Raw genomic sequence first — 111862 nt, forward strand, 5'->3', positions numbered from 1 at the left:
GATCGCCTGGTCGGCGGTCTGCTGCGCCAGCGCCAGCACGCGCGCGGCGGTGTCCATGTTGTCCTCGCCCGACGGCGCGGCCGTCATGCCGAGGCCGCCGAGGACCGGCTCGGGCTCGGGCTGGGGCTGCGGCTCGGGGCGGGGCGGCTCGGGCATCTGCGCGACGTCCGGCTTCGGCTCCACGATGGGCGCGGCCATCGCGGGCACCTTGCCGCGCAGGCACTCGGCGAGCTTGGCCCGCAGCTCCTCGTTCTCCTGGATGAGGCGGTCGAGTTCGGACTCCACCTCGTCCAGGAACGCGTCCACCTCCTCCTCGTCGTACCCCGGCCTCAGCCTGGTGGTACTGAACTGCTTGTTCCGCACATCGGCGGGTGTCAGCGGCATGTCCGTCTCCTTGGCGCGCTTGGAGTCTGTCCCGAAGGACGGTATCCGATCAGAGCTTCGGTACGAAGATGATCAAGACCCAGACCACAAGGAAGAGAAATGTGAAGCTGAGGTCCAATGCCACGTTACCCAGCCTGATGGGCGGGATGAAACGCCTGAGGAGTTTCAGTGGCGGGTCGGTGATGGTGTAGGTCGCCTCGGCGAGCACCAGCACCACCCCCGTGGGACGCCACGAGCGGGCGAACGACTGCAGGACCTCCAGGATCAGCCTCCCGATCAGGAACAGGAGGAAGAGGTAGAGGATCCACAGCAGGACCGATGCAACGATTGTCACGGACACTCTCACATGTGGCTGTCAGCTTTGGTTGAAGAACCCACGTTCTGCCATCCGGGCCTTGTCCTCCGCCGTCACCTCCACGTTGGCGGGCGACAGCAGGAACACCTTGTTGGTAACACGCTCGATGCTCCCGTGCAGGCCGAACACCAGACCTGCCGCGAAGTCGACCAGACGCTTGGCGTCGCTGTCGACCATCTCGGTGAGGTTCATGATCACCGGGGTGCCCTCGCGAAAGTGCTCCCCGATGGTCCTGGCCTCGTTGTAGGTCCTCGGATGCAGCGTAGTGATACGCGCGAGGTCGGTGGTACCCGATTCGTACAGCGCGACCGAACGACGCTCGGGTGCGGACGGCCCGTGATGATCGCGATCCCGCTCCGCGCCGTCCTCGGCTCGGGTAAGCTGACCGCCGGATTCGTCCTCGCGACGCCGCCCCTGACCGGGGTCGGACTCGTCGTCGTAGACCTCGTACTCGTCGTAGTCGTCGTACTTGCCGTACTTGTCGTCGTAGCGGTCGTCCTCCACCAGGCCGAGGTAGACCGCCATCTTGCGCATCGCGCTGGCCATACGCCCCTCCGTCGTCCTGTGGCCGCGGTGCCCGGCGCTGGGCACCACCGACGAGCTGCGACGCCCGCCCTGTAGGTCCGTGCACCCGCCGTTCCGGCAGGTGCCACTGGGGGGACATTACCTGACGATTGCCCGTCGGCCGCCGAGCAACGCCGTACCGACACGCACGTGTGTCGCGCCACACGCGACGGCCTGTTCCAGATCTCCGCTCATCCCCGCCGAAACGACGGTGGCGCCGGGGTGCGAATCACGTATCCGTGCGGCGATCCCGGCCAGCCGCCCGAACGCCTCGGCCGGGTCCCCGCCGAGCGGCGCGACCGCCATCACCCCGCCGAGCCGCAGGCCCTCCGCCTCGGCGATCGCGTCGGCGAGCACGGGCACCTCGCCGGGGGCGGCGCCGCCGCGCCCCTCCCGGTCGTCCAGCGCGACCTGCACCAGGCAGGTCAGCGTGCGCCCGGCGCGGCCGGCGGCGTCCGACAGCGCGGTCACCAGCCTGGTCCGGTCCACCGACTCCACCACATCGGCGTAGCCGGCCACCGACCTGGCCTTGTTGGTCTGCAGCTGGCCGACGAAATGCCAGGTCAGCGGCAGGTCGGCGGTCGCCTCGGCCTTCGGGCGGGCGTCCTGGTCGCGGTTCTCGGCGACCTGCGTGAGGCCGAGCCCGGCCAGCAGCCGCACGTCCGAGGCCGGGAAGGTCTTGGTCACCGCGATCAGGGTGACCTCCTCGGGGGCGCGGCCCGCGGCGGCGCAGGCCGCCGCGATCCGGGCGCGCACGTCCGCGAGGTTGGCGGCGAGTTCCGCGCGCCGCTCGTCGTTCATCGGGGGTGGTCCTCGCCGGGGTCGGTGAGCCGTACGTACCCCGCGAACCGGCCGGTGCGGCCGTCGCGGCGGTAGGAGAACAGGTCGGGGGTCTCGATGGTGCAGCGGGGGTCGATCCAGGGCTCGGGCACGCCCGCCTTGGCGAGCTGGCCGGCGATCCCGGCGCGGATGTCCAGGCCGGGGGTGCCGCGGCGGGTCGTCGCGTACGCCTGCGGGGCGACCGCGGCGACCTCGTCGCGCATCGCGGCCGGCACCTCGTAGCACCCGCCGCACGCGGCCGGGCCGATCGCCGCGGCGATCCGGGCGGGGTCGGCGCCGAGGGCGGCCATCCGCTCGACCAGCGCGGGGACGACCCCGGCGGCGGTGCCGGGCCGCCCGGAGTGGGCGGCGCCGACGACCCGGGCGACGGGGTCGGCCAGCAGGACCGGCGCGCAGTCGGCGACCAGCACGCCGAGCGCGAGGCCGGGCGTGGTGGTGGCGATCGCGTCCAGCGCGGGCGGCTCGCCGTCGAACGGGGCGTCCACCACCGCGACGTCCGCGCCGTGCACCTGCCGCATCCACACGGTGCGGCCGGGGTCCGCGCCGAACGCGGCGGCGGCCAGGCGCCGGTTGGCCGCCACGGCGGCGGGGTCGTCGCCGACCGCGCCGCCGAGGTTCAGCCCGTCGTAGGGCGCCCGGCTCACCCCGCCGGCGCGCCCGGTGAATCCGGCGCGGACGCCGGGGCCGAGCGCGACAGCGGTGATCACTTGGGCAGGTCCTTGAGGAACTCGGGGACGTCCAGGTCGTCGTCCTCCTCGAACACCACCGGCTGCGGCCGGCGGCGCTGCCCGGCCGGGGCCGGGCCGGACTCGTTCTCCCCCGCGTGCGGCCGGCTCTGCGGCGGCTCGGCCGGGCGCGGCACCGGCGGCCGCGGCGCGGGCTCGGCGGCCGGCTCGGGCGCCGGGACGGGCCGCTCGGCCTGCGGCTCGGGGCGCGGCCGCTCCTCGCGCGGGCCGGTGCCGGCCGCCGGCTGCGGGCGCTCGGCCTCGGGCCGCGCCGGGCCGGGCTGGGCGGCCGCGGCCTGCGCGATCGACTGGCGCGCGGCCGGCTGCTCCTGCTGCTGGGCCTGCGGCTGCGCCGCGGGCTGCTGCAGCGGCGTGGACGGCGGCACCGGCGAGGTGCGGACCCGGCTCGGGATCGGGTTCGGGGCGGGCGCCGGCGTCGCCGGGGCGGGCGGGGTCGGGCGGGGAGGCGGCGCCGGAAGCCGCTGGGGCTCGTTCTCCGGCGCCGCCTTGTTAGGGCGGAGCTCGTCGAACCCCGCAGCGATCACGGTGACCCGGACCTCGTCGCCGAGCGCGTCGTCGATGACCGCGCCGAAGATGATGTTGGCGTCCGGCGCGGCCGCGTTGGACACCAGCTGCGCCGCCTCGTTGATCTCGAACAGGCCGAGGTCGGACCCGCCGGAGATCGACAGCAGCACGCCGTGCGCGCCGTCGATGCTGGCCTCCAGCAGCGGGCTGGAGATCGCCATCTCGGCGGCGGCCACGCTGCGGTCGTCGCCGCGGGCCGAGCCGATGCCCATCAGCGCCGAACCCGCGCCGGACATGACCGACTTGACGTCGGCGAAGTCCAGGTTGATCAGGCCGGGCGTGGTGATCAGGTCGGTGATGCCCTGGACACCCGACAGCAGCACCTGGTCGGCGGCCTTGAAGGCGTCCAGCACGCTGACCTGCCGGTCGGAGATCGACAGCAGCCGGTCGTTGGGGATGACGATGAGGGTGTCGACCTCGTCGCGCAGCGTCTCTATGCCGGCCTCGGCCTGCATCGCGCGGCGCTTGCCCTCGAAGCTGAACGGGCGGGTCACCACGCCGATGGTGAGCGCGCCGAGGGAGCGGGCGATGTTGGCCACCACGGGGGCGCCGCCGGTGCCGGTGCCACCTCCCTCGCCGGCGGTGACGAACACCATGTCCGCGCCCTTGAGGACCTCTTCGATCTCTTCCCGGTGGTCCTCGGCGGCCTTGCGGCCCACGTCCGGGTTCGCGCCGGCGCCGAGGCCCCGGGTGAGCTCGCGGCCCACATCGAGCTTGACGTCGGCGTCACTCATCAGCAGCGCCTGGGCGTCCGTGTTGATCGCGATGAACTCGACGCCCTTGAGTCCCTCTTCGATCATCCGGTTGACGGCGTTGACGCCGCCGCCGCCGATGCCGACGACTTTGATGACCGCGAGGTAATTCTGCGGTGCTGCCACGACGAGGGGCCTTTCCGCTCTATCCGACCGCGCGCCCGGTCGCCTGACCGGGCCGTCGCGGTGCTGCTGTCTTGTTGTCTGTTCCGGTGCGGGAGGAGGTGACCTGGGCCACCGCAAACCCTCACCCTCAACTTGAGGCTTACAGTTATGTCAACCTGAGGACTGATACGGACAGTAGGGCGGGCTTACCGCCAGGGTCAACTAACCTCCGGTCAACGGGGTCGGCGTGTCGCGGACAGCACCACTTTGCCCCGGTCGGCGAAGGTCATGCCCCTTCGGGCACACCGCCGTGTCTCCATGTTCGGTCCGGCCGTTCAAGCGTGCCCCATCGAGCGGCCGGAAGCCCCGCGACACACGGGCGGAACGCCACCCGGCCCGGTCACCTGGTGGTGACCACGTCCGGCGAGCTCACGTCGATGGTCCGCGCGCCCCGCCCGGCCGAGGTGCGCTGCATCGCCTCGACCAGCCGGACCTTGTCCCCGGTGCGCTCGGCCGCCCCCCACACCACGGTGAGCCCGGTCCGCAGGCGCAGCGTGACCGACTCGGGGCTCGGCGCCGACACCCCGGCCAGCCGCCGGCGCAGCCCGTCCGGCAGCTCGCCCACCACCCGCAGCGCCGCCAGCGTGGCCGGATCGGGCGGCACCGACGGCATCGCCGTCAGCAGCGGCAGGTCCGCGGGCGCGGCGGCGGCGTCGGCGGCGACGTTGCCGCCCCGGTCCAGCAGCAGGTAGCGCCCGCCGTACTGGGCCGCGGCGACCGGGACGCGCTCGCGCACCACGATCCGCACCGTGCCGGGCCAGCGCCGCTCCACCTCGGCCGACTCGACCTCGCGCAGCCGCGCCACCCTGGCGCGGACGTCGCCGGTGCGCAACCGCACCATCGGCAGGCCGAGCCGGACCCCGGCGGCCGCCACGATCCGGTCCTTCGGGGCGATCCGGGCACCGCTGACCTCGACGTGCCGGACCACCAGCAGCCGCGAGCCGAGCAGCACCCAGCCCGCGGCGCCGAGGACGGCGACGACCAGGACCGTGACGAACACCGCTTTCCAGCGCCGCGGCCGGCGCGGGCGGCCCGGGTCGGCACGGGCGCCCCGGGCGGCGCGCCCACGCGCCGCCGGTGCGGACTCGCCCGGTGTGGACGTGCGCCGTCCGGTCCCCGCCTCCGTCATGCCCTCCAGCATGGCCCGGCGGCGCGCCTCCCGGCGGTAGCCCACGCCCAGGGGTGACGAAAACCTCAGGACCCGGCGAGCCGGGCCAGGATCACCGGGCCGAGCGCGGTCACGTCGCCGGCACCGAGCGTGATCACCACGTCCCCGGGGCGGGCCAGCGCGGCGACCGTCCCGGCCACCTGCTCCCGGTCCGGCACGTAGGCGGTCTCGGTCCCGGCGGGCACCGCGTCCGCGACCAGGGCCCCGGTCACCCCGGGCTCGGGGTCCTCGCGGGCGCCGTAGACGTCCAGCACCACCGCGACCTCGGCGCGGCCGAGCGCCGCGCCGAACTCGGCGGCGAAGAAGCGGGTGCGGCTGTACAGGTGCGGCTGGAACACCGCGACGATCCGCCCGGGCCCGCCCTTCTGCGCCACGTAGTCGCGGGTGGCGTCCAGGTCGGCGGCGAGCTCGGTCGGGTGGTGGGCGTAGCTGTCGAAGACCTCCACTCCCCCGGCCTCGCCCTTGCGCTCCAGGCGGCGCATCGACCCGCCGAACGCCGCCAGGCCCTCGCGGATGAGGTCGGTGTCCTGGCCGAGCGCGCGCGCGACCGCCAGCGCGGCCGCGGCGTTCAGCGCGTAGTGCCTGCCGGGCACCTGCAGCGTGAACCCGCCGGCGCCCTCGATCGTGAAGGACGAGCCGAGGCCGCGCGGGGTGAAGCCGGTCACCCGCAGGTCGGCGTCCGCCGCCTCGCCGTAGGTGATCACCCGCAGGCCGCGCGTGTGCGCGTGCGCCACCAGCTCGCGCACCACCGGGTCGTCGGCGCAGGCGACCAGGGTGCCGCCGTCCTCGATCCGGTCGACGAACGCGGCGAAGTTCTCCTTGACCTTCTCGAAGCCGCCGTAGTTGTCCAGGTGGTCGGCCTCGACGTTGGTGACGACGGCGATCGCCGGGGTGTAGCGCAGGAACGAGCCGTCGGACTCGTCGGCCTCGGCCACGAACGCCTCGCCGGTGCCCTCGTCGGCGCCGAGGCCGGTGGTGACCAGCTGCCCGCCGATGCAGTACGAGGGGTCGGCGCCGGCGTGCTGCAGCGCGACCGTCAGCATCGAGGTGGTCGTGGTCTTGCCGTGCGTGCCGGCGACCGCGACGGTGCGCCGCCCGGCCATCAGCGCGGCGAGCGCCTCGGACCGGTGCAGCACCCGCAGGCCGCGCGCGCGGGCGGCGGCGAGCTCGGGGTTGCCCTCCCGGATGGCGGTGGACACCACGACGGTGTCGGCGTCGCCGAGGTGGGCGGCGTCGTGGCCGACGTACACCTTCGCGCCGAGGTCCCCGAGCTGCGCCAGCAGCTCGGAGTCCCGCGCGTCGCTGCCGGAGACGGCGATGCCCCGCTTGAGCATGATGCGGGCGATGCCGGACATGCCGGCGCCGCCGATCGCGATGAAGTGGACCCTGCCGAGCTCCCCGGCCGGCACGACCTCACCAGGGCTGATCAGACTCATCGGGTGGCTTACGTCCCCTCGTTCCCCGCCTCGCGGCGGCCCTACCGGTGGCCCGCGGCGCGGACCACCTCGTACACCATCTGGGCGAGCGCGACGTCGGCGTCGCGGCGCCCCATCCGCCCGGCCGCCTCGGACATGTGCGCGACGCGGGCCGGGTCGGCCAGCACCGGCAGCAGCTGCTGGACGATCCACTCGGGCGTGAGCTCGGCGTTGTCGACCAGCATGCCGCCGCCCGCCGCCACGATCGGCTCGGCGTTCAGCCGCTGCTCGCCGTTGCCGATCGGCAGCGGCACGTACACCGCGGGCAGCCCGACGGCGGTCAGCTCCGCGCAGGTCATCGCGCCGGCCCGGCACATCGCCATGTCGGCGGCGGCGTAGGCCAGGTCCATCCGGTCGCAGTAGGGGATGGTCACGTACTGCGGCCCGCCCGCGACCTGCTCGGGCTGCTCGGTGTTCTTCGGCCCGACGATGTGCAGCACCTGCACGCCCTGCTGGCGGAAGTAGGGCGCGGCGGCGACCGCGGCCTGGTTCAGCGAGCGGGCGCCCTGCGAGCCGCCGAAGATCAGCAGCGTGGGCAGGTCGGGCAGCAGCCCGAAGTAGGAGCGGGCCTTGTCGCCGAGCGCGAGCCGGTCCAGGGTGGCGATCTCGCGGCGCAGCGGGATGCCGACGAACCGCGCGTTCGGCAGCGGCGAGTCGTGGTGCGACACCGCGACGTGGTCGGTGAAGCGGGCGCCGAGCTTGTTGGCCAGGCCGGGCTTGGGATTGGCCTCGTGCACGATGATCGGCACCTTGCGCTTGCGCGCGGCCAGGTAGCCGGGCGTGGCGACGTAGCCGCCGAACCCGACCAGCACGTCGGCCTGCGCGGCGTCCAGCACCCCCGCGGCGGCGTTGATGGCGCCGCGCAGCCGGCCGGGCACCGTCATCAGCTGCGGCGTCAGCGTGCGCGGCAGCGGGACCGGCGGGATGAGCGCCAGCTCGTAGCCGCGCGCGGGGACCAGCCGGGTCTCCAGGCCGCGCTCGGTGCCGAGGCAGGTGATGCCGACGCTCGGGTCGTTGCGGCGCAGTGCGTCGGCGAGGGCCAGGGCGGGCTCGATGTGTCCGGCGGTGCCGCCGCCGGCCAGGACAACCCTCATGCTCGTAGACATCTCCTCAGCATGCTCTCGTGGGGGATTTCAACGCCGTGCCAGGCCCAGCCAGCTTAGGGCCCTCAGCAGCGGCCCGGGACCCCGCGCCGCGAGCGCCTGCCGGGCGCCGGGCTCGCGCTTGGCGAAGGCCAGCAGCATGCCGAGCGCGATCAGGGTGGGGATCAGCGCCGATCCGCCGTAGGACACCAGCGGCAGCGGGATGCCTGTGATGGGGAACACCGCGATCACCGCCCCGATGTTGACGATCGCCTGCACCAGCAGCCAGGCGGTGCAGCCCGCCGCGGTCAGCCGGGTGAACGGGTCGCGGACCCGGCGGGCGATCCGCAGGCCGGCGTAGGCGAGCAGGCCGAACAGGCCGAGCACCATCAGCGTACCCACCAGGCCGAACTCCTCCCCGACGAGCGCGAAGATGAAGTCGGTCTCGATGTGCGGCAGGAAGTCCCACTTGGCGCGGCCCTCCCCGAGGCCGGTGCCGAACCAGCCGCCGGAGGAGAGCGCGTACAGGCCCTGGGTGCCCTGGTAGTTGATGGTCTTCTGGTTCGACGAGGGGTCCAGGAAGCCGGTGAGGCGGTCCATCCGGTACGGCTCGACGACGATGAGGATCGACACCAGCAGCCCCACCAGGCCGAGGATGCCGATGAACAGCCGGCCGGGCGCGCCGACCACCCACAGCAGCGACAGGAAGATCGTCAGCAGCACCAGGGTGGTGCCGAGGTCGTTGCCGAGCATGACCAGCAGCACCAGCAGGGCGGCGCCGGGCAGCAGCGGCATGAGCAGCGGCCGCCACTCGGTGAGCTGGCCGAGCCGCTCCTTGCGGGCCAGCAGGTCCGCGCCCCACAGCACCAGGCCGAGCTTGGCGGGCTCGGACGGCTGCAGCTGCAGCGGGCCGAGCGCGATCCAGCGGGTGGCGCCGTTGGCGGACTGGCCGAGGCCCGGGACGAGCACCACCAGCAGCGCCACCACCGACAGCAGCACCAGCGGGTAGGCGAGGGCGCGGAACGTGCGGACCGGCAGGTGGGAGGCGCCCCACATGCCGAGCAGGCCGATCACCATCCAGATCGCCTGCTTCTGGAACAGGGTGTAGGCCGACCCGGTCGCCTGGAGCTGGCGGACGCTGGAGGCCGACAGCACCATCGTCAGCCCGAGCGCCAGCAGCAGCATCGTGCAGCCGAGGACCAGGTAGTAGGAGGTCAGCGGGCGGTCCAGCAGGCCGACGGCGGCGGCGACCTGCTCGCGCGGGCCGGCGGCGCGCCCGGGGGGCCGCTCCTTCAAGGTCGACTCGCTCATGGGCAGGCCTACCTCGACTCGGAGAGCCGCCGAACCGCCGCGGCGAAGGCATCGCCGCGGGCCCCGTAACTGGTGAACATGTCGAAGGACGCCCCGGCCGGCGCGAGGAGCACCGTGTCGCCGGGGCGGGCGAGGTCTGCTGCTGCGGTCACGATGCGGTCCATCGCCCCAGTGTCGGTGTCCGCGACGTCCACGACCGGGACATCCGGGGCGTGTCGCGCGAGCGACTCGGCGATCCGGGCCCGGTCGGCGCCGAGCAGCACCACCCCGCGCAGCCGGCCTGCGCACGAGCGCACCAGGTCGTCGACGTCGGCGCCCTTCAGCAGGCCGCCGGCGATCCACACCGCCGACTTGCACGCGGCCAGCGAGGACGCGGCGGCGTGCGGGTTGGTGGCCTTGGAGTCGTCGACGTAGTCGACGCCGCCGATGTTCGCCACGTGCGCGATGCGGTGCGGGTCGGGCTTGAACGCCCGCAGGCCCTCGCGGACGGCCTCGGGCGGCACGCCGAAGGCGCGGGCGAGGGCGGCCGCCGCCAGCGCGTTGGCGACGTTGTGGGGCGCGAACGGCCGCACGTCCGACAGCTCGGCGAGCTCGGCGGCGGTGGTCCGCGGGTCCTCGGTGAACGCGCGGTCCACCAGCAGGTCCTCCACCACGCCGACCTGGCCGGGCGCGGGGGTGCCGAGGGTGAAGCCCTTGGCGTCCGGGCCGGCCAGGGAGACCGAGACGGGGTCGTCGGCGTTGGCGACCGCGACGGTGCCGGGCGCGAAGATCCGGCCCTTGGCCTCGGCGTAGGCGTCCAGCGAGCCGTGCCAGTCCAGGTGGTCGGGCGCCACGTTCAGCACCGTCGCCGCGTGCGGGACGACCGTGGACGACCAGTGCAGCTGGTAGCTCGACAGCTCCACCGCGAGGACGTCGTGGCCCTCCAGGACCGTCTCCACGATCGGGGTGCCGACGTTGCCGGCCGCGACGGCGTCGTATCCGGCGGCGGTGAGCATGCAGGTCAGCATCCGCACCGCGGTGGTCTTGCCGTTGGTGCCGGTGAGCGCGAGCCAGGGCGCGGCGCCCGGGCCGCGCAGCCGCCAGGCCAGCTCGACCTCGCCGTAGATCTCCACGCCCGCGGCGGCGGCCGCGCGCGCCAGCGGCGCGTCCGGCCGCCAGCCGGGCGAGATGACGACCAGGCCGGTGCCCTCGGGCAGCGTGCCGCCGTCGCCGAGCCGGACGGTGACGCCGTTCTTCTCCAGCTCGGCGACCTGCTCGCGCAGCGCGTCGTCGTCGCGCCCGTCCACCAGCGTGACGTGCGCGCCGCGCTCGGCGAGGACGCGGGCCGCGGCGCGCCCGGACAGGCCCGCGCCCGCCACGCACACCCGGCGGCCCGCCCAGTCTCCGGTCACTTCTTGGGCATCCATTCCAGGTAGAACAGGCCGAGGCCGATGGCGGTGAACAGCGCCGACATCAGCCAGAACCGGACCACGATCGTGGTCTCGGCCCAGCCCGACAGCTCGAAGTGGTGCTGCAGCGGCGCCATCTTGAACACCCGTTTGCGGGTCATCTTGAACCCGCCCACCTGGATGATCACCGACAGCGTGATCATGACGATCAGGCCGCACAGGATGGCCAGCAGGAACTGGGTGCGGGTGAGGATGGCCAGGCCCACCAGCACGCCGCCGAGGGCGAGCGAGCCGGTGTCGCCCATGAAGATCTTGGCGGGCGGGGCGTTCCACCACAGGAAGCCGAACACGCCGCCGAGCACCGCCGCGGCGACCACCGCCAGGTCCAGCGGGTCGCGGACGCTGTAGCAGTTGGGGGCGAGGGCGAAGTCGTAGCAGCTGTTGCGCAGCTGCCAGTTGCCGATGATCACGTAGGCGGCCAGCACCATGCCGGCCGGGCCGGCGGCCAGGCCGTCCAGGCCGTCGGTCAGGTTCACGCCGTTGGACATCGCGGCGATGAGCAGCAGCGCCCAGATCACGAAGATCGGCGCGCCGATCGAGGGGCCGAAGTCGCGCAGGAAGGACAGGTGCGGGGAGGCGGGGGTGATGTCGTAGCCGTTGGGGAAGTTCAGCGACCCGACCGCGAAGATCACGCCGACCAGGATGATGCCGATCATCTTGGCGCCGCTGCGCAGGCCGAGGCTGCGCTGCTTGAACACCTTGATGTAGTCGTCGACGAACCCGACCAGGCCGAGGCCGGTCATCAAGAACAGCACCAGCATGCCCGACACCGTCGGCGCGGTGCCGGTCACCAGGTGCGCGGCGGCGTAGCCGAGCAGCGACCCGACGATGAACACCGTGCCGCCCATGGTGGGCGTGCCGCGCTTGTTCAGGTGGGCCTCGGGGCCCTCCTCGCGGATCATCTGGCCGTATCCGAGCCGGTTGACGATCCGGATCCACACCGGCGTGCCGACCATGCCGATGACCAGCGCGATGCCGGCCGCGATGATGATGTTGGTCATCGGAGCCCGCCCTCCGCGCCCGCCGTCAGCCGCTCGGCCACGCGTTCCAGGCCCGCCACGCGAGAGCCCTTCACCAGTACGACGTCCCGCGGCTCAAGCCGCTCCTGAAGCGCGGTCACCGCCGCGCCGACGTCATCCACCTGTACGCACTCTCCCGTCCATGACCCCACCTGCGCGGCCCCTTCGGCCATCGCCGCGGCGGCCGCGCCGACCGTGACCAGCCCCGCGATGCCGCTGCGCGCGACATGCTGCCCGATCTTGGCATGTTCCGCCACAGAGCCGTCGCCCAGTTCGGCCATCTCACCGAGAACGGCGAACGCGCGGCGGCCCCGGGCCATGTGCGCCAGGGTGTCGATCGCGGCCCGCATCGAGTCGGGATTGGCGTTGTAGGCGTCGTTGACCACCGTCACCCCGTCGGGGCGCTCGGTGACCTCCATCCGCCACCGGCTCGCCGGGACCGCCTCGCCCAGCGCCGCCGCGACCACCGCGACGTCCATCCCCGCGGCGCGGCCGGCGGCCGCGGCCGCGAGCGCGTTGGCGACGGCGTGCGCGCCGTGCAGGCGCAGCGCGACCGGCGCCGTGCCCTCGGGGGTGACCAGGGTGAACCTGGCGCGGCCGGCGTCGTCCAGCGACTCGTCCGCGGCCCGCACGGCGGCCTCCGGCGACCGCCCGAAGGTGACGACCTCGGCCGCGGTGCGGGACGCCATGGCGCGCACCAGCGGGTCGTCGGCGTTCAGGATCGCGGTGCCGCCGGGCGGCAGCGCCTCGACCAGCTCGCCCTTGGCCTCGGCGATCGCCTCCCGGCTGCCGAACTCGCCGAGGTGCGCGGTGCCGACGTTCAGCACCGCGCCGATGCGCGGCCGGGCGATGCCGCACAGGTAGGCGATGTGACCGACGCCACGCGCGCCCATCTCCAGCACCAGGTGCCGGGTGCCCTCGTCCGCGCGCAGCACGGTGAGCGGCAGCCCGATCTCGTTGTTGAACGACCCGGCGGGCCAGACCGTCGGCCCGGCCTGCTGCACCACCTGCCCGATCAGGTCCTTGGTGGAGGTCTTGCCGGCCGAGCCGGTGACGCCGATGACGGTGAGGTCCGGCAGCTCGCCGAGCACGCCGCGGGCGAGCCGGCCGAGCGCCCGCTGGACGTCGTCCACCACGACGGCGGGGCCGCCGACCGGGCGCTCGGCGAGCACCGCGGCGGCGCCGGCCGCCAGGGCGGCGGCGGCGAAGTCGTGCCCGTCGGCGCGCTCGCCGCGGAAGGCGGCGAACAGCGCGCCGGGCTCGGCCGCGCGCGAGTCGATGACGACGGGACCGCGTACCGGCGTGTCCGGGGGCGCGTCGTGCACGGCGCCCCCGGTGAACCCGGCGATCGCCGACAGTGGAAGTGGGATCACGCCTGCGTCCCGTCCCCTCTCACGTCCGATGGCACGGCGCCCGCGCCGGTCCGGCGCAGCGCCTCGCGGACGACCTCCCGGTCGTCGAACGCGAACACCTCGCCGGCCACGTACTGGCCCTGCTCATGACCCTTGCCCGCGACCACGACCACGTCGCCGCGCCGGGCCCGGCCGACGGCCAGCTCGATCGCGGCCGCCCGGTCGGGCTCCACCACGATGCGCGCCCGCTCCGCCTGCGGCACCTTCAGCCCGCCCTCGACCATAGCGGCGAGAATGGCGAGGGGATCCTCCGACCTCGGGTTGTCGTTGGTGAAATACGCCATGTCGGCCAGGCGCGCGGCGGCCTCGCCCATCAGCGGGCGCTTGCCGCGGTCGCGGTCGCCGCCGCAGCCGAGCACCACCACCAGCCGGCCCTCGGTGACCGGCCGCAGCGCGGTGAGGACCGCCTCGACCGCGCCGGGCTTGTGCGAGTAGTCGACCAGGGTGACGAAGTCCTGGCCCTCGTCCACCCGCTCCAGCCGCCCCGGGACGCCGGTCAGCGAGCCGACCCCGGCGACGGCGACCGGCAGCGCGATGCCCGCCTCCACCAGCGCCACGATCGCCGACAGCGCGTTGGCGACGTTGAACGGGCCGGGCAGCCGCACCGCGGCGTCGGCCTCGATGCCGCCGGGCCCGACGACGCGGAACACGCTGCCGTCGGCGCCGAGGCGCACGTCCTCGGCCCGCCAGTCGGCCGCCGGGTCCCCGGTCGCCGAGTACGTCGTCGTGGGCACCGTGGCGATCTCCAGCAGCTCCCGGCCGTGGTGGTCGTCGAGGTTGACCACGCCGACGCGGGTGTACTCCGGCGTGAACAGCTTCGCCTTGGCCAGGAAGTAGTCCTGCATCGTCGGGTGGTAGTCCAGGTGGTCCTGGGACAGGTTGCTGAAGATCGAGACCTCGTAGCGGGCGCCGCCGACGCGGCCCTGCTCCAGGGCGTGGCTGGAGACCTCCATCGCGGCCGCGCCGACGCCCTGCTCGCGCATCATCGCGAACAGCGCGTGCAGGTCGGTCGCCTCGGGCGTGGTGAGCGAGCTCGGCACCCGCCGGTCGCCGATGCGCATCTCCACCGTGCCGATCACCCCGGTCTCCACCCCGGCGGCGCGCAGCCCGGCCTCCAGCAGGTAGACGGTGGTGGTCTTGCCGCTGGTGCCGGTCACCCCGACCAGCGTCAGGTCGGTGACCGGGTCCCCGTAGACCCACGAGGCCGCCGCGCCGAGCCGGCGCCGCACGTCGGGGACCACCAGCACCGGCAGGCCCGTCGCCGCGGCCCGCTCCCGGCCGGCCTCGTCGGTGAGGACCGCCGCGGCGCCGGCCCGCGCGGCCTGCGGCGCGAACTCGGCGCCGTGCGCCCGCGCGCCGGGCAGCGCCGCGTACAGGTCGCCCTCGCGCACCGCGCGCGAGTCATGGGTGATCCCGGTGACCGCCACGCCGGAGAGTCCTTCGGGGTCGGCGCCGAGCAGCGCCGCTAGCCCGGGCAGCGGCCGGGCCTGGTTCGTCGTCGGGCGCATGGTGTTTCTTTCCGGAATCGGTCGTCGGGATGGAGAAGCGGAACTCACGGCGGAGTAGGTTACTCGTTACGGTCAGTCCCGCGCGTAGATCTGGACGGTCGGCCGTCTGCTCCCGGTCGGCGGGATCTTGCGGGCGGCCAGGGCGGCGGTCATCACGTCCTTGAAGACCGGCGCGGCGACCTCGCCGCCCAGGTGGCCTCCCTTGGTGGGGTGCTGCAGGACGACCTGCACGACCAGCTGCGGGTCGTCGGCCGGGGCGAACCCGGCGAACGAGGCGGTGAAGCCGCCGCCCCGGTAGCAGCCGCACTCGGGGTTGGGGATCTCGGCGGTGCCGGTCTTGCCGGCCACCCGGTAGCCCTCGATCTGCGCGGCGGGCGCGGTGCCCTCCTTGCTGATCACGCCCTCCAGCATGTCGCGGATCTGCCGGGCGGTCTCGGCGCTGATCACCTGCCGGCGCTCGGGGGCGGGGTTCGGCGTGAACGCGCCGTCCTCGCCGGTGCTGCCCGCGATGAGGTTGGGCGCGACCCGCACCCCGCCGTTGGCGATGGTGGCGTAGACGCTGGCCATCTGCACCGCGTTCACCGCCACCGTCTGCCCGAACGCGATCGGGTAGCGGTCGGTGCCCGACCACTGGTCCGGCGGCCGCAGCAGGCCCGCGGTCTCGGCGGGCAGGCCGAGGTTCAGCTTCTCGCCGAACCCGAAGGCGCGCAGGAACTGGTACAGCGTCTCCGGGGAGATGCGTTCGCTGGCCATGATGGTGCCGACGTTACTGGACCGGGCCAGCACACCGGCGAACGTCAGCTTCTCGGGGGTGTGCGGGTGCGAGTCGTGGAAGGTCCGCGGCCCGCGGGTGATGCGGTCCTTGACCAGGAACGGCGTGTCGGGGCGGACGCCGCCCTTCTCCATCACCGCGGCGGCCGTGATGACCTTGCCGGTGCTGCCCGGCTCGTAGGCCTCCTGCACGATCGGGCTGCGCCAGGTGCGCGGGTCGGACTTGCCGTACTGGTTCGGGTCGAAGCCGGGCGCGGTGGCCAGCGCGAGCAGCTGCCCGGTGCGCGGGTCCATCACCACGACGCTGCCGCTGCGCGCCCCGGACGCCTTCACCTGCTTCTCGATCGCCTGCTGGGCCTTGAACTGGATGTCGCGCAGCAGCGTGAGGCGCAGGCCGCGGCCGGGCACCGGCGGCTTCTTCTGGTCCTCGCCCATCGGGATGTGCTGGCCGTCGGGGCTGATCTCCACCCGCTGCCAGCCGTCCCGGCCCGCGAGCTGGGCGTTCATCGAGCTCTCCAGCCCGGCGGCGCCCTCCCCGGCGGCGTTGACGAAGCCGACGACGCCGGCGGCCAGCGAGTCGTTGGGGTACTCGCGGCGGTACTCGGTCCGCGAGCCGATGCCGGGGAACTTCAGGCCCGCGATGAGCCGGGCCTGGTCGGGCCGCACGCCGTGCGCCAGGTACTCGAAGCGGCTCTTGGGCTTGCTGATGGCGCGCATGATGACGTTCGGGTCCAGGCCGAGCATCGGCGTCAGCGCGTTGACGATCGCCTGCCGCTTCTCCGGCTTGATCAGCCCGGGGTCGGCGAAGACGCCGCGGGCCTCCACCGTCATGGCGAGCGCGTTGCCCTGCGCGTCGGTGATGTCGCCGCGCACCGCGGGCAGCTTGAACGGCTGCAGCCGCTGCTTGCGGGCCAGCTCGGTGTACCTGCCCGACTCGATCGTCTGCAGCTGCACCAGGCGCCCGGCGAACAGCGACAGCACGAACGCCACCACCAGCAGCCCGACGTTCAGCCGCTTCATCGGGTCGCGGCGCCGGAACGGGATGCGCGGGCGCGGCCGGCGCGGCGGGCCGGAGCGGGGCCGGCGCGGCGCGGGGCGGGCGGCGCGGCCGGCCTCCTTGCCCTCGGGCCTCTTGGCGGCGGGCTGCTTGGCCGGGCCGCCGGTGCGCGCCGGCACCGTCCCCTTGCCCTTAGGCGCCGGTCGCCGGGCGGCGCTGCCGCCCGGCGACCGGGAAGGATTGCCCGTATGACGCCCGGACGCGCGCGCCGCGCCCGGGCCGTTCTTGTCGTCGCGGCCCGCCGCGCTGCGGGGGCCTCGCCCCTGCGGACCGCGGCCGCCCGGCGGTCCCGCCGGCCGCTTGGTCACGGTGCCTCCCCGCTCACGGCTTCCCGGCCCCCGTCCCGGCGCCCGGCGCCGCCGTGCGGCCGCCGGGCGCGGTCGGGATGCCGTCGCCGGGGATCACGGCGCCGGGGATGCCGAGCACGCCCGCCGCGCCCGCGGACGCGGCGGCGGCGTTCGGCACCGGCCGCACCGGGCCGTTGATCGGGCGCCCCATCGGGCCGTTCCAGTAGGCGAGCTGCTCGGACTTGCGCATGCCGAGGGCGCGGGCCTTGCGGTCCAGGTTGCCCGGGGCCTCCTCGCGGGCGATCTCCTCCTGCAGCCCCTGCTTGCGCTGGGCGAGCAGCTTGTTGTTCTGCTGCAGCCGGGAGAGCTCGAAGGCGTCCTCGGCGAGGACGGTGTTGAGGAACAGCAGGCTGATCAGCGCCCCGCCGAGCAGCCCGACGATGAGCAGCACGAACGGCGCCCGCGGCGCCGCCGGATGGCGTAACGTGCGGGCCGGCGCCGCGGCCCGGGACGTCCGCCCGGCCGGCTTCGGCCGGGCCGCCGGCTTCTTGGCGGGCGGCCGCTTGGCCGCCGGCTTCCTGGCCGGTGCCTTCTTGGGCGGCGCCTTCTTGGCCGGTGCCTTCTTGACCGGTTCGGCCGGTGCCTTCGCGGGCGCCCTCACCGCGGCCGCTTTCCCCGCGGGCGCCTTCCTGGCGGCCGGTTTCTTCGGCTTCGCGGTCTGCTTCCCGGCCTTGGCCGGCGCCGTGCGGACGGCCGCGCGCCGCCCCGGCCGGTCCTCGGCGTCCCTGCCCTCGGCCCGGGACCCCGGCGTCTTCGCCGTCGTCATAGTGCCTCCCGGACCCGCTCGGCGGCGCGCAGCCGCACCGAACCGGCCCGTGGGTTGGTCGCGGTCTCGTCCTCGTCCGGCAGTTCGGCCCCGCGCGTCAGCAGCCGCAGCCGCGGCGCGTGCTCGGGAAGCGGAACCGGCAGGTCCGGCGGAGTGCGGTCGGCCGCATCGGCGGCCAGGACCTGCTTGGTGATGCGGTCTTCCAGCGAGTGGTAGGACAGCACCGCCAGGCGGCCGCCGACCGGCAGCGCGCGCAGGGCCGCGGGCAGTGCCCGCCGCCAGCTGTCCAGCTCGCCGTTGACCTCGATGCGCAGCGCCTGGAAGGTGCGCTTGGCCGGGTTGCCGCCGGTGCGGCGGGTCGCGGCCGGGATCGCGGTGCGCACCAGCTCGGCCAGGCGCCGGGTGGAGTCCAGCGGGGCCCGCTCGCGCTCGCGCACGATCGCGGCGGTGATCCGCTGGGCGAACCGCTCCTCGCCGTACTCGCGCAGGATCCGCACCAGCTCGGCGGGCGGGTAGCCGTTGACCACCTCGGCGGCGGTCAGCCGCTGGGTCCGGTCCATCCGCATGTCGAGCGGGGCGTCGTAGGAGTAGGCGAAGCCGCGGTCGGCCTCGTCCAGCTGCGGGGAGGAGACGCCGAGGTCGAACAGGGCGGCGTCGACGTGCGCCACGCCGAGCCGCGCCAGCACCTCGCCGACCTCGTGGTAGACCGCGTGCACCAGCGTGACGCGGTCGCCGAAGGGGGCCAGGCGGCGGCCGGAGCGCTCCAGCGCGGTGGTGTCGCGGTCCAGGCCGATCAGGTGCAGCCCGGGGTGCGCCGTCAGCATCGCCTCGGCGTGGCCGCCCATGCCGAGGGTGCCGTCGAGATAGACCGGCGCGCGGCCGGTCACCCGGCTCACCGCGGGGGCCAGAAGTTCCAGGACGCGGTCCAGCATGACCGGCACATGGCCGGCGTGCGGACCAGCGTGTTCGGTGTGGTCGCCCACGGTCATGGTTCACCCCCTTGTGCTGCCACCTCGCTCGCGGACTGTGTGGCATCGCCGGACTCGCGCGCGCCCCCGGCGCGTCCGGCGGCCTCGCCCGGCCAGGTCCCCATCCGCTGCCCTGAGGAAGTGCACCGCGTGTGACACGCGGGGGGTTCGCCGTCTGGCACCGGGGAAGCTGCGCCAGCTGGCTCGGAGAGCGGCTGGAGACCTGGCCGAACGTGGGCCGTCACCGGTCGTGCGACCGGCGGGTCGTGTCTCAGAGGATCCCGGGCAACACCTCCTCGGAGACGTCGGCGAAGGCCTGCTCCTCCTGCTCGAGGTAGGCCTCCCAGGCCCGCGCGTCCCAGATCTCCAAGCGCGTGTTGGCCCCGATGACCGTGCAGTCGCGCTGCAGTCCCGCGTAGGCGCGGAGCGGCTGCGGGATGGTGACACGGCCCTGCTTGTCGGGGACCTCGTCGGACGCCGAGGCGAAGAAGACGCGGCTGTAGGCGCGGACGGCCCGCTCGGTGACCGGTGCCGTGCGCAGAGCCTCGGTGATGCGCTGGAACTCCGCCATGGGGAAGACGTACAGGCAGCGTTCCTGGCCCTTCGTGATCACCAAGCCCCCCGACAGCTCCTCGCGATACTTCGCCGGCAGGAACAGTCGTCCCTTGTCGTCGAGGCGCGGGTTATGGGTGCCGAGGAACACATGACCCACCTCCCGCGCCACGTGGGGCTCTACCGCTCCCCACGGCGCCCCACTCTACTCCACTCTTCCCCACCGTCAACCAGGAAAACCTCGTTCACCCCACGAGATCGTTTATGTTTTCGCAGGTCAGATGGGGTGGAGCGGAATGGGGCGGCGCGGGCCCCCCGCCGCGGGCCGTGATCGCCGACGGCGGCGGGCGGCGGAACCGGCCCGGCCGGGGCGCGCCGGCGGCCGCCCGGAAGGGGTCCCGGCGGCCCTCCGGTGGGGCGCGGTGGCGGGCCGCCGGGCCGTCCGGGGCCCCGAGGTGGAGCACAATGGGCACCCGTTCCATATGAACATCACGACGGTCGGCCCGACGACGTACTGTCGATGGGATGGGCGCGCACAGCGGGACCGGGCCGCGCCGGCCCGGCCGGCGGCGCGGCCGCGGGCCGGACGGCTGAGGAGGGTTGCTGGTGGCAGTAGGCACGCACGGCGGCGGCGAGCCGTTCATGGAGACCGGACCCCCCGCGCCGCGCGGGCCCGGCCGCAACGGGGGCGCCGCCGGCCGGCCCGCCGGGCTCGCCGAGGTCGTCCGGGTCGCCGACCGGATCCGCGAGGCGGTCGAGTCGGTCATCGAGGGCAAACCGCGCGTGGTGCGGCTGGCGCTCGCCGTGCTGCTGGCCGAAGGGCACCTGCTGATCGAGGACGTGCCCGGCGTCGGCAAGACGATGCTGGCCAAGGCGCTGGCGCGGTCCATCGACTGCTCGATGCGGCGGGTGCAGTTCACCCCCGACCTGCTGCCGAGCGACATCACCGGCGTCAGCGCCTACAACCAGGAGCTGCGCGAGTTCGAGTTCAAGCCGGGCCCGGTCTTCGCCAACATCGTGGTCGGCGACGAGATCAACCGCGCCTCCCCCAAGACGCAGTCGGCGCTGCTGGAGTGCATGGAGGAGCGCCAGGTCACCGTGGACGGCGCCACCTACCTGCTGGAGCGGCCGTTCATGGTCGTGGCCACCCAGAACCCGGTGGAGATGGAGGGGACCTATCCCCTGCCCGAGGCGCAGCGCGACCGGTTCACCGCGCGGCTGTCGATGGGCTACCCCGACCCGGCCGCCGAGCTGGAGATGCTCGACACCCACGGGCAGTCGTCCCCGCTGGACCGGCTGCGGCCGGTCGCGGACGCCGGCGACATCCGCGACCTCATCGAGGTGGTGCGGCACCAGCACGTGGCGCCCGCCGTCCGCCAGTACGCGATCGAGCTGGTCTCGGCCACCCGCAAGCACCCCGAGCTGCGCCTCGGCGCCTCCCCCCGGGCCACCCTGCACCTGGTGCGCGCCGCCCGCGCCTACGCGGCGCTGGACGACCGCGACTACGTGCTCCCCGACGACCTGCAGGAGCTGGCCGTCCCCGTCCTCGCCCACCGCCTGCTGCCGACGGCCGAGGCGCAGGTGGAGCGGCGCCGCCCCGAGCACGTGGTCGCCGAGCTGGTGAACCGGCTGCCCGTGCCCTCGCCCAGGAAGTGACGCACCGGACGTGAGAAGAGCGCTGGCGGGCCTGACCACCCGGGGCCGGTCGTTCGTGGCGGCGGGGGCCACCGCCATCGTGTGCGCCTTCGTCCTCGGCGAGCGCGACCTGCTGCGGGCCGGGGTGCTGATCCTGGTGCTGCCGCTGCTGTGCACCCTGGCGGTGTCGCGGACCCGCTACCGGCTCGCGTGCGCGCGGCGGCTGGAGCCGTCCCGGCTGCCGGCCGGCCACGAGGCCCGCGTCGACCTGCGGCTGGAGAACGTGTCGCGGATGCCGAGCGGGCTGCTGATGGTGGAGGACCAGGTGCCCTACACCCTCGGCGGCCGGGCCCGGTTCGTGCTGGACCGGGTCGAGCCGCGCGGGTCGCGCCAGCTCAGCTACCGGATCCGCTCGGACGTGCGCGGCCGGTTCCGGGTCGGGCCGCTGGTGGTGCGGCTGGCCGACCCGTTCGGGATGGTGGAGCTGGTGCGCTCGTTCAGCCTCGCCGACACCCTGACGGTGACGCCGGTGATCGTGGCGCTGCCGCCGGGCCGGCTCACCGGCGCCTGGACCGGCGGCGGCGACAGCGTGGCGCGCACCGTGGCCAGCGCGGGCGAGGACGACATCGCGCCGCGCGAGTACCGGCACGGCGACGACCTGCGGCGGGTGCACTGGCGCTCGACCGCGCGGCGCGGCGAGCTGATGGTGCGGCGCGAGGAGCAGCACTGGCAGAGCAGCGGGACGCTGTTCCTGGACACCCGCCGCCTCGCGCACCCGGGCGAGGGGCCCGGGTCGTCTTTCGAGCAGGCGGTGTCGGTGGCCGCCTCGATCGGGGTGCACCTCGGCCGGGCCGGGATGGGCCTGCGGTTCGTGACCGACGCCGGCGAGGCGGTGTCGGCGCAGTCCCGCGCCGCCGGGACCGCCGAGGGGCTGCTGCTGGACGCGCTGGCGGTCGCGCGCACCACCTCCGCGCGGTCGCTGACGCCGGGCCTGGCCGCGCTGCGCGGCGCGGCGGGCCCGGCCCGCGACGGCGACGGGCTGGTGGTGGCGGTGTTCGGCGCGCTGGACGACGCCGAGGCGCGGACGGTCGCCGCCGCCCGGCGCGGCACCGCGACCTATGTCGCCGTGCTGGTGGACACCGGGCCGGAGGGCGCCGGGCCGGACGGCGCCGCGGCGCGGCGGGCGCGGCTGCTGCGGGCCGCCGGGTGGCGGGTGCTGACCGTCCGCTCGGCCGCCGACCTGGCCGGGGCGTGGGCCCTGGCCGACCAGGCCACCGAGGACTTCGCCAGGGGCGGCGCATGAGGATCCGGATCACGGTCATGGCGGCGCTGGCCACGCTGGCCGGCTCGGCGGGCCTGTACCCGCTGTTCAGCGGGCGGGCCTGGTTCTGGTCCGGGTTCGGCGCGGTGCTGGCGGTCGCCGCCGGGGGGCTGCTCGTCCGCCGCTTCCGGCTGCCCGCGGTGGTCAACGCGCTGGGCGGCCTGGCCGCGCTGCTGCTCTACCTGACGCTGGTGTACGGCCGCGGCGAGGCGCTGCTCGGCGTCGTGCCGACGCCCGGCTCGCTGCACCGGCTCGGCGAGCTGGCCGGCGACGGCTGGCAGGCCGCCAACCGGTACGCCGCGCCGGTCCCGCTGACGCGGGGCATCCGGCTGCTCGCCGCCGCCGGGATCGGGCTGGTGGCCGTCATCGTGGACCTGCTCGCGGTGCGGCTGCGGCGCGCGGCGCCCGCCGGGCTGCCGCTGCTGGCGATGTACAGCGTCCCGGCGGCGGTGCGCCAGGACAGCGTCAACTGGCTGGTGTTCGGCGCCGGCGCCGCCGCGTACCTGGCGCTGCTGATGGCCGACGCGCGCGACCAGGTCGGCGGCTGGGGCCGGGTGGTGTTCACGCCGCGCTGGTCGGAGGAGGTGCCGATGGCGGGCGCGGCGCCGCGGGCCGCGTCCGGCGACCGGACCCGCCCCGACTCCAGCGGGCTGAGCGCGAGCGGGCGGCGGATCGGGCTCGGCGCGGTGGCGATCGCGCTGCTGCTGCCGAGCGCGGTGCCCGGCGTCCAGCCGCGCGGCATGTTCGGCCTCGGCGGCGGCCGGGGCGGCTCGCAGACCGTCACCACCCCCGACCCGCTGGTCAGCCTGAAGCGGCAGCTGACCCGGCAGGACGACGCGGTGGTGCTGACCTACCGCACCGACGACCCCGCCCCCGACTACCTGCGGCTGTACGCGCTGGACAAGTTCGACGACGACCGCTGGACGTTCAACCGGATGCAGAGCTCCGGCAAGGACCAGCTGACCGGCGACCCGCTCCCGGCGCCGCCCGGGCTGAGCACCGCGGCGTCGCGCCGGGTGACCACCCGGATCGCGGTGCGGCCGCAGGTCGCCCGGATGGACTTCCTGCCGGTGCCCTACGCGCCGGCCAGGGTGACGATCAAGGGCGACTGGCGGGTGCACCCGCCGTCGCTGATGATCTACTCGCTGAAGGGATCGGCGGCCGGCCGGAGCTACACCGTGCAGAGCGTGCGGGCCGCGCCGACCGCGGCGCAGCTGGAGGCGTCCGGCGCGTACCCGGGCGACATCGTCGCCCGCTACACCGCGGTGCCGCACAACGTGCCGACGGCGGTCCGCGACCTCGCCGTGAAGATCACCGAGGGGGCGACGACCGCGCACGCGCAGGCGGTGGCGCTGCAGCGCTGGTTCACCGTGACCGGCGGCTTCCGCTACGACCTGTCGGCGCCGCCGCCGCGGCACGGCAGCGACCTGGCCGACTTCCTGCTGCACTCCAAGCGCGGCTACTGCGAGCAGTTCGCGGCGGCGATGGCGCTGATGGCGCGGCTGCTCGGCATCCCGGCGCGGGTCGGCCTCGGCTACACCGCGGGCACCCGGTCCGGCACGGGCGAGTGGACGGTGCGCTCGCGCGATTCGCACGCCTGGCCCGAGCTGTACTTCGAGGGCGCCGGGTGGGTGCGGTTCGAACCGACGCCGTCGGGCGCGGGCGGGCAGGGCACCGCGTCGTCGCCGCCTTACACGGTGCCGGAGGAGGACGCGCGGCCCGAGCGGGGCGGCCGGACGACGCCGTCCACCGAGCCGACCGCGCCGAACCCGCAGGGCGGCGCGACGGGTGACACGCCGAACCACCGCAAGGAAGACAAGACCGACAAGCTCGCCCCGGCGGAGCGACCGGAGGAGGACGGCGGCCTGCCCGTGGCGTGGCTGACGGGCGGCGTGCTGGTGGCGCTGCTGCTGCTCGCGCCGATGGCCGCGCGGATGCTGACGCGGCGGCGGCGCTGGGCGGCCGCGGCGCCGCCGGACCCGGCGCGGACGGGGCGGCCCCGGCCCGGCGGCGGCCGTCCCGCCGGCCCCGCCGGCGCGGGCGGCGGCGCGGCGCACGCGGCGTGGCGGGAGATGCGGGCGGACGCGCTCGACCACGGCCTGACCTGGAGGCCGAGCGACACGCCGCGCGCGGCGGCACGGCGCCTCACCGAGACGCTCCGGCTGGACGAGGAGGCGGCGGGCGCGCTCGGGCGGATCGCGCGGGCCGAGGAGCAGGCCCGCTACGCCCAGGCGGCGACGCCGCCGTCCGCCGAGGGGCTGCGCGCCGACGTGCGCACGGTGCGGGAGGCGTTCGCGGCGGGGGTGACGCGGCGGGCGCGCTGGCGGGCCCGGGTGCTGCCGCCGTCCACGGTGACCGCCGGCTCGGCCGCGGCCCGGACGGCCGGCGAGCGGATCACGGACGCGGTCGGCAGGCTGAGCACGATGGCCGAGCAGGCCACCGAACGCTTCCGCCGCGACCGCGACTGAAGCGGTGTCGAGCGCCCCGGCAACGGGGCGCTCGACACCGACGGCTCATCGGGGGGCAGGACCACAGGGGGGTGTACCGCCGAGGGGGCTGCCGGGAGGTTCAGTCGCCTTCGGTGCGGCGGCGCCAGCGTTCCTCCATCCGCTCCATGAATCCGGTGCGCCCGGCCTTGGCGGACCGGCCGGAACGGCCGCGACCGCGGCCCGACGCCTCGGCGCCGATCCCGGTCATCCGCTTCCAGCTGGTGATCGCCCACACGCAGCACGCCACCATCAACAGGAAACCGGTCACGCTGATCGCGATCGTGACCGTTCCGGCGTTGATCACCAGACCCGCCATCAGCGCGCACACGCCCACCACGAAGCCGAGGGCGGCTTTGACGATCCGGCGCTTGTAGTGCACCTGCGGATTGGTGGAGCGGACCGCGTGCGCGAACTTCGGATCCTCGGCGTACAACGCCTGCTCGATCTGGTCGAGCATGCGCTGCTCGTGATCAGAGAGCGGCACGGCGCCTCCCAACGACAGCCCCGCGACGGGGTATCCGATGCAGGACAGGAACCTCAACGGTGATATGCCCAGAATACGAGGCCGGACAAGCCTGCGAAAGCAAACGGCCAACCACGGACCACTTCCCGGTCATCTCACCGCCCTTCATCTTCCTCTTGCGGCCCCGGCGTCGCCCGCCCGCCGGACCCCTCCCTGCGAACCAGCGCCGCCGGGCGGATCATTCCCGGGCCGAACCGGTGCGCGACCCGGTCCACCGCGCGCTCGGCCTCGCGCCAGCCGGATTCCGGCTCGTCGAGGGCCAGTTGCCGGGGGGCCTGGCCGGCCGGCTCCAGGTTCTCCACCCGGACGCCGACCAGACGGAGTCGTACCCGTTCCAGGCCGGACCCCTCGTACAGCTCGCACGCTGTGACATAGATCACTCTGGCCAGATCGGTGGGCTCGCGCAGCGTGCGCGCCCGGGTGATGGTCGTGAAGTCGGCCCTGCGCAGTTTGACGCTGATCGTCCGGCCCGCGTTCCCGCTCGCGCGCAGCCGCGCGCCGACCCGCTCGGCGAGCCGCAGCAGCTCGCGGCGGATCGCCTCGGGGTCGGCGACGTCGGTGTCGAAGGTCTCCTCGGCGCCGATGCTCTTGTCCACGCTCTCGGCGACGACCCGGCGCGGGTCGCGGCCCCACGCCAGCTCGTGCAGGTGCGCGCCGAGCGCGGTGCCGAGCTCGCGCTGCAGCGTCTCCAGCGGCGTGCGCGCCAGCTGGCCGACGGTGCGCAGCCCGAGCCGGGCCAGCGTCTGCTCGGTGCGCTCGCCGACGCCCCACAGCGTCGCGACCGGCAGCGGGTGCAGGAAGTCCAGCACGCCGTCCGCCGGGATGACCAGCAGCCCGTCGGGCTTGCAGCGGGTGGAGGCCATCTTGGCGATGAACTTGGTGGCGGCCACGCCGACCGAGCAGGTGATGCCCTGCTGCTCGCGGACCTGCGCGCGGATCTGCGCGGCGATCGCGGCGGGCCGGCCGAGGCGGCGCAGCGCGCCCGCCACGTCCAGGAACGCCTCGTCCAGCGACAGCGGCTCCACCAGCGGGGTGACCGACCGGAAGATCTCGAAGACGGCGGCGGAGACCTCCCGGTAGCGCTCGTGCCGCCCCGGCAGCACCACCGCGTGCGGGCAGAGGCGGCGGGCCCGCGACATCGGCATCGCCGAGTGCACGCCGTACGTGCGGGCCTCGTAGGAGGCGGCCGCGACCACGCCGCGCGGCCCGGCGCCGCCGACGACGACGGGCCGGCCGCGCAGTCCGGGGTGCTCCAGCAGCTCGACGCTGACGAAGAAGGCGTCCATGTCGACGTGCAGCACGCTGCAGCCGGTGTCGTCGGCGGGCGGCCCGGGCTGGGGGCCGGGCCGGTGCAACTGCTGCTTGCGGCTCACCGCCGGTCGGCGACCAGGTGGAGCTGGGTGGCCAGCTCGCGCAGGACCGGGTGCACCGCCGCGGCGGTCTCCAGCGCGATCAGCGACTCCACCGAGTCGGCGTCGGCGTCCAGTAGCCCGGCCGGCACCAGGTCGGCGAAGATCCGCACGCCGAGCAGCTCGCGGCCGTGCAGGCCGGCGCCGGCGACCAGCGCCGCCAGCGACTCGCGGGTGTAGTAGCGGCGCGGCACCCGCTCCTGCTCGCCGGCGCCCGGGCCGGCCAGCACCGCGCGGGCCTCGTCGAAGTGGCCGGCGACGGCGCGGTGCAGCACCGCGCCGACCTGCCCGGCCGCCAGCAGGCTGAGCGACCCGCCGGGCCGGACGACCCCGGCCATCGCCGCCATCGCGGCCGCCGGGTCGTCGACGTACTCCAGCACGCTGTGGCAGAGGACCAGGTCGGCCGCGTCCGGGCCGAGCAGGTGCGGCAGGTCGGTCGCGTCGCCCTGCACCGCGTGCACCGCCACCCCGGCGTCGGCGGCGCGGCGCTCCAGCGCGGCGAGCGCGTCGGGGCTGGCGTCCACCACGGTCACCCGGTGGCCGAGCCCGGCGAGCGGCACCGCGAACCCGCCGGTGCCGCCGCCCACGTCCACCACGTCACGCGGGCCGGGGCCGTCGCCGATGCGCTCCAGGGTCGTGCGCAGCGCGTCCCACAGGACCGCACCGCGCACCTTGCCGCTGCCCCGGATCCGCTTCCCCCGCTGGGCGGTCACGGCCGCTCCCTCGCTGTCACTCATGTCCGCCCACACTAGCCCGCTACAACGACAGCGACGGCTTCAGCTGCTGAAGCCGGGCCAGCAGCCCGTTGACGAACCGCGGGGACTCGTCGGTGGACAGCTCGGTGGCCAGCTTGACCGCCTCGCTCACCGCCGCGCCGTCGGGGACGTCGTCGACCCACAGCAGCTCGTAGGCGCCCATCCGCAGGATGTTGCGGTCGACCACCGGCATCCGCTCCAGCGTCCAGCCGGTCGCGTAGGTGGAGATCAGCTCGTCGATGCGCTCGGCGTGGGCCTGCACGCCCTCGATGATCCGCACGGCGTGGTCGAGCTCGGCGAGCTCGTCCTGGTTCGGGCGGCCGCGCTGGGCCAGCACGTCCGTCGGCTTCTCCTCGCGCAGCTCGGCCGCGAACAGGACGTCCAGCGCGAGCTTGCGCGCCTTGGTGCGTGCACTCACTGCCGAGCTCCGCTCGGCTGCTCGCAGCCCTTTTTGCGCGACGGCTTCCCTCGTCGCTCCGGTCGCAGGCTCCCTGCGCTCCTCGGTCCAGCCGCCGCGCGGCTGCTCGCGGCGGCCATCAGGCGCGGCCGAGGTACTCGCCGGAGCGGGTGTCGACCTTGACCTTCTCGCCGGTGGTGATGAACAGCGGGACCGCGATCTGCGCGCCGGTCTCCAGCGTGGCGGGCTTGCTGCCGCCGGTGGAGCGGTCGCCCTGCAGGCCCGGCTCGGTCTCGGTGATCTCCAGCACGACGGCCGCGGGCAGCTCGACGTACAGCGGGTTCTCGTTGTTGAAGGCGATCACCGCGGTCTGCTCGGGCAGCAGGTAGTTGGCCACGTCGCCGACCACGGCCGCGGGGATGTGCGGCTGGTCGTAGGTCTCGGTGTCCATGAAGACGAAGTCGTCGCCCTCGCGGTAGAGGTACTGCATGTCGCGCTTGTCGACGCTGGCCACCTCGACCTTGGTGCCGGCGTTGAAGGTCTTGTCGACGACCTTGCCGGACATGACGTTCTTCAGCTTGGTGCGGACGAACGCGCCGCCCTTGCCGGGCTTGACATGCTGGAACTCAAGGACGGTCCACAGCTGACCTTCCATGTTCAGCGTCATGCCGTTCTTCAGGTCGTTCGTCGTCGCCACTGCGTTGATCTCCTGATCGCGGCGCCGCCCGTCAAAGGACGAGCAGCTCCTTGGTCGTCTTGGTGAGCGGTTCCGGCCCGCTTGCACGGACCACGAGGGTGTCCTCGATGCGGACCCCGCCCCGCCCGGCCAGGTAAACGCCCGGCTCGGCGGTGATCGGAACTCGATCCATCAGCTTACCGGTCTTGTCGTACCCCATGAGCGGTGCCTCGTGGATCTGCAGGCCGACGCCGTGCCCGAGGCCGTGCGGGAAGTGCGCGCCGTGCCCGGCGGCGGCGATCATGTCGCGGGCGGCGGCGTCCACGTCCCTGGTCTCGGCGCCGGGGACCGCGGCCTCGACCGCGGCCTGCTGGGCGCGGCGCACCAGCTCGTAGATCTCGCGCTGCCAGCCGGCGGGCTCGCCGACGGCGACGGTGCGGGTCATGTCGGCGTGGTAGCCGTCGTACAGAGCGCCGAAGTCCATGGTCACCAGGTCGCCGGCGGCGACCCGGTAGGAGCCGGGGTGGTGGTGCGGGACGGCGCCGTTCGGCCCGGCGGCCACGATCGAGTCGAACGCGACGCCGTGCGCGCCGAGGTCGACCATGTGGCGCTCCAGCGCGACGGCGATCTCGCGCTCGGTGATCCCCGGCGCGAGCAGCGGCAGCACCGCCTCGAACGCCCGGTCGGTGATCGCGCAGGCCTGGGCCAGCGCGGCGATCTCGCCCTCGTCCTTGACCAGGCGCAGCGCCTCGACCTGCTGCCCGAGCGGGACGAGCGTGAGCCGCCCGTCCAGCGCGGCGAGCTCGGCGTGCCGCTCGAAGGTCAGGTCGTGCGGCTCGAACCCCAGCCGGGTGAGGCCGGTCTCCGCCGCACGGCCGGTCAGCGCCCCGGCGGTGCCCCGCTCGACGATCAGCTCCAGCTCCGGGCAGACGGCCTCGGCGCCGCCGGCGTACCGCGCGTCGGTGGCCAGCACCGCCGGCCCCTGCGCGGGCACCAGCAGGGCGGCGTTGGAGCTGTCCAGCCCGGTCAGGTAGCGGACGTTGACCAGCCGCGTCACCAGCAGTGCGTCGGCCCCTTCGGCGGCGATCCGCGCGGCGAGGCGCGCGCGCCGTTCGATGTGCTGCTCCCCCATGGCCCGGACTCTAGTTCATGCGGATGAAACGGGCGTCCCGGGGCGACCGGGAGCCCGGTCCGCCGGCGGCCCTCCAGAAGCCGTGCGGGCCCGTCTCCGGCCGGAGACGGGCCCGCACGGCGGCCGGGGATCAGACCTCGGCGGCCATCTTCTTGACCTTCTCGATCAACGCCAGGCGGCCCTTGTGGTCGCCGGCGATCGGGGTGACGTTCAGCGTGGTGACGCCGGACTCCTTCATCGCGGCCAGGCGCTCGCGGACGTGCCCCTCGGTGCCGATGAGCGACATCTTCTCCAGCAGCTCCTGCGGGACCTTGGCCGCGGCCTCGTCCTTCTTGCCGGCCAGGTAGAGGTCCTGGATCTCCTCGGCCTCCTTCTCCCAGCCGTAGCGGCGGCAGAGGTCGTTGTAGAAGTTCTTGCCCTTGGCGCCCATGCCGCCGATGTAGAGGGCGGCCATGGGGCGGCCGAACTCCAGCCAGCCCTGGACGTCGTCGCCGATGGCGAGGGCGGCCTGGCCGACCACGTCGAGCTCGCCGAGGGCGGGGTCGCGCTTGGCCTTGCCGGCGGCCAGGGAGGGCCCCCACACGTCGGCGGCCTTCTCGGGCAGGTAGAAGATCGGCTCCCAGCCGTTGGCGATCTCGGCGGTCAGCTCGACGTTCTTCGGGCCGATCGCGGCGACCAGCACCGGGATGTCGGCGCGCACCGGGTGGTTGATGATCTTCAGCGGCTTGCCGAGGCCGGTGCCCTGCCCCTCGGGCAGCGGCATGCTGTAGTACCTGCCCTGGTGCTGGAGGCGCTCGCGCTTCCAGACCTTGCGGCAGATCTCGATGACCTCGCGGGTGCGGCCGAGCGGCGCGTGGTAGGGCACGCCGTGGAAGCCCTCGATCACCTGCGGGCCGGACGCGCCGATGCCGAGGGTGAACCGGCCGTCGGAGACGAAGTCCAGGCCGGCCGCGGTCATCGCCAGCAGGGTGGGCGTGCGCGAGTAGATCGGCAGGATGCCGGAGGCGATCTCCAGCCGTTCGGTCTTCGCCGCGATGTAGCCCATCTGGCTCACCGCGTCGAAGCTGTAGGCCTCGGCGACGTAGACGATGTCGAGGCCGGCCTTCTCGTAGTCGGCCAGCTCGGCGACGGTCTCCTTGAAGCCGCCCGAGTAGTTGAGGGCCATCCCGATGCGCATCCGGCATCCCTTCCTAAAACCGAATCAGATTCCAGTGGTACGCAACCTACTGCTTACCCGTCCTGCTCAGAAGACGGGACCGCGCAGCGCGGCGAGGGTGCCGGCGTACATGTCGGTGCGGATCTTGCCGACGACCTTGCCGTCCTTGGGCGCCAGGGAGGCGGCGAGCTCCAGCGCGGCGGGCAGCACCTGGTCCTCGGCGGCGGTGCGCGCCACGATGCCGGCGGCCTGCGCCTCGGCGGCGGTGTAGCGGCGGCCGGTGAGCATCGCCTCGTGCGCGACCGGCGCGGTGAGGCGGGCCTGGATCAGCGCGCTCATGCCGGGCGTGAAGCTCATGCCGAGGTCGACCTCGGGCAGGCAGAAGTAGCCCCGGTCGGTGCGCATGACCGCGAAGTCGTGGGCGAGGGCGAGCATGGCGCCGCCCGCGAAGGCGTGCCCGTTGAGCGCCGCGACGGTCGGGACCGGCAGCGACAGGAACCGCGCGTACAGCGCGTTCACCGTGCGCAGGTACTCCTCGAACCGGTCCCGGTTGGCGCCGAGCCACTCCAGGTCCAGGCCGTTGGAGTAGAACTTGCCGGTGCCGACGGTGACCAGCGCGCCCGGGCCCTCGGTGCGCTCGACCTCGTCGAGCGCGACGCCGACGGCGTCGATGAAGTCGGGGTGGAAGCGGTTCTCGCCGGCGTCGAAGCGAAGGACGAACACATCGCCGTCGCGCTTGAGGTCGATCATGCAGGTCTCCTAGGTCCGAAGGTCGCTGCGCAAACCCTACTGACCGGTAGCCGGCGGGAAGACCATGCAGGTGGCCGTGCCGTGCGCGACCAGCTTGCCGTTCGCGTCGGTGATGCGCCCCTCGGCGGTGGCGACCCGCCGGCCGGCGTGCACGATCTTGCCCTCGCACAGCAGCCGGCCGCCGTCCAGCGGCACCGCGCGCACGAAGTTCACCTTCAGCTCCAGCGTGGTGTACCCGGCGCCCTCGGGCAGCGAGGTGTGCACCGCGCAGCTCATCGCCGAGTCCAGCAGCGTGGACAGGATGCCGCCGTGCACGGTGCCGAGCGGGTTGGCGAACCGCTCGCTCGGCTCCAGCCCGAACACCACCCGGCCCGGCTCCAGGGTCTCGGCGGTCATGCCGAGCAGGGCGCCGACGCCGATGCCCTGGGCGGCGCCCATGTTGATGAGCTCCTTGAGCTGCTCCAGCCCGGCGGTGCTCGTCTCGTTCGGCACGGCTGCTCCTCCTGTGTGTATGACGACCGTCATACGGCAGCTTTCCTATGACGACCGTCATACGGCAGCTTTCCTATGACGTCCGTCATAGTCAACCCACGGACCCTATGATGAATGTCATAATCACTGGTCATGGGGACCGACAGCCGGGAACGCATGGTGCGCAGCGCCGCCTATCTCTTCCGCGAGCGCGGGTACTCGGGGACCGGTTTCCGGGACGTGATCGCGCACAGCGGCGCGCCGCGCGGCTCGATCTACCACCACTTCCCCGGCGGCAAGGTGCAGCTCGCCGAGGAGGCGGTGCGCTACGCCGGGGAGTTCCTGAACGCCGGCATCGAGGCCGCCACCCAGGGCGAGGACGCCGCGGCGGCCGTGGACGCCTTCGTCGGCTGGTGGCGGCACGTGCTGATCAAGAGCGAGTTCCGGGCGGGCTGCCCGGTGGTCGCGGTCACCGTGGAGTCGCACGACGACGCGCCGCAGCTCGCCGCCGCCGCGGCGGCCGCGTTCGACCGCTGGGAGGACACCCTGGCGACCGGCCTCGGCAACGCCGGCGTCCCCGACGAGCGGGCCGCCCGGCTGGCCCGCCTCATCGTCGCCGCGGTCGAGGGCGCCACCGTGCTGTGCCGCGCGCACCGCGACGTCAGGCCGCTGGACGACGTGGTGGCCGAGCTGAAGGAGATGACCCGGCAGGCCGCCGGGTAGCGGGCTAGGCCTTCTCCTCGGCCAGCAGCTCGGCGACCGCCTGCAGCGCCAGCACGTAGGACATCATCCCGAACCCGGCGATCGTCCCGGTGGCGACGGCCGCCACCACCGAGGTGTGCCGGAACTCCTCGCGCGCGGCGGGGTTGGAGATGTGCACCTCCACCAGCGGCGCGGTGCGCTGGGCGAGCGCGTCGCGCAGCGCGTAGGAGTAGTGCGTGAACGCCGCCGGGTTCAGCACGATCGGGACGCGCTCGTCGGCGGCCTCGTGCACCCAGCGCACCAGCTGCGCCTCGTCGTCGGTCTGGCGGACCTCCACGCTGAGGCCGAGCCGGTGCCCGGTGTCGCGGCAGAGCGCGACGAGGTCGTCATAGGTGGTCGAGCCGTACACGTCGGGCTCGCGGGTGCCGAGCCGGCGCAGGTTGGGCCCGTTGAAAACGAAAACTCTATTCATTGCCTCGCCTCCGCTCGGCGGCTCGCGGCCTTCCTTGCGCGACGGCTTCCCTCGTCGCTCCGGTCGCAAGCCCCCTTCGCTCCTCAGTCCAGCCGCCGCGCGGCCGCTCGCGCTCGGTCACTTGGCGACCTTCCGGTAGGCGGCGGCGAGCAGGTCCTCGTCCGGGCCTTCCAGGCGGCCCGGCTCGGCGATGCCGTCCAGCACGACGAAGCGCAGGGTCGAGCCGCGCGACTTCTTGTCGATGGTCATCGCGGCGCGCAGCGCGGGCCACGCCTCGGCGCCGTAGGAGGTGGGCAGGCCGACCGAGGTGAGCACGGCGCGGTGCCGGTCGACCTCCTTCTCCGGAAGACGGCCGGCCAGGCAGGCCAGCTCGGCGGCGTAGACCATGCCGATCGCGACGGCGTGGCCGTGCCGGAACCGGTACTCCTCGGCCTTCTCGATGGCGTGCGCGAGGGTGTGGCCGTAGTTGAGGATCTCGCGGAGGCCGGCCTCCTTCAGGTCGGCGCCGACGACGCCGGCCTTGACCCGCACCGCGCGCTCGATCAGCTCGCGGGTGTGCGGGCCGTCGGGGCGGGCGGCGCCCTCGGGGTCGTCCTCGACCAGCTCCAGGATGCGCGGGTCGGCGATGAGGCCGGCCTTGACCACCTCGGCGAGGCCGCTGATGTAGTCGTCGCGCTCCAGGGTGACCAGGGTGGCCAGGTCGCACACCACGCCGGCGGGCGGGTGGAACGCGCCGACCAGGTTCTTGCCCTCGGGGATGTTGATGCCGGTCTTGCCGCCGACGGCCGCGTCCACCATGGCCAGCAGCGTGGTCGGGACGAGCACGGCGGGCACGCCGCGCAGCCAGGACGCCGCGGCGAACCCGGCCAGGTCGGTGGTGGCGCCGCCGCCGACGCCGACGACGGCGTCGGTGCGGGTCATGCCGAGCCCGGCGAACCGCGACCACAGGCCCGCCAGCACCGCGACGTCCTTGGCGGCCTCGCCGTCGGGCACCGGCAGCGCGTGCACGGTGTGCCCGGCCCGCTCCAGCACGCCGACGACCGGCCGGGCGATCTCGGGCAGGCCGGCGGCGTGCACCACCGCGACGGTGCGGGCGCGGTCGCCGACCATCGCCGGCAGCGCGCCGAGCACGCCGGTGCCGATCACCACGTCGTAGGGGTCGGGGCCCTCGACGCGGACGGTCACGCTCGTCATGCCAGTCCCCCGGCGATCTCCTCGGCGATCTCCTCGGGCTCGCGGCCGTCGGTGGCGATCCGCACCGCGGCGAGCCGCTCGTAGATCGGCAGCCGCTCCTCCAGGAGCTTGCGCAGCTGGCTGCGCGGGTTCAGCACCAGCAGCGGCCGCGCCGAGGCGAGCCCGACGCGCTTGACCGCCTCCGACAGCCCGACCTCCAGGTAGACGACATGGTGCCCGGCGAGCAGCTCCTGCGTCTCGGGCGCCAGGATCGCGCCGCCGCCGAGGGCGAGGACGCCCTCGTGCCCGGCGAGCGCGGCGGCGACGGCGGCGCGCTCCAGCTCGCGGAAGCGCTCCTCGCCGTCGTCGATGAAGATCTCGCCGATGGGCTTGCCCGCGGCGGCCTCGGTGTCGGCGTCGGTGTCGCGCAGCGTGACGCCGAGCCGGGCGGCGAGGGCGGCGCCGACGGTGGACTTGCCCGAGCCGGGCGGGCCGATGAGCACGACCAGCGGCCGGGTCATGTGATCTCCAGGCAGGACAGGTAGCCGCGCAGGTTGCGGGCGGTCTCCTCGGCGGAGTCGCCGCCGAACTTCTCCAGCGCGGCGTCGGCCAGCACCAGCGCGACCATCGCCTCGGCGACGACGCCGGCGGCGGGCACCGCGGTGACGTCGCTGCGCTGGTTGATGGCCTTGGCGGGCTCGCCGGTCTTGACGTCGATGGTGTCCAGCCGGCGCGGCACGGTGGAGATCGGCTTCATCGCGGCGCTGACCCGCAGCACCTCGCCGGTGGTCATGCCGCCCTCGACGCCGCCGGCCCGGTTGGTGCGGCGGCGGATGCCCTCGTCGGTGCGGTCGATCTCGTCGTGGGCGCGCGAGCCGGGGCGGCGGGCGGTGGCGAAGCCGTCGCCGACCCCCACGCCCTTGATGGCCTGGATGCCCATGAGGACGCCGGCGAGGCGGGCGTCCAGCCGCCGGTCCCAGTGCACGTGGCTGCCGAGGCCGGGCGGCAGGCCGTAGGCCAGGACCTCCACCACGCCGCCGATGGTGTCGCCGGCCTTCTTCAGCTCGTCGACGTGCGCGACCATCGCGTCGGAGGTCGCGGCGTCGAAGCAGCGGACCGGGCTCTCGTCCACGGCGGCCAGGTCGCCGGGGCCGGGCAGCAGGCCCTCGGGCGCCTCGATCTCGCCGAGGACGGTGACGTGGCTCAGCACCTCCACGCCGAGCGCCTGGCGCAGGAACGCCTTGGCGACGGTGCCGAGCGCGACGCGCGCGGCGGTCTCGCGGGCGCTCGCGCGCTCCAGCACCGGCCGGGCGTCGTCGAAGCCGTACTTCTGCATGCCGACCAGGTCGGCGTGGCCGGGCCGCGGCTGCGACAGCGGCGCGTTGCGCGCCTGCGCGGCCAGGACGTCGGGGTCCACGGGGTCGGCCGACATGACCGTCTCCCACTTGGGCCACTCGGTGTTGCCGACCTCGATCGCGATGGGCCCGCCCAGCGTCACGCCGTGCCGGACCCCGCCGAGGATCGTCACCTTGTCCTGCTCGAACTTCATCCGGGCACCCCGCCCATGCCCGAGCCGCCGGCGGCGCAGTTCCTCGGCGATGTCGGCCGAGGTCACGCGCACGCCGGCCGGAAGGCCCTCCACGATGGCGGAAAGGGCCGGGCCATGGGATTCCCCCGCGGTCAACCAGCGCAGCATGGGGACGATCCTATTGACTTCGCGGGCCCCGCCGCGCACGGGTCCCAGCCCCTGAGACCGGCACGGCCCGGCGCGGCGCGCGTCACCCGCCGAGGGCCCGGCGGATCGCCAGCTCCACGGGGGCGGGGTCGCCGGTCTCGGTGGCGGCGTGCAGCGGCGGCTGCGCCATGAAGCGCGGCGCCTTGCCCCGGTGCTTCTGCGCGGCGTGCACCAGGAAGGGGTGGCAGAGGTAGACGTCGCCCGCCCGGCCGGTGGCCAGGGCGACGGGGTGGTCCTCGGTGGCGGCGGCGGCGCGCTGCGACACCTCCATCATGGGCAGCCCGGCGGGCCCTTCGGGCTCCAGGATGCGGGCGACGTCCAGGTGCGAGCCGACGCGGACGCGGGTGGGCGCGTCGTCCTCGCCGACGTCGGAGAACAGGAACAGCAGCAGCAGGCGCCGCCCCTTGGTGTCGAGGTTGACGCGCCAGGACATGAAGTCGGCGGGGTCGTCACCGGGGAAGCTGGCGTCGATGTGCCAGCCGTCGTCGCCGGGTTCGTCGTCGCTCGGGAACCGCACCGGGAAGGTGCCGACGGCGCCGACCGGATACCAGCGGCCGGGACCGGCCAGCGCGTCGTAGGCGGCGCGCAGGGCGGGGGTGTTCGCGGCCTGCCGGAACGGCTCGTCGGTGTAGTGGCCGAGCCGGACGACCGGGTTCGTCCAGGTCGCGGGGTCCTCGGGGTCGCATCCGGTGTCCCGCCACAGGATCTGCCGGCACGTCTCGGCCAGTTCCGCGGCGAAGGCGCCGGGCAGCTTGACGAACCCGTCGGCGACGAAGGCGGCCACATCGGCGTCGTTGATCATGGTCTCAGCCTGCCGCGCCGGAGGCGGCGGGCGCCACCGGTTTTCATCCCGCGTGGAGGAAGACGCCGATCAGGGCGCCGAGCAGCATGAACGGCCCGAACGGGATGAACCCCTTGCGGTCGGCGCGGCGGCTGACCAGCAGCGCGATCGAGAAGACGCCGCCGGTGGCGAACATCGCGAACGTGCCGAGCATCCAGGCGGACGCGCCGTACCAGCCGAGGTAGAGGCCGAGCACGCCCGACAGCTTCACGTCGCCGAACCCCATCGCCTTCGGCATCGCGAACCACTGGACGGCGAACAGCGCCCACAGCGCCGCCATCCCGATCAGCGCGTGCGTGAAGCGGGCGCCGCCGCCGTCGGTGAACGGCACGGCGGCGCCGAGCAGCAGCGCGCCGATGACGTAGGACGGCAGCGTCAGCGGATCGGGCAGCCGCCGCAGCGCGATGTCCACGGCCGTCAGCAGCACCGACACGACACCCAGGTACAGCAGGGCGGGCAGCTCGGGGCGCGGGCCGATCCGCCCGCACAGCAGCGCCGCCACCGCGGCGCAGCCGATCAGGACCGGGACGGGGCGTGACCGCAGCGGCTCGGTCCAGTCGGCTTTCAGCGACCAGGGAGAGGTACGGGCAACGTCGGGGGGCGCGTCCACGGCGCCGACCCTACCGCCTGGCATCCGGCTAGCGGCGGATCACGTTCAGCTCGACGCCGCCGACGATGCGGCCGCGCAGCAGCTCGGCGAGCCGGTCCGACACCCGCTGGACGGTGGCGCGCTCGTCGTGCCCGGGCACGACCGCGAACCGGACGGCGAGCTCGGCGGACTCGCCCGCGGTGAGCCGCACCCCCGACACGCTCGGGTCGGCCCCGAACGCGGCCTCGATCGCGGCGAGCATCTCGGGGTCCTCGTGCGGCGGCGGCACCGGGCGGCCCTCGGCGAGCAGGTGCAGCCGCAGGCCGTCCACGGCGAACGGGACCGGCCCGGCCACGTCCACCACCAGCGCGTCGGCGCCCTCGTCCAGCGCGGCCCGGCACGCCTGCGCGGCGTGCACCGCGACCGGGCGGGCGTCGGGCCGCCAGGCCGCCATGGCCGCGGCCGAGGTGAAGCCGAGCAGGCCGCGGCGGCCGTCGGCGCCGGTCAGCGTCGGCACCGCCATGTCGCTGGACTTCTCCCGGCGCAGCTCACCGGGGGCCACCTGCTCCTCCTCGGTGAGCACCGCGACGACCGGCACCAGCAGCCGCGCTCCGGGCAGCTCCCGCAGCACGGCGTGCTCACCGGCCCGGCCGGCGGCGTAAGCCGCGAGCGCCTCGGTCAGCCGCGGGTCGGCGCCGCCCTCGTCGGCGGGGAACTGGGGCTGGGGAATGGTCTTTCCGGACACGGCACGAGGCTATAGCCTCCGCCGACCGCACCGGGCGATTATGCCGACACGGACCGTGATTACGGACGGGCCGCTTCGTCAGCCGCCGAGGTCGCTGATCGCGGCGACGGTGCCGCCGCCGGAAGGGCCCTGGTGGACCGCCGCGACCGACACGAACACCGCCGGGTCGCCGGTCACCGCCGCCGCGACGCCGCCGACGCACGCCTTGATCTGCCGGTGCCAGTGCACGTCGGAGTCGTCCAGCATGATGTTCCGGCGGCCGCGCACCCGGCCGGACGGGTCGGCCTCGCACTTGATGAAGACGTTGACCAGGCGCCCGTCCAGATCGCCCGGGTGCGGGCGGTCCGGCAGGTCCAGGCCGGACGAGCGGATCGCGTCCCAGATCCCGTCGGCGTCCAGCGCGTCGCGCATCACCCCGTGCCCGGCCCGGTACCGGCCGCCGACGCCGCGCGCGTTGCCGACCAGCACGATCTGCGCCCGGTCCAGCTCCACCCCCGACGAGCAGGAGGCGACCGAGGAGTACAGCGACAGGTCGCGGTGGATGCGCTCGGCGGACGGCGGCTCGATCTCGCCGAGCGCGACCGCGATGCCGAGGGCGGTGGTGGAGTTGGAGACGTCCATCGACGCCAGGGTGTCCTCGGTGACCACGTCATGGCCGCGCCGCCGGGCGTCGTTGATGGTGTCCAGCGTCAGCAGCGGCGTCTTGGTCTGCACGTAGTGCACGTCGGCGGGGTCGTCGATGCCGGCGAGCCGCATCGCCTCGCGGACCCCGGCGGCGACGGTCTCCACCATCGCCGGGCGGCCGATGTCCTCGGGCCTGATGACGTCGCTCATCGCCACCCCGACCGACAGCCGCGGCTCGCCGGTGCGCGGCGCGTCCGCCGGGTCGAGCGTGGCGAAGACGGTGGCGTGCGGGCTGAGCACGCCGTCGGTGCCGCCGGACCACACCAGCGGAACCCGCGCGACCTCCGCGGCGCCGCGGGTGCCCTTGGCGAGCAGCACCTCGCGGAACGCCCGGTCGGCCAGCAGCCGGGTGTAGTCGTTGACGCCGCCGTTGCCCTCGGTCTTGCCGACCACGGCCAGCACCCGGTCGGCCTCGAGCACGCCGTCGTCGATCAGCCGGGCCAGCCCGGAGGCGTCGGTCACGCTCTCGATGGGGATCTTGCGGACTTCGATCGGATCAGGCACGGCACGGCTCCCTTCCCCCGCGACGGTAACCGCCGTACGGCCAGGGTCTCATGGGCGAAATCCGCCCAAGCGGCCCCGGCCGTTCGGCAAGTCCGCCGGGTTCAGGGGCGGGCGCCCAGGGACCTCACCCAGCCCTCGGCCTGGATCGCGGAGGCGAGCATGCGCACCGGCGGGCCGTCCGGCTTCTCCGGCATGTACGCCTCGTGCCCGAGGTAGCGGGTGGTCGCGGGGTCGATGAGGTAGCGGTGCTCCCGCTTCTTGCCCTCCTTCTGCACGAGCGCGACCGCCGGGCGGCCGAGCAGGTCGGTGGTGTCCCTGACCAGGGTGATGCCGGGCTCGCCGGCCAGGATGCGGAAGAACGCGGCGCGGGTGCCGGGACGGGCCGCCCCCGACAGCAGGTTCGGCGCCATGGAGAACACCGTGTCGGTGTAGCTCATGCCGGTCCCGACGCCGTCGTGGCCCCTCGCCGCCTTCTCGTCGGAGTCGTGCCAGCGGTGCAGCAGGATCGTCAGGCTCCTCTCGTCGGCGGGCAGCTTGGCGATCTCCCCCGGGTCGTCGCGGCGCTGGCTCGCGGACGGCTTGATGTCGCGGAAGTCGTAGTTGTTGGTGTGCGGCTTGGCCGACCAGTCCTCCAGCTCCGGCGAGCCGAGCGCGCGCCAGGCGGCCTCGTCCGCGGCCGACCTGAAGGTGATCTTCCGGTCGATGCCGACGATGGTGCGGGCGAGGCCGGGCGAGCGCCGCGCGTTCCAGGAGTCCTGCGACTTGGTCACGTACGCGACGTGGAACGGCAGCAGCTTCGCCAGTTCGGCATTCCCGGTCGGCATGGCGCGCCTGGAACGCTTGCCGAGGAACCGGATCAGCGCCTGCTCGCGCTCGCGGTTGTAGTAGTAGGCGCCGGTGGTGAGGGGCGCCTTCTCCGCGGTGTGCGCGGCCGTCAGCAGGAAGGTCCGGGCGTCCAGCGGGGCCTGCGCGACGGTGGCGGGCCCGCGGTGGGACCCGCCACCGTCCCCGGCCGTCAGCACGGCCGCGCCCGCGGCCGCGACGCCGGCCGCCGTGACGCCCGCGATCACCAGGATCGGGCGGCGGGAGCGGGTGCGGGCCGGCCGGGGCTCGCGCCCCATGGTGTCCTGCATGGCGCGGGCCAGGTCGGTGTCGCGCCGCCGGCCGTGGATCTCGTCCGCGGTCCGCTCCAGCGCGGCGGGCTTCAGGGCGCGGAAGGCGTGCTCCGCGTCGGTGCGGTTCATCTTCGCTCCGAAGGTCATCGGGCCGCCTTCTCGGCGACCAGGGTGGGGTGGGGGGCGGCCGGGCCGGATTCCAAGGCCCGGGCGAGGCGCTTGCGGGCGCGGTGCAGCCGCACGAAGAACGCCGCCGCCGAGCAGCCGACGACCCGGGCGGCCTCGCGCGGCTCCAGCCCGTGCCAGGTGACCAGCGCCAGCACCTCCAGGTCGCGCTCGGACAGCGCCGCGACGGCCGCGAGCGCGTCGTGCCGCGCCACGACGTGGTCGGCGACGTCCCAGGCGGCCTGGTCCGCCGGGCCGCTCAGCGCCGCGATCCGCGCCGCCAGCACCTGCCGCCGCGCGCCCTTGTCCCGCTGCTTGTGCAGCAGGTTGCGGGCGACGCCGAGCAGCCAGGGCAGCGCCGGGTCGCCCAGGTCGTCCAGGCGGCGCCAGGCGATCAGGAACGTCTCGCTGGCGATGTCCTCGGCCGTGTGCGGCTCGGCGTGGGTGAGCGCGTACGCCAGCACGCGCCGGTGGTGCGCGTCGTACAGGGCGGTGAAGCGTCTCTCGGATTCGTCCACCGGGCCCTCCCGTCGGGGGTCGGGGTTGGTTGTCGTGAGGTAATCCCGACCCGGCCCCTGCGTTTACACTTCGGCACGGAAGATCCCAGAACGTGCCGGAGGAGCCCCATATGCAGCCGAGTCCCGGCGCGCCGTCCGTCCCCGAAGGCCGCGCGGCCGGCGCCGCCTGGCGCGCCCTGCCGAAGGAGACCCGCGCCGAGGTCCTGGCCGCCGAGGAGCCGATCGCCGACCCGGCGGTCCGGGCCGTCGCGGTCGGCTACGCCCGCACGGTCCTGGCCCGCTCGCCGCGCCGCCAGGCCCTGCCGCTCGCCGGCGCCACCCTGGCCGTGGTCGGGCTCGGCTCGCTGCTGGTCGCGCTGACGGGCCTCGGGGACTCGGAGCTCGCCCGGCTGCTGCCGATCTTCATCGCGGTGGCGATCCTGCTGTGGATGCGCAACCGGATGCGCGCCCGCATCCTCGGCCTGCTCCGCGTCGAGAAGCTGAACGCGCCGGCCACCGCCCCCGCCGAGCCGGCCGAGGCGCCGCCGGGCGCCTGAACCGCCGCACTCAGGGGCGCAGCGCCGCCAGCCGCCGCACCGCCTCGTCGATGACCTCGTCCTGCTTGCAGAAGGCGAACCGGACGAAGTGCGCCCCGGCCTCGGGGCGCTGGTAGAAGACCTGCGTCGGGATCGCCACGACGCCCGCCTTCGCCGGCAACTCCCGGGCCAGCGCCATGCCGTCGGTGAAGCCGAGCGGGCGGATGTCGGCCTGCACGAAGTAGGTGCCCTGCGGGCGGTAGGCGGTGAACCCGGCGGCCTCCAGACCGGTGATCAGCCGGTCCCGCTTGCCCTCCAGGGACTTGCGCAGGTCCTCCACCCAGGGCAGCTCGTTGCGCAGCGCGTACGCGGTGGCGTGCTGCCAGGGACCGCCGGTGGCGTAGGTGAGGAACTGCTTCACCGTCTGGACGGCCCGGACGTACCGCGCGGGCGCGGTGATCCAGCCGGTCTTCCAGCCGGTGACCGAGAAGGTCTTGCCGACCGACGACACCGTGACCGTCCGCTCGCGCATCCCCTCCAGGGTCGCGAGCGGGACGTGCTCGGCGCCGTCGAAGGTCAGGTACTCGTACACCTCGTCGGTGACGGCGATCAGATCGTGCTCACGGCAGACCGCCGCGATCGTCTCCAGCTCCGCGCGGGTGAACACGGTGCCCGCCGGGTTGTGCGGGGAGTTGACCAGGATCAGCCGGGTCCGGGGGCCGACGGCGGCACGCAGCTCGTCGGGGTCGAAGGTGAAGCGGCCCTCCACCGGGCGCAGCAGGACGGGCCGCAGCACCGCGCCCGCCAGCGCGACGGTCGCCGCGTAGGAGTCGTAGGTGGGCTCGAACGCGATGACCTCGTCGCCCGGCCCGGCGAGGGCGAGCACCGAGGCCGCGATGCCCTCGGTCGCGCCCACGGTCACGTAGACCTCGGTGGCCGGGTCGTAGGACAGGCCGTACCGGCCGCGCCGCTGCTCGGCGACGGCCTCGCGCAACTCGGGCAGGCCAGGGCCGGGCGGGTACTGGTTGAGGCCGCCCCGGATCGCCTCGACGGCGGTCTCCAGCATCGCCGGCGGCCCGTCGGAGTCGGGGAAGCCCTGCCCCAGATTGATGGCCCCGGTCGCCGTGGCCAGTGCGGACATCTCCGCGAAGATCGTCGTTCCGAAACCCTGCATGCGCGGTACCAGCGGCTCTCCCACACCCTCACCCTAACCGGGCGGATCAGACCCAGCCCATCTCGCGGGCGGCGCGGACGGCGGCGACGCGGTTGGACTCGCCGAGCTTGGCCATCGCGGTGGACAGGTAGTTGCGCACGGTGCCCTCCGACAGGTGCAGCAGGGTCGCGATGCGGGCCGTGTCGGTGCCCGCGCCGATCAGGCGGAGGATCTCGCGTTCGCGTTCGGTGAGGGGGTTGTCGCCCGCGGCCATCGCGCTGGCGGCCAGCTCGGCGTCCAGGTAGCGGCCGCCCGCGTGCACCTTGCGGATGGCGGCGGCGAGCTCCTCGGTGGGGGCGTCCTTGGCGACGAAGCCGCGGACCCCGGCGGCCATCGCGCGGCGCAGGTAGCCGGGGCGGGCCAGGCTGGTCAGCATGCACACCGCGCAGCGGGCGCCGGCGTCGCGCAGCCGCTCGGCGACGGTGAGGCCGTCGGCGCCGGGCATGTCGATGTCCAGGACGGCCACGTCGGGGTCGTGCGCGGCGACCGCGGCGGCGACCTCGTCGCCGCGGCCGACCTCGGCGACGACGGTGAGGTCGTCCTCCAGGCCGAGCAGCGCGGCGACCGCGCCGCGGATGAGCCGCTCGTCGTCGGCGAGCAGGACGGTGATCACGCGGGGCTCCCGGCGGGCACCGGGTCCGGCACCGGGACGGTGGCGCGCAGCAGGAACCCGTCGCGGCCGTGCCGCCGCGCGGTCAGCGTGCCGCCGACCACGGCGATCCGCTCGGTCAGCCCGGCGAGGCCGGTCCCGGGGTCGGCGGAGGCGCCGCGCACCCCGTCGTTGTCCATCTCCAGCACCACGCCCCCACCGTAGGGGGTGAGGGTGATCGCGCAGCGGCGGGCCTCGCTGTGTTTGATGATGTTGGTGGCGCCCTCGCGGATCACCCAGGCCAGCACGGCGCGCGCCTCGGCCGGCAGCCCGTCGGGCAGCGGACCGGTCTCGCAGCGCACCCCGGCGGCCTCCAGGACGGCGCGCACCCCGGCGAGCTCGGCGTCCAGCTCGACCGCGCGGTAGCCGCGGACGGCGGCGCGCACCTCGCGCAGCGCGTCGCGGGCGGCGCGGCGCACGTCGGCCATCTCGGCGCGGGCGCGATCGGGGTCGGCCTCGGCGAGCCGGATGGCCAGCTCGCTCTTGACCGCGATCAGCGACAGGCTGTGCCCGAGCAGGTCGTGCAGGTCGCGGGAGAAGCGCAGCCGCTCCTCGGTGACCGCGACGCGGGCGAGGGCCTCGCGGGCGGCGTGCGCCTCCTGGTGCAGGTCCCACATGCGCCGCTGGTAGCGGTTGATGTAGATGACGAACGCGCTGACCGCGGTGTAGATCGCGAACATCACGGGCGCGGCCCACCAGGGCCGGGTGCCGCCGTCGCCCCAGTGCGGGGCGGCGGCGGTGCCGACGGCGGTGACGACCGCGGAGGTGCCGAGGCAGAGCGCGGCGAGCCGGCGCCGGTCCATCGGGGACAGCGCCAGGGCCGAGGACCACACCAGCGGCACCGTGCACCACAGCGGGTTGCTGAACATCATCAGGGTGAGCGCGAACGCGACGGCGCCGCTGGCCAGCACGTCGCGCCGGGTCACGCCGCCGCCGAGGGCCCGCTTGACGAGCCGGTGGTAGCACCAGCCCATCACCACCAGCCCGGCCAGGCCGGCGACCAGCAGCGGCACGCCGATCCTCCCGTCGCTGTAGGGCTGGATCAGGGCGGCCAGGCACGGGCCGAGGAAGCCCGCCCCGGCGAACAGGAACGAGCGGTAGGTCACCTGGCGGTAGTTGCTGAGCCGCCGGGCGTCCCTGGCCTCCAGTTCGGCCGACGTCGCGGTGTCCATGGGTGGGTTTCCTCCTGTTCTGCCGCAGCGTAGCGGGGTCAGCCGCGGCGGGGTTCCCAGCGGAACCAGCGGGCGGCGAGCCAGCGCCCGATGCCGAGCCAGACGGCGAGGACGGCGAAGGAGCGCGCGACCGCCGCCCAGCCCCCCAGGAACCCGACCTCGGGATGCGTGCCGTGCGCGAAGTGGTCCTGGCCGAAGTAGCCGGTCCGCACGATCTCCACGACCGGGCTGAGCGGCACCCACCGGGCGGCCTCCTGCGCGGCCTGCGGCAGGGCCTGCAGGGGGAACATCACGCCGGCGCCCATCATGCACAGGAACATGATCGGCACGGCGGTGAGCTGGGCCATCTCGCTGGTGGGGGTGACCCCCGACAGCGCGAGCGCCAGCAGCGCGAACACCGCGGCGCCGAGGACCATCCCGGTGAGCATCAGCAGCGGGTCGGCCGGCGTCCGGCCGCCGAACGACGCGGCGAGCACGACCAGCAGTCCGAGCGCCTGGACCAGGTACAGGACGGCGGCCAGCAGCACGCTGCCGCCGAGGATGGTGCCGTCGGCGAGGGCGGTGCCGCGCAGCCGCTTGAGGGTGAGGTCCTCACGGCGGGCGGTGAACACCGTCACCAGGTTCATGAACACCGCGAAGACCAGGAAGAAGCCGAGGTAGCCCGAGCCCTGCAGCAGGGCGACGTCCACGCCCTCCGCCTGCTCGCCCCGCATCGGGGCCAGCAGCACGGCGAACATGACCGGCAGGCCGGTGGCGGTGAACAGGGCGTTGCGGTTGCGCCACAGCAGGGTCAGGTCCAGGCGGGCGACGCGCAGCAGCCCGGTCGTCGTCTCGTTCACAGGGCGGCTCCTTCGGCGGTGCGCAGGAAGACGTCTTCGAGGGAGGCGCTGCGGGCCTGCAACCCCTCCAGCGCGAGGTCGCGTTCGTCGGCCCAGCGCAGCAGCGCGTGCAGGGCGTGCTGCAGCCGCGCACCGGTGACGGCGTAGGTGACGACGGCGCCGCCGCCGTCCACCGTGATGCCGGGCGGGCCGCCGCCGGGCAGGGGCGGCAGGGCGGCGGCCGGCAGGGCGGCGGGCAGCGTGAAGACGATCCGGTCGCCGTGCCCGGCCAGGACGTCCGCGACGGTGCCGGTCAGCGCGATCCGGCCGCGGTGCATCATCGCCAGCCGGTCCGCCAGCCGCTCGGCCTCCTCCAGGTAGTGGGTGGTGAGCAGCACGGTGGTGCCGCCCGCGACGACGTCGCGGACGATCCGCCAGGTGGCGTGCCGGGCCTCGGGGTCCATGCCGGCGGTCGGCTCGTCCAGGAACAGCACCCGGGGGCGGCCGAGCAGCGCCAGGGCCAGGTCCAGGCGGCGTTTCTGGCCGCCCGACAGCTGCCGGACCCGCACGCCGGCCCGGTCGGCCAGCCCGGCGAGGGCGAGCGTCTCGTCGCGGCCGCGCGGGCGGCGGGTGAAGCCGCGCCAGTGGCCGACGGTCTCGGCGACGGTGAGGTCGGCGAAGAAGCCGCCCTCCTGGAGCATGATCCCGATCTGCGGGCGGACGGCGCGGCGCTCGCGGTACGGGTCGTGGCCGAGGACCCGGACGGTCCCCGACGAGGCGGCCTGGAACCCCTCCAGGGTCTCCAGGGTGGTGGTCTTGCCGGCGCCGTTGGTGCCGAGCAGCGCGAACAGCTCGCCCGCGCCGACCTCGAACGACACGCCCGCGACGGCCTCGAAGTCCCCGTAGCCGCGGTGCAGATCGGTGACCCGGATGGCTGGTTCGTCCATGCCCTCAAGCGTGCCGACCGGCCGCGCGGCCCGGTAGAAGCCGCTGTCAGCGGATCGTGATGACAGATGTCATCCCGTGCACAATGGGGTCATGCGCGTAGCCCTGTGCCAGATCGAGGTCGGCGACGATCCCCAGGAGAACCTGCAACGCATGCTGGACGCGCTCGCCGGCGCGCCGGAGGCCGATCTCGCGGTCTTCCCCGAGGCGTCGCAGGTGCGGTTCGGCAACGAGCTGGCCCGGTTCGCCGAGCCGCTGGACGGGCCGTTCGTCACCGCGCTGCGCGACGCGGCCCGCACGCACCGCACCGCCGTCATCGCCGGGGTGTTCGAGCCGGCCGGCGACGGCCGCGTGCACAACACCGTCGTCGGGATCGAGGCGGACGGCGCGCTGGCCGGTTCCTACCGCAAGCTGCACCTGTTCGACGCGTTCGGCGACCGCGAGTCCGAGGACGTGGCGGCCGGTGACGAGCCGGTCGTGCTGGACCTGGCGGGCACCCGGATCGGCGTCGTCACCTGCTACGACGTGCGGTTCCCCGAGCTGGCGCGGGCGCTGGTCGACCGGGGCGCGCAGATCCTGGCGATCCCGGCGGCCTGGGCCCAGGGGGTGTTCAAGGAGGAGCACTGGACCACGCTGATCCGGGCCCGCGCGATCGAGAACACCACCTGGGTGGTCGCGGTGGACAAGGCGCCGGACCGGTCCCGGCCGCCGCGCGGCGCGCCCGGCGGGGTCGGGCGCAGCCAGCTCATCGACCCGATGGGCGTGGTCGTGGCCGACCTCGGCCCGCACCCGGGCGTCCGGGTCGCCGAGCTGGATCCGGCGGTGACCGGCAAGGTCCGGGCGCTGGTGCCGTCGCTGGCGCACCGGCGCCGCGACGTGCTCTGACCGCTCAGCCGGCCACGCAGACGACGTGGCCGACGTTGCCGGTGCCGGGCGCCAGGTCCAGCAGGGCGGCGGCGAGGTCGGCGCGGCGGATGGTGCGGCCGCCGCGCACGTTCCGGTCGACCGTGCTGCGGTAGGCGCCCTTGGCGGGGCCGTTCAGCAGGCGGGGCGGGCGGACGATCGTCCAGTCCAGGCCGGAGGCGCGCACCAGTTCCTCGGCCCTGCGCAGGTCGGTGAAGTTCTCCTTGAGCACCCGCTGGAGCAGCGGCTTGAACACGTAGCGGGTGACCGGGCCGTCGCCGGAGTCGGCGGCGAGGCCGCTCGCGCTGACCAGCAGCAGCCGGGACGTCCCGGCCGCGCGCATGGCCTCGATCAGACCGCGCGCGCCGTCGGTGCAGATCGTGGTGGGCGCGCGGCCCTCCCGTGTCCCGAGCGCGGTGATGACGGCGTCGCGGCCCTGCACGTGGGGGGTGAGCGCGGCGGCGTCCCGGACGTCGGCGGTGACCACTTCGGCGCGGTCGCGCAGGCCGGCGGGGAGCTTGGCGGGGTCGCGCACGATGGCGGTGACCTGGTGTCCATCGTCCAGCGCGCGCTGGACGACCTGCACGCCGGTGCCGCCGGTGGCGCCGAGGACGGTGAGCTTCATCGGGTGCCTCCCGTAGGGGTGAGTAAATGTTCACTCACCCCTAGGATGGGTAAGCATCCACTCACCTGTCAAGGGGGCACATGAACGCGCGCGAGCGGATCCTGGACGCGGCGGCCGAGATCATGCGGAGCCAGGGCGTCGCCCGGGCCACCACCAAGGAGATCGCCCGCGCCGCCGGCTGCTCGGAGGCGTTGCTGTACAAGAACTTCCGCGACAAGAACGAACTGCTCGCACAGGTGCTGAAGGAGCGGATGCCGCCGTTCGGCGAGACGCTCGTCCCCGGCGCGGCGACGGTGGAGGCCAACCTGGTCGCGACGGTGCACGGCGCGCTGCGCTTCTACCAGCGGGCCTTCCCGATGATGGCGTCCATGGCGGCCCAGCCCGCGCTGATGGCCGCCACCCGCGACGCCATGCGCGAGCTCGGCACCGGCCCGCACATGCCGCTGCGCGGGCTCGAGTCCTACCTGGCCGCCGAGCGCGACCTCGGCCGGGTCGCGGCGGGCGCCGATGTCGGCGCCGCCGCCGCGCTGTTGCTCGGCGCCTGTTTCCAGCAGGGCTTTCTGCGGTACGTGTCCGAAGGGCCCGAGGGCGACGAGCTCCCGGAGTCGGCCGCCGCCGCACTGGTCGGCACGCTGCTGCCCGTGCTGCTGCCCTGACGGCCGGCGTCCCATGACGCGCCGGGACGGGGCGTCGGCGCTGGTCACCACGGGTGCGCCGGATCCGCCCGCGCGGATACCGTGCGGCCGGGCTCACTCTCGGTGATAATTCAACTCCGTCGAGGAAGGGACCGCAACGAGCATGGAGCCGGCACCGTTAGAGGCCGCTGCCGAGGAGCCCCCCGCGGGGGTCCCGGTCCTGGAGTACCGCGGCGACCCGGCCGCGGTGTGCGCGTTCGTCGCGGCGCAGGCCGCCCGGCACGGCGTGATCGGCAACCGGGCGGCGCTGCTGGTGATCGCCGCCGGTGAGGTCGCGGCCGGGCTCGGCGCCGCGGGCCGGGGCGCGACGGTGCGGGTGTGGCCGGAGGGGGCGGCGCTGGTCTGCCGGGTCCAGGCCCCGGACGGGCGGCCCGCGTCGGTGCTGCCGGACGGCCTGACGGCCCGGCTCGGCGACCGCGTCCAGGTGTCGGCGGCGGGGCCGGTCACCACGATCCGGCTGGCGGGCTAGCCGAGCCTGGACTTCACCACCTTGCCCATGGCGTTGCGCGGCAGCGACTCCACCAGCCGCACCTCGCGCGGGCGCTTGTGCGCCGACAGCGTCGCGGCGACGAAGGCGATCAGCTCGTCCGCGCCGGCGCCGTCCGCGACCACGTAGGCGGTGACCTGCTCGCCGAGGTCGGCGTGCGGGGTGCCGACCACCGCGGCCTCGCGCACCGCCGGGTGCGCCAGCAGCGCGTTCTCCACCTCGCCGGCGCCGATCCGGTAGCCGCCGCTCTTGATCAGGTCGGTGGAGGCGCGGCCGACGACGCGGTGCCAGCCGTCCGGGCCGATCACCGCGATGTCGCCGGTGCGGAACCAGCCGTCGGGGGTGAACGCCGCCGCGGTGGCGTCGGGGCGGCCGAGGTAGCCGCCGAACATCATCGGGGCGCGGACGTGCAGCTCGCCGGGCGTCTCGCCGTCGTGCGCGACGGGCGCGCCGTCCTCGGCGGCCAGGCGCGTCTCCACCCCCGGCAGCGGCAGGCCGACGTGCCCGGGGCGGCGCTCGCCGTCCGCGCGGGTGCTGACGGTGATCAGGGTCTCGGTCATCCCGTACCGCTCGATGGGCCGGTGCCCCGACCGCGCCTCCAGCCGCTCGAACACCGGCACCGGCAGCGGCGCGCTGCCCGACACCAGCAGCCGGGCGCCGCGCAGCGCCCCGGCGGCGGCGGGGTCGGCCGCGATCCGCGACCACACGGTGGGGACGCCGAAGTACAGCGACCCGCCGGCCGCCGCGTACGCCTCGGGGTGCGGGCGGACGGTGTGCACCAGCGGCGACCCGACGCGCAGCGGGCCGAGCACGCCGAGGACCAGGCCGTGCACGTGGAACAGCGGCAGGCCGTGCACGACGGTGTCGGCGGCCGTCCACGCCCACGCCTCGGCGAGCGCGTCGAGGCCGGCGGCGATGGCGGCGCGGGAGATCAGCACGCCCTTGGGCGGGCCGGTCGTGCCGCTGGTGTAGAGGATCAGCGCGGTCGCGTCCGGGGACGGCTCGGCGTGCGCGAGGGCGCCGTCACGGGGCAGCGCGTCCACCGGGACGAGCGGCGGGTCCTCCTCCCCCGGCTCGTACGCGCCGCGCGCGGCGAGCAGCAGCCGGGCGCCGGAGTCGCCGAGGATGTGGGCGCGCTCGGCGGGCCCGGAGTCGGGCGGCAGCGGCACCACCGGCACCCCGGCCAGCAGCCCGCCGAGCACCGCCGCGACGGTCTCGGCGGAGGCGGTCGCGTGCACCGCGACGGCCGGGGCGCCCTGGATCTCGGCGGCGACCGCCGACGCCCAGTGCAGCAGCTCGCCCCGGGACAGGACGCGGTCGCCGATCCGCACCGCCGCGGCCTGGTCGGGTCCCGCGCCGCCGAGCAGCTCCATCACTCGTCCTCCTCCAGCCAGGCCATGACCGCCGCGGTGTGCTCGCCGAGCAGCGGCGGCGCGGTGTGCTCGCGCGCGGGGGCGCCGTCGAACCGGATCGGCGGCCCCGGCAGCTCGATCCGGCCGAGCTCGGGGTGGTCGACCTCCACGACGAGCCCCTGCGAACGGGTCTGCGCCCATTCGTACACCTCGTCGATCGAGCGGATCGACCCGGCCGGGACGCCCGCCGCGTCCAGCCGGGCCAGCCACTCGGCGCGGGTGCCGCCGGCCAGCGCCTTCTCGATCTCGGCGGTCAGCTCCGCGCGGCGCGACGCCCGGTCGGGGATCGTGGCGTAGCGGGGGTCGTCGGGATCCAGGCCGGCCAGCGGCGCGAACCTGCGCCACAGGCCCTGGTTGGCCACGCCGATCTGCAGGACGCCGTCGGCGCAGGCGAAGGTGCCGTAGGGGGCGATGGACGGGTGATCGTTGCCGACCGACTCGGGGACGTCCCCGGCGACCGTCCAGCGGGTGCCCTGGAACATGTGCGCGCCGACCACCGAGGCCAGCAGCGAGGTCCGCACGACGCTCCCGCGCCCGGTGCGGGTCCGCTCGTACAGGGCGGCGAGCACGCCGGCGACGCCGTTGCCGGCCGCCAGGATGTCGGCGATGGACAGGCCGACCTTGCTCGGCGTGCCGGGCGGCCCGGTCACGCTCATGATCCCCGCCTCGCCCTGCACGATCGCGTCGTAGCCGGGCCGGCCGCCCTCGGGGCCGTCGTGCCCGAACCCGGTGATCGACAGGATCACCAGCGCCGGGTTCAGCTCGTGCAGCCGCGCGACGCCGAAGCCGAGCCGGTCCATGACGCCGGTCCGGAAGTTCTCCACCAGCACGTCGGCGCGCTCCACCAGCCGGGTCAGCACGTCGCGGCCCGCGGCGGACTTCAGGTCCAGCTCGACGGACTCCTTGTTGCGGTTGACCGACAGGTAGTAGGTGCTGACGCCGTCCGCGAACGGCGGCCCCCAGCCGCGCGTCTCGTCGCCGGTGCCGGGCTGCTCGACCTTGATGACGCGCGCGCCGAGGTCGGCGAGCGTCATCGTGGCCTGCGGCCCCGCCACCACCCGGCTGAGGTCCACGACCACGACGCCGTCGAGCGGTCCGGGCATGGCCGCGCTCCTTCCCTGGATGACTCCCTGGAAGTATGCCGGTATGCCCGTACCGCCGATCATCCGCCCGGCGCTCGCCGCCCGGGTGGCGGCGCTGCCGCCCTCGTGCGGGCCGGTGCGCCTGGTCGCGGTGGACGGGCCGAGCGGCGCGGGCAAGTCGACGTTCGCGCGGGCCCTCGCCGCCGCGCTCGGCGACGTCCCGCTGGTCGGCTCCGACGACTTCCGCGTCCCCTGGGACGCCGACCCGCTCACCTGGTGGGAGCCGCTGCGGCACGCCGTCCTGGACCCGCTGGCGCAGGGCCGGCCGGGCCTGCTGCGCCGCTACGACTGGCGCCGCGACGCCTACGGCCCCGCCGAGCGGATCCCGGTCGCGCCCGCCCTCGTCCTGGACGGGGTCGGCGCCGCCTGGCGCGGGTCGCCGGCCGCGCTGCGGATCTGGATCGACGCGCCCCGCGCGGTCCGGCGCGCCCGCGCGCTCGCCCGCGACGGCGCCGCCCACGCCGCCGCCTGGGACGGCTGGGCCGCGCGCGAGGCGGCCCACTTCGCCGCCGACCGCACCCGCGAACGCGCCGACATACGGCTCCGCGGTTAGCGGTGCTGCACCACGTTGATCACGCGGCCGTTCGGGTCGCGGACGAAGAACCGCCGCACGCCCCACTCCTCGTCCCGCAGCGAGTACACGATCTGCGCGCCCCGGGCCGCGAGGGCCGCGTGCACCGCGTCCACGTCGTCGACCTCGACGCTGATGTCGGCGTGCTCGGCGGGGTCCTCGGAGGTCATGAAGGAGACCTGGGCCGTCGGGTTGGACGGCGAGGCGAGCGTCATCACCCAGCCCAGGTTCATGACCTCCTCGAACCCGAGCAGGCCGTAGAAGTCGCGGCTCTCCTCCAGGGACTCGGAGCGGATGTTCGGCACGGCACGGCGGATCGTCATGGGTCCGACCGTAGCGGCGGCCTCCGTCAGTCCGGCGCGTCCACGTCGGCGGATGTCCGGCCGCCCGCCAGGCGGGGGAAGCCGGGGCCGCGGTCGAAGAACGGCGCCGGGCCCCGCTCGGCGGCCAGCCGGGACCGCAGCGCGGCGGTCGCGGCCGGGTCGCCGAGCACGACGCCGTAGTCGTCGCGGGCGCCCTGCGGGGAGACCTTGCCGTCGCGGACGTCGTCCGCCACGGCCGCCGGGTCGCGGGCGAGCGGGTCGCCCCAGCCGCCGCCCCCGGTGGTGCGGATGCGGATGATCTGCCCGGCCTTCACCGGGTGGTCGTCGACGAGGCCGTCCATCTCCACGCCGTCCACCTCCACCCGGAACGGGCGCCCGGCGCGGCCGCCGTTCACGCCCCAGCACGACAGGATCGACCGGTCCGCGATCGACATGTAGTGCGCGTCGCGCAGCATCCGGATGTGCTTGTCGTAGCCGAGACCGCCCCGGCGCTCCCCCGGCCCGCCCGAGTCCACCGCGAGGCCGAGCCGCTCGACCCGCAGCGGCCAGCGCGCCTCGGCGAACTCGACCGGGATGTTGCGCGAGTCGGGCACCACGTGGACGGTGTCCTCGCCGTCGGCGTAGTGGCGGCCGCCCGAGCCGCCGCCGAGGACCTCGCGCATCAGGTACGGGCCGTGCTCGTCCTCCCCGTACACGCCGGTGTAGCGGATCGTCTCCTGGTCGGCGGGCATCCGGCCGCCGGTCGCCTTGGCCAGCACGCCGGCGAGGACGCCGAGCAGCCGCAGGATGACGAACGTGCGGGCGTTGGTCGGCGCCGGGAACACCGGGGTGAGCAGCGTGCCCTTCTCCGGGAACCGCATCTCGATCAGCGGCACCACGCCCTCGTTGACGTCCAGCTCGGCGGCCCGCTCGGGCGTCGCGGCCAGATTCCGCAGCACCGGCGCCAGCCACTTCTTCAGGAACACCCCGCCGGCGTAGTCGCCCGCGTGGTTGATCGGGCCCTTGGCCTGCGGGGACGTGCCGGTGAAGTCGATGAGCAGCGGCGCCTCGGCGGCGGCGTCCACGGTCAGCGTGATGCGCTGGGCGTGCAGCCGGGGCGGGTCCACGCCGTCGTGCTCGGCGTAGTCCTCCCACACGTAGGTCCCGTCGGGGATCCGGGCGAGCAGCTCGCGGCGGAACGTCGCGGTGGTCCGCTCGATGATCGCGTCGAAGCACGCCTCCACGTCCGCGCGGCCGTAGCGGGCGAACAGCTCGCCGAGCCGCCGCGCGCCCATCAGGCACGCCGCGCACTCGGCGGCCAGGTCGCCGGCGAGCGACTCGGGCGTCCGCGAGTTGCGCGTCATGATCCGCAGCGCCGCCTCGTTCGGCACGCCCCGGTCCCACAGCTTGATCGGCGGGACCATCAGCCCCTCCTCGAACGCGCTGCGCGCATGGCCCGGCATCGACCCGGGCACCGCGCCGCCGATGTCGTCGTGGTGCCCGAACGCCTGCACGAACGCCACGACCTCGCCGTCGTGGAACACCGGCACGGTGACGCACAGGTCCGGCAGATGCCCGATACCGCCCTCGGACAGGTAGACGTCGTTGTGGAAGTACACGTCGCCCGGCCGCATCGTCTCCAGCGGGAAGTCGCGGACGACCGGCTGGACGAGCGCCGAATACGAGCGGCCGGTCAGCTTGCGCAGCCGCCGGTCGTGCACACCCGCCCGGAAGTCGTGCGCGTCGCGGATCATCGGCGACCGCGCGGTGCGCGCGATCGCGGTCTCCACCTCCCGCTCCACCGACGCCAGCGTCCCCTCGACGATCTCCACCAGGATGGGATCGGTGTCACTCATGCGCGCGTCACCACCAGGTTGCCGTGGGGGTCGACCCGGGCGCGGAAGCCCGGGTGCAGGGGCAGGGTCGAGCCGTACTCCTCGATGACGGCGGGCCCCTCGACCTCGTCGCCCGGTGCGAGGGACTCGCGGCGGTACAGGGCGGCGTCGGTCCAGTCGTCGAAGTGGACGCGGCGGGTGCCGGTGCGGGCGCGGCTCGAATCGCCGTCGCCGGGCGGGTGCCCGCGCGGTTCGGGGCGGGCGATCGGGCCGATGCCGGTGACGCGCAGGTTGACCCACTCCACCGGGGCGGCGCGGTCGCAGTAGCCGTACAGCGCCTCGTGGGCGTCGTGGAAGCGCGCGGCGACGTCGCCGGCGTCGGCGGGGACGCGCACCTCGAACGCCTGCCCGGCGTAGCGCAGGTCGGCCGAGCGTGCGAAGCGGCGCTCGGCCGGGCCGAACCCGGCGCGGGCGAGCGCGGCCGACGCCTGCTCCTCCAGTTCGGCGAAGACCGCTTCGACCGCGGCCGGGTCGCGGTCCACGCAGGTGCGCACGTGGTCGTCGCGGACGTCGACGGTGAGCAGCCCGAACGCCGACAGGTTCCCCGGGTCGGGCGGGACGAGGGCGGTGCCGAGGCCGAGGACGTCCAGCAGCCGGCAGGCCAGCAGGGGCCCCGAGCCGCCGAACGCGACCAGCGGGTGGTCGCGGACGTCCAGGCCGCGCCGCACCGTGATCTGCCGGATCGCGTTCGCCTGGTTCCACGCCGAGATCTCCAGGACGCCCGCGGCGGCCCGCTCGGGCGTCAGGCCGAGCCCGGCGGCCAGCTCCGCGACGCCCGCCCGCGCGACGGCCACGTCCAGCGGCACCTCGCCGCCGAGCAGGTGCGGCGGGATGCGGCCGAGGACGGCGTGCGCGTCGGTCACCGTCACCTCGGTGCCGCCCCGGCCGTAGCAGAGCGGGCCGGGGTCGGCGCCCGCGCTGCGCGGCCCGACCTTCACGCCGCCGCCGGGCGCGGGCGCGGCGACCGACCCGCCGCCCGCGCCGACCGTCACGATGTCGACCATCGGGACGCGCACCGGGTGCCGGCCGACCGCGCCCTCGGTCGTCAGCCCCGGTTCGCCGCCGCGCACCACCGCCACGTCGGTGGAGGTGCCGCCGCCGTCCAGCGTGACGACCGCGCGGTGCCCGGCGCGCGCGGCGACGAACGCGGCGCCGAGCGCCCCCGCCGCCGGGCCCGACAAGACGGTGCCGACCGGGCGCCGGACGGCCTCGGCGGCGGGCACCACCCCGCCGTTGCTCGCCATCACCAGCAGCGGCGCGGGCGCCCGTTCGGCGACCGCGGCGAGGTAGCGGCTCACCACGGGCTTGACGGCCGCGTCGACGAGCGTGGTGACCGTCCGCTCGTACTCGCGGTACTCGCGCAGCACCTCGCACGACAGCGACACCACCGCCGCCGGGTGCTCGCGCCGCAGCACCTCGCGCATCGCCAGTTCGTGCGCGGGGTTCGCGTAGGAGTGCAGGAAGCACACGCCGATCGCGTCGACGCCCTGTTCGCGGAACCAGCGGGCCACCACGGCGGCGCCGGCCTCGTCGAACGGCCGCACCTCGGCGCCGGTGTGGTCCAGCCGCCCGCCGACCGCGCGGACCCGGTGCGCCGGGACGATCCGCGGCGGCTTCACCCAGAAATAGCTGTTGCCGTAGCCGTCGGGGACGCTCTGCCGGGCGATCTCCAGGATGGCCTCGAAGCCCTCGGTGGTGACCAGGCCGAGGCCGTCCAGGCGGTCCTCCAGCAGCCGGTTGGTGGCCACGGTGGTGCCGTGCGCGAGCGCCGCGACGTCGCCGGGGGCCGCGCCGAGCAGGTCCAGGACCTTGGCCAGGCCGGCGGCGAACCCGGCGGCGGGATCGGCGGGGGTGGCCGGGGTCTTGGTGGTGGCGAGCGCGCCGGTGTCCTCGTCCAGCGCCACGACGTCGGTGAACGTCCCGCCGGTGTCGATGCCGATCCGCAGCCGCATGCACCTACCCCTACCGGCGCGGCGGCGGCGCGCAAACGTCGCAACCTGCCAACGGGCGCGTCGTTCTTTGGCGACTCGTCCTGCGGCTACGCTGAACGCCGTTCCTAACACCAGTGACGACCAGCATGGAGAGCCGCACATGGCGCTTGAGAAGCCTGAGATCGACTTCCCCGAGGGCGCACCGCCCGTCTACCTCGACATCACCGACATCAAGGTCGGCGACGGCGCGGAGGCCGTCAAGGGCTCGACCGTCTCGGTGCACTACGTCGGGGTCTCCTTCTCCACCGGCGAGGAGTTCGACGCCTCCTGGAACCGCGGGCAGGCCTTCCAGTTCCCCCTCGGCGGCGGCCGCGTCATCAAGGGCTGGGACATGGGCGTCGAGGGCATGAAGGTCGGCGGCCGGCGCAAGCTGGTCATCCCGGCGCACCTGGCCTACGGCGACCGCAGCCCGAGCCCCGCCATCAAGCCGGGCGAGACGCTGATCTTCGTGGTGGACCTGCTCGCCGTGAACTAGCGGCCGCGCTCCAACGGCGGGCAATCGGGGGTGAAAATTCTCCCCGGCTGCCCGCCGCCGCCGTTTCCGCTCTCGGGACCTTCGGTACCGAACAGTCATGATCCAGGCGCGCGGGCTGACGAAACGGTACGGGGAGAAAACCGCGGTCGACCACGCCGACTTCACCGTCGAACCGGGCCACGTCACCGGGTTCCTCGGGCCGAACGGCGCCGGCAAGTCGACCACCATGCGGATGGTCCTCGGCCTGGACCGCCCCTCGGGCGGCGACGTCACCGTGGGCGGCCGGCACTACCGCGACCTCGGCGCGCCGCTGCGCGAGGTCGGCGCGCTGCTGGACGCCAAGGCCGTGCACCCGGGCCGCAGCGCCTACAACCACCTGCGCTGCCTCGCCCAGAGCAACGCCATCCCGCGGCGGCGGGTCGACGAGGTCATCGGCCTGGTCGGGCTGGAGAGCGTCGCGTCCAAGCCGTTCCGGGGCTTCTCCCTCGGCATGGGGCAGCGCCTCGGCATCGCGGCGGCGCTGCTCGGCGACCCGGCCGTGCTGATGTTCGACGAGCCGGTCAACGGGCTGGACCCCGAGGGCATCCTGTGGATCCGCAACCTGATGAAGGACCTGGCCGCCGAGGGCCGGACCGTCTTCGTCTCCAGCCACCTGATGTCGGAGATGGCGGTGACCGCCGACCACCTGGTCGTCATCGGCCGCGGCCGGATCCTCGCCGACACCGGCATGCGCGAGTTCATCGACGACAACGCCACCAGCCACGTGCTGGTGCGCTCGCCGGAGGCGGCCCGGCTGCGGCCGCTGCTCGCCGGCCGCTCCTGGCGGGTCGACGTCGAGGACGAGCGGACCCTGCAGGTGCACGGCGCGACCGCCACCGAGGTCGGGGACGTCGCCGCCGACCACGGGATCCGCCTGCACGAGCTGTGCGCCGTCCAGCCGTCCCTGGAGGAGGCGTTCATGCAGCTCACCGGCGACTCGGTGGAGTACCACGCGGGCGCCCTGGCGGGGCTGCCGCCGGGCCTCAGCCGGGCGGGCGGTGACGGCGCGTGACCGCCTCCACCACCGCTACCGGCACCGCCGGCGGGCCCGGGGCCACCACGTTCGGCAGCGTCCTCGCCTCGGAGTGGACCAAGATCCGCACGGTGAAGTCCACGTTCTGGACGCTGCTCGCCGGGGCCGTCGTCGTCATCGGGCTGTCGGTCCTGTGGGCCCTCGCCTTCACCGCCTCCTACGACCAGATGACGCCCGAGGACCGCGCCACGGTCGCGCCGACCTCGCCCATGCAGATCGCCTTCTACTTCGGCATGGTCATCTTCGGCGTGCTCGGCGTGCTGGTGATCACCGGCGAGTACACCACCGGGATGATCCGCACCGCGCTCACCGCCGTGCCGCGCCGCCCGCAGTATCTGGCCGCCAAGGCGCTGGTGCTGGCGGCGGTGGTGCTGGTCGCCGGCGAGGTCGTGTCGTTCCTGTCGTTCTTCCTCAGCCAGCTGCTGCTGTCGTCCAAGGACCTGGACGGCTCGCTCGGCGACCCCGGCGTGCTGCGCGCCGTGATGGGCGGCGGCCTGTACCTGATGCTGATCGCGCTGATGGCGCTCGGCGTCGGCGTCATCGTGCGGCACACCGCGGGCTCGGTCGTGGTGGTGTTCGTGGTGCTGTTCGTGCTCGGCATCGTCGGCGGGTTCCTGCCCGGCGAGTGGGGCGCGACGCTGAACAAGTACCTGCCGTCCAACGCCGGCGGCGCGATCCTGGCGCCCACGCAGACCGGCACCACGCTCGCGCCCTGGACCGGGCTGGCCTACTTCACGCTCTACACCCTGGTCGTGCTGGCCGTGGCGGTGGTGCTGTTCGAGTCCCGCGACGCCTGACGGGGGTCAGTGCGGGAAGCGGGTGGCGGCCTCGCCGAGCAGCTCGGCCGCGTGCCGGCGGTACAGCTCCAGGTTGCGCTCGGCCAGGTGGTCGAAGCCGTGCGGGACCGACGATCCGGGCGTCAGCGCCGCCATCGCGGCGGCCGGGTCCAGCCGCGCCGCCGTCCAGCCCTCGTGGCTGGCGGCCCGCGCCACGACCTCGGCGACCGGCGTCACGATCATCGAGTTGCCGAAGTAGAGGGTGCCCGCCGGGTCGGCGCCGACCGCGTTGGCGGCCACCACGTAGACGTGGTTGTCGTAGGCGCGGGCGCGGCAGGTCAGCTCCCAGATGTCGGCCGAGCGCAGCAGCGCCGACGGCCGGCAGACCACCTCGGCGCCGCGCACCGCCTGCACCCGCCACAGCTCGGGGAAGTCGCCGTCGAAGCAGATCGCCATGCCGATCCGGCCGAGCCCGGTGTCGACGACGCACACGTCCGTGCCGGGCGTCGCCCAGCCGCCGTGCCGCACGTCCTCGACCCGGAACGGGTGCGTCTTGCGGTAGACGCCGAGGACGTCGCCGCCGGGCCCGATCAGCACGGCCGCGTTGTACACCACGCCCGGCGCGGGGCCGCGCTCGTAGGTGCCGAGGCAGACGTGCACGCCGTGCTCGCGGGCGGTCTCCTGCAGCGGCTCGGTGACCGGCCCGGGGATCTCGGAGACGATCTCCCACAGCTCCCCGGCCGTGAGCGCCGGATCGAAGCCGGTGGTGCAGGTCTCGGGCAGGACGATCAGCTCGGCGCCGGTCGCCTCGGCGCAGCGGGCCGTCCAGGAGGCGGCCCTGGCGAGCGCGGCGGCCACGTCCGGCCGGGGCTCGGGCGCGAACTGCACGGCCGCCGCCGTGAACGCCCTCACCGCCGCCGCCCGAGCGCGTATCCGACGAGCACGCCGGCGAGCGCGACGGCGCCGCCGACCGCGGCCATCGCCCGGTCGCCCGCGACCATGGGGCCCGCGGCCGGAACCGGGACCGGCGCGGCGGCCGGGACCGCGGCCTGCGGGGCGGGCCCGGCCAGGTCCCGTTCGACGGCGGCGAAGAACTCCGCCGCCGTCCGCCTGGCGACGGTGCCGAGCACCCGCTGCCCGACCCCGCCGATCATCCCGCCGACCACGGCGTCGGCGTCGTAGTCGACGCGGGTGGCGCCGGGCCCCTCCGACAGCCGCACCCGGACGGTGGCGTCCACCATCCCCGCGCCGCCCTGGCCGCGGGCGCGCAGCACGAACGAGGTCGGCGGGTCGGGGTCGGTGAGCTCGACCCGGCCCACGTAGGTGCCCTTGACGGAGGCCACGCCCGCCGCGACCGTCATGGTGTAGCGGTCCTCGCCCGCCGGCTCCAGCGAACGGCAGCCCGGGATCGTGCGGGCCAGCACCGCCGGGTCGCGCAGGGCGTCCCAGACCCGCGGCAGCGGCGCCGCGACGCTGGCCGAACCGGTGACCCTCACACTTCGACCTTAGGCACGCCCGGGCCCCGCACCAGGGCGTTTTATGCCGAATGCATTCCAATCCTTGGGCACTTCCCCATGAACGCCCGGATCATGGTCAGATATCCCCGGCCGGGGCCCGAACCCGGCCCGCCCGCACGGCGTCAACCGATGCGGAACCACGAACGATCAACCGCTGGACGATCTCAGAACGGGGAACGACTGCCGATGCGAGGGAAGGTGCCCGTGCTCGCCACGCTGGTGGCCGGCGTGCTCGGGGTGGCCGCGGCCGGATGGCCGCTCGTCGGCGCGCAGGCGCAGGACACGGGGCCGTCGATGACGGCCCAGCTCGGCGCCGTGCTGGGCGACCAGCAGTGGGACCGGCCGAAACCCGGGACGTGGACGCCGCCGAAGGCCGCCCCCGACGGGCTGCCGCCGGTCATCAGCAACATCCAGACGCAGGACAAGGTCGTCTTCCTGACCATCGACGACGGCTACGAGTACGACAGCGAGTTCGTCAACCTGGTCCGCAAGGAGAAGGTGCCGATCCTGACGTTCCTCACCACCACCTACACCCGTGGCGAGGGGCAGTACTTCTGGGCGATGCGCAACGCCGGGTCGCAGATGGAGAACCACACCGTCACCCACCCCAACATGCGCACCCTCGGCCCGGAGGGGCAGCGCAGGGAGATCTGCAACTCCTCCGAGACCATCACCGCGCAGTACGGGCGCCGGCCGCAGATCTTCCGGCCGCCGTTCGGCAGCTTCAACGAGACGACCCGCCAGGTCGCCAAGGAGTGCGGCATCAAGTCGATCCTGCTCTGGTCGGCCGAGTTCTACAACGGCACCTCCGGGCCGGGCGTCGGCTTCAACGGCTTCGCCCGCGGCGACGGCGGCAAGGGGTTCAAGCCGGGCGACATCGTGCTGATGCACTACCGCAAGGGCCTCGCCGGGCAGTTCCAGATGATCCTCGGCTGGATCCGCGAGCAGGGCTTCCGCCCCGCCGCGGTGGAGAACTACATCCCCAGGTCGCTGGGCGGCGAGGCGGCCGGCTGACCCGCACCGCCATACCGGGAGGATTCCCGGTTGCGCGGACCGGCCCGGACCGGCCGCACTAGTGTTCACCCGCTGGCGGGGTTGAGGTCCCCCGCTCCCCGAGCAGCCCCGCCAGCATCAACCCCAGGGTTGAGGTCCCCCTCCCTGCTGATTCCGGCCGAGCAGCCCCGCCAGCATCAACCCCACGGTCGAGGTCCCCCTCCCTGCTGATTCCGGCCGAGCAGCCCCGCCGGCATCAGTCTCTTCTCCGCAGCCGGAACAACTCGTCCGGCGACAGCGGCATGGCGTCGACGACGAACCCCTCCGCGTCCTCGATCGCGGACGCGATGACCGCCGACACCGGGATCACCCCGGCCTCCCCCGCCCCCTTGACGCCGAGCGGGTTCAGCGGCGACGGCGTCTCCAGGTGCGCGGTCTCGATGCGGGGGATCTCGGTCGCGTAGGGCATGAGGAAGTCCATGAACGAGGCGTTCTGCAGCTGCCCGGTCTCGTCGTAGGCCATCCGCTCGTACAGCGCCCCGGCGATGCCCTGCGCGACGCCCCCGTGGATCTGCCCCTCGACGATGCGCGGGTTGATGAGCCGGCCGCAGTCGTGCAGCACCGCGTACCGCAGGATCCGCACCTCGGCGGTGTCGGGGTCGACCTCCACGATCGCCGCGTGCGCGCCCGCCGCGAACGTCGAGCGGACCGGCGAGTAGTAGTCGCGGGCCTCCAGGCCCGGCTCGTCGCCGCGCGCCACCGGCGGCTCGTCCAGCGAGCCGCCCCCGGCGAACTGGGTCGCGGCGGCGGACTGCTCGTCGAAGGCGTAGCGCAGCGGGTTGGACAGCACCGCGACGGTGCGCAGCGGCACGCCCGCCGCCCGGTCCCCGCGCACGTGCACCGTCCCGCCGGTGATCTCCAGGTCGGCGGGATCGGCTTCCAGCGCCTCCCCCGCGACGCGCAGCGCCTTCGCGCGCACCTTGCGGCAGGCGAGCGCGATCGCGTTGCCGCTCATCACCGCCGCGCGGGACGCGAACGTGCCGACCGCGTACCCGAACCGGCGGGTGTCGCCGGTGGTGACGTGCACGTCCTCGATCGGGACGCCGAGCTCGGCGGCGGCGATCTGCGCGAACACCGTCTGGTGGCCCTGCCCCTGGGAGGTGAGGCCGGTCGCGACGTGCACCCGCCCGGCGGTGTCGATCTCGACGTGGCCGCCCTCGTAGGGGCCGACGCCGGTGCCCTCCACGTAGCAGCCGAGGCCGATGCCGAGCCGGCGGCCGTCGCGGGCCCGCAGTTCGGCGAAGGTATCCCAGCCGATGAGCTTCCTCAGCTCGCGCAGCAGCGCCGGGTAGTCGCCGGAGTCGTAGATCAGCGGGCGGCCGTCCTGGAACGTCAGGCCCTGGTCGTAGGGGAACTCGTGCGGCCGGATGAAGTTGGCGGCGCGCACGTCGGCGCGGTCGCGGCCGAGGTGGCGGGCGATGCGGTCCATCGTCCGCTCCATGCAGAACACCCCCTGCGGGCGGCCCGCGCCCCGGTACGGGGTGACGATCACGGTGTTGGTGTAGAGGCTGGTCACCTCGGCCCGGTACGCGCCGATCTTGTAGGGGCCGAGCAGCTGGGTGGAGGTGACGATCGGGATGATGATGCCGTAGGGGGTGTAGGCGCCGTGGTCGTGCCGGATGCGCACGTCCAGGCCGAGCACCCGGCCCTCGCCGTCGAACCCGACCCGCACGTGGTGCTGCTGGCCGCGCTCGTGCGCGGCGGCGACGAAGTGCTCGCGCCGGTCCTCGGCCCACTTGACGGGCCGGTCCAGCAGCCGCGCCGCCCACGGCACCAGGACCTCCTCCGGCCACGGGTGCACGATCTTGACGCCGAAGCCGCCGCCGACGTCGGGCGCGACCACCTCCACCTTCCCGGCGGGCAGGCCGAGCCGGGCGGCGACCGCGCCGCGCACGGCGGTGGAGGACTGGGTGGAGGAGTAGACGCGCAGCGAGCCGTCGGCGGCGTCCCAGCGCGCGTACACGCCGCGCCCCTCCAGCGGGGTGGCGGCGCTGCGCTCGATGGCCAGGTCGAACTCCAGCGTGTGCGGCGCGGCGGCGATCGCGGCGGCGGCGTCGCCGGTCTCCTGGACCAGGACGGCGGCGACGTTGCCGGGGACGTCGTCGTGCACCAGGTGCTCGGCGCGGGCGGCGGCGTCGATGCCGACGACGGCGGGCAGCGGCTCGTACTCGACCCGGACCAGCCCGGCGGCGTCCTCGGCCAGGTACCGGTCGGCGGCGACGACCATCGCGACCGGCTCGCCCGCGTAGCGGACGGTCTCGCGGGCGAGCGGCCGCCCGGTGCGGCCGTGGGTGAGCGCCGGGTGCGGGATGAGCAGCGGCAGCGGGTCGCCGACGCGGCCGGGCAGGTCCTCCCAGGTGTAGATGGCGACGAGGCCGTCCACGTCGACGGCGGCCGACACGTCGATGTCGAGGATGCGCGCGTGCGCGTGCGGGGAGCGGACGAACGCGGCGGCGAGCGCGTCGCGGCCGAGGTCGTCCAGGAACCGGCCCTGCCCGGTGAGCAGCCGGGGGTCCTCGCGGCGCGGGATCGGCTCGCCGAACATCAGTCCTCCCCGGCGGCGCGCCGGACGGCGGCGACGATGTTCTGGTAGCCGGTGCAGCGGCACAGGTTGCCCGACAGGCCCTCGACGATCTCCTCGTCGGACGGGTGCGGGTTCTCGCGGAGCAGCGCGGTGACCGTGCAGAGGAAGCCGGGGGTGCAGAAGCCGCACTGCAGCGCGTGGCACTCCTGGAAGGCGCGCTGGACGGGCGACAGGGTCCCGTCGGGCGCGGCGAGCCCCTCCACGGTGGTGATCTCGGCGCCGCCGGCGGTGACGGCGAAGGTGAGGCAGGCGCGGGCGGGCGCGCCGTCCAGCAGGATCGTGCAGCAGCCGCACACGCCGTGCTCGCAGCCGACGTGGGTGCCGGTGAGGCCGAGGTCGTGGCGCAGGAAGTCCGACAGCAGGCGGCGGGCGGGCGCGCGGGCGGTGCGGTGCACGCCGTTGACGGTGAGGGCGATCTCGTAGGTCGGCTCGGTCACGTGCCCCTCTCCCTGGCCGCGCCGGCGGCGGCGTGCAGGACGCGTTCGGTGAGCACCCCGGCCAGGTGGCGGCGGTACTCCGCGCTCGCGTGGATGTCGGTCTCGGGGTCGAGGCGCCCGGCCGCGTCCGCGGCGGCCGCGGCCCGGCCGCCGGAGACGTCCAGGTCCAGCACGAGCGGGGTCGCGGCGACGCCGAGGTAGCCGGCGCGGGCGGCGGCGGGCCGGCCGGCCTCGTCCACGGTGACCAGGGCGGCGACGCCGGCGAGGGCGTAGTCGCCGTGCCGGCGGGCGATCTCGGCGAACGCGGCGCCGGTGCGGGGCGGCAGCGCCGGGAACGTCGCGGCGACGGCCAGCTCGTCGGGGGCGAGCGCGGACTCCAGCGGGCCGGCGAAGAAATCAGCGGCGCCGATCGTGCGGCGGCCGCGCACCGACGCCGCCTCCACCGTGCCGCCGAGCAGCGCGAGGACGGCGGGCAGCTCGGCGGCGGGGTCGGCGTGGGCGAGGCTGCCGACGACCGTGCCCCGGCTGCGCACGGCGGGGTGCGCGACGTGCCGCAGCGCGAGCCGCAGCAGCGGCTGGACGCGGGCGGCCTCCGCCGACCGCTCGGCGCGGGCGTGCCGGACCAGCGCGCCGACGCGCACGCCCGCCGGGCCGGCCTCCAGGGTGTCCAGCCCGGCGACCCGGTTGATGTCGATGATCTCGGCGGGCGCGGCGAGCCGCATGTTGAGCAGCGGGATGAGGCTCTGGCCGCCCGCCAGGACCTTGCCGTCGCGGGCGGCGGCGAGCGCCGCCAGCGCCTCGCCGAGGCTGCGCGGGGCGTGGTACCCGAAGGGCGGCGGCTTCACCGGCCGGTCTCCTTAGTCGGGGGCGTCCCCGGTCGTCGGCGGGCGGACGGGGCCGCCGATCTCCCGTTCCGACGGGGCGATCACGCCGCCGCCGGTGCCGTCCGGGCCGCGCCGCACGCCCGCGACGGCGTTCAGCGCGTGGTAGCCGAGCAGCACCGCGATGGTGCCGAGCGCGATGCCCTGCAGCGGGAAGTCGTCGGTGATCTTCAAGGTGACGTTGCCGATGGCCAGGATGATCGCGGCGGCGACCGGGACCAGGTTGACCGGGTCGGCGAAGTCCACCCGGTTCTCGATCCAGATCTTGGCGCCGAGCAGGCCGATCATCCCGTACAGCACGACGGTGATGCCGCCGAGCACGCCGCCGGGGGTGGCCGCGACCAGCGCGCCGAACTTGGGGCAGAGCCCGAACGCGATCGCCACGATCGCCGCGACGTAGTAGGCGGCGGTCGAGTAGATGCGGGTGGCGGCCATGACGCCGATGTTCTCGGCGTAGGTGGTCGTCGGCGAGCCGCCGACCGCGGTGGCGAGGACGGTGCCGACGCCGTCGGCGGCGATGGCGCGGCCGAGCACCGGGTCCAGGTCCTCATCGGTCATCGCCGCGACGGCCTTGACGTGCCCGGTGTTCTCGGCGATCAGCGCGATGACCGGCGGCAGCGCCAGCAGGATCGCCGAGGTCTTGAAGTCGGGGGCGTGCAGGCTCGGGAAGCCGAACCAGTCGGCGGCCTTGACGCCAGACAGGGCGATCCGGTCGTGCGGGAACGCGGTCGCCACGCAGTAGGGGCCCTCCTTGGCGCAGGCCTTCCCGGCGGCGTCCAGCAGGTTCTGGCCCGGCAGCACCGAGGTGACCTTCCCGGCGGTGGCGTCCAGCAGCCACGACAGGCCGAAGCCGAACACCAGCGCGAGCAGGATCGACACGCGGGCCCAGAAGCCGCGCAGCAGCACCGCGGACAGCACCGCGAAGCAGAGCGTGGCGAGCGCCACCCACTGGTCCTGCGGCCAGTAGACGGTGGCGACGACCGGCGCGAGGTTGAAGCCGATGAGCATGACGACCGCGCCCGTCACCACCGGCGGGAACACCCGCTGCACGACGTGCCCGCCGAGGAAGTGGATGACCAGGCCGATCGCGGCGAGGACCAGGCCGGCGACCAGGATGGCGCCGGTCACCGTGGCGCTGTCGCCGCCCGCCGCGCGCATCGCCGCGGCGGCGCCGACGAACGAGGCGCTGGAGCCGAGGTAGCTCGGCACCCGGCCGCCGACCAGCAGCAGGAACAGGATGGTGGCGACCCCGGACATCATGATCGACAGATTCGGGTCCAGCCCCATCACCACGGGGAACACGAACGTGGCGCCGAACATCGCCACGACGTGCTGGGCGCCGATGCCGGCGGTGCGCGGCCAGCTCAGCCGCTCGTCGGGCCTGACGACCTCACCGGGCGGCGGGGTCTTCCCGTCGCCGTGCAGCTTCCAGCCGATGACCATGCGGGGTGCTCCTCTGAGGCGGCCTCGCCCATGCGGGCAAGGTAGATCTACCCTGTTGGGCGGGCATCGGCATCATCTGCCAAAGCCCGTTCGCCCTTTTCAGCGCCCCATGTGATCCGGCTCACCGGACGAATCCGGTCAGATGCCCCGCATCCGCAACACGTGCAGCGCCAGGGTGAGGTTGAGGCGCAGGTGCGCGTCCTCGGTGAACGGCCCGAGCATCCGCTCCAGCTTCCCGATCCGGTAGCGCAGGGTGTTGTAGTGGAAGTGCAGCCGGCGCGCGGTCTCGGCGACGTTGAGGTTGGTCTCCAGCAGCACCTGCAGGGTGCGGCGCAGGTCCACCAGCTCCGGCTCGCCGTCGCCGGCCAGGTCGCCGAGCGTCTCGCGGACGAAGGCGTGCAGCTCGGCCGGGTCCGACACCAGGCTGAGCAGCCGGTAGACGCCGAGCTGGTCGAAGTGCGCGCGGGCGCCGTCGCCGTGCAGCTGGCGGCCCACCCGGACCGCCTTCACCGCCTGCTCGTAGGCCTCGGGCAGCGCGCGGGGCGCGGCGACCGTGCGGCTGATGCCGGTGGAGAAGGTGCGGCGCACCGCGTGGTGCTCGGCGAAGATCGCGGTGGCCTCCTTGATCATCGCCTGCACCGGCCCGGCGGGCAGCGCGGCGTCGTCGCCCGGCACGCCGAGGACCGCGACGACCTCGTGCGCGAAGCTGACCACCGCGGCGCCCGGGTCGTGCCGCCGCGCGGCGGTGGTCCAGGCGGCGGCGAGCCGCTCCTGCGCGGCGCGCTCGTCGGGGCCCCGGGTGCCGCCCGCCGGGTCGCCGCCGCGCGCGCGGCCGTCCAGTTCGGCGACCACGACCAGCACCGGCCGGTCCAGGTCCCAGCCGAACCCGGCGCAGTGCCCGACGATCCGGTCGTCGTCGCCCGCCCGGCCGGCCAGCACGTCGCGCAGGAAGTCGGCGCGGTACTTGCTCTCCACCGCCGCGACCGCCTGCTGCTTGGTGACCACGAGCGCGGCCACGGTCGCGGCGCGCTCCAGGATGCCGAGGTCGGCCTGGCCGAGCACGCCGCCGGGGTCGTGGGCGATGATGCGGCCGTGGTCGAAGCCGCCCGCGACCACCGGCACGACCAGGTGCCCGGCGTCGCCGGCGCGCTCCCCGCGCCCGTCCGGCCGGCCGCGGCCGTGCTCGGCCTGTCGGGCGGCGTCGAAGGCGCGCATCGCCTCCACCTGCTCGGCGCACCCGGCGGCGGCGAGCACCCGCTGGTCGCCGTCCAGCGCGACGACCGCGACCTCCAGCAGCAGCGCGACCTCGTCCACGACCTCCTGCAGCCCGCCGCCGCACAGCACGATCTGCACGAGCGCGCGGTGCACCTCCTCGGTGCGGGCGAGCACGGCGGCCTGCCGGTTGAGGATGTCGGTGAGGACCTGGTTCAAGATGTCGTCGAAGCCGACGTCGTCGGGCAGCAGGATCAGGGGGAAGCCGAGCCGGTCGGCCTGCTCGACCATCTCGGCGGGCGGCGCCTCCAGGTAGCGGCCGAGCTTGATGGCGAGGGCGGCCAGGCCGCGCTCGTCCAGGTCGGCGACCAGGGCGTCCAGCGGCTGGGGGGTGCCGCGCAGCGGGTAGCCGGTGGTGAGCAGCAGCTCGTGCGGCTTCACCCAGGCCAGGATGTCGGGGACCTCCATCACGTTCAGCCGCTGCACGATGCGGTCGAGCCCGGCCTGCCCGGCGATCAGCCGCGCTCCGTCCAGGGTCGACACGCCGAGGACCTCGCCGACCGAAAGGCCGTAGGTCAGCGTGCCGGTGCTCGCGAGCCGGAGGGCCGGTGGGCCCGGGTCCGCGGCGGGTGTGTAACTCATGCCAGGGGTCACCTCGCCTTTTGGGTGTTACATCGCCCGGGGCGGTCCGATCGCTACCGCCCTATGATCAACCCTGACAACAAACACGAACGCTGACAACCAGTCTTGGCACCTTTCTCCATACGAAGGCCCGCGGGAGCCGGTCTAGCGTCCAGGCTGAGGCCGGGCGCCGCCGACACCGGCCTCGGGAGGATCCGTGACTGCCCTGGTGCGCGACCCGATCCGGCTCCCGGCCGGGCGCTCGGCCACCGCCGGCGCGGCCAGCCTCGCGCTGCGGCCCGCGCTGGCCGCCCCGCGGCACCCCGCCCGCGTCATCGCGGCGTTCCCGGCGGCGGTCTACCTGGAGCGCCACGGCGGGCCCGAGCCGCGCGTCGTCGCGGTCGTCGCCTGCGACGCGGTGCGGCTGCCGAACGCCGTGGTGCTCGGCGCCGCGTGCCGCGACCGGCCGTTCCGTGGGGTGCGCGAGGGCGGCGAGGCCTGGATCGGCGACGGCCGGGTGGAGACCGAGGGGCTGCAGATCCGGATCCGCCGCTGGTGGGACCCCTCGCCCGAGCTCGGCGCACTCGGCCCGGCCGCGTTCGCGCGCGGTGTGCACGGGCTGGAGCAGGCCCTGCACAGCACGGGCGGCGGCACCTGTGGCGGCACGGGCGGCGGCCTGGCCGGCCATCCCGATCCGGCGCTGCTGGCCCGGCTCTGCGCCGCCGGCGACCTGGCCGGGAGCGTGGAGGCCGCCGAGCGGATCGTCGGTCTCGGCCCCGGCCTCACCCCGAGCGGCGACGACATCCTGGCCGGCCTGCTGGTCACGCTGCGCCTCGCGGGCGGCGCCCTGGGCGAGGGCGGGCGCGGCGGCGGGCGCGCCGTCTGGCTGGCCGGCTGGCTCGGCGCGGCGGTGACCGCCGACGCCGGCACCCGCACCACCGCCCTCGCCGCCACCCTGCTGCACTGCGCCGCCGCGGGCTGCGCCGGCGCCGAGGTCGCGGCCGTGCTGCGCGGCGTCGCGGGCCACGAGCCGGTCGTCCCGGCGGTGCGGCGGCTGCTCGCGGTCGGCCACACCTCCGGCGCCGACCTGGCCGCGGGCGTGCTGGCGGGCTGCCGCGCCGTGCTCGCGCTCGGCTCGGCCACCGGGCGGCGGGCGTCGGCGTGACCGACCTGGTGCAGGTCCGCCGGGGCGCCTACCGCGACTCGGTGACCCTCATGCGGGTGAGCCGCCGGATCGCCGGGCGGCCCGACGTCGCCGACGCCATGGCCGCGATGGGCACCCCGCTGAACCGCGCGGTGTTCGAGCGGATGGGCTTCGCGGTCCCGCCGGACGCCGGGCCCGCCGACCTCGTCGTCGCGCTGCGCGGCGACGGCCCGCTGGACGACGCCCGGCACGCCCTGGCGGAGCTGCTGGACGAGCGCGCGCAGGCGCACGACGGCGGGTTCGGCGAGGCGCCGCCGCCGCGCACCGTCGCCGCGGCCGCCGCGCGCGGCGACGCCTCGCTGGCGCTGCTGTCGGTGCCGGGGCCGCACGTGTTCCCCGAGGCGATGGACGCGCTGGCCGCCGGCCTGAACGTGATGATCTTCAGCGACAACGTGCCGCTGGAGCAGGAGATCGCGCTGAAGGACGCCGCCGCCGCGCGCGGCCTGATCGTGCTCGGCCCCGACTGCGGCACCGCCGTGGTCGGCGGCGCGGGCCTCGGCTTCGCCAACGCGGTGCGGCCCGGGCCGGTCGGGATCGTGGCCGCCTCCGGCACCGGCGCGCAGCAGGTGATGTGCCTGCTGGACGCGGCCGGCACCGGCGTCGGCACCGTCCTCGGCGTCGGCGGCCGCGACCTGTCGCCGCAGGTCAGCGGCCGGTCCACGCTGTCGGCGCTGGCCGCGCTGGACGCCGACCCGGCCACGGAGCTGATCGTGGTGGTGGCCAAGCCGCCGGCGCCGCCGGTGGCCGCGCTGATCCGGGAGGCGGCCCGGCGGCTGGACACCCCGGTGGTGTTCGCGCTGCCGCTGCCCGGCGCGGACGACCTCACCGGCGCCACCGCGGCCGCGCTGCGCCGGCTCGGCCGCCCGGTGCCGCGCTGGCCGCGCCGGGCCCGCCCGCAGCCGCCCGGCGGCGCGCTGCGCGGCCTGTTCGCGGGTGGCACGCTGTGCGCCGAGGCCGAGCTGGTCGCGGGCGCGGTGCCCGGCGGGCACGGGCACCGGATGACCGACTTCGGCGACGACGCTTACACCCGGGGCCGCGCCCACCCGATGATCGACCCGACGCTGCGCCTGGCCGCGCTCGCGGACGCCGCCGCCGACCCCGGCTGCGGGGTGGTGCTGCTCGACGTCGTCCTCGGGTACGGGGCCGACCCCGACCCGGCCGCCTCGCTCGCGCCCGCGCTCGCCGCCGCGCGGGCCGCCCGCCCCGACCTGGCGCTGGTCGTCTCGCTCTGCGGCGCCGCCGGCGACCCGCAGGGCCTGGACCGGCAGGGCGCGGCGCTGCACGAGGCGGGCGCGGCGGTGTTCGCCTCCAACGCCGAGGCCGCCCGGTACGCGGCGGCCCTCGCCGCGGGCCGGTCCGGGGACGAGGGAGAAGATGGCTGACCGCCTCGGCGGCCTGCTCGCCCGCGAGCCGCGCGTCATCGCCGTCGGCGCGGACGTGCTCGCGGACGCCCTCGCCGACCAGGCCGTCCCGGTACGGACGGTGGACTGGCGGCCCCCTCCCCCCGGTACCGAGGACGCGCTGAACGCGGTGCTCGGCCGGGCCGGGCACGCCGAGGCCAACGCCACGGCCGTCGGGCGGATGCTGTCCGCGCGCCCGCACCTGGTCGACGTCCGCCCGGCCTGGGAGGTCCTCAGCCTGGAACCGGGCGCGTTCCTGCACGCCGGGCCGCCCCTGACCTGGGAGCGCGCGTCCGGCCCCATGCGCGGCGCCCTCATCGGCGCGATGCTGCTGGAAGGCCTGGCGCACACTCCCGAGGACGCCGAGCAGGCCCTGGCCCGCGGCGACGCCGTTTTCGAGCCCTGTCACCACCACCACACGGTGGGCCCGATGGCGGGCGTGGTGAGCCCGTCGATGTGGATGCTGGTCGTCCGCGACGAGGAGCACGGCGGCACCGCCTGCTGTTCGCTGAACGAGGGCCTCGGCAAGGTGCTGCGCTACGGCGCCTACGGCCCCGAGGTGATCGAGCGGCTGCGCTGGATGGACGCGGTGCTCGGCCCGGCGCTGCGCGACGCCGTCCGCGCGCACGGCCCCCTGGATCTGCTGTCGCTCATGGCGCAGGCGCTGCAGATGGGCGACGAGCTGCACAACCGCAACCGCGCGGCCACCTCGCTGCTGCTGCGCGAGCTCGCCCCCGACCTGGCCGGCGGGCCGCACGCCGCCGAGGTGCTGCGCTTCGTCGGCGGCAACGACCACTTCTTCCTCAACGCCGCGATGGCCGCCGCCAAGGCGTGCGCCGACGCCGCCCGGGACGTGCCGGGCGCGAGCCTGGTCGTCGCGATGGCCCGCAACGGCACCGACTTCGGCATCCAGGTGTCGGGCACCGGCGACCGCTGGTTCACCGGCCCGGCGGGCGTCCCCGACGGCCTGTACCTCGGCTCCTACGGCCCGGCCGACGCCAACCCCGACATCGGCGACTCGGCGATCACCGAGACGGCCGGGGCGGGCGGGTTCGCCCTCGCCGCCGCGCCCGCCATCGTCCGCTTCGTCGGCGGCGAGGTACCGGACGCGGTCGCCGCCACCCACCGGATGTACGAGATCACCCTCGCCGAGCACCCGGCGCTGCGCATCCCGCTGCTGTCGTTCCGCGGCACCCCGGCCGGGATCGACGTCACCCGGGTGGTGCGCACCGGCGTGCTGCCGGTGATCGACACCGGCATCGCCGGGCGGGTGGCCGGGACCGGGCAGGTCGGCGCGGGGCTGGTCGAGCCGCCCGCGCGGGTGTTCACCGACGCGCTCGCGGCGCTCGCCGCCGATCCGTGATCCGGGACGGGTGCGCGAACGCGCCGGATTTGGGGGATCATGGCGGGGTGAACCTGAGCGTCTCCTCGATCGACGACCTGTCCGCGCGGATCGCCGCCGTCCGCGACGAGCACGCCACGCACTTCCCGGGCGCCGCGACGGGCCGCCAGCCGGTGCACACCGTGTACGTCCCGGCCGACCGCTTCTCCCCCTCCACCCCCTCGGACTTCGGCGCCGAGGGGCTGCGGCTGCTCAACACCCACACCCCCGGCGCGGGCTCGTTCGGCACCGCCTTCGGGCTGGAACCCGAGATCGCCGGCCTGGTGCGCGAGCGGGTCGCGGCCAAGCTCGCGGCCGAGCCGGTGGAGGACGTGCGGGTCGACTTCGAGGACGGCTACGGGGTGCGCCCCGACGCCGAGGAGGACGACCACGTCGCGCAGGTGGTGGAGGCCATCGCCGCCGCCTACGAGGCCAAGACCCTGCCGCACTACTGGGGCCTGCGCGTCAAGTCGTTCGCCGACGGCGGCCACGAGCGCTCGATGCGCACCCTGGACGTCTTCCTCACCGCGCTGCGCGACCGCCTCGGCCGGCTGCCCGGCGGCTTCACCATCACCTTCCCCAAGGTGGTGATGGCCGAGCACGTCGCCCTGTTCGTGGAGTACCTGGACCGGCTGGAGGAGGCGCTCGGGCTGCCGGGCGGCATCCTGCGCTTCGAGGTCCAGATCGAGACCACCGAGGCGATCATCGACCACGAGGGGCGGATCGGGCTGCGCGGCATCGTCGCGGCCGCCGCGGGCCGGCTGTCGGCCGCGCACTTCGGGGTGTTCGACTACACCGCCGCGTGCGGGCTGCCGCCGGCCGAGCAGCGGCTGGACCACCCCGCGTGCGACTTCGCCCGCAATGTCATGCAGGTGACGCTGGCCGGCACCGGCATCCGCCTGTCCGACGGCTCGACCAACGTCATCCCGCGCAACGACGGGCCCGACGAGGTCAACCAGGCGTGGGCGGTGCACGCCGCGCACGTCCGGCACTCGCTGCGGCACGGCTTCTACCAGGGCTGGGACATGCACCCGGCGCACCTGCCGAGCCGCTACGCCGCCGTCTACGGCTTCCACCTGAGCGGCGTCGACGACGTCATCGGCCGGGTCCGCGCCTGGCACGAGCAGGCGGCGGTCGAGGGCAGCGGCGTCATGGACGAGCCCGCGACGGTCAAGGCGCTGGTCGCCCGGCTGCGCCGCGCGGTCGACTGCGGCGCGCTGGACGAGAGCGTGCTGCCGCCCTCGGTGGACCGCTGACCGCGACCTGACGACGGCCCGCCCCGGTTCGCCCGGGGCGGGCCGTCGCCTTTCCCGCCCCTCTTGCCGATGAGCGCACACTCACTTAGTCTGAGTGAGTACTCACTCATTCGGGAGGCATCATGTCCGAGGACCAGGTCCGCGCGGTCACCGAGCGCTGGGCGCAGGCCGAGCGCGCGAGCGACGCCGCGGCGATGGGCGAGCTGCTGGACGCCGACTTCCGGGGGGTCGGGCCCTTCGGGTTCGTCCTGGACCGGCAGCAGTGGCTGGACCGCTACGAGGGCGGCCTGACGATCACCGCGTTCGAGTGGCAGGACCCGCAGGTGCGGGTGTTCGGCGACAGCGCGATCGTCATCGGCACCCAGGACCAGAAGGCCAGCTACCAGGGCCGGCCGTCCGACGGCCGGTTCCGCGGCACGCAGGTGCTCGTCCGCCGCGGCGACGAATGGCTGATCGCCGGCCTGCACCTGTCGCCCCAGCGCCAGCCGTAGGGCGGCCGCCCTCCCCCGCCACGGTCCTCAGCGGCCGGGCGGGGGCATGATCTCCAAAGCGGCCAGGAGCTGCTCTTCCTCGTAGGCGAAGTGCGCCTCCAGCTCGCCGGCCAGCCGGTCCAGCTCCGCGCGCACGCCGGCGGGGTCGCCGGCGTCCAGCAGGGCCTGGAGCTCGCCCTTCATCCGGGCGACGGCGACGTGCTCGCGGCGCAGCCGGTCCAGGACGGGCGCCAGCTCGGGGGCGTGCTCCTGCAAGTGAGGGAAGACCCTGTCCTCGTTGGCGTGGTGCTCGCCGAGGGACAGGCAGACGGTGCGGCAGCGCTCGCGGAGCCGGGCCGTCAAGGTGGACTCCGGGCTGCCGGCGGCGATCTGGGCGCGCAGATCGGCCAGGTCGCGGCGCAGCTCGGCGTGCACCCGCACGAGGTGGTCGCCGATGCCGTTCCCCCGCGGTGCCGCGGCGGGGGTCAGCGCGACGACCGGGATGACGCGGTCGGTCTGCCGCTGGTAGTCGGCATAGGCGGGGACGAGCTTGCCCTGCAGCGCATACATCTCGTCCCGCTCCTCCCCCTGCAGCGGGACGGCGAGGGCCTCATAGGAGCGCGTCCCGATCTCGACGGTGACCCGCGGATCGGCCAGCACATTGTGGTACCAGGCGGGGTTCTTCGGGCCGCCCGCGTTGGAGGCGAACACCAGCACGCGGCCGCCGTCCTCCAGATAGCCGAGCGGCGTGGTGTGGCGGCCGCCACTCTTTGCGCCGGTCGTCGTCAGCAGCAGCAGGTCGGCGCCTTCGAACATGCCGCCGACCTTCCCTCCGTTCTTCCGGAACTCCTCGATGACCTGCGCGTTCCAGTCGGACATGCGTCGCTCCCGTATCCTGCCGATGAACAGAACTGCTTTGCTTTGAAAGCAAAGCTAATTTGGGAGCAAAGGTATGTCAACGGAGCCCGAGCCCACCGGGCCGAGCGTGGCGGACGGCGTCCGCGCGATGCTGCTGCTCATGCCGCGGATGGTCGCGGCCGCGAAGAAGATCGAGATCCCGGCGGAGCTGCGCTCGTTCGACCTGGCGCCCCGGCACCTGTCGCTGCTGGCCTACCTGCTGTTCGACGGGCCGATGCCGGTGAACGCCCTCGCCGCGCGGCTGGAGGTCGCCCCCGCGACGGTGAGCCTGATGGTCGGCGACCTCAGCCGGCAGGGCATCCTGGAGCGCCGGGAGGACCCCGCCGACCGGCGGCGCACGATCGTCAGCATCGCGGACGCGCGGCGGCCCGCCATCGAGGGCTGGCTCGCGCAGGGCGCGGTCGCCTGGCGCAAGGCGCTGGAGCCGCTCACCCCCGGACAGCGGCGGATGTTCCTGGACACGATGGCCGCCTACGAGCGCGAGGCGGTGGCCGCTCGGCGCGGAACGGGTCAGTCGGCGTAGGCCGCCAGGTCCTCGGGGGTGTCGATGTCGTCGGGCGCGGCGACATCGTCGCACGGCACCTCGGTGACCAGCTCGGGGTGCGCCCGCAGGAACGCGCGGGCGCCGACGTCGCCCTCGGCGCCCGCGGCGACCGCCGCGAAGTGCTCGGCGGCGATCAGCACCGGGTTGCGCGGCCGGCCGCCGTAGGTGGCGACGGCGACGCGGGCGCCCGCCTCGTAGGCGTCGACCAGCCGCCGGACGGCGTCGGCGGTCACCCGCGGCTGGTCGACCAGCGCGACGACCACGGCCGGGCAGCCCGGCGGCAGCGCGGCCAGGCCGACGCGCAGCGACGAGCCCATCCCGCTCCGCCAGCCGTCGTTCGGCACCACCACGGCGCCGATGACCTCCACGGTCGTCGCGCCCGACACCACCAGGACCGGCGAGCAGCCGCCGCCGCGCAGCAGGTGCACGCCCCGGTCGACCAGGCGCTCGCCGCCCACTTCCACCAGCGCCTTCGGGCGCCCCAGCCGGCTGCCCGCGCCCGCCGCGAGCAGCAGCCCGGCGGGCACCTCGGTCCCGTGCAAGGTCATCGGACCAGCTTAACCCCGGTCACCGTGCGTCACCATGGATCCGGCCGCTCGTGTCGGCCAGCGGCCGGCCCGAGCCGCCCCAGCGCAGCTGGACCAGCTCCGCCGCGATCGACACCGCGGTCTCCTCGGGGGTGCGGGCGCCGAGGTCCAGGCCGATCGGCGAGCGCAGCCGGGCCAGCTCGGCGCCGGTCAGGCCCGCCTCGCGCAGCCGGGCGAGCCGGTCGCGGTGGGTGCGGCGCGAGCCCATCGCGCCGACGTACCCGGCCCGGGTGCGCAGCGCGACCTCCAGCAGCGGCACGTCGAACTTGGGGTCGTGGGTGAGGACGCAGATCGCGGTCCGCTCGTCCACCTCGGCCTCGCCCAGGAACCGGTGCGGCCACTGCACCACGACCTCGTCGGCCTCGGGGAAGCGCTTGGCGGTGGCGAACACCGGGCGGGCGTCGCAGACCGTCACGTGGTAGCCGAGGAACTTGCCGATGCGGGCGACGGCGGCGGCGAAGTCGATCGCGCCGAACACCAGCAGCCGGGGCGGCGGGGCGAAGGAGTGCACGAACACCGCCAGCTCGTCCAGCCGCCGCTCCCCTTCGGGGCCGTAGTGGCGCTGCCCGGTGCGGCCCTGGGCGAGCATGCCGCGCGCGTCGTCGTCGACGGCGGCGTCCAGCCGCGCGGCGTGCGGCTCGCCGGGCGCGAGGCTGCCGGACGCGCGGTCCGGCCAGACGACGCGGCGGGCCCCGACGCGCCCCGGCCCGGCGACGACCGAGGCGACCGCGACCGGCTCGTGCGCCGCGATCGAGGCGGCGACGTCGCCGAACTCGGGGAAGCGCGCGGGATCGACCGGCTCGACCAGCACGTCCAGGACGCCGCCGCAGGTCAGGCCGACCGCGAAGGCGTCGTCGTCGCTCACGCCGTAGCGCCGCACGACCGGCTCGCCGGACGCGATCACGGCCTGGGCCAGCTCGTAGACCGCGCCCTCCACACAGCCGCCCGACACGCTGCCGGCGGCCTCGCCGTCCGCCGACACCGCCATCGCCGCGCCGGGCGGGCGCGGCGCGCTGCGGAAGGTGTTCACCACGGTGGCGAGGCCGAAGGTCCGCCCGGTGGCGTACCAGCCGGCGATGTCACCGAGCACGTCGCGCATGCCTGCCTTCTTTCTCGAGGGGGGACGACCCCCCACGCCCCCCGGAGCGCACATGAGGCGGCTGCGCCGCCGGTCTCGCGCCTTCTTTCCCGAGGGGGGACGACCCCCCACGCCCCCCGAAGCGCGAACGAGGCGGCTGCGCCGCCGGTCTCGCGCCTTTCCCCTTCCCCCTCGCCCCCGTGATGATCCGGGCCAGCTCCTCCAGCGCGCCGAGGCTGTGCCCGGAGGTGAAGTCGTCGACGTGCGGCAGCGCCGCCGCCATGCCCGCGGTGAGAGGTTCGTACCCCGGGCGGGCCTTGTGCGGGTTGGCCCACACGACCCGGTGCGCCAGGCGGTGCAGCCGGGCCATCTGCGCGCCGAGCAGCCCGGCGTCGCCGCGCTCCCAGCCGTCGGAGGCGATCACCACGACGGCGCCGCGGGCCAGGCCGCGCTGCCCGAACCGGTCCAGGAACTCTTTCAGCTCCTCCCCCAGCCGGGTGCCGCCGCTCCAGTCGGGGATCGCCGCCGACACCGCCGCCATCGCCGCGTCGGGGTCGCGGTGCCGCAGCTCGCGGGTGAGGCGGGTGAGGCGCGTCCCGGCGCTGAACACCTCCACGGCGCGGCCGCCCGAGCGGGCCGCGGCGTGCGCGAAGCGCAGCAGCGCGTCGGCGTAGGGGCTCATCGAGCCGCTGACGTCGATCAGCAGCACGACGCGGCGCGGCCGGGTGCGGTGCGCGCGGTGCCGCAGCAGCGAGATCTCCCCGCCGCGCCGCAGCGTCTCGCGGACGGTGCGGCCCGGGTCCGGCCGCCCGGCCGGGGCGGGCGCGAACCGGCGCGACCGGCGCGGCTCGGCCGCCGCCGACAGCAGCGCGATCAGCCGGTCGACCTCGGCGCGCTCGGCCGGGCCGAGGCGGGCCACGTCGCGGTCGCGCAGCACCTCCACGCCGCTCGCCGTCGCCGGCCGCAGATCCTCGGCGGGACGGCCGGCGCCGTCGTCCCCGGTAGGAACGGCCGCCGTCCGCCGGACCGCCACCCGGGGCGGCCGGCGTCCTGGACGCGGCACCGCGCCGGAGAAGTAGGCGGCGAAGACCCGGTCATAGCGGGCCAGGTCGTCGGGGCCGGCGCACAGCGTGAGCCGGCCCGCCCAGTAGACGCCGGCGGGGTCGAGCACGTCGAGGTGGTCCAGGGCGGCCAGCATCGCCTGTACCCGGTCGGGGCCCGCGGCGCCGCCGGCCGCGCGCAGCGTGCGGGCGAACCCGACGATCGTCTCGGTGGCGTCCCGCACCGTCCTACCCCCCGCCGAGCAGGGCGGCGAGCCCGCCCGCGACGACGCGCTCCTGGTCCTCGCGGTACTTCAGCACGGTGCCGAGGGTGCGCGCCGCCGTCTCGGGGTCCAGCTCGCGCACCCCGAGCGCGACCAGCGCCTCGGCCCAGTCCAGCGACTCGGCGACGCCGGGCGGCTTCAGCAGGTCCGCGCCGCGCAGCCGCTGCGCGGCGCGGGCGACCTGCCCGGCCAGGTTCTCGGCCGTGCCGGGCAGCCGCCGCCGGATGATGGCGACCTCGCGCTCGTAGGAGGGGTGCTCCAGCCAGTGGTAGAGGCAGCGGCGCTTCAGCGCGTCGTGCACCTCGCGGGTGCGGTTGGAGGTGACGACCACGACCGGCGGGTGCTCGGCGCGGATCGTGCCGAGCTCGGGCACCGAGATGGCGAAGTCGCTGAGCACCTCCAGCAGGAACGCCTCGAACTCGTCGTCGGCGCGGTCGACCTCGTCGACCAGCAGCACGCTCGGCGTGGTCTCCAGCGCCCGCAGCAGCGGGCGGGCGAGCAGGAACCGCCGGTCGTACAGCTCGCCCTCCAGCCGCGCGACGTCGGCGACCCCGGCGGCCTCGGCGGCGCGCAGGTGCAGCAGCTGGCGCGGGAAGTCCCAGTCGTACAGGGCCTGCGAGGCGTCCAGGCCCTCGTAGCACTGCAACCGGATCAGCGGGGCGCCGAGCACCCGCGCCAGGGTCTTGGCCAGCTCGGTCTTGCCGACGCCGGCCTCCCCCTCCAGGAACAGCGGCCGGCCCATCCGCAGCGCCAGGAAGCACGCGGTGGCGAGGCCGTCGTCGCACAGGTAGGCGTGCCGGTCCAGCAGCCCGGCGAGCTCGGCCGGCGAGGCGACCGCGGTGGAGGTGTGCACCACGCCACTCACCCTAACGCGCCTTAACCATATTAACTCAGTAGGGAAAGTTGACTTCCGGTCGTCCGATCAGCAGCATCATGGCCATGGATGGTGACCTGACCGACGAGGCCGTCTACGAACTGACCCGGCGGCGGATGCTGCGGCTGACGGCCGGCGCGGGCCTCGGCCTCGGCATCGGCTCCGCGCTGGCGACCGGAGCGCGCCCGGCGGCGGCGGACAACGGCTCCGGGATCGTCAAGCCCCTGCCGCCCGAGCTGTTCATCCCCCGGGGCACCAACGCCGAGATGCGCTGGGAGGCCATGCGCGGCCAGGGCCACCTGACCCCCGCCGACCGCTTCTTCGTCCGCAACCACGTCGCGACCCCGATCATCGACGCCCGCACCTGGCGGCTGAAGCTGTGGGGCGACGGCCTGCACCGCTCCCCCACCGAGGACCGGCCGGTCGAGTTCACCTACGAGGACCTGCTCGGCATGCGCGCCGAGTCCCTGACGGCGTTCATCGAGTGCACCGGCAACGGCCGCTCCCTCTACACCTCTCAGCAGGGCCAGCAGGTGAGCGGCACCCCGTGGGGGCTCGGCGCGGTCGGCGTCGCGCACTGGCGCGGGGTACGGCTGGCCACGGTCCTGGAACGCGCCGGCCTCACCCGCCGGGCCGTGGACCTTCTGCCGCGCGGCCTGGACGCCGACTTCGTCGACAAGGGCGAGAACCTCGGGCGGGTCCGGCGCCCGCTGCCGGTCGCCAAGGCGCTGAAGGACGTCCTGCTCGCCTACGAGATGAACGGCCGGCCGCTGCCGCCCGACCACGGGTACCCGGTCCGGCTCGTCGTGCCGTCCTGGGTCGGCATCGCCTCCATCAAATGGCTCGGCGACATCCAGGTGTCGCAGCAGCCGCTGTACTCGCCCTGGAACACCCGGTACTACCGCCTGTTCGGCCCGGACCAGCCGCCCGAGGGCAGCGCGCCGCTCACCCGGATGAACGTCAAGAGCGCGTTCGAGCTGCCCTGGGACGCCGCCCTCGCCGCGGACCGCACGCACGTCCTGCACGGCCGCTCCTGGTCGGGCAATGGACGCGTGCGGCATGTCGCGGTAAGCGTGGACGGAGGCGCTTCCTGGCAGCGCGCCCGCACGCGCGGACCGCACCACGCGCGCGACTGGGTGCGGTGGGAACTGCCCTGGCGGCCCCGCGCGGCGGGTCGTCACGAACTGCTCGCCCGCGCCGTCGACGAGACCGGCGCGGCCCAACCCGACGTCGCCCCCTACAACACGCTCGGTTATCTGTTCGGCGCGGTCGCGCGCCATCCCGTCACGGTCAGCTAAGGAAACCCCCACATGGCCCTATGGAAGCCCGATCCGACCTTCTACCCCTCCCCGCGCGACGCCGCCGCCGGCCCGCCGGAGAAGCTCGCCTACGTCGCGGCGTTCGACCGGGCCGCGGCCGAGCCGGACGCGATCGCCGTCCTGGACGTCGACCCCGACTCGGCGTCCTACGGCGACGTCGTCGGCTGGTCGGAACTGCCCGGCCTCGGCGACGAGCTGCACCACTTCGGGTGGAACGCGTGCAGCAGCGCCCTCTGCCCCGGGTCGCCGCACCCGCACGTGGAGCGCCGCTACCTGATCGTGCCGGGCCTGCGCTCGTCCGACATCCACGTCCTGGACACCAAGGACGACCCGCTGAAGCCGCAGCTGGTCAAGACCATCACCGCGGCGGAGCTGGCCGGGCGCGCCGGGTACTCGCGGCCGCACACCGTGCACTGCGGGCCCGAGGGCCTGTACGTGACGGCGCTCGGCGGCGCGGACGGCGCCGAGGGGCCGGGCGGGATCGCGCTGCTGGACCACACCTCGTTCGAGGTGCTCGGCCGGTGGGAGGTCGACCGCGGGCCGCAGTTCTTCGCCTACGACGCCTGGTGGCACATCGCGCACGACGTGCTCGTCAGCTCCGAGTGGGGCACCCCCTCGATGATCGAGGACGGCGTCGTCGGCGAGCTGCTGCTCGGCCGCGAGTACGGGCACTCGCTGCACTTCTGGGACCTGCGCAAGCGCAAGCACGTGCAGACCGTCGACCTCGGCGACCAGCACCAGATGGTGCTGGAGCTGCGGCCCGCGCACGACCCGACCAAGCAGTACGGGTTCGCCGGCGTCGTGGTGAACGTCGAGGACCTGTCGGCGTCGGTGTGGCTGTGGCACCGCGACGGCGACGCCTGGGCCGCCACCAAGGTCATCATCATCCCCGCCGAGCCCGCCGACGCCGCCGACCTGCCGCCGGTGATCGCGCCGTTCGGCGCCGTCCCGCCGCTGGTCACCGACATCGACCTGTCGGTGGACGACCAGTGGCTGTACGTGTCGTGCTGGGGCACCGGCGAGCTGAAGCGCTACGACGTCAGCGACCCGTTCCACCCCGTCGAGGCGGGCTCGGTCCGCATCGGCGGGATCGTGGACCGCGCCCCGCACCCGGCCGAGCCGGGGCTGCCGCTCGCGGGTGGCCCGCAGATGGTCGAGGTCAGCCGCGACGGCCGCCGCGTCTACGTCACCAACTCGCTCTACGGCGCGTGGGACGACCAGTTCTACCCCGACGGCGTCGGCGCCTGGATGGCCAAGCTCGACTCCACCCCCGAGGGCTTCACCTTCGACGAGCGGTTCTTCCCCCACGGCGACGCCTTCCGCGGGCGGCGCCCGCACCAGACGCGCCTGCAGGGCGGCGACGCCTCGTCCGACTCCTACTGCTACCCCTGATGAAGGAGGGTTCGCTCGCGGCGCTGGTCGCGCTCGGCGCGTTCCACGGGCTGAACCCCGGCATGGGCTGGCTGTTCGCGGTCGCCCGGGGGCTGCAGGAACGCAGCCGCGCGCTCGTGCTGCGGTCGCTGCCGGCGATCGCCGCCGGGCACGCGGCGTCGGTCGGCGCGGTCGCGCTGCTGGTGACGCTGACCCGGTCGGTGGTCGCCACGCAGGCGGTGGCGATCGCCGGCGGGGTGGTGCTGGTCGGGTTCGGCCTGTGGCGGCTGCTGTCGGACCGGCACTTCCGCTGGGTCGGCATGCGGATCTCGCTGTGGCAGCTCGCCGGCTGGTCGTTCCTGATGTCGTCGGTGCACGGCGCGGGGCTGATGCTGCTGCCCGTCCTCACCTCGTCGGCCGCGCCGGTCCCCGGCCACGACCACGGGCTGGTGGCCGGAACCGGCAGCGCGGTGTCGGCGGCGGTGTTCGTCACCGGCGTGCACACCCTCGCCATGTTCGCGGTCGCGGGAGTCGTCGCGGTGCTGGTCTACGAGGTGGTCGGGCTCGCGGTGCTGCGCCGCGCCTGGTTCAACCTGGACCGGCTGTGGGCGGTCGCGCTCATCGGCGCGGGCGCCGCGACGATCCTCACCGCTTGATCACCACCGCCCGGCCTGGCACCCTCGTCAGGTCACGCTTGTGACCTATGCGCCTTATGTGAACGGGGATGCCGATGGGGACAGCAACGCGCCGGGCCGGGCAGTGCGCGATCGCGGGGGTGCTGACGGTGCCGCTCGTGGTGGCCCCCGCCCTGACGGCGGACGCGGCGGCCGGGCCGGCGGGCGTCGCCGCCAAGGGGGCCATGCTGTTCGACAGCGGCGCCAAGAAGATCAAGTGGTCCCGCAACGCCGACGTCAAGCGGCCGATGGGCAGCATCACCAAGGTCATGACGGCCGCGGTGGTGCTGCGCGCCGGTCACCTGGACCGCAAGGTGACCATCAAGCAGAAGTACATCGACTACGCCATCCGCCAGGGCGGCAGCATGGCCAGGCTGCGCGCGGGCGACAAGCTGACCGTCCGCCAGCTGCTGAACGGCCTCATGCTGCCCTCGGGCTGCGACGCCGCCTACGCCCTCGCCGACGTGTACGGGCCGGGCTGGCGCGGCTTCGTCACCAAGATGAACAAGACGGCCAAGTCGCTCGGCATGACCAAGACCCACTACGCCAACTTCGACGGGCTGCCCTGGCCGAGCGGCACCGCCACCTACTCCACGCCCCGCGACCTGGTGCGGCTCGGGCACTACGCGATGAAGAACAGCGAGTTCCGCGCGGTCGTGGGCCGGCGCACCTACACGCTCGCGGCCAACCGGGAGCACCAGCGCTACTCCTGGATCAGCACCAACCGGCTGCTCGGCTCCTACCGGGGCATGATCGGCATCAAGACGGGCCACACCGACGCCGCCGGGTACTCCTTCATGTTCGCCGCCAAGCGCGGCTCGCGGACGCTGATCGGGGTCGTCCTCAACAGCTCCACCACCAGCGAGCAGGCCCGCTTCACCGACGCGGGCAAGATCTTGAACTGGGGCTTCGGCGTCCGCACCGCCGACGTCCTGACCGTCCCGCCGGTGCCCGCCGGCGCCAACGTCGACTAGCGGACCGGGCGCCCGCGACCTTTCCCGAACCGGTTGCGGGCGCCCGGCCCCGTTGCGAAGCTGCACGCTGTGCGAACGCTCCCGGTGTGCCTGCTCCTCATCGCCGCCCTCCTGACCGCGCCCCCGGCGGCGGCGGAGGCGGGGCCCGCCGGCGTCGGGTCCAGAACCGCCTATCTGACCGACGCCGCGTCCGGCGGGACCCGCTGGGCGCGCGGCGCCGACACCGCCTACCCCGCCGCGAGCATCACCAAGGTGATGACCGCGCTGGTGGTGCTCCGCGCGGGCGGCCTGGACCGCGTGGTCACCATCGAGCAGAAGCACGTCGACTACGCCGTCCGGCACGGCGCGACGTCGGCCGGGCTGCGCGCCGGGGAGCGGCTGACGGCCCGGGAGCTGCTGTACGCGCTGCTGCTCCCGTCCGGCGCGGACGCCGCCTACGCCCTCGCCGAGGCGTACGCGCCGACCTGGCAGGACTTCGTCGCCGAGATGAACGCGACCGCCGCCTCCCTCGGCATGACCCGCACCCGCTACGACAATGTCGACGGCCTGCCCTACCCCACCCGCGACGCCGACCCGTCCACCCCGCGCGACCTGGTGCGGCTGGGCCGCGCCGCGCTCCGCTACGCCGCGTTCCGCCGGACGGTCCGCACCCGCGTCCGCACGCTGCCCGGCCGGGGCGCGCACCGCGCCCACACCTGGACCAACACCAACCGGCTGCTCGGCGCCTACCGGGGCGCCACGGGGATCAAGACCGGCTACACCGGCGCCGCCGGGTACTGCCTGCTGTTCACCGCCAGGCGGGGACGGCGTACGCTGATCGGCGCGACTCTCGGGGGCGCCACCTCCGCGGGCCGCTTCGCCGACGCCGCCCGGCTCCTGGACTGGGGCTTCGGCGTCACGTCCCCCTCCCGCCTGCGGACCACGGAGTCACGCGACTGATGCGCACCACCGCCCTCGCCTTCGCCCTGCTCATCGCCCTGACGGGCTGCGGCGGCGAGCCGAAGAAGGCCGGCCCCACCGGCGCGACCCCCTTCACCGGCACGTGGCGCTCCGCCGCCAACGGCGACGCCGGCACGGGCGGCACGGTCCTCACCGTCGACGCCCGGGGCGGCCTGAAGTTCAAGAGCAGCGTCGACTGCGCCGGCAAGGTCACCCCGAACGGCGGGACCTACCGCTTCGCCTTCGACTGCGGCGCCTCCAAGTTCGACGGCACCGCCCCGCCGCCCGCCGCCGGCGCGTTCATCATGACCTGGACCGACGGCGACAGCAGCGAGTTCCGCAAGTAGGCCCGGCGCCCCGTCAGGAGGGGTCGGGGGCTTCGCTGCGCTGCTTCAGCAGGGCCTGGAGTTCGGCGAGCTGGCGGGCGGCGCGGGCCCGTTCGGAGCCCTGGATGCCCATCGCGCCGAGGGAGGTGCCGTCGGCCAGGTCCAGGGTCGGCCAGGGCTCGCCCACCGTCATGCCGGCGTCCAGCACCTCGGCCCAGGCCAGGCGGCGGGTGCGGAAGGCGTTGACGACGGTGAGGCCCGTGTCGGCCGCGACGACGCGGCAGCGGGCCAGCATGTGCAGGATCCAGGCGATGAACAGCCCGGACAGCACGATCATGGCGCGGTCGAAGAGCTGGAACCGGGGCGCCAGCACGACGGCGAGCACGACCATGCCGAGCACGATCACACCCGCCGTCGCGTAGGCCACGATCCGTGTGGTGTGCGGACGCCACACGGCCGGCAGCGAGGGTGCGTCAGTCAACGATCTTGGAGATCGGGATCTCGAGGATGTCGTGCGCGCCGGCCTGCTTCAGCGCCGGGATGAGGGTGTTGACGCCGCGCTTGGCGACCACGCTCTCCACCGCGTTGCTCTGGCCCCCCGCCAGGGAGGTCACGGTCGGCGACGACATCGCGGGCATGATGTCCAGCACCGCCTGCAGGTTCTCCTGCGCGACGTTCAGCTTCAGCAGGACGTTGCCGCGGGCCCGGATGGCGCCCTGCAGCAGCAGCGCGACGTCCTCCATCGCCGCGCGCTTGGCCGGGTCCTCGTAGGCGGCGCGGTTGGCGACCAGCTCGGTGTAGCTGGTGAGCAGGGTGTCCAGGATGCGCAGGCCGTTCTTGCGCAGGGACGAGCCCGTCTCGGTGAGGTCGACGATGACGTCCACGATGTCGGGGACCTTGGCCTCGGTGGCGCCGTAGGAGGGCACCACCCGGGCCTTGACGCCGTGCCGCTCCAGGAACCGCTCGGTCATCGCCGGGAACTCGGTGGAGATCCGCACGCCCTCGGGCAGGTCGGAGACCTGCTGCCAGGGGGCGTCGTTCGGCACCGCCATGATGACGCGGACCGGGTTGGCGGTCGCCTTGGAGTACTGCAGCTCGCCGAGGCTGACCACGTCGGCGTCGGTCTCGGTGATCCAGTCGCGGCCGGTGATGCCGAGGTCGAACAGGCCCTGCTCGAGGTAGGTCGGGATCTCCTGCGGGCGCAGCACCCGGACGCGGTCGATGCGCGGGTCGTCGATCTGCGCCCGGTAGTCGCGGTCGGAGGTGCGCCGGACGGTGAGGTCGGCGGCGTCGAACAGCGCCAGCGTGGCCTTTTCGAGCGAGCCCTTGGGCAGGACGAGAGAGAGCACGGGAAGACCTTTCGGTGGAAGTGGCGATCGGGTCCGGGGACGTCAGGAGCTCAGATGCTCCACGCCGTGCCCGGCATGCCCGTGATGCCGCAGTCCTCGCAGGGTCAGTGCCGTGTCGAGTGCGGCCACAGTCGCCTCCCACCCCTTGTCTTCGCGGCTGCCGGGCAGCCCGCTACGGTCCAGTGCCTGCTCAATGTTGTCACATGTGAGCACCCCGTTGCCCACCGGAGTCGCCTCGTCGAGGGCGACGCGGGTCACACCGGCGGTCACCGCGTCGCAGACATAGTCGAAATGTGCGGTCTCGCCCCGGATGACTGCGCCGAGAACGACAACCGCGTCCAGATCGCGGGCGAGCTGCTGCGCGACGACCGGCAGTTCCAGCGCGCCCGGGACCCGCGTGACGACCGGCGCGTCGATGCCGCACGCCTTGGCGGCGGCGAGCGCGCGCTCCAGCAGCGGCCCGGTGATCTGGTCGTGCCAGCGGGTGCAGGCGATGCCGAGCGTCAGCCCGGCGGCGTCGACGACGCGGTCCTCGGGGCGTCCGGCGCCGCTCATGCGAGTCCCTCGATCCGGTGTCCGAGGCGGTCGCGCTTGACCGCCAGGTAGCGCTGGTTGTGCTCGGTGACCAGGACGGGCATCGGCTCGCGGCCGAGGACCGCCAGGCCGAAGCCGTCCAGGCCCTTCAGCTTGGCCGGGTTGTTGGTGAGCACCCGGACCGAGCGGACGCCGAGGTCCAGCAGCATGTGCGCGGCGTTGGAGTACTCGCGCGCGTCGGCGGGCAGGCCGAGCTCCAGGTTGGCGTCGACGGTGTCGGCGCCCTCGTCCTGCAGCGCGTAGGCGCGCAGCTTGGCCAGCAGGCCGATGCCGCGGCCCTCGTGCCCGCGCAGGTACAGGATGACGCCGCGGCCCGCGGCGGCGATCCGCTCCATGGCGGCGTCGAGCTGGGTGCCGCAGTCGCAGCGCTCGGAGTGCAGGACGTCGCCGGTGAGGCACTCGGAGTGCGCCCGGACCAGCACGTCCTCCCCGTCGCCGAGGTCGCCGTACACCAGCGCGACGTGCTCGCCGCCGTCGATCTCGCTGGCGAAGCCGACCGCGCGCCACATGCCGTAGCGGTTCGGCAGCCGGGTCTCCACGGCGCGGGTCACCATGCGCTCGGTGCGCTTGCGGTACTCCACCATCTGCTCGATGGAGATCAGCTTCAGCCCGTGCTCCTTGGCGAACACCTGCAGCTCGGGCAGGCGGGCCATGGTGCCGTCCTCGTTGACGATCTCGGCGAGCACGCCCGCGGGCGGCAGGCCGGCCATCCGGGCGAGGTCGACGGCGGCCTCGGTGTGGCCGCGGCGGCGCAGCACGCCGCCCTCGTGGTAGCGCAGCGGGAAGATGTGGCCGGGGCGCACCAGGTCCTCGGCCTCGCTCGCCGGGTCGCACAGGGTGCGGATCGTGCGCGCCCGGTCGGCGGCGGAGATGCCGGTGCTGACGCCGTCGCGGGCGTCGACGCTGACGGTGTAGGCGGTGCGCAGCCGCTCGGTGTTCTGCGGGGTCATCAGCGGGATGTGCAGCCGGTCCAGATCGGCGCCGGTCATCGGCACGCAGATGACGCCGCTGGTGTAGCGGATGGTGAAGGTCAGCAGCTCCGGCGTCGCCATGGACGCGGCGAAGATGATGTCGCCCTCGTTCTCGCGGTCCTCGTCGTCCACCACCACCACGGGCTTACCCGCCGCGATGTCGGCGAGGGCGTCCTCCACCGGGTCGAAGATTCCACTGCCGTCGATGTCGTTGCCGCTCATGCGGTCACCGCCTTGTTCGGTTCCTGCAGGTCGTTGCGTTCCCGGGATTCCCGCAGCCAGTTGCGGAACCCCGCCATCACCATCACGAAGAAGAGCCCGTAGACCGCGCCCGAGACGTAGAGCCCGGACTTGAAGGCCAGCGGGACGCCGACCAGGTCCACCAGGACCCAGATGATCCAGAAGTCGACCAGCGCGCGGCTCTGCGCGAACGTCGCGACCGCGCTGCCGACGAAGATGTAGGCGTTCGCCCACGGCGACCAGGCCACCTGCAGCCAGGTCAGGTGGATGAACAGCTGCGCGACGGCGACGGTGCCGAGCGCGAGGGCCGCGAGCAGCACCACCCGTTCGCGGACGGTGGCCTGCCGCACCAGCAGCCCCTTCTCCTCGCGCCGCCCGCGCGCCCACATGATCCAGCCGTAGGAGGCCAGGGCGCAGAACAGCACCTGCTTGAGGGCGTTGCCGGGGGCGTGCGCGTGCAGCGACGCGGCCAGCAGCAGCAGGGCGCCGGTGAGCTGGACGGGCCAGGTCCACAGCGTCTTGCGCATGGCCAGCCAGACGACGGCGAGCGACAGCACGTTGCCGACCAGGTCGGTCCACAGGATCTTCTCGCCGAACAGCGAGAAGCTCGCGTTGAGCCAGCTCATGCCCGCTCCCCCAGCATCCGCTCGACGTACTTGGCCACGACGTCGACCTCCAGGTTGACCGGGTCGCCGGGCTGCTTGCGGCCGAGCGTGGTCAGTTCGAGGGTGGTCGGGATGAGCGACACGCTGAACCGGTCGGCCTCGGCCCGCACCACGGTGAGGCTGACGCCGTCGATGGTGATCGAGCCCTTGTCGACGACGTAGCGCGCGAGCCCGGGCGGCAGGGCGAAGGTGACGACGTCCCAGCGTTCGCCGGGTTCGCGCGACAGCAGCGTCCCGACGCCGTCGACGTGGCCCTGCACCAGGTGGCCGCCGAGCCGGTCCGACAGGCGGACCGGCCGCTCCAGGTTGACGCGGGAGCCGGCGGTGAGACCGCCGAGGCTGGACCGGTCGAGGGTCTCGCGCATCACGTCGGCGGTGAAGGCGCCGTCCTTGGTCTCCACGACGGTGAGACAGACGCCGTTGACGGCGATCGACGCGCCGTGCACCGCGTCCTCGGTGACGAGCGGGCCGCGGATCGTCAGGCGGGCGGAGTCGGCCAGCGACTCGACCGCGACGATCTCGCCGAGCTCCTCGACGATGCCGGTGAACATCTCCCGGGCCTCCCATGTCTAGGGATGAAGGCTCCGGGGTGTCTTTGCGTACGACGGAACGTACGGCAGTCGGACACCCCTGCCGAAGACGGCAAGGATGCCCCGCGCGCTGCCTCCCATCCGGACTTTCACCGTCGGTCCCGGAATTTCACCGGATCAACCGGCCGATGGCTTCGGCCGGGTCGCGGACTGTCACCGCCGGTTCGGAATTGCACCGACCCCGGAGCACGCGTTTCATGCTTGGCAACCAGTGTGCCACGTACGGCATTCCCCGCGGCATGTGAAAAGGGACACGGCCGCATCCGGCCAACCAAGCGCTCGCTTGATTCAGGTCGTCCGGCCGGTCCGCCGGAAGCCGGCGATGAGCGCGTCGCCCCGGACGGGCGCTGAGGCTCAGGCCCGGACGCGCAGCCCGCCGGGCTCCGCCGTGACGGCCGTCAGGTCGGGGACGATCACGTCGGCCTCGGCGAGGTCGGCGCGGGAGTGGCTGGTGGTCAGCGCGACGACGGTGGCGCCCGCGGCGCGGCCCGCGGCGACGCCCGCCGGAGCGTCCTCGACCACGACGCAGCGCGCCGGATCCAGGCCGAGGCGGCGCGCGGCCAGCAGGTAGCCGGCCGGATCGGGCTTGCCCGCGGCCACGTCGCGGGCGGTCACCGCGACCTTCGGCAGCGGCACCCCGGCCGCCCCCGCGCGGGCGGTGAGCTGGCCGGGGTCCATCGAGGTCACCACGGCCCAGGGCAGGCCGCGCAGGGACGACAGCAGGTCCACCACGCCCGGGAGCGCGGTGACGCCGGCCACCTCGGCGGCCTCCAGGGCGTCCAGGCGCTCGGTGGCGGCGCGGACCTGCCCGGCCGGCAGGAAGTCGGCGATGCTGTCGCTGGTGCGCCGGCCGTGCGCGCGCGCCAGGTAGGCGTCGGGGTCGATGCCGTACTCGGGCGCCCAGACGCGGGCGGCCCGTTCGATCAGCGGCGTCGAGTCGACCAGGGTGCCGTCCACGTCGAACAGCACGCCGTCGCACGGCAGGAGCATCAGCGCGCCCAGTCGGCCTTGGCGGTCGCGGCCTCGGCCTGCGCGCGCAGCCTGCGGACGGCCTCGTCGGGGTCGCTCGCGTTGTAGACGGCGCTGCCGGCCACGAACACGTCGGCGCCCGCCTCGGCGCAGCGCTCGATCGTCTCGGCGCTGACGCCGCCGTCGACCTGCAGCCAGACCGGCAGGTCCCGGCCCTTGATCAGCTCGCGGGCGCGGCGGACCTTGGGCAGCACGACGTCGAGGAAGCTCTGGCCGCCGAAGCCGGGCTCGACGGTCATCAGCAGCAGCATGTCGATCTCCCCGAGGAGGTCCTCGAAGCCGTCGACCGGCGTCGCCGGGTTGACGCCGAGGCCCGCGCGCGCCCCGGCGGCGCGGATGGCGCGCAGGGTGCGGATCGGCGCCTTGGCGGCCTCGGCGTGGATGGTGACGCTGCCGGCGCCGGCCTCGGCGTACTGCGGCGCCCACCGGTCCGGGTCCTCGATCATCAGGTGGCAGTCCAGCGGCAGCCTGCTGGTCTTCAGCAGCGCCTGCACGATCGGCAGCCCGAGGGTGAGGTTGGGGACGAAGTGGTTGTCCATCACGTCGACGTGGACCCAGTCGGCGGCGTCGGCGATGCGCTCGACGTCGGCGCCGAGGTTCGCGAAGTCGGCGGACAGGATGCTGGGAGAGATCTGCGGAGCCATGATGGCCCCGAGTCTATTGCCGCGCCCCGGCGGGCGGCTCACCCGAGGGGGTGATCGCAGGGGTGGTACGGGCCGCCAGCCGCAGCCGCACGAACGTCTCCGGCGCGCCCGCCACGATCCACAGGCCGAGCAGCGCCTGGACGACGAACTGCTGCACCGGCCGGGTGCCGAGGAACAGCCCGAGGGTGTAGATCGCCAGGCCGCCCGCCGCGCCGACCGGGAGGCGGGCCACCCGCCGCCACACCTCGCCGCCCGCGTCGAACCAGCCGTGGTGGCCGAGCCAGGACACCCCGGCCAGCACCCCGAACAGGATGCCGGCGGCGGCCGCGGCGTCGCTCAGGCCGACCGCGTGCGGGCTGCCGCCGGCGGCGGTGATGGCGCGCGCCCACAGCACCGGCCAGTGCCACACCCCGAGGGCCCGCAGCGCCGCCCAGGCGCAGGCCAGCAGGGCCAGCGAGAGCGCGAGGGCGAGGGCGACCTGGACGGCGAGCGGGCGCCGCGTCCACCACGGCACGGCCACCGGTTCCAGGACCAGCGCGGCGACCAGCAGCGCGGCGCCGACGCCCCAGCCCGCCAGCACCTGGCCGGGCGAGTGCACGCCGAGCTGGATCCGCGACACCCCGATCAGCACGATGATCACGGCGGCGGCAGCCCAGGCGAGCCGGCGGCGCAGGTGCGCGGCCAGGAACCCCCAGGCCACGACGGCGTTCTGGGCGTGCCCCGACGGCATGCCGAACGAGTCGTGCGCCTCCCCCGCCCGGATCGACGGGTCGGTCCAGAACGGTCGCGGCGCGTGGAACGCCAGCTTCAGCACGCTGTTCAGGGCGGCGCTGAAGGCCAGCAGGACCGCGGCGCGCGCGGCGACGCGCGGTTCCAGGCACCAGTAGACGATCACCAGGAGCGGCAGGTAGAACGCCGCACTGCCGATGAACGATGCAAAGTGCATGAAACCGGTCAGCACGGATCTCCCTCGGCAGCGTTCAGGCCCTCATGACGACCATCAAGGGTATGCGGCCGTCATCAGGTCAACGCGCGAGCGACACGTAAAGGATCCGGGCTTTCGCCGCAGGGCCTAGGTTCGCCGCAGCAGCGCCAGGAACATCGCGTCGGTGCCGTGCCGGTGCGGCCAGAACTGCGCGAACTCCCCCTCGCCGACGCCGGTGAGGCCGGGCGCCACGGTGCGCAGCACCGCCGGCGCGTCCAGCGCCGTCACGTCGTCGCGGCGCCGCAGCACGTCGCCGGCGATCACGCGGGTCTCGGCCAGGTGCGGCGAGCAGGTGACGTAGGCGAGCACGCCGCCGGGCCGCAGCGCCTCCAGCGACGCCGCCAGCAGCTCCCGCTGGATCCCGCCGAGCTCGGCGACCGCCTCGGGGCCGCGCCGCCAGCGCGCCTCGGGGCGGCGGCGCAGCGCGCCGAGGCCGGTGCACGGCGCGTCCAGCATGATCCGGTCGAAGGCGCCGGGACGCCAGGCCGGCGCGGTGCCGTCGGCGGCGACCACCCCGGCGCGGTCGTCCACGGCGCGGGCGACCAGGCCGGCGCGGTGCGGCTGCAGGTCGGCGGCGAGCAGCCGGGCGCCGCGCCCGGTGGCCAGGGCCGACAGCAGCCCGGCCTTGCCGCCGGGGCCGGCGCACACGTCCAGCCAGCGGGCGTCGGGGCCGTCCAGCGGCGCGGCGGCCAGGGCGGCGGCGACGAGCTGGCTCGCCTCGTCCTGCACCGCGGCGCGGCCCTCGCGGACCGCCGGGATCGCGCCCGGGTCGCCCTCCTCCAGGACCGCCGCGTACGGCGAGTACGGGGCCGGGTCCGCGCCCCACCCGGCCAGCTCCTCCAGCGAGGCGCGGCCGGGGCGGGCGACCAGGGTGACCAGCGGGCGGGCGTTGTCGGCGGCCAGCAGGTCGCCGATCTCGTCCCGGTCCGGGCCGAGCGCGTCGCGCAGCGCCGACACGATCCACTTGGGGTGGCTGTGCGCGACCGACAGCCGGGTGGTGAGGTCGGCCGACTCCGGCGCGACGATCTCCAGCCAGCCGGCCAGGTCGCGGCCGGCGACCTTGCGCAGCACCGCGTTGGCGAACTTGGACTGGCCCGGCCCGGCGACCGAGCGGGCCAGGTCCACCGCGGTGCCGACGGCGGCGTGCGGCGGGATGCGGGTGGCCAGGATCTGGTGCGCGCCGAGGCGCAGCACGTCCAGCAGCGGCCCGTCGATGCGGCGCAGCTCGCGGTCGCTGCAGAGCGCCAGGATCGCGTCGTAGGTGCCGCGGCCGCGCAGCGTGCCGTAGGTCAGCTCGGTGGCGAGGGCGGCGTCGCGGCCGGACAGCTCGCGGTCGCGCAGCCGGGCCGGCAGCAGCAGGTTGGCGTAGGCGTCGCGGGTCTCCACCGCGCGGATCACGTCGAAGGCGGTGCGGCGGACCAGGTCCTGCGGGCGGCCGGTGTTGCGCGGCCCGCCGGGACGGCGGTTGCGGCCGTGGTCGCCGCGGCCGCGGGGATTGCTGCGGGCGGGCATCAGACCAGGCCGTCCTTGCCGGTGAGGTTCAGGCCGCGCGCCCAGTCGGTGGCGGGCATCGGGCGCTTGCCCTCGGGCCGGACCTCGCCGAGCTCGACCGGGTGGGTGGCGGTGCCCACCAGCACCCGCTTGCGCTCGGCCAGCAGCCCGCCCGGCGCCAGGGGGCCGGCGTCGGGGGCGGGCCGGACCCGGCCGAGCTTGACGCGGGCGTCGCGGAACGTCGTCCAGGCGCCGGGCGCGGGCGTGCAGGCCCGCACCAGGCGGTCCACCCGGTGCGCCGGGGCGCCCCAGTCGACCCGGGCGTCCTCGGGCGTGATCTTGGGGGCGACCGAGACGCCCTCGGCGGGCTGCGGCCGCGGCTCCAGCACCCCGGCCTCGATGCCGTCCATGGTGTCGGCCAGCAGCCGGGCGCCCGCGACGGCGAGCCGGCCGAGCAGGTCGCCGGAGGTGTCCTCGGGCCGGATCGGCTCGGTGAGCACGCCGAACACCGGGCCGGTGTCCAGGCCCTCCTCGATCTGGAAGGTGGCCGCGCCGGTGACGTCGTCGCCGTGCAGGATCGCGTGCTGCACCGGCGCCGCGCCGCGCCAGGCCGGCAGCAGCGAGAAGTGCAGGTTCACCCAGCCGTGCGCGGGGATGTCCAGCGCCTCGCGCGGCAGCAGCGCGCCGTAGGCGACGACGGGGCAGCAGTCGGGCGCGATCTCCCGCAGCCGGTCCAGGAACTGCGGGTCCCGCGCCTTGGCGGGCTTGAGGATCTCGATCCCGGCCTCGGCGGCGCGCTCGGCGACCGGGCTGGCGACCAGCCTGCGGCCGCGCCCGGCGGGCGCGTCGGGCCGGGTGACGACGGCGACGACCTCGTGCGCGGAGGCCAGCAGCGCCTCCAGCGCCGGGACCGCGGTCTCGGGGGTCCCTGCGAAGACCAGCCTCACCCTAGATCGCCTTCCCGAACGTGCGGTGCGGCGACTGCTTGACCACCGGCGCCGGGTCGCCGAACCACTCGGCCTCGCGGACGGCCTTCATCGCGGCCTTGCGCTGCTCGGGGTCCATCCGGTCGATGAACAAGATGCCGTCCAGGTGGTCGGTCTCGTGCTGGACGCAGCGGGCCAGCAGGTGCGTGCCCTCCAGCGTGATCGGCTCGCCGTGCATGTTGTACCCCTTGGCCACCACGCCGACCGAGCGCGGCGTCGGGAACGCCAGGCCCGGCAGGGACAGGCAGCCCTCGTCGCCGGTCTCCTGCTCGTCGGTCAGGTCCAGCGTCGGGTTCACCACGTGCCCGAGCCGGTCGTCGACGTAGTAGGTGAACACCCGCAGGCCGACGCCGAGCTGCGGCGCCGCCAGGCCCGCCCCGGGCGCGTCGATCATGGTGTCGGTCAGGTCCTTGACGAGCTGGCGCAGCTCCTTGTCGAAGTCCTTGACCGGCTCGGCGGGCGTGCGCAGCACGGGGTCCCCGAAGAGGCGGATGGGCTTGACGGCCAACGAGGGCTCCGTTCGGTGAGGCGGGCGGTGCGGAAAGCGCGGTGCGCAAGGTGGTGCGCGACCAGTCTACGAACTACAGCGAACGCGCCTTGTAGGCGGCGGTGCGCGCGGCCTTGGCGATCGGCCGGTCGGGGTGGTGGGCGCCGAGCGCGGCCAGCACCCCGGCGGTGGCCGGGTGGTCGGCCCGCCACATGTCGTGGATCATCGCGCCGAGCTCGGCGCCGGCCGGCGCGCCGGTGAGGGCGGCGGCGACGGCGTCGGCCGGTTCGGCGGTCTCCAGCATCCCGGCGAGGGTGTCCACGAACACCCACAGGTACTCGTCGCGCGACAGCTCGTACCCGTCGTGGCCGTGCTCGGACAGCCAGAGGGCGGCGTAGGGGCGGCTGAGCGGCTCGCCGGTCGCGGCCCGCACGACGGGCGCGGCCTCGTCGCCGATGCGGTGCAGCACCCCGGCGGCGAGGTTGCGCGCGCCGGGCCCGCCGGTCCGCATGACCGCCAGCAGGTCGGCGGCGGCGTCCTTGGGGTCGCGGCCGTCCAGCCAGCCGTCGATCTCCTCGTCGGCGGTGTCCTGGCGGTGCCAGACCAGCCCGGCGACCAGATCGGCGGCCGGGGCGCCGGCCAGGTCGCCCACCACCGGCGCGGCGAACCCGTCGGCGCGCAGCAGCTCGCGCACGCCCCACACGCCGAGCGGCGTCAGCTCCAGGCCGCGGTCGTCGCCGCCGAGCACGCCCCAGGCGGTGAGGTCGGCCAGCTCCAGCGCGAGGGCCCCGGTGACGGCACCGGCCAGCGCGGCGTCGTCGGACACCTCGTAGGCCTCGGCGATGTGGTCGACCAGCGCCCCGGTCAGCTCGGCGGCGGTGGAGGGCTCCTCCTGCTCGTACAGGTGGATGAGCACGCCGGTCAGCTCGTTCTGCACCAGCTCGACGGCGTCCAGCCCGTCCTCGGCGTCGTGCTCGGGCACCGCGGCGGCGTCGAACAGCCGCAGCCAGACGTCCAGGACGGCCTCGTCGTCGCCGCCGGTGAGCGCCGCCAGGCCGGGGCCGGGCGCGGCCCGGCCGTCGCCGACGGTCAGCACGCCCGACTCGGCGGCGGCCCACCAGAGCCGGTCGACCTCGGGGACGTCGGCCTGCTCCTCGGCCTCGCCCTCGGCGCGCGGGGTGGCCAGGCCGAGCGCCTCGGCGGCGGCGGCCGTCTCCGCGCCGGTCAGCTCGTCGTACTCGTCGACCGGGCGCTCCCCGGTCCACTCGGCCAGGGCGAGGGCCTGCGCGGTCAGCCCGGACCGGCGGGCCGCCTCGGCGAGCTCGGCGGCGGGCGCGAGCCGCACCGGCGGGACCGCCAGCTCCTCGACCTGCCGCAGGTACTCCTCGGTGCGGGCGTAGCGCTCCTCCTCGGGGAGCTCCTCGAACTCGCGCACCCACTCCCGCACGGCGGCCTCGTCCTGCGGGTCGATCCCGTCGGCCCACATCAGGCCGGTCAGCACCTCGGCGGCGGCCTGCCGCTCGGTGGTGTCGGCCGCCCCGACGACCTCGGCGAACTCCGGCGCGACCCGGTCCAGCTCGGCGGCGAGGGCGGCGCCGTCGGCGAGCCCGGCGTCGCCGAGGAACCCGGCCAGGTGCCGGGCCGTCTCCAGGACGGCCGGGACCTCGTCGCCGCCCGCGACGACCGAGTCGGGGAAGGTCTCCAGCAGCAGGGTGCGCAGCGCGGCCGCGTCCAGCGCGCCCGGGCCGGGCAGGCCGAGGTCCTCCTCGGCCAGCTCCAGCAGGAGCCGCGCCCCGGCCACGTCGACCTTGCGGTCGTGCTCGTCCGCCCAGCGACGCAGATCGTCGGTGGTGCTCTCAACCCAGTTGTCGGCCACCGACAGGAGCCTAGGGCATCTTCCATGAACCCACCTCCTACTACGCGACGTCCAGGGTCCTTGGAAGACGCCCTGCCGCTTCGCCGGGCCGGGACGTCAGATCAGCTCCAGGGGGTCGATCTGGATCCGGACGGCCTCGGTGGCCTTGCGAGCGCTGCGCACGCCCTGCGCGGCCTGCAGGGCGCGGGCCAGCTCCAGGGCGGCGCCGCGCGGGGCCCGGACCAGGGCGCGCTCGCGTTCCTCGGCGCCGCCGACCGGGACGGGCCCGAGCACCTCGGCGCCCTCGGGCAGCCGGGCGTCCTCGACCAGCTCGCGGATCGCGGCCGGGGAGGCGGTGAGCGACGCCATCCGCGCCGCGGGCGGGAAGCCGACCTCGCGGCGCTCGGCCAGCTCGCGCTCGGCGTAGGTGATCGGATCCCAGCGGATCAGCGCCTGCACCGCGGGCAGCGACCCGTCGGCGGCGACCACGACGTGGCCGCCGGGGCGGACCAGGGCGGCGGCGTTCATCCAGCGGCGCAGCGTCTCCTCCCCCGCGCGCAGGTCGGCGCGGCCGAGCAGCACCCAGCCGTCCAGCAGCAGCGCGGCGGTGTAGCCGCCCTCGGCGACCGGCTCGGCGCCGGGCGTGCACACCACCAGCGCCCGGTCCGGGCCGACGGCGTCCAGCACCGCGTCCTTGCCGGAGGTGCGCACCGCCACGCCGGGGAAGGCGCGGCCGAGCTCCTCAGCGGTGCGCCGCGCGCCGACGACCACGGCGCGGAAGGCGACGTGGCCGCACTCGGGGCAGTGCCAGTCGCCGGCGATCCGGCCGCACCAGCGGCAGTAGGGGGCGGCGTGCGCGCCGGGCAGCGACAGCGGGCCCTGGCATTCGCCGCAGCGGGCCGGGGTGCGGCAGCGGCCGCAGGCCAGGCCGGGCAGGTAGCCGCGGCGCGGCACCTGGACCAGCACCGGGCCCTCGGCGAGCGCCTGCCGGGCCGTCTGGAACGCCAGGTTCGGCAGCCGCGCGGCGCGGGCGGCGGCGTCGCGGGCCAGCTGGGGGTCCTCGCCGACCGGCTGGACGCGCGGCATCACCTCGCGGATCCGCACCCGGTCGGCGGTGAGCGCGTGCGCCCAGCCCGACTCGACCAGCTGGGTCGCGTCGGTGGTGCGGGTGTACCCGCCGAACAGCGCCGCGGCGCCCGCGCGGTGCGCGCGCAGCGCGAGGACCTCGCGCGGGTGCGGGTAGGGGGCGTGCGGTTCGGCGTGCACGTCGTCGCCGTCGTCCCACAGCACGACCAGGCCGAGGTCGGCGACGGGCGCGAACATCGCGGCGCGGGTGCCGGCGACGGCCCGGACGCCGCCGCGCAGCACCCGCAGCCAGCGCCGGTACCGCTCGGTCGGGCCGAGCCCGGCCATCAGCGCCACGTGCCGGCCCTCCCCCAGCTCGGCGGTGAGGGCGGCGTCCATCCGCGCGACGTCGCGGGCGTCGGCGAGCACGACCAGCGCGCCGCGCCCGGCGGCGAGCGTGACCGCGACGGCGCGGGCGATCGCGGCGATCCGGTCCGGGCCCGGCAGCGCCGTCCACACCGCGCGCGGCGCCCGCCCGCCGGCGAGCGCGGCGAGGAAGGACGGCCCGGCCGGGTAGGCGGCCCACGGCCCGGGCCCCTCCGGCGCCGGCGGGGGGCCCGCCGGCTCGGGCGGCGGCTCGGCCTCGGCGCGGGCGTGCCGGGGCGGGATGGCGAGGCGCACCACGTCGGCGAAGGTCCCGGCGTAGCGGTCGGCGACCTCGCGGACCAGCGCGGCGATCCCGGGCGTGAGCACCGGCTCGGGCGACACGACCCGCTCCAGGTAGAGGAGGCGGCCCTCGTGGCCGCTCTCGGGGACGCGCTCCAGCAGCAGGCCGTCCACGAGCTGCCCGGCGAACCGGACCCGGACCCGGCAGCCGGGCACCGCCGCCTCGTCCATCGTGGTGGGCACCAGGTAGTCGAACGGGCGGTCCAGGTGCGGCAGCGGGATGTCGACGGCGATCCGCGCCACCGGCAGCTCCGCGGCGGGCTCCCGGGCGCCCTTCCTGGCGCCCGGCTTCTTCCCCGACGTGCCTTTCGTAGGCGATAGGCTTTTCGCGGACTCGGGCGCCTTGCCCGCGGGGACCCGCGGGATGTCGCCCAGCCCCGGAATCAGCTCAGCTCCCCCGCCGTCGTTCGTCACGCCCCCGTCCTACCAGATGAGGGGGACAGCGATGGTCCGGCGGTCGGCGCGGAGCGTTGCATCCGGCGGGGGTCCGCCGGATCATTTCCCGGCGTCCCCGCGTCCTCCCGTTCCCCAAGCGCCTGCAGGCAATGTGACGACAGCGCAGAGACCATCCCGAGAGAGCGGCGACCCCGCACCGGCGGACGTCCCCGCGGACCCCGCCCCGCCGGGCGCGCGCCGCCGCTGGACCTCCCCGCGGCATCCCGTGACGGCGGCCACGCTGTTCGCGGCCGTCCTGCACGTGGTGTGGGCGCTGTTCCTGGCCAACGACGGCGGCGACCTGGCCGCGCAGTCGGCCTGGACCCACTTCGCCGGGCAGCACCCCGACTCGGCCTACAACCTGGCCTGGTACGGCGGGATGCACCCGGCGTCCTACAGCGTGCTGTCGCCGTACCTGATGGCGTGGTTCGGGATCCGGCTCGTCGCGGTGGTCGCGGGCACCCTGTCGGCCACGCTCACCGCGCGGCTGCTGGTGCACCTGCGGGCCCCGGCGGCGCTGCCCGCCGCGCTGTGGGCGGCCCTGGCGATCTGGTGCAACGCCGCGTCCGGCCGGGTCACCTTCGGCCTCGGCCTGGTGTTCGCCCTCGCCGGCGTGCAGGCGGCGTTCACCCGGCGCGGCACCCCGGCGCTGCGGGCCGCGGTGATGGTGGTGCTCAGCCTGCTGGCGACGCTGACCAGCCCGGTCGCCGGGCTGTTCGTCATGGTGGTCGCCGCCGCGCTGTTCCTCACCGGACGCCGCCGCGCGGGCGTCGCGCTCGCGATCGCGCCGCCGCTGGTGGTCGGCGTCACCACGCTGCTGTTCCCCTTCACCGGCGTGCAGCCGATCGGGTTCACCACCGTGGTGCTGCCCGCGATCACCAGCGTGGTCGCGGTGCTGCTCTGCGCCCCGCGCGGGTGGACGGTGGTGCGCGTCGGCGCGGGCGTCTACCTGCTCGGCATCGCGCTGACCTTCCTCATCCCGACCCCGATCGGCAGCAACGTCGAGCGATTGTCGCTGCTGTTCGGCGGGATGGTGCTGCTGAGCGCCGTCGCCCGCACCACCCACCTGGTCAAGCTCGGCGCGCTCAGCCTCGCCTTCATCGTCACCGGCGCCTGGATGGTGGTGAAGCCGGTCGACGACATCATCCACACCCGGCCCGCCGCCGCCACCGCCGCGCACGCGGCGCCGCTCCGCGCCGAGCTGGACCGGCTCGGCGCCCGCCGCGGCCGGCTGGAGGTCGTGCCGCTGCGCTCGCACTGGGAGGCGACCGGCCTCACCCGCCGCTACATCCTCGCGCGCGGCTGGAACCGCCAGGTGGACGCCGAGCGGCACGGCCTCTTCTACAAGGAGGGCGCGCTCACCGCCGCGACCTACCACGACTGGCTGCACAAGTGGGCGGTGCAGTACGTGGTGCTGCCCGAGCAGGAGGTCGAGAAGGCCGGCAAGGCCGAGGACGCGCTGATCCGGGGCGGCCTGCCCTACCTGGAGCAGGTCTGGAGCGACGACTACTGGCGGCTGTACAAGGTCGCCGACCCGACGCCGCTGGCCGCCCTGCCCTCCACCGTCGCGCGCATCAACGCCGACGAGCTGGTCGTGGACGTCCCCGAGCGCGGCACCACGCTGCTGCGCATCTCCTGGTCGCCGTGGCTGACCGTCCGCGGCGGCCGCAAGGGCCCCGGGCACGGCTGCCTGGCCCGCGAGGGCGACTTCGTGCGCCTGCACGCGCCGGGCCCCGGCCGCTACCACATCGGCGCCCGCTACGGCATGCCGCGCGGAACTCCATGCCCTAAGGGCTAGGCGGCACGCGAAAGGCCCCCGAGGACGTCGTCCTCGGGGGCCTTCGACGTACTGCTACAGGCCGGCGGCCGCGGCGAGGGCCTTGGCACGGTCGGTGGACTCCCAGGAGAAGTCCGGCTCCGGCCGGCCGAAGTGGCCGTAGGCGGCGGTCTGGGAGTAGATCGGGCGGAGCAGGTCCAGGTCGCGCACGATCGCGGCCGGGCGCAGGTCGAACACCTGCAGCACCGCCTCCTGGATCTTGGCGACGGGCAGCTTCTCGGTGCCGAAGGTCTCCACGAACACCCCGACCGGGTGCGCCTTGCCGATCGCGTAGGCGACCTGCACCTCGGCGCGGTCGGCCAGGCCGGCCGCGACGACGTTCTTGGCGACCCAGCGCATCGCGTACGCGGCGGACCGGTCGACCTTGGAGGGGTCCTTGCCGGAGAACGCGCCGCCGCCGTGGCGGGCCATGCCGCCGTAGGTGTCCACGATGATCTTGCGGCCGGTGAGGCCGGCGTCGCCCATCGGGCCGCCGATCTCGAAGCGGCCGGTCGGGTTCACCAGCAGCCGGTAGCCGGTGGTGTCCAGGTCGAACTCGCCGAGCACCGGGTCGACCACGTGCTCCTTGATGTCGGGGGTGAGCAGCTCCTTCAGGTCGATGTCGGGAGCGTGCTGGGAGGACACCACGACGGTGTCCAGGCGGACCGCGCGGTCGCCGTCGTACTCGATGGTGACCTGGGTCTTGCCGTCGGGGCGCAGGTAGGGCACGGTGCCGCTCTTGCGGACCGCCGACAGGCGGTGCGACAGCCGGTGCGCCAGCAGGATCGGCAGCGGCATGAGCTCGGGCGTCTCGTTGGTGGCGTACCCGAACATCAGGCCCTGGTCGCCGGCGCCCTGCCGGTCCAGGTCGTCCACGCCCTCGCCCTCGCGGGTCTCGTAGGCGTCGTCGACGCCCTGGGCGATGTCGGGCGACTGCGCGCCGATGGACACCGACACGCCGCAGGAGTTGCCGTCGAAGCCCTTCTTGGACGAGTCGTAGCCGATCTCCAGGATCTTCTCCCGGATGACGCCGGGGATGTCGACGTAGGTCTCGGTGGTCACCTCACCGGCGACGTGCACCTGGCCGGTGGTGATCATGGTCTCGACGGCGACCCGGCTCGTGGGGTCGTCCTTGAGCATCGCGTCCAGGATCGCATCGCTGATCTGATCCGCGATCTTGTCCGGGTGCCCCTCGGTGACGGACTCGGAGGTGAACAGGCGGCGAGACACGTACGTGAACTCCTTGCAGCGGCTGCTGACTGACGTCGCAGAGCGGATGGTTGTCGGCTCGGGCGGGGGAACGCCGGTCCCCGCCGGCTGGGGCCGGGTTTCCCACGAAGTCTATCGGGAAGGGCCTGCACGGTCGCTAGAGGCGCGGGTCACAGCGGCGGGACCCCCGGCGGGGCCAGCCGGGCCGCGACCTGGTCCCAGATCACGTCGGCGAGGTCCTCCTTGGGGCCGCGCGGCACCTGCACCGGCGCGGACCCGTCGGCGGCCAGGACGACCGCCTCGTTGTCGGGCCTGCCGAAGGTCAGCTCGGCGCCGACCTGGTTGACCACCAGCAGGTCGCAGCCCTTGCGGGCCAGCTTGGCCCGGCCGTTGGCCAGCACGTCGTGGGTCTCGGCGGCGAACCCCACGATCACCTGCCCGGGGTGCGGGCGGGCGCCGAGCTCGGCCAGGATGTCGGGGTTCTGGACCAGCCGGATCGGCTCGGGCCCCTCCCCCGGCGTCTTCTTGATCTTGGCGTCGCGGTAGTCGGCCGGCCGGAAGTCGGCCACGGCCGCGGCCATCACGACCGCGTCGGCGCCGTCGTCGGCCGCCGCGAGCACGGCCTTGCGCATGTCCTCGGCCGACTCCACCCGCACCACGCGCGCGCCGGCCGGGTCGGGCAGGGCGACGTTGGCCGCGACGAGGGTGACGCGCGCGCCCCGGGCGACCGCGGTGCGGGCGAGGGCGTAGCCCTGCAGGCCCGAGGAGCGGTTGCCGAGGAAGCGGACCGGGTCGAGCGCCTCGCGGGTGCCGCCCGCCGACACCACCACGTGGCGTCCGGCCAGGTCCCGCTCCCAGGCGCCCCATGGCGAAGCCACCTGCGCGCCCCGGGGGGTGTGGGGGGTCGCCCCCCCGCGGGCGAGGACGCGCCGGGCGACCTCGAACAGCTCGGCGGGGTCGGGCAGCCGGCCGGGGCCGGTGTCGGCGCCGGTGAGGCGGCCCGAGGCGGGGTCGACCACGACCGCGCCGCGCTCGCGCAGCGTCGCCACGTTGGCCTGCGTCGCGGGGTGCTCCCACATCTCGGTGTGCATCGCGGGCGCGAACACCACCGGGCACCGCGCGGTGAGCAGGGTGTTGGTGAGCAGGTCGTCGGCCAGGCCGTGCGCGGCCCGGGCCAGGGTGTTGGCGGTGGCCGGGGCCACGAACACCAGGTCGGCGGTCTGCCCGAGCCGGACGTGGGGCACGCCGGAGACCCCGTCCCACACCTGCGTGGCGACGGGGTTGCCCGACAGCGCGGCCCAGGTGGGCTCGCCGACGAAGCGCAGCGCGTCGGCCGTCGGGACGACGGTGACGTCATGGCCGGACTCGGTGAGCCGCCGCAGCAGCTCGCAGACCTTGTACGCGGCGATGCCGGCGGTGACGCCGAGCACCACCCGGGGCTTGGGGGAGGTCATGCCGAAATCCCCGGCGCGCGGCCGGATCAGCCCTCGACGGGCTCGGCGTGCAGGAGGCCCTCGCGCGTCTCACGCAGCGCGATCGACAGCGGCTTCTCCTGGACCTGCGTCTCGACGAGCGGACCGACGTACTCCAGCAGGCCCTCGCCGAGCTGGGCGTAGTAGGCGTTGATCTGCCGGGCGCGCTTGGCCGCGATGCTCACGAGGCCGTACTTGGTGTCGACGACCTCGAGCAGCTCGTCGATCGACGGGTTGGTGATGCCCTCGTTGCTGGCTGCCACTCGGTGGCCTTCCGCTAGATGTGCTTAAGGACGGACAGCCATCAAGGCTAGCAGCTCCCGGCACACGCCCTTGACGTCGTGGTTCACCAGCGTGACGTCGAACTCCTTCTCGGCGGCCAGCTCCACGCGGGCCGCGGCGAGCCGGCGCTCGATCACCGCGGGGGGCTCGGTGCCGCGCCCGGTGAGCCGGCGGACCAGCTCCTCCCAGGACGGCGGGGCCAGGAACACCAGCTGCGCGCCGGGCATGGTCTCGCGGACCTGGCGGGCCCCCTGCAGGTCGATCTCCAGCAGGACGGGCTCGCCCCGCTCCAGCCGCTCCTGGACGGGGCGGCGGGGGGTGCCGTAGCGGTTGCCGGCGAACTCGGCCCACTCCAGCAGCTCGCCCTCGGCGACGAGCCGGTCGAAACCGGCGTCGTCGACGAAGTGGTACTGCACACCGTTGATCTCACCCGGCCGCGGGGACCGGGTGGTCACCGAGACCGACAGCCACACCTGCGGGTGGGCCAGCCGGATCTCGGCGACGACCGTGCTCTTGCCGACGCCTGACGGACCGGAGAGAACCGTCAGCCGCCGGACAAGGGGGTCTTGCTCGGTGGAGCCGCCCGGCGCAGTCATGGGTGCACCGGAGCTGAACGGGATGGAGCCGGAGCCGGGCAGGCCCGGGCCGGCCGCGACGGCGGAGCCGTGGCGCCCGTTCGCGGTTCGGGGGTCAGTGCTTTCCACCGCCGCCGAACTCACGCTCCAGGGAGGCGCGCTGGTTGGCGCCGAGACCGCGCACGCGGCGGGACTCGGCGATGCCCAGGCGTTCCATGATCTGCTTCGCACGGACCTTGCCCACACCGGGCAGGGACTCCAGGAGGGCCGACACCTTCATCTTGCCGATGACGTCGTCGTCCTGACCGTCCTTGAGGACCTCGGCGAGCGAGGTCCCCCCGTGCTTCAGCCGGTTCTTAACCTCGGCACGCTCTTTGCGGGCCTTGGCAGCCTTCTCCAAGGCCGCGGCGCGCTGTTCGGGGGTTAGGGGCGGAAGAGCCACGCCGGGTCACCTCAGGTTTCCACTCGACGGAGTCGGACGGGACGGGAAACTAGCGAGTTCACGCCCCATAAGGCAACGTGAAGTGCCGTTTAGCCCGCCACAAAATCACGAAAATCACTCCTTGGGGTGTCCTGAATACAGAGTGTACCCAACTCGGGCCCTCCCGGCGGCCGCACCCGGTCCTTCCTGCGGCTTTCACAAGATCGTCGAAAAGCGTCCCGGAAGGCCCCGCGAGCGTTGCTCGTCACCCCTCACCGAGGGTGCTCGGAAGGACGCCCGGAACGGTCCGCCGGAGCGCCGCGGCGATGCCCGCGGCGGCGGCGCCGGGGTCGGCCGCGCCGGTGATCGGGCGGCCGATCACGAGGAGGTCGGCGCCGGCCGCCAGGGCCTGCTCGGGGGTGGCCACCCGCGCCTGGTCCTGGGTGTCGGCTCCGAGCGGGCGGACGCCCGGGGTGATGAGGGTGATGTCCGGGCCGACCTCCGCGCGGACCGCAGCGGCCTCCTGAGGCGAGCAGACGAGCGCCTGGGCCCCCGCGTCGACCGCGAGCGCCGCGAGCCGCCGTACGGCGTCTGAGGCCGGTCCGGCGAGGCCGACGTCGTCCAGGTCGGCGTCCTTGAGCGAGGTCAGCACCGTGACCGCCGCGATCTTGGTGTCGGGCGCGGCCTCCACCGCGGCCCGGATCATCGCGCCGCCGCCCGCCGCGTGCACCGTCAGGAAGGCCGGGCGCAGCCGCGCGACGGCGCGCGCGGCGCCCGCGACGGTCGCCGGGATGTCGTGCAGCTTCAGGTCCAGGAACACCTGGACCCGGCTCGCGCCGCGCACGCTGGCGACCACGTCGGGCCCGTAGCGCAGGTACAGCTCCAGGCCGACCTTGACGGTGCTGACGTGCGGGGTGACCAGGGTCGCCCAGCGGGCCGCCGTCTCCAGGTCGGGCGCGTCCAGGGCGACGGCGATGGGGGCGGGTCCAGCGGTCACGGCAGTCTCTCCTTCACTTCACCGGGCGCCGGGGCGGCCGGGCCGTCCGGTTCCGGGCGCACCTGCGGCGGCACGTGCCCGGTGGGTCTGTGGGCGAGCCCGACCGCGTCGGCGAGCCGGCCGACGCGGCGCGCGGCCAGGGCCTCGTCCAGCTCGCGCAGGATGCGCGGGGCGGCGGCCGGGTCGTGGAACAAGGTGGTGCCGACGGCGACGGCGCTCGCGCCCGCCAGGATGAACTCCAGCGCGTCCAGGCCGGTGGCGACGCCGCCGACGCCGATGATCGGGGTGCGCGGCAGCGCGGCGTGCACCTGGTAGACGCAGCGGATCGCGATCGGCCGGATCGCCGGGCCCGACAGGCCGCCGGACACGCCGGTGAGGGCGGGCCGCAGCGTCCGCGGGTCGATCGCCATGCCCTCGACGGTGTTGATCAGCGTGAGGCCGTCGGCGCCGGCGTCGACGCAGGCGAGCGCGATCGTGACGATGTCGGTGACGTCGGGGGTGAGCTTGGCCAGGACCGGCACCCCCGGCCGCGCGTGCGAGCGCACGGCGCGCACCACCGAGGCGGCGGCGCCGGGGTGCCAGGCGAACATCCGGCCGCGGTCCTGCACGTTCGGGCAGGCCACGTTGACCTCGATGGCGGCGACGCCGGGCACCTCGCGCAGCCGCCGGGCCAGCTCGGCGAACTCCTCGACGCTGTCGCCGGCGATCGACACGATCACCGGCACGTCCTGCTCGGCCAGCCAGGGCAGCTCGTGCTCCAGGAAGCCCTCGATGCCCGGCCCGGGCAGGCCCATGGCGGTGAGCAGGCCGCTCGGCGTCTCGGCGGCGCGCGGGGTGGGCCGCCCGGCGCGGGGCCGGGTCATCACCGAGGTGGTGACGAACGCGCCCAGCCTGCCGAGCTCGGTGAACTGGGCCAGCTCGCGGCCGGTGCCGCCGCAGCCGGACGCGGTCAGGATCGGGTTGGCCAGCTCCAGGCTCCCGATCCGGGTGCGCACGCGCGTGCTCATTGCCTCGCCTCCGCTCGGCGGCTCGCCGCCCCTTCACACGCCGTCTTCCCTCGTCGCTCTGGTCGCAAGCTCCCGCCGCTCCTCAGTCCAGACGACGCGGGGCGGCTCGCGGGCGTGGAGGTCACTTGCCGCTCCCTTCGGGGACGCCGAGCACGCGGGGCGCCCCGAGCGCGTCGAACGGGATGGTGCCAAGGTCGCCCCAGCGGACGCGGTCGCCGCGCAGCACCGGGCCGTCGGCGCAGGCCCGCACCATCCGGGTCACCCCGTCCTCGCCGTGGATCGGCAGCACGCACGTCATGCAGACGCCGATGCCGCAGGCGCCGGTGCGCTGCAGGAACTCCTCCACCGACACCTGCGAGGGCAGGCCGTACTCGCCGGCGACCCGGGTGACCGGGCGCAGCAGCGCGGTCGGGCCGCAGGCGTACACCACGTCGGCGCCGGTCTCGGCGATGACGCGCGGCATGACCTCGGGGACGGTGCCGGTCTCCCCCACCGAGCCGTCCTCGGTAGTGACGGTCGCGCTGTCGCCGATGCGCTGCGCCATCCGCGACCCGAACACCTGGCGGCCGGTGCGGCCGCCGAGCAGGAAGTGCACCTGGCAGCCGCGCCGCTGCAGGGTGTCGGCGAGCGCGAACAGCGCCGAGCCGCCGGGGCCGCCGCCGACCAGCAGGCAGCTGACCGGGTCGCGGGGCAGCCGGAACGGGCGGCCGAGCGGGCCGAGCACGTCGACCTTGTCGCGGGAGCGGCGGCCGGCCAGCCACGCGGTGCCCGGCTCGGTGTCGGCGAACACGATCTCGACGGTGCCGCCGTAGTCGGGCTTGACCTCGTACACCCCGAAGCAGCGGCGGACCAGGCGGCCCGAGTGCTCGCCGCCGACGGCGAGCGCCACGAACTGGCCGGGCCGGAACCCCTCGGCGATCGCCGGCGCCACCAGCGTCATCGCGTGGTAGTCCTGCACCTGGCGGACCGTCAGCACCGTCCCCGACGTCTGCACCGGTGTATCGGACACCCGCTCTCCCTCTCCGTCGTCGTACAGCCGGGCCGGGCACCGCCGCGCGGCGCCCGGCCCGGCCCAGGCCGGCGGGGCGTCACCCCTGCCCGAGCACCCCGTGCGCGCCGCGCAGCCGCTCGGCGTGCTCCTGCAGGGAGCGCACCCCGACCAGGCCGGCCGCGATGGCCTCGATGCCCTGGACGGCGGCGGCGAGGCCCTGCACCGTGGTCACGCACGGTACGCCGCGCAGGACCGACGCGGTGCGGATCTCGTAACCGTCCAGGCGCGGCCCCGACTGGCCGGGGCTGCCGAACGGAGTATTGACGATGAGGTCCACCTCGCCGTCCAGGACACGCTGCACGATGGTCGGCTCGCCGTCCGGCCCGGGGCCGGCGCTGTGCTTGCGCACGATCTTGGCACGCACGCCGTTGCGCCGCAGGACCTCGGCGGTCCCCTCCGTGGCAAGAATCTCAAAGCCCAGGTCAGCAAGGCGCTTCACCGGAAAGATCATGTGCCGCTTGTCCCGGTTCGCCACCGACACGAACACCCGGCCCTTGGTCGGCAGCGGGCCGTAGGCGGCCTGCTGCGACTTGGCGTAGGCGGTGCCGAAAACCTCGTCGATGCCCATGACCTCGCCGGTCGAGCGCATCTCCGGCGACAGGATCGTGTCGACGAAGCGGCCCTCGCGGTCGCGGAACCGCTCGAACGGCAGCACCGCCTCCTTGACCGCGATCGGCGCGTCCAGCGGCAGCGAGCCGCCGTCGCCGGACTCGGGCAGCAGGCCTTCTGCGCGCAGCTCGGCGACGGTGGTGCCCATCATCACCCGGGCCGCGGCCTTGGCCAGCTGCACCGCGGTCGCCTTGGACACGAACGGCACGGTCCGCGAGGCGCGCGGGTTGGCCTCCAGGACGTACAGGACGCCCGCCGACAGCGCGTACTGGACGTTCATCAGCCCGCGCACGCCGATGCCCTTGGCCAGGGCCTCGGTGGACTCGCGGATGCGGCGGACGTCGTCGTGGCCGAGGGTGATCGGCGGCAGCGCGCACGCCGAGTCGCCGGAGTGGATGCCGGCCTCCTCGATGTGCTCCATGACGCCGCCGAGGTAGAGCTCCTCGCCGTCGTACAGGGCGTCCACGTCGATCTCGATGGCCTCGTCCAGGAACCGGTCGACCAGCACCGGGTGGTCGGGGCTGGCGTCGGTGGCCTTGGCCATGTACGACTCCAGCGTGGCGTCGTCGTACACGATCTCCATGCCGCGGCCGCCGAGCACGTAGGACGGCCGCACCAGCACCGGGTAGCCGATCTCGGCGGCGATCTCGCGGGCCTCCTCGTAGGAGGTGGCGGTGCCGTGCTTGGGCGCCAGCAGCCCGGCGCGGTGCAGCACCCGGCCGAACGCGCCGCGCTCCTCGGCCAGGTGGATGCTCTCGGGGCTGGTGCCCACGATCGGCACGCCGGCGTCCTTGAGCTTGCGCGCCAGGCCGAGCGGGGTCTGGCCGCCCAGCTGGACGATCACGCCCGCGACGGTGCCGGACTGCTGCTCGGCGTGCACCACCTCCAGGACGTCCTCCAGGGTGAGCGGCTCGAAGTACAGCCGGTCGGAGGTGTCGTAGTCGGTGGAGACCGTCTCGGGGTTGCAGTTGACCATGACGGTCTCGTAGCCGGCGTCGGCGAGCGCGAACGAGGCGTGCACGCAGGAGTAGTCGAACTCCACGCCCTGCCCGATCCGGTTCGGCCCGGACCCGAGGATGATCACCTTGGGCTTGGCGCCCGGCGGGACCTCGGTCTCCTCGTCGTAGGCCGAGTACAGGTAGGGCGTCTGCGCGGCGAACTCGGCGGCGCAGGTGTCCACGGTCAGGTAGACCGGGCGGATGCCGAGGGCGTGCCGCAGCTCGCGCACGACCTCCTCGCTGAGGCCGCGCAGCTCGCCGATCTGGGCGTCGGAGAAGCCGTGCCGCTTGGCGCGCAGCAGCTTGTCCCTGGTCAGCGCGTCCTCGGCGGTGCGGATCTCCTCGGCGATCTCGTTGATGCCGGCGATCTGGTCGATGAACCACGGGTCGATGTGGGTCGCCTCGTAGACCTGCTCGGTCGTGGCGCCCGCGGCGAGGGCCCGCTGGACGTCGCGGACGCGGCCGTCGTGCGGGTGGCGCGCCGACTCCAGCAGCGCCTCGGGGTCGCCGAGATCGCCCGCCCAGGAGAAGACGGTGTTCTTCTGCTCCAGCGAGCGCAGCGCCTTCTGCAGCGCCTCGGTGAAGTTGCGGCCGATGGCCATCGCCTCGCCGACCGACTTCATGTGGGTGGTGAGGGTGCCGTCGGCGCCGGGGAACTTCTCGAACGCGAACCGGGGCACCTTGACCACGACGTAGTCCAGGGCCGGCTCGAACGACGCCGGGGTCTCGGCGGTGATGTCGTTCGGGATCTCGTCCAGGGTGTAGCCGATGGCCAGCTTGGCGGCGATCTTGGCGATCGGGAAGCCGGTGGCCTTGGACGCCAGCGCCGAGGAGCGCGACACCCGCGGGTTCATCTCGATGACGATCATCCGGCCGGTGCCGGGCTCGACCGCGAACTGGATGTTGCAGCCGCCGGTGTCGACGCCGACCTCGCGGATGACCGCGATCGCCACGTCCCGCATGTTCTGGTACTCGCGGTCGGTGAGCGTCATCGCGGGCGCGACCGTGATGGAGTCGCCGGTGTGCACGCCCATCGGGTCGAAGTTCTCGATGGAGCACACGATGACCACGTTGTCGGCGCGGTCGCGCATGACCTCCAGCTCGTACTCCTTCCAGCCGAGGATGGACTCCTCCAGGAGCACCTCGCTGGTCGGGGACGCGTCCAGGCCGGCGCCGGCGATGCGGCGCAGGTCGGTCTCGTCGTGGGCGAAGCCCGAGCCGGCGCCGCCCATGGTGAACGACGGGCGGACGACCACCGGGTAGCCGAGCTCGCCGGCGGCGGCCAGGCACTCGTCCATGGTGTGGCAGATCAGCGACCGGGCGGAGGCGGCGTTCAGGCCCTGCTCGCGGGCGACCTTGGCCACGACCTCCTTGAACTTCTCCCGGTTCTCGCCGGCCTGGATGGCCGCGACGTCGGCGCCGATCAGCTCGACGCCGTACTTGGCCAGCACGCCGTTCTCGTACAGCGAGATGGCGGTGTTGAGGGCCGTCTGGCCGCCCAGCGTGGGCAGCAGCGCGTCCGGCCGCTCCTTGGCGATGATCTTCTCGACGACGTCCGGGGTGATCGGCTCGACGTAGGTGGCGTCGGCGATCTCGGGGTCGGTCATGATCGTGGCGGGGTTGCTGTTGACCAGCGTGACCCGCAGGCCCTCGCTCTTCAGCACCCGGCACGCCTGGGTGCCGGAGTAGTCGAACTCGGCGGCCTGGCCGATGACGATCGGCCCCGAGCCGATGACCAGGACGCTCTTGAGGTCTTCGCGGCGCGCCATTACTTCGACCCCTCCATGATCTCGCAGAAACGGTCGAACAGGCCGGTGGCGTCGTGCGGGCCCGCCGCCGCCTCCGGGTGGTACTGGACGCTGAAGCCGGGCCGGTCCAGCAGCCGCAGCCCCTCGACGCAGTCGTCGTTGAGGTTGACGTGGCTGACCTCGGCGCGGCCGTAGGGGGTGTCGAACGGGCCGTCCAGCGGCGCCTTCACGGCGAAGCCGTGGTTGTGCGCGGACACGTCGACCTTGCCGGTCGTGCGGTCCTGGACGGGCTGGTTGATGCCCCGGTGC

110 protein-coding genes and 1 riboswitch (2 of these 111 running past the window's edge) are annotated in these 111862 nt (G+C 74.7%); of the genes, 26 read left to right on the forward strand and 84 right to left on the reverse strand.

Going from position 1 to position 111862, the window contains the following annotated elements:
• The 18 genes from ACRB68_RS01710 to mraZ all read right to left on the reverse strand — a co-directional run.
• A protein-coding gene (locus tag ACRB68_RS01710; RefSeq protein ID WP_153530539.1) for a DivIVA domain-containing protein crosses the window boundary here: on the reverse strand, positions 1–384 show its 5' end (the start). Its footprint begins 546 nt before the window's first position; 384 of the gene's 930 nt are visible here — the first part of the coding sequence; the start codon lies at positions 382–384; the stop codon falls past the left edge of the window.
• 49 nt (positions 385–433) lie between these two features.
• Positions 434–718 (reverse strand): YggT family protein, encoded by a 285-nt coding sequence (locus ACRB68_RS01715; protein WP_328593609.1) that lies wholly within the window; start codon positions 716–718, stop codon positions 434–436.
• A 21-nt stretch (positions 719–739) separates the two neighbouring features.
• Positions 740–1285, reverse strand: coding sequence for a cell division protein SepF (locus tag ACRB68_RS01720; RefSeq protein WP_153530540.1), 546 nt, complete (start codon positions 1283–1285; stop codon positions 740–742).
• A 117-nt stretch (positions 1286–1402) separates the two neighbouring features.
• Entirely contained in the window at positions 1403–2104 is a 702-nt protein-coding gene (locus ACRB68_RS01725; RefSeq protein ID WP_153530541.1) for a YggS family pyridoxal phosphate-dependent enzyme, read from the reverse strand.
• Complete coding sequence (gene pgeF, locus ACRB68_RS01730) at positions 2101–2850, reverse strand: peptidoglycan editing factor PgeF (protein WP_328593610.1); 750 nt, start codon at positions 2848–2850, stop codon at positions 2101–2103. Before pgeF ends, ACRB68_RS01725 begins: the two co-directional genes overlap by 4 nt.
• Positions 2847–4331, reverse strand: a complete 1485-nt coding sequence (ftsZ, locus tag ACRB68_RS01735; RefSeq protein WP_328593611.1) for a cell division protein FtsZ — start codon at positions 4329–4331, stop codon at positions 2847–2849. Before ftsZ ends, pgeF begins: the two co-directional genes overlap by 4 nt.
• Positions 4332–4710: 379 nt before the next feature.
• Positions 4711–5499 carry a cell division protein FtsQ/DivIB gene (locus ACRB68_RS01740; RefSeq protein WP_153530543.1) on the reverse strand — a complete coding sequence of 263 codons (789 nt, stop codon included), beginning with the start codon at positions 5497–5499 and terminating at the stop codon, positions 4711–4713.
• Positions 5500–5564: 65 nt separating this feature from the next.
• On the reverse strand, positions 5565–6974 hold the full coding sequence (gene murC, locus ACRB68_RS01745) for a UDP-N-acetylmuramate--L-alanine ligase (protein ID WP_153530544.1): 1410 nt from the start codon (positions 6972–6974) through the stop codon (positions 5565–5567).
• A gap of 41 nt (positions 6975–7015) precedes the next feature.
• The gene (gene murG, locus ACRB68_RS01750) at positions 7016–8107 is read right to left on the reverse strand and encodes an undecaprenyldiphospho-muramoylpentapeptide beta-N-acetylglucosaminyltransferase (protein WP_153530545.1); all 1092 of its coding nucleotides are present in this window, start codon (positions 8105–8107) and stop codon (positions 7016–7018) included.
• A 39-nt stretch (positions 8108–8146) separates the two neighbouring features.
• Positions 8147–9406: a putative lipid II flippase FtsW gene (gene ftsW / locus ACRB68_RS01755; RefSeq protein ID WP_153530546.1), complete on the reverse strand. Its 1260-nt coding sequence runs from the start codon at positions 9404–9406 to the stop codon at positions 8147–8149.
• Between the two features lie 8 nt (positions 9407–9414).
• Positions 9415–10812 carry a UDP-N-acetylmuramoyl-L-alanine--D-glutamate ligase gene (gene murD / locus ACRB68_RS01760; RefSeq protein ID WP_153530547.1) on the reverse strand — a complete coding sequence of 466 codons (1398 nt, stop codon included), beginning with the start codon at positions 10810–10812 and terminating at the stop codon, positions 9415–9417.
• Positions 10794–11855: a phospho-N-acetylmuramoyl-pentapeptide-transferase gene (gene mraY / locus ACRB68_RS01765; protein ID WP_153530548.1), complete on the reverse strand. Its 1062-nt coding sequence runs from the start codon at positions 11853–11855 to the stop codon at positions 10794–10796. Before mraY ends, murD begins: the two co-directional genes overlap by 19 nt.
• Complete coding sequence (locus ACRB68_RS01770) at positions 11852–13246, reverse strand: UDP-N-acetylmuramoyl-tripeptide--D-alanyl-D-alanine ligase (RefSeq protein ID WP_328593612.1); 1395 nt, start codon at positions 13244–13246, stop codon at positions 11852–11854. The genes mraY and ACRB68_RS01770 overlap by 4 nt, the downstream gene beginning before the upstream one ends.
• A complete protein-coding gene (locus ACRB68_RS01775; protein ID WP_153530549.1) occupies positions 13243–14793 on the reverse strand; it encodes a UDP-N-acetylmuramoyl-L-alanyl-D-glutamate--2,6-diaminopimelate ligase in 1551 nt (516 codons plus the stop codon). The genes ACRB68_RS01770 and ACRB68_RS01775 overlap by 4 nt, the downstream gene beginning before the upstream one ends.
• A 72-nt stretch (positions 14794–14865) precedes the next feature.
• Positions 14866–16584, reverse strand: a complete 1719-nt coding sequence (locus tag ACRB68_RS01780; RefSeq protein ID WP_153532150.1) for a peptidoglycan D,D-transpeptidase FtsI family protein — start codon at positions 16582–16584, stop codon at positions 14866–14868.
• Positions 16585–16942: 358 nt separating this feature from the next.
• Positions 16943–17734 (reverse strand): hypothetical protein, encoded by a 792-nt coding sequence (locus tag ACRB68_RS40045; protein WP_194293172.1) that lies wholly within the window; start codon positions 17732–17734, stop codon positions 16943–16945.
• On the reverse strand, positions 17731–18723 hold the full coding sequence (gene rsmH, locus ACRB68_RS01790) for a 16S rRNA (cytosine(1402)-N(4))-methyltransferase RsmH (protein ID WP_153530550.1): 993 nt from the start codon (positions 18721–18723) through the stop codon (positions 17731–17733). The genes ACRB68_RS40045 and rsmH overlap by 4 nt, the downstream gene beginning before the upstream one ends.
• 250 nt (positions 18724–18973) lie before the next feature.
• Positions 18974–19405: a division/cell wall cluster transcriptional repressor MraZ gene (mraZ, locus tag ACRB68_RS01795; protein ID WP_328594061.1), complete on the reverse strand. Its 432-nt coding sequence runs from the start codon at positions 19403–19405 to the stop codon at positions 18974–18976.
• Positions 19406–19860: 455 nt separating this feature from the next.
• Between mraZ and ACRB68_RS01800 the strand changes: the two genes are divergently transcribed.
• The 3 genes from ACRB68_RS01800 to ACRB68_RS01810 are packed head-to-tail and all read left to right on the forward strand — an operon-like array spanning position 19861 to position 24678.
• Entirely contained in the window at positions 19861–20910 is a 1050-nt protein-coding gene (locus ACRB68_RS01800) for an AAA family ATPase (RefSeq protein WP_328593614.1), read from the forward strand.
• 10 nt (positions 20911–20920) lie between these two features.
• A complete protein-coding gene (locus ACRB68_RS01805) occupies positions 20921–22192 on the forward strand; it encodes a DUF58 domain-containing protein (protein ID WP_328593615.1) in 1272 nt (423 codons plus the stop codon).
• Positions 22189–24678, forward strand: a complete 2490-nt coding sequence (locus tag ACRB68_RS01810; protein ID WP_153530551.1) for a DUF3488 and transglutaminase-like domain-containing protein — start codon at positions 22189–22191, stop codon at positions 24676–24678. Before ACRB68_RS01805 ends, ACRB68_RS01810 begins: the two co-directional genes overlap by 4 nt.
• A gap of 100 nt (positions 24679–24778) precedes the next feature.
• Here the strand turns inward: ACRB68_RS01810 and ACRB68_RS01815 are convergent, their stop codons facing one another.
• The 9 genes from ACRB68_RS01815 to ACRB68_RS01855 form a co-directional block, all read right to left on the reverse strand.
• Positions 24779–25183 (reverse strand): DUF3040 domain-containing protein, encoded by a 405-nt coding sequence (locus ACRB68_RS01815; RefSeq protein WP_328593616.1) that lies wholly within the window; start codon positions 25181–25183, stop codon positions 24779–24781.
• A 134-nt stretch (positions 25184–25317) separates the two neighbouring features.
• Positions 25318–26595, reverse strand: a complete 1278-nt coding sequence (locus ACRB68_RS01820) for a DNA polymerase IV (protein WP_328593617.1) — start codon at positions 26593–26595, stop codon at positions 25318–25320.
• A complete protein-coding gene (locus ACRB68_RS01825; protein ID WP_153530552.1) occupies positions 26592–27368 on the reverse strand; it encodes a methyltransferase domain-containing protein in 777 nt (258 codons plus the stop codon). Before ACRB68_RS01825 ends, ACRB68_RS01820 begins: the two co-directional genes overlap by 4 nt.
• Positions 27369–27387: 19 nt before the next feature.
• On the reverse strand, positions 27388–27804 hold the full coding sequence (gene nusB, locus ACRB68_RS01830) for a transcription antitermination factor NusB (protein WP_328593618.1): 417 nt from the start codon (positions 27802–27804) through the stop codon (positions 27388–27390).
• A 118-nt stretch (positions 27805–27922) separates the two neighbouring features.
• Positions 27923–28480 carry an elongation factor P gene (efp, locus tag ACRB68_RS01835; protein WP_328593619.1) on the reverse strand — a complete coding sequence of 186 codons (558 nt, stop codon included), beginning with the start codon at positions 28478–28480 and terminating at the stop codon, positions 27923–27925.
• Positions 28481–28511: 31 nt separating this feature from the next.
• The gene (locus ACRB68_RS01840) at positions 28512–29591 is read right to left on the reverse strand and encodes a M24 family metallopeptidase (protein ID WP_153530554.1); all 1080 of its coding nucleotides are present in this window, start codon (positions 29589–29591) and stop codon (positions 28512–28514) included.
• Between the two features lie 130 nt (positions 29592–29721).
• Entirely contained in the window at positions 29722–30768 is a 1047-nt protein-coding gene (locus tag ACRB68_RS01845; RefSeq protein WP_153530555.1) for an LLM class F420-dependent oxidoreductase, read from the reverse strand.
• 66 nt (positions 30769–30834) lie between these two features.
• Positions 30835–31497 carry an enoyl-CoA hydratase-related protein gene (locus ACRB68_RS01850; RefSeq protein ID WP_153530556.1) on the reverse strand — a complete coding sequence of 221 codons (663 nt, stop codon included), beginning with the start codon at positions 31495–31497 and terminating at the stop codon, positions 30835–30837.
• Positions 31498–31533: 36 nt separating this feature from the next.
• Positions 31534–31989 (reverse strand): PaaI family thioesterase, encoded by a 456-nt coding sequence (locus ACRB68_RS01855; protein WP_328593620.1) that lies wholly within the window; start codon positions 31987–31989, stop codon positions 31534–31536.
• 132 nt (positions 31990–32121) lie between these two features.
• Here ACRB68_RS01855 and ACRB68_RS01860 point away from each other — a divergent pair, with 132 nt between their 5' ends.
• Entirely contained in the window at positions 32122–32691 is a 570-nt protein-coding gene (locus tag ACRB68_RS01860) for a TetR/AcrR family transcriptional regulator (protein ID WP_153530557.1), read from the forward strand.
• A 4-nt stretch (positions 32692–32695) separates the two neighbouring features.
• Here the strand turns inward: ACRB68_RS01860 and aroQ are convergent, their stop codons facing one another.
• From aroQ to ACRB68_RS01910, 10 genes are all read right to left on the reverse strand, one after another.
• The gene (gene aroQ, locus ACRB68_RS01865; RefSeq protein ID WP_153530558.1) at positions 32696–33142 is read right to left on the reverse strand and encodes a type II 3-dehydroquinate dehydratase; all 447 of its coding nucleotides are present in this window, start codon (positions 33140–33142) and stop codon (positions 32696–32698) included.
• Between the two features lie 117 nt (positions 33143–33259).
• Complete coding sequence (gene aroB, locus ACRB68_RS01870) at positions 33260–34336, reverse strand: 3-dehydroquinate synthase (protein WP_153530559.1); 1077 nt, start codon at positions 34334–34336, stop codon at positions 33260–33262.
• Positions 34333–34836, reverse strand: coding sequence for a shikimate kinase (locus tag ACRB68_RS01875; RefSeq protein WP_153530560.1), 504 nt, complete (start codon positions 34834–34836; stop codon positions 34333–34335). Before ACRB68_RS01875 ends, aroB begins: the two co-directional genes overlap by 4 nt.
• Positions 34833–36011, reverse strand: coding sequence for a chorismate synthase (aroC, locus tag ACRB68_RS01880; RefSeq protein WP_153530561.1), 1179 nt, complete (start codon positions 36009–36011; stop codon positions 34833–34835). The genes ACRB68_RS01875 and aroC overlap by 4 nt, the downstream gene beginning before the upstream one ends.
• A gap of 82 nt (positions 36012–36093) precedes the next feature.
• Entirely contained in the window at positions 36094–36852 is a 759-nt protein-coding gene (locus ACRB68_RS01885; RefSeq protein WP_153530562.1) for a phytanoyl-CoA dioxygenase family protein, read from the reverse strand.
• A gap of 43 nt (positions 36853–36895) precedes the next feature.
• The gene (locus ACRB68_RS01890) at positions 36896–37501 is read right to left on the reverse strand and encodes a prepilin peptidase (protein WP_328593621.1); all 606 of its coding nucleotides are present in this window, start codon (positions 37499–37501) and stop codon (positions 36896–36898) included.
• 28 nt (positions 37502–37529) lie between these two features.
• Positions 37530–38225, reverse strand: coding sequence for an SseB family protein (locus ACRB68_RS01895; protein WP_328593622.1), 696 nt, complete (start codon positions 38223–38225; stop codon positions 37530–37532).
• Between the two features lie 78 nt (positions 38226–38303).
• Positions 38304–39413 carry a barbiturase gene (gene bar / locus ACRB68_RS01900; protein ID WP_328593623.1) on the reverse strand — a complete coding sequence of 370 codons (1110 nt, stop codon included), beginning with the start codon at positions 39411–39413 and terminating at the stop codon, positions 38304–38306.
• Between the two features lie 101 nt (positions 39414–39514).
• Positions 39515–40675 (reverse strand): CU044_5270 family protein, encoded by a 1161-nt coding sequence (locus ACRB68_RS01905; protein ID WP_153530564.1) that lies wholly within the window; start codon positions 40673–40675, stop codon positions 39515–39517.
• Positions 40672–41211: an RNA polymerase sigma factor gene (locus tag ACRB68_RS01910; protein WP_328593624.1), complete on the reverse strand. Its 540-nt coding sequence runs from the start codon at positions 41209–41211 to the stop codon at positions 40672–40674. The genes ACRB68_RS01905 and ACRB68_RS01910 overlap by 4 nt, the downstream gene beginning before the upstream one ends.
• 110 nt (positions 41212–41321) lie before the next feature.
• Between ACRB68_RS01910 and ACRB68_RS01915 the strand changes: the two genes are divergently transcribed.
• The gene (locus ACRB68_RS01915) at positions 41322–41747 is read left to right on the forward strand and encodes a hypothetical protein (RefSeq protein ID WP_153530565.1); all 426 of its coding nucleotides are present in this window, start codon (positions 41322–41324) and stop codon (positions 41745–41747) included.
• A gap of 10 nt (positions 41748–41757) precedes the next feature.
• Here the strand turns inward: ACRB68_RS01915 and ACRB68_RS01920 are convergent, their stop codons facing one another.
• The 5 genes from ACRB68_RS01920 to ACRB68_RS01940 are packed head-to-tail and all read right to left on the reverse strand — an operon-like array spanning position 41758 to position 46525.
• The gene (locus ACRB68_RS01920; RefSeq protein ID WP_328593625.1) at positions 41758–42924 is read right to left on the reverse strand and encodes a pyridoxal phosphate-dependent aminotransferase; all 1167 of its coding nucleotides are present in this window, start codon (positions 42922–42924) and stop codon (positions 41758–41760) included.
• A 22-nt stretch (positions 42925–42946) separates the two neighbouring features.
• On the reverse strand, positions 42947–43552 hold the full coding sequence (locus ACRB68_RS01925; protein ID WP_328593626.1) for a response regulator transcription factor: 606 nt from the start codon (positions 43550–43552) through the stop codon (positions 42947–42949).
• On the reverse strand, positions 43549–44760 hold the full coding sequence (locus tag ACRB68_RS01930) for a histidine kinase (protein WP_235958700.1): 1212 nt from the start codon (positions 44758–44760) through the stop codon (positions 43549–43551). Before ACRB68_RS01930 ends, ACRB68_RS01925 begins: the two co-directional genes overlap by 4 nt.
• Positions 44761–44798: 38 nt before the next feature.
• A complete protein-coding gene (locus ACRB68_RS01935) occupies positions 44799–45599 on the reverse strand; it encodes an ABC transporter permease (protein ID WP_194293174.1) in 801 nt (266 codons plus the stop codon).
• Positions 45596–46525: an ABC transporter ATP-binding protein gene (locus tag ACRB68_RS01940; protein ID WP_153530568.1), complete on the reverse strand. Its 930-nt coding sequence runs from the start codon at positions 46523–46525 to the stop codon at positions 45596–45598. Before ACRB68_RS01940 ends, ACRB68_RS01935 begins: the two co-directional genes overlap by 4 nt.
• Before the next feature lie 91 nt (positions 46526–46616).
• Between ACRB68_RS01940 and ACRB68_RS01945 the strand changes: the two genes are divergently transcribed.
• On the forward strand, positions 46617–47408 hold the full coding sequence (locus tag ACRB68_RS01945) for a carbon-nitrogen hydrolase family protein (RefSeq protein WP_153530569.1): 792 nt from the start codon (positions 46617–46619) through the stop codon (positions 47406–47408).
• 4 nt (positions 47409–47412) lie between these two features.
• On the opposite strand, the gene ACRB68_RS01950 is transcribed toward ACRB68_RS01945, so the two are convergent.
• Positions 47413–48051: an NAD(P)-dependent oxidoreductase gene (locus tag ACRB68_RS01950; RefSeq protein ID WP_153530570.1), complete on the reverse strand. Its 639-nt coding sequence runs from the start codon at positions 48049–48051 to the stop codon at positions 47413–47415.
• Positions 48052–48131: 80 nt separating this feature from the next.
• On the opposite strand from ACRB68_RS01950, the gene ACRB68_RS01955 reads away from it, so the two are divergent.
• A complete protein-coding gene (locus tag ACRB68_RS01955) occupies positions 48132–48707 on the forward strand; it encodes a TetR/AcrR family transcriptional regulator (RefSeq protein WP_153530571.1) in 576 nt (191 codons plus the stop codon).
• Between the two features lie 142 nt (positions 48708–48849).
• Positions 48850–49215 (forward strand): hypothetical protein, encoded by a 366-nt coding sequence (locus ACRB68_RS01960; RefSeq protein WP_153530572.1) that lies wholly within the window; start codon positions 48850–48852, stop codon positions 49213–49215.
• Here the strand turns inward: ACRB68_RS01960 and ACRB68_RS01965 are convergent.
• Together ACRB68_RS01965 and ACRB68_RS01970 are read right to left on the reverse strand one after the other, a co-directional pair.
• Complete coding sequence (locus ACRB68_RS01965; protein WP_153530573.1) at positions 49212–50606, reverse strand: acyl-CoA synthetase; 1395 nt, start codon at positions 50604–50606, stop codon at positions 49212–49214. The genes ACRB68_RS01960 and ACRB68_RS01965 overlap by 4 nt on opposite strands.
• Entirely contained in the window at positions 50606–51748 is a 1143-nt protein-coding gene (locus ACRB68_RS01970) for a CaiB/BaiF CoA transferase family protein (protein ID WP_153530574.1), read from the reverse strand. Before ACRB68_RS01970 ends, ACRB68_RS01965 begins: the two co-directional genes overlap by 1 nt.
• A gap of 43 nt (positions 51749–51791) precedes the next feature.
• Here ACRB68_RS01970 and ACRB68_RS01975 point away from each other — a divergent pair, with 43 nt between their 5' ends.
• Positions 51792–52340 carry a uridine kinase family protein gene (locus ACRB68_RS01975; protein WP_153530575.1) on the forward strand — a complete coding sequence of 183 codons (549 nt, stop codon included), beginning with the start codon at positions 51792–51794 and terminating at the stop codon, positions 52338–52340.
• Here the strand turns inward: ACRB68_RS01975 and ACRB68_RS01980 are convergent.
• Genes ACRB68_RS01980 through ACRB68_RS01990 form a run of 3 tightly spaced genes read right to left on the reverse strand, consistent with a single transcriptional unit; the run spans position 52337 to position 56507 of the window.
• Positions 52337–52681, reverse strand: a complete 345-nt coding sequence (locus ACRB68_RS01980) for a VOC family protein (protein ID WP_153530576.1) — start codon at positions 52679–52681, stop codon at positions 52337–52339. The genes ACRB68_RS01975 and ACRB68_RS01980 overlap by 4 nt on opposite strands.
• A 26-nt stretch (positions 52682–52707) precedes the next feature.
• Entirely contained in the window at positions 52708–54516 is a 1809-nt protein-coding gene (locus ACRB68_RS01985; protein WP_153530577.1) for a hydantoinase B/oxoprolinase family protein, read from the reverse strand.
• Positions 54513–56507, reverse strand: a complete 1995-nt coding sequence (locus tag ACRB68_RS01990) for a hydantoinase/oxoprolinase family protein (protein WP_153530578.1) — start codon at positions 56505–56507, stop codon at positions 54513–54515. The genes ACRB68_RS01985 and ACRB68_RS01990 overlap by 4 nt, the downstream gene beginning before the upstream one ends.
• 139 nt (positions 56508–56646) lie before the next feature.
• Here ACRB68_RS01990 and ACRB68_RS01995 point away from each other — a divergent pair, with 139 nt between their 5' ends.
• The 3 genes from ACRB68_RS01995 to ACRB68_RS02005 all read left to right on the forward strand — a co-directional run bounded on the left by ACRB68_RS01995 (position 56647) and on the right by ACRB68_RS02005 (position 58890).
• Positions 56647–57021, forward strand: a complete 375-nt coding sequence (locus tag ACRB68_RS01995; RefSeq protein ID WP_153530579.1) for an FKBP-type peptidyl-prolyl cis-trans isomerase — start codon at positions 56647–56649, stop codon at positions 57019–57021.
• 97 nt (positions 57022–57118) lie between these two features.
• Positions 57119–58072, forward strand: coding sequence for an ATP-binding cassette domain-containing protein (locus tag ACRB68_RS02000; RefSeq protein ID WP_153530580.1), 954 nt, complete (start codon positions 57119–57121; stop codon positions 58070–58072).
• The gene (locus ACRB68_RS02005) at positions 58069–58890 is read left to right on the forward strand and encodes an ABC transporter permease subunit (protein ID WP_328593627.1); all 822 of its coding nucleotides are present in this window, start codon (positions 58069–58071) and stop codon (positions 58888–58890) included. The genes ACRB68_RS02000 and ACRB68_RS02005 overlap by 4 nt, the downstream gene beginning before the upstream one ends.
• 6 nt (positions 58891–58896) lie before the next feature.
• Here ACRB68_RS02005 and ACRB68_RS02010 read toward each other — a convergent pair whose 3' ends face one another.
• Complete coding sequence (locus tag ACRB68_RS02010; protein ID WP_207709555.1) at positions 58897–59781, reverse strand: carbon-nitrogen hydrolase family protein; 885 nt, start codon at positions 59779–59781, stop codon at positions 58897–58899.
• Positions 59778–60365, reverse strand: coding sequence for an SRPBCC family protein (locus tag ACRB68_RS02015; protein ID WP_328593628.1), 588 nt, complete (start codon positions 60363–60365; stop codon positions 59778–59780). Before ACRB68_RS02015 ends, ACRB68_RS02010 begins: the two co-directional genes overlap by 4 nt.
• Positions 60366–60572: 207 nt before the next feature.
• Between ACRB68_RS02015 and ACRB68_RS02020 the strand changes: the two genes are divergently transcribed.
• Positions 60573–61400, forward strand: coding sequence for a polysaccharide deacetylase family protein (locus tag ACRB68_RS02020; RefSeq protein ID WP_153530581.1), 828 nt, complete (start codon positions 60573–60575; stop codon positions 61398–61400).
• 235 nt (positions 61401–61635) lie between these two features.
• Here ACRB68_RS02020 and cutA read toward each other — a convergent pair whose 3' ends face one another.
• From cutA to ACRB68_RS02045, 5 genes are all read right to left on the reverse strand, one after another.
• Positions 61636–63984: an aerobic carbon-monoxide dehydrogenase large subunit gene (cutA, locus tag ACRB68_RS02025; protein ID WP_153530582.1), complete on the reverse strand. Its 2349-nt coding sequence runs from the start codon at positions 63982–63984 to the stop codon at positions 61636–61638.
• Positions 63984–64460: a (2Fe-2S)-binding protein gene (locus ACRB68_RS02030; RefSeq protein WP_407924274.1), complete on the reverse strand. Its 477-nt coding sequence runs from the start codon at positions 64458–64460 to the stop codon at positions 63984–63986. Before ACRB68_RS02030 ends, cutA begins: the two co-directional genes overlap by 1 nt.
• Positions 64457–65305: an FAD binding domain-containing protein gene (locus tag ACRB68_RS02035; RefSeq protein WP_328593629.1), complete on the reverse strand. Its 849-nt coding sequence runs from the start codon at positions 65303–65305 to the stop codon at positions 64457–64459. Before ACRB68_RS02035 ends, ACRB68_RS02030 begins: the two co-directional genes overlap by 4 nt.
• A gap of 12 nt (positions 65306–65317) precedes the next feature.
• Entirely contained in the window at positions 65318–66784 is a 1467-nt protein-coding gene (locus ACRB68_RS02040) for a uracil-xanthine permease family protein (protein ID WP_153530583.1), read from the reverse strand.
• A 138-nt stretch (positions 66785–66922) separates the two neighbouring features.
• Positions 66923–68638, reverse strand: a complete 1716-nt coding sequence (locus ACRB68_RS02045) for a PucR family transcriptional regulator (protein ID WP_153530584.1) — start codon at positions 68636–68638, stop codon at positions 66923–66925.
• Between the two features lie 196 nt (positions 68639–68834).
• On the opposite strand from ACRB68_RS02045, the gene ACRB68_RS02050 reads away from it, so the two are divergent.
• The 5 genes from ACRB68_RS02050 to ACRB68_RS02070 all read left to right on the forward strand — a co-directional run bounded on the left by ACRB68_RS02050 (position 68835) and on the right by ACRB68_RS02070 (position 74349).
• Complete coding sequence (locus ACRB68_RS02050) at positions 68835–69782, forward strand: oxamate carbamoyltransferase subunit AllH family protein (RefSeq protein WP_328593630.1); 948 nt, start codon at positions 68835–68837, stop codon at positions 69780–69782.
• Positions 69779–71203 carry an FdrA family protein gene (locus ACRB68_RS02055; protein WP_328593631.1) on the forward strand — a complete coding sequence of 475 codons (1425 nt, stop codon included), beginning with the start codon at positions 69779–69781 and terminating at the stop codon, positions 71201–71203. The genes ACRB68_RS02050 and ACRB68_RS02055 overlap by 4 nt, the downstream gene beginning before the upstream one ends.
• Positions 71196–72584, forward strand: a complete 1389-nt coding sequence (locus ACRB68_RS02060; protein ID WP_153530585.1) for a YlbE family protein — start codon at positions 71196–71198, stop codon at positions 72582–72584. The genes ACRB68_RS02055 and ACRB68_RS02060 overlap by 8 nt, the downstream gene beginning before the upstream one ends.
• Before the next feature lie 47 nt (positions 72585–72631).
• Positions 72632–73858: a DUF6986 family protein gene (locus ACRB68_RS02065; protein WP_328593632.1), complete on the forward strand. Its 1227-nt coding sequence runs from the start codon at positions 72632–72634 to the stop codon at positions 73856–73858.
• Between the two features lie 122 nt (positions 73859–73980).
• Complete coding sequence (locus ACRB68_RS02070; protein ID WP_153530586.1) at positions 73981–74349, forward strand: nuclear transport factor 2 family protein; 369 nt, start codon at positions 73981–73983, stop codon at positions 74347–74349.
• Positions 74350–74376: 27 nt separating this feature from the next.
• Here ACRB68_RS02070 and ACRB68_RS02075 read toward each other — a convergent pair whose 3' ends face one another.
• Positions 74377–75207, reverse strand: a complete 831-nt coding sequence (locus ACRB68_RS02075; protein WP_153530587.1) for a nitroreductase/quinone reductase family protein — start codon at positions 75205–75207, stop codon at positions 74377–74379.
• A gap of 73 nt (positions 75208–75280) precedes the next feature.
• Between ACRB68_RS02075 and ACRB68_RS02080 the strand changes: the two genes are divergently transcribed.
• Positions 75281–75769, forward strand: coding sequence for a MarR family winged helix-turn-helix transcriptional regulator (locus ACRB68_RS02080; protein WP_153530588.1), 489 nt, complete (start codon positions 75281–75283; stop codon positions 75767–75769).
• On the opposite strand, the gene ACRB68_RS02085 is transcribed toward ACRB68_RS02080, so the two are convergent.
• From ACRB68_RS02085 to ACRB68_RS02100, 4 genes are read right to left on the reverse strand one after another with little or no spacing between them, the layout of a single operon-like run.
• Positions 75757–76338, reverse strand: coding sequence for a nucleotidyltransferase family protein (locus ACRB68_RS02085; protein WP_153530589.1), 582 nt, complete (start codon positions 76336–76338; stop codon positions 75757–75759). The genes ACRB68_RS02080 and ACRB68_RS02085 overlap by 13 nt on opposite strands.
• A 19-nt stretch (positions 76339–76357) precedes the next feature.
• A complete protein-coding gene (locus tag ACRB68_RS02090; RefSeq protein WP_153530590.1) occupies positions 76358–77476 on the reverse strand; it encodes an XdhC family protein in 1119 nt (372 codons plus the stop codon).
• A complete protein-coding gene (locus ACRB68_RS02095) occupies positions 77457–78740 on the reverse strand; it encodes a vWA domain-containing protein (protein ID WP_328593633.1) in 1284 nt (427 codons plus the stop codon). The genes ACRB68_RS02090 and ACRB68_RS02095 overlap by 20 nt, the downstream gene beginning before the upstream one ends.
• A gap of 4 nt (positions 78741–78744) precedes the next feature.
• Positions 78745–79635, reverse strand: coding sequence for an AAA family ATPase (locus tag ACRB68_RS02100; protein WP_328593634.1), 891 nt, complete (start codon positions 79633–79635; stop codon positions 78745–78747).
• Positions 79636–79718: 83 nt separating this feature from the next.
• Here ACRB68_RS02100 and ACRB68_RS02105 point away from each other — a divergent pair, with 83 nt between their 5' ends.
• The 6 genes from ACRB68_RS02105 to ACRB68_RS02130 all read left to right on the forward strand — a co-directional run bounded on the left by ACRB68_RS02105 (position 79719) and on the right by ACRB68_RS02130 (position 85277).
• A complete protein-coding gene (locus ACRB68_RS02105; RefSeq protein WP_153530591.1) occupies positions 79719–80951 on the forward strand; it encodes a sulfite oxidase in 1233 nt (410 codons plus the stop codon).
• A gap of 12 nt (positions 80952–80963) precedes the next feature.
• Entirely contained in the window at positions 80964–82364 is a 1401-nt protein-coding gene (locus ACRB68_RS02110; RefSeq protein WP_153530592.1) for a selenium-binding protein SBP56-related protein, read from the forward strand.
• Complete coding sequence (locus ACRB68_RS02115; RefSeq protein WP_153530593.1) at positions 82364–82999, forward strand: hypothetical protein; 636 nt, start codon at positions 82364–82366, stop codon at positions 82997–82999. Before ACRB68_RS02110 ends, ACRB68_RS02115 begins: the two co-directional genes overlap by 1 nt.
• Positions 83000–83073: 74 nt before the next feature.
• Positions 83074–83991 (forward strand): D-alanyl-D-alanine carboxypeptidase family protein, encoded by a 918-nt coding sequence (locus ACRB68_RS02120; protein WP_235958701.1) that lies wholly within the window; start codon positions 83074–83076, stop codon positions 83989–83991.
• 69 nt (positions 83992–84060) lie between these two features.
• Entirely contained in the window at positions 84061–84930 is an 870-nt protein-coding gene (locus tag ACRB68_RS02125) for a D-alanyl-D-alanine carboxypeptidase family protein (protein WP_328593635.1), read from the forward strand.
• Positions 84930–85277, forward strand: coding sequence for a hypothetical protein (locus ACRB68_RS02130; protein WP_153530595.1), 348 nt, complete (start codon positions 84930–84932; stop codon positions 85275–85277). The genes ACRB68_RS02125 and ACRB68_RS02130 overlap by 1 nt, the downstream gene beginning before the upstream one ends.
• A 13-nt stretch (positions 85278–85290) precedes the next feature.
• On the opposite strand, the gene ACRB68_RS02135 is transcribed toward ACRB68_RS02130, so the two are convergent.
• The 14 genes from ACRB68_RS02135 to ACRB68_RS02200 all read right to left on the reverse strand — a co-directional run bounded on the left by ACRB68_RS02135 (position 85291) and on the right by ACRB68_RS02200 (position 99347).
• Positions 85291–85737 (reverse strand): PH domain-containing protein, encoded by a 447-nt coding sequence (locus tag ACRB68_RS02135; RefSeq protein WP_235958703.1) that lies wholly within the window; start codon positions 85735–85737, stop codon positions 85291–85293.
• The gene (gene hisG, locus ACRB68_RS02140; RefSeq protein ID WP_328593636.1) at positions 85730–86605 is read right to left on the reverse strand and encodes an ATP phosphoribosyltransferase; all 876 of its coding nucleotides are present in this window, start codon (positions 86603–86605) and stop codon (positions 85730–85732) included. Before hisG ends, ACRB68_RS02135 begins: the two co-directional genes overlap by 8 nt.
• A gap of 42 nt (positions 86606–86647) precedes the next feature.
• Positions 86648–87160, reverse strand: coding sequence for a 6,7-dimethyl-8-ribityllumazine synthase (gene ribH / locus ACRB68_RS02145; RefSeq protein ID WP_153530596.1), 513 nt, complete (start codon positions 87158–87160; stop codon positions 86648–86650).
• Entirely contained in the window at positions 87157–88392 is a 1236-nt protein-coding gene (locus tag ACRB68_RS02150; protein WP_153530597.1) for a bifunctional 3,4-dihydroxy-2-butanone-4-phosphate synthase/GTP cyclohydrolase II, read from the reverse strand. Before ACRB68_RS02150 ends, ribH begins: the two co-directional genes overlap by 4 nt.
• Positions 88389–89036 (reverse strand): nicotinamide riboside transporter PnuC, encoded by a 648-nt coding sequence (gene pnuC, locus ACRB68_RS02155; protein WP_153530598.1) that lies wholly within the window; start codon positions 89034–89036, stop codon positions 88389–88391. The genes ACRB68_RS02150 and pnuC overlap by 4 nt, the downstream gene beginning before the upstream one ends.
• Positions 89033–89626 (reverse strand): riboflavin synthase, encoded by a 594-nt coding sequence (locus ACRB68_RS02160; protein WP_153530599.1) that lies wholly within the window; start codon positions 89624–89626, stop codon positions 89033–89035. The genes pnuC and ACRB68_RS02160 overlap by 4 nt, the downstream gene beginning before the upstream one ends.
• Positions 89627–89728: 102 nt before the next feature.
• Positions 89729–89859: riboswitch (FMN riboswitch) on the reverse strand.
• Positions 89860–90019: 160 nt separating this feature from the next.
• The gene (locus ACRB68_RS02165; protein WP_153530600.1) at positions 90020–90655 is read right to left on the reverse strand and encodes an HAD-IA family hydrolase; all 636 of its coding nucleotides are present in this window, start codon (positions 90653–90655) and stop codon (positions 90020–90022) included.
• The gene (rpe, locus tag ACRB68_RS02170; RefSeq protein ID WP_153530601.1) at positions 90655–91338 is read right to left on the reverse strand and encodes a ribulose-phosphate 3-epimerase; all 684 of its coding nucleotides are present in this window, start codon (positions 91336–91338) and stop codon (positions 90655–90657) included. Before rpe ends, ACRB68_RS02165 begins: the two co-directional genes overlap by 1 nt.
• A 13-nt stretch (positions 91339–91351) precedes the next feature.
• Complete coding sequence (locus ACRB68_RS02175; protein WP_153530602.1) at positions 91352–92299, reverse strand: phosphatase PAP2 family protein; 948 nt, start codon at positions 92297–92299, stop codon at positions 91352–91354.
• 111 nt (positions 92300–92410) lie between these two features.
• Positions 92411–93835: an RsmB/NOP family class I SAM-dependent RNA methyltransferase gene (locus ACRB68_RS02180; RefSeq protein ID WP_153530603.1), complete on the reverse strand. Its 1425-nt coding sequence runs from the start codon at positions 93833–93835 to the stop codon at positions 92411–92413.
• Entirely contained in the window at positions 93835–94761 is a 927-nt protein-coding gene (fmt, locus tag ACRB68_RS02185; RefSeq protein WP_328593637.1) for a methionyl-tRNA formyltransferase, read from the reverse strand. Before fmt ends, ACRB68_RS02180 begins: the two co-directional genes overlap by 1 nt.
• Before the next feature lies 1 nt (position 94762).
• Positions 94763–95308 (reverse strand): peptide deformylase, encoded by a 546-nt coding sequence (def, locus tag ACRB68_RS02190; RefSeq protein WP_153530604.1) that lies wholly within the window; start codon positions 95306–95308, stop codon positions 94763–94765.
• A 73-nt stretch (positions 95309–95381) separates the two neighbouring features.
• On the reverse strand, positions 95382–97163 hold the full coding sequence (locus ACRB68_RS02195; RefSeq protein WP_153530605.1) for a hypothetical protein: 1782 nt from the start codon (positions 97161–97163) through the stop codon (positions 95382–95384).
• Positions 97164–97259: 96 nt separating this feature from the next.
• Positions 97260–99347 carry a primosomal protein N' gene (locus ACRB68_RS02200; protein WP_328593638.1) on the reverse strand — a complete coding sequence of 696 codons (2088 nt, stop codon included), beginning with the start codon at positions 99345–99347 and terminating at the stop codon, positions 97260–97262.
• Between the two features lie 133 nt (positions 99348–99480).
• On the opposite strand from ACRB68_RS02200, the gene ACRB68_RS02205 reads away from it, so the two are divergent.
• Entirely contained in the window at positions 99481–101166 is a 1686-nt protein-coding gene (locus tag ACRB68_RS02205; RefSeq protein WP_328593639.1) for an MFS transporter, read from the forward strand.
• 54 nt (positions 101167–101220) lie between these two features.
• On the opposite strand, the gene metK is transcribed toward ACRB68_RS02205, so the two are convergent.
• The 10 genes from metK to carA all read right to left on the reverse strand — a co-directional run.
• Positions 101221–102414, reverse strand: a complete 1194-nt coding sequence (gene metK / locus ACRB68_RS02210) for a methionine adenosyltransferase (RefSeq protein ID WP_328593640.1) — start codon at positions 102412–102414, stop codon at positions 101221–101223.
• A 149-nt stretch (positions 102415–102563) separates the two neighbouring features.
• On the reverse strand, positions 102564–103847 hold the full coding sequence (coaBC, locus tag ACRB68_RS02215; RefSeq protein ID WP_153530606.1) for a bifunctional phosphopantothenoylcysteine decarboxylase/phosphopantothenate--cysteine ligase CoaBC: 1284 nt from the start codon (positions 103845–103847) through the stop codon (positions 102564–102566).
• A gap of 26 nt (positions 103848–103873) precedes the next feature.
• The gene (gene rpoZ / locus ACRB68_RS02220; RefSeq protein WP_103563234.1) at positions 103874–104128 is read right to left on the reverse strand and encodes a DNA-directed RNA polymerase subunit omega; all 255 of its coding nucleotides are present in this window, start codon (positions 104126–104128) and stop codon (positions 103874–103876) included.
• Between the two features lie 24 nt (positions 104129–104152).
• Entirely contained in the window at positions 104153–104743 is a 591-nt protein-coding gene (gene gmk / locus ACRB68_RS02225; protein WP_153530607.1) for a guanylate kinase, read from the reverse strand.
• A 94-nt stretch (positions 104744–104837) separates the two neighbouring features.
• Positions 104838–105164 carry an integration host factor, actinobacterial type gene (gene mihF / locus ACRB68_RS02230; RefSeq protein ID WP_328593641.1) on the reverse strand — a complete coding sequence of 109 codons (327 nt, stop codon included), beginning with the start codon at positions 105162–105164 and terminating at the stop codon, positions 104838–104840.
• A 244-nt stretch (positions 105165–105408) separates the two neighbouring features.
• Positions 105409–106140 carry an orotidine-5'-phosphate decarboxylase gene (gene pyrF / locus ACRB68_RS02235; protein WP_328593642.1) on the reverse strand — a complete coding sequence of 244 codons (732 nt, stop codon included), beginning with the start codon at positions 106138–106140 and terminating at the stop codon, positions 105409–105411.
• Positions 106137–107147, reverse strand: a complete 1011-nt coding sequence (locus ACRB68_RS02240; RefSeq protein WP_153530608.1) for a dihydroorotate dehydrogenase — start codon at positions 107145–107147, stop codon at positions 106137–106139. The genes pyrF and ACRB68_RS02240 overlap by 4 nt, the downstream gene beginning before the upstream one ends.
• Positions 107148–107268: 121 nt before the next feature.
• Positions 107269–108156 carry a dihydroorotate dehydrogenase electron transfer subunit gene (locus ACRB68_RS02245; RefSeq protein WP_328593643.1) on the reverse strand — a complete coding sequence of 296 codons (888 nt, stop codon included), beginning with the start codon at positions 108154–108156 and terminating at the stop codon, positions 107269–107271.
• 79 nt (positions 108157–108235) lie between these two features.
• Positions 108236–111574 carry a carbamoyl-phosphate synthase large subunit gene (gene carB / locus ACRB68_RS02250; protein WP_153530610.1) on the reverse strand — a complete coding sequence of 1113 codons (3339 nt, stop codon included), beginning with the start codon at positions 111572–111574 and terminating at the stop codon, positions 108236–108238.
• On the reverse strand, positions 111574–111862 hold the final stretch of the coding sequence (gene carA / locus ACRB68_RS02255) for a glutamine-hydrolyzing carbamoyl-phosphate synthase small subunit (RefSeq protein ID WP_328593644.1). It continues 833 nt past the right edge of the window; only the last 289 of its 1122 coding nucleotides appear in the window; its start codon lies off the right edge, out of view — the gene reads right to left on this strand; its stop codon occupies positions 111574–111576. The genes carB and carA overlap by 1 nt, the downstream gene beginning before the upstream one ends.

Origin of the sequence: Actinomadura macrotermitis (assembly GCF_009604375.1) — a bacterium.
Taxonomy (GTDB): Bacteria; Actinomycetota; Actinomycetes; order Streptosporangiales; family Streptosporangiaceae; genus Spirillospora; species Spirillospora macrotermitis.

Coding starts and splice junctions, on each gene's coding strand:
- murG (WP_153530545.1), bottom strand. CDS start 8,107: ATGAGGGTTGTCCTGGCCGGCGGCGGCACCGCCGGACACATCGAGCCC.
- ACRB68_RS01860 (WP_153530557.1), top strand. CDS start 32,122: ATGGGGACCGACAGCCGGGAACGCATGGTGCGCAGCGCCGCCTATCTC.
- ACRB68_RS01990 (WP_153530578.1), bottom strand. CDS start 56,507: ATGCGGCTGCGGATCGGCATCGACACCGGCGGGACGTTCACCGACGTC.
- ACRB68_RS02080 (WP_153530588.1), top strand. CDS start 75,281: ATGTCAACGGAGCCCGAGCCCACCGGGCCGAGCGTGGCGGACGGCGTC.
- ACRB68_RS01850 (WP_153530556.1), bottom strand. CDS start 31,497: ATGATCGACCTCAAGCGCGACGGCGATGTGTTCGTCCTTCGCTTCGAC.
- cutA (WP_153530582.1), bottom strand. CDS start 63,984: ATGTTCGGCGAGCCGATCCCGCGCCGCGAGGACCCCCGGCTGCTCACC.
- coaBC (WP_153530606.1), bottom strand. CDS start 103,847: ATGACCTCCCCCAAGCCCCGGGTGGTGCTCGGCGTCACCGCCGGCATC.
- ACRB68_RS01840 (WP_153530554.1), bottom strand. CDS start 29,591: ATGGGGGAGCAGCACATCGAACGGCGCGCGCGCCTCGCCGCGCGGATC.
- ACRB68_RS01725 (WP_153530541.1), bottom strand. CDS start 2,104: ATGAACGACGAGCGGCGCGCGGAACTCGCCGCCAACCTCGCGGACGTG.
- ACRB68_RS01825 (WP_153530552.1), bottom strand. CDS start 27,368: ATGAGTGACAGCGAGGGAGCGGCCGTGACCGCCCAGCGGGGGAAGCGG.
- ACRB68_RS01975 (WP_153530575.1), top strand. CDS start 51,792: ATGCCCGTACCGCCGATCATCCGCCCGGCGCTCGCCGCCCGGGTGGCG.
- ACRB68_RS01965 (WP_153530573.1), bottom strand. CDS start 50,606: ATGGAGCTGCTCGGCGGCGCGGGACCCGACCAGGCCGCGGCGGTGCGG.
- carB (WP_153530610.1), bottom strand. CDS start 111,574: ATGGCGCGCCGCGAAGACCTCAAGAGCGTCCTGGTCATCGGCTCGGGG.
- aroC (WP_153530561.1), bottom strand. CDS start 36,011: ATGCTGCGCTGGTTGACCGCGGGGGAATCCCATGGCCCGGCCCTTTCC.
- ftsW (WP_153530546.1), bottom strand. CDS start 9,406: ATGAGCGAGTCGACCTTGAAGGAGCGGCCCCCCGGGCGCGCCGCCGGC.
- ACRB68_RS01775 (WP_153530549.1), bottom strand. CDS start 14,793: ATGCGCCCGACGACGAACCAGGCCCGGCCGCTGCCCGGGCTAGCGGCG.
- rpe (WP_153530601.1), bottom strand. CDS start 91,338: ATGGCTCCGCAGATCTCTCCCAGCATCCTGTCCGCCGACTTCGCGAAC.
- ACRB68_RS02085 (WP_153530589.1), bottom strand. CDS start 76,338: ATGACCTTGCACGGGACCGAGGTGCCCGCCGGGCTGCTGCTCGCGGCG.
- ACRB68_RS02180 (WP_153530603.1), bottom strand. CDS start 93,835: ATGCCCGCCCGCAGCAATCCCCGCGGCCGCGGCGACCACGGCCGCAAC.
- ACRB68_RS02120 (WP_235958701.1), top strand. CDS start 83,074: ATGGGGACAGCAACGCGCCGGGCCGGGCAGTGCGCGATCGCGGGGGTG.
- ACRB68_RS02110 (WP_153530592.1), top strand. CDS start 80,964: ATGGCCCTATGGAAGCCCGATCCGACCTTCTACCCCTCCCCGCGCGAC.
- gmk (WP_153530607.1), bottom strand. CDS start 104,743: ATGACTGCGCCGGGCGGCTCCACCGAGCAAGACCCCCTTGTCCGGCGG.
- ACRB68_RS02090 (WP_153530590.1), bottom strand. CDS start 77,476: ATGCGCGACGTGCTCGGTGACATCGCCGGCTGGTACGCCACCGGGCGG.
- ACRB68_RS01960 (WP_153530572.1), top strand. CDS start 48,850: ATGGAGCCGGCACCGTTAGAGGCCGCTGCCGAGGAGCCCCCCGCGGGG.
- ribH (WP_153530596.1), bottom strand. CDS start 87,160: ATGAGCGGCGCCGGACGCCCCGAGGACCGCGTCGTCGACGCCGCCGGG.
- ACRB68_RS01930 (WP_235958700.1), bottom strand. CDS start 44,760: ATGGACACCGCGACGTCGGCCGAACTGGAGGCCAGGGACGCCCGGCGG.
- pnuC (WP_153530598.1), bottom strand. CDS start 89,036: ATGAGCTGGCTCAACGCGAGCTTCTCGCTGTTCGGCGAGAAGATCCTG.
- rsmH (WP_153530550.1), bottom strand. CDS start 18,723: ATGACCGTGGGCGACCACACCGAACACGCTGGTCCGCACGCCGGCCAT.
- aroB (WP_153530559.1), bottom strand. CDS start 34,336: ATGACGAGCGTGACCGTCCGCGTCGAGGGCCCCGACCCCTACGACGTG.
- ACRB68_RS02130 (WP_153530595.1), top strand. CDS start 84,930: ATGCGCACCACCGCCCTCGCCTTCGCCCTGCTCATCGCCCTGACGGGC.
- ACRB68_RS01915 (WP_153530565.1), top strand. CDS start 41,322: ATGCAGCCGAGTCCCGGCGCGCCGTCCGTCCCCGAAGGCCGCGCGGCC.
- ACRB68_RS01940 (WP_153530568.1), bottom strand. CDS start 46,525: ATGGACGAACCAGCCATCCGGGTCACCGATCTGCACCGCGGCTACGGG.
- ACRB68_RS02105 (WP_153530591.1), top strand. CDS start 79,719: ATGGATGGTGACCTGACCGACGAGGCCGTCTACGAACTGACCCGGCGG.
- ACRB68_RS02060 (WP_153530585.1), top strand. CDS start 71,196: ATGGCTGACCGCCTCGGCGGCCTGCTCGCCCGCGAGCCGCGCGTCATC.
- ACRB68_RS02240 (WP_153530608.1), bottom strand. CDS start 107,147: ATGAGCACGCGCGTGCGCACCCGGATCGGGAGCCTGGAGCTGGCCAAC.
- ACRB68_RS02160 (WP_153530599.1), bottom strand. CDS start 89,626: ATGTTCACCGGCATCGTCGAGGAGCTCGGCGAGATCGTCGCGGTCGAG.
- ACRB68_RS01885 (WP_153530562.1), bottom strand. CDS start 36,852: ATGATCAACGACGCCGATGTGGCCGCCTTCGTCGCCGACGGGTTCGTC.
- ACRB68_RS02045 (WP_153530584.1), bottom strand. CDS start 68,638: ATGAGTTACACACCCGCCGCGGACCCGGGCCCACCGGCCCTCCGGCTC.
- ACRB68_RS01955 (WP_153530571.1), top strand. CDS start 48,132: ATGAACGCGCGCGAGCGGATCCTGGACGCGGCGGCCGAGATCATGCGG.
- ACRB68_RS01945 (WP_153530569.1), top strand. CDS start 46,617: ATGCGCGTAGCCCTGTGCCAGATCGAGGTCGGCGACGATCCCCAGGAG.
- ACRB68_RS01985 (WP_153530577.1), bottom strand. CDS start 54,516: ATGAGTGACACCGATCCCATCCTGGTGGAGATCGTCGAGGGGACGCTG.
- ACRB68_RS01905 (WP_153530564.1), bottom strand. CDS start 40,675: ATGACCTTCGGAGCGAAGATGAACCGCACCGACGCGGAGCACGCCTTC.
- ACRB68_RS02150 (WP_153530597.1), bottom strand. CDS start 88,392: ATGAGCGGCAACGACATCGACGGCAGTGGAATCTTCGACCCGGTGGAG.
- mraY (WP_153530548.1), bottom strand. CDS start 11,855: ATGACCAACATCATCATCGCGGCCGGCATCGCGCTGGTCATCGGCATG.
- ACRB68_RS01780 (WP_153532150.1), bottom strand. CDS start 16,584: ATGAAGCGGCTGAACGTCGGGCTGCTGGTGGTGGCGTTCGTGCTGTCG.
- ACRB68_RS01875 (WP_153530560.1), bottom strand. CDS start 34,836: ATGACCCGGCCGCTGGTCGTGCTCATCGGCCCGCCCGGCTCGGGCAAG.
- ACRB68_RS01845 (WP_153530555.1), bottom strand. CDS start 30,768: ATGCGCATCGGGATGGCCCTCAACTACTCGGGCGGCTTCAAGGAGACC.
- ACRB68_RS01950 (WP_153530570.1), bottom strand. CDS start 48,051: ATGAAGCTCACCGTCCTCGGCGCCACCGGCGGCACCGGCGTGCAGGTC.
- ACRB68_RS02070 (WP_153530586.1), top strand. CDS start 73,981: ATGTCCGAGGACCAGGTCCGCGCGGTCACCGAGCGCTGGGCGCAGGCC.
- murC (WP_153530544.1), bottom strand. CDS start 6,974: ATGAGTCTGATCAGCCCTGGTGAGGTCGTGCCGGCCGGGGAGCTCGGC.
- ACRB68_RS01720 (WP_153530540.1), bottom strand. CDS start 1,285: ATGGCCAGCGCGATGCGCAAGATGGCGGTCTACCTCGGCCTGGTGGAG.
- ACRB68_RS02165 (WP_153530600.1), bottom strand. CDS start 90,655: ATGCTCCTGCCGTGCGACGGCGTGCTGTTCGACGTGGACGGCACCCTG.
- ACRB68_RS02020 (WP_153530581.1), top strand. CDS start 60,573: ATGCGAGGGAAGGTGCCCGTGCTCGCCACGCTGGTGGCCGGCGTGCTC.
- ACRB68_RS01980 (WP_153530576.1), bottom strand. CDS start 52,681: ATGACGATCCGCCGTGCCGTGCCGAACATCCGCTCCGAGTCCCTGGAG.
- ACRB68_RS02040 (WP_153530583.1), bottom strand. CDS start 66,784: ATGGTCATCGGCTGGAAGCTGCACGGCGACGGGAAGACCCCGCCGCCC.
- ACRB68_RS01810 (WP_153530551.1), top strand. CDS start 22,189: ATGAGGATCCGGATCACGGTCATGGCGGCGCTGGCCACGCTGGCCGGC.
- murD (WP_153530547.1), bottom strand. CDS start 10,812: ATGGATGCCCAAGAAGTGACCGGAGACTGGGCGGGCCGCCGGGTGTGC.
- ACRB68_RS02000 (WP_153530580.1), top strand. CDS start 57,119: ATGATCCAGGCGCGCGGGCTGACGAAACGGTACGGGGAGAAAACCGCG.
- aroQ (WP_153530558.1), bottom strand. CDS start 33,142: ATGAATAGAGTTTTCGTTTTCAACGGGCCCAACCTGCGCCGGCTCGGC.
- ACRB68_RS01740 (WP_153530543.1), bottom strand. CDS start 5,499: ATGACGGAGGCGGGGACCGGACGGCGCACGTCCACACCGGGCGAGTCC.
- ACRB68_RS02115 (WP_153530593.1), top strand. CDS start 82,364: ATGAAGGAGGGTTCGCTCGCGGCGCTGGTCGCGCTCGGCGCGTTCCAC.
- ACRB68_RS40045 (WP_194293172.1), bottom strand. CDS start 17,734: ATGACGACGGCGAAGACGCCGGGGTCCCGGGCCGAGGGCAGGGACGCC.
- ACRB68_RS01970 (WP_153530574.1), bottom strand. CDS start 51,748: ATGCCCGGACCGCTCGACGGCGTCGTGGTCGTGGACCTCAGCCGGGTG.
- ACRB68_RS01995 (WP_153530579.1), top strand. CDS start 56,647: ATGGCGCTTGAGAAGCCTGAGATCGACTTCCCCGAGGGCGCACCGCCC.
- ACRB68_RS02075 (WP_153530587.1), bottom strand. CDS start 75,207: ATGTCCGACTGGAACGCGCAGGTCATCGAGGAGTTCCGGAAGAACGGA.